Source organism: Klebsiella sp. CN_Kp066, from assembly GCF_040065135.1.
GTDB classification, from domain to species: domain Bacteria; phylum Pseudomonadota; class Gammaproteobacteria; order Enterobacterales; family Enterobacteriaceae; genus Klebsiella; species Klebsiella oxytoca.
The window spans coordinates 167,806-278,839 of record NZ_JBEAIU010000023.1; the positions used below are offsets into that span (position 1 = coordinate 167,806).

Sequence of the window (111,034 nt, forward strand, 5' to 3'; positions counted from 1 at the left end):
CTGCTGGGACGTCCGGTAAAAATGATGCTCGGCGGCCTGACAGGCTGGGAAGATGAAGGGCTACCTTTCGCAAAATGAATTTATTTCATGTGCCATGAATTATTCTCGTTTGCCGATGAATCGTCTGCATGACAGTATCTGGACATATAGACATCCAGAAGTCTAAATATTCAAATAATGAACTATCACGGCGGGCAATTAACCTTGCCCGCCGCTAAGGAGACACCATGCAACGTCATCAGGCCCCGTTCCGCGCAGATATCGTCGGCAGTTTTTTACGTCCGGACGCCATCAAACAGGCTCGCCAACAGCTGGCTGCAGGCGCTATTGACGCGCAGCAGCTACGGCAGATAGAAAATGAAGCTATTCGTCATCTGGTGCAGCAGCAGTGCGAGTGTGGGCTGCACGTGGTGACCGACGGTGAGTTCCGCCGCGCGTGGTGGCACTTTGATTTCTTTGACGGTTTGCAGGGCGTCGAACGCTACGATTCCGAAAAGGGTATCCAGTTCAACGGGGTACAAACCAAAGCGCACGGGGTACGCGTCACCGGTAAACTGGCCTTTGGCGATCACCCGATGCTGGAGGATTTTCGCTATCTGAAGAGCATCAGCGGCAGCGCGCAGCCGAAAATGACCATCCCCAGCCCAAGCGTTTTGCACTTCCGCGGCGGGCGCAAAGATATTGACGCGACGGTTTATCCGGACCTCGCTGACTATTTCGACGATCTGGCGACCACCTGGCGCGATGCCATCCGCGCCTTCTACGATGCGGGCTGCCGCTATTTACAGCTTGATGACACCGTCTGGGCCTATCTGTGCTCCGATGAACAGCGCCAGCAGGTACGCGATCGCGGCGAAGATCCCGATGAGCTGGCGCGCATCTATGCCCGCGTGCTGAATCAGGCCCTCGAGGGAAAACCGCAGGATCTGATCGTTGGTCTGCACGTATGCCGCGGTAACTTCCGTTCAACCTGGATATCCGAGGGCGGGTACGAGCCGGTTGCCGAAGTGCTGTTCGGTGGAGTGAACATCGATGCCTTCTTCCTGGAGTACGATAACGACCGTTCCGGCGACTTCGCGCCGCTGCGCTTTATCCGCCCTGGCCATCAGCAGGTGGTGCTGGGCCTGATCACCACTAAAAATGGCGAGCTGGAAAACCCGGAAGGCGTGAAGGCGCGTTTGCGGGAGGCGGCGCAGTACGTCCCGCTGGAGCAAATTTGCCTTAGCCCGCAGTGCGGTTTTGCCTCAACCGAAGAGGGGAACTCGCTGACGGAAGCCCAGCAGTGGGACAAGGTCCGTCTGGTCACCGGTATCGCCGCTCAGGTCTGGTAACGCTTTTATAGCGCAGCGTTGCACTATTTTAAGGCAACGCTGCCCGTCGCTTCGCTTTTCCCGTCTGGTCCATCACGCTTTCACGCCCCTGCAAAAGCTGGCATTGTTTTTGCCTTATCACTTCCGGTTAGTCGTTAATTCATTTTTGTCTTTGCGCTATTCAGGAGTGACACACATGCAGCGTCGAACACTATTAAAAGCTTTTGCTCTCTCCGCCTCTGTTATCAGCATGGGCTTCTCCTTGCAGGTATACGCCGCCGACACCATCAAAGTCGGGATTATGCATTCGCTCTCCGGGACGATGGCGATTTCCGAAACCCCGCTTAAAGAGGTCGCCCTGATGGCGATCGACGACATTAACGCCAAAGGGGGCGTGCTGGGTAAAAAGCTTGAGCCGGTGGTCGTTGACCCGGCCTCAAACTGGCCGCTGTTTGCGGAAAAGGCGCGTCAACTGCTTACGCAGGATAAGGTCGCGGCGGTGTTCGGCTGCTGGACCTCGGTGTCGCGCAAATCGGTTCTGCCGGTATTTGAAGAGCTGAACGGCCTGCTTTTCTACCCGGTACAGTATGAAGGCGAGGAGATGTCGCCGAACGTCTTCTACACCGGCGCAGCGCCGAATCAACAGGCTATCCCGGCGGTGGAATATCTGCTGAGCGAAGACGGCGGCGGGGCGAAGCGCTTCTTCCTGCTGGGTACCGACTACGTTTATCCGCGCACCACCAACAAAATTCTCCGCGCGTTCCTGCACGCCAAAGGCATTCAGGATAAAGACATCGAAGAGGTCTATACCCCGTTCGGCTATAGCGATTACCAGACCATCGTCGCCAACATTAAGAAGTTTTCCGCCGGCGGTAAAACGGCGGTGGTTTCCACGATCAACGGTGATTCCAACGTTCCGTTCTATAAAGAGCTGGCTAACCAGGGGCTAAAAGCGACCGATGTTCCGGTGGTGGCCTTCTCGGTGGGTGAAGAGGAGCTGCGCGGGATTGATACCAAACCGCTGGTGGGCAATCTCGCAGCGTGGAACTACTTCGAATCCGTGGATAACCCTACCAACAAACAGTTTGTCGCCGATTATCGCGCCTGGGCCAAAGCGCATAAGCTGCCGAACGCGGATAGTGTGGTCACCAACGATCCGATGGAAGCAACCTGGGTCGGTCTGCATATGTGGGCCCAGGCGGTAACCAAAGCGGGGACCACCGATGTCGATAAAGTTCGGGAAGCCATGGCCGGTCAGACCTTTAAAGCGCCGTCGGGCTTCACCCTGACGATGGATGCGACCAACCATCACCTGCATAAACCGGTCATGATCGGCGAAATCGAAAGCAACGGCCAGTTTAACGTGGTCTGGCAGACTGAAGCGCCCGTTCGCGCCCAGCCGTGGAGCCCGTGGATTGCCGGGAACGACAAAAAACCGGATCACCCGGTAAAAAGCGCCAGTAACTAAACGTTGAACCCCGGCGCTAAGCCGGGGTGACGGATTCTGTCGTTCGGGCACGGCCCGATTTCCCGGGTAAGGAGGACCACCATGAACCCATTGCGCCTTATGAGTTATTTTGCGCTGCTGCTGGTATTGATGCCGTGGCGGGCGCAGGCAGCCGACGCCGACGATTTCGTGGCAGCCACCCGCAGCCAACAGGCGCTGCTGCTTGAGCAGTGGGCCGTCGCGCCTGCAGCGCCGCGTTTACCGCTGCTAAGGGCGCTGAAAAGCGAGACATTACAATCGGATAGTCGCGGTCATGCGTTCAGCAAGCAGGGTGATAAGCTACTGGCGCTGGGCGCGGTTGCGGCTCCCGAAGGAACAATAAAACCGGTACGCCTGACCAATCGTCTGCGTAACCTCGCGGCAGGGGCGCTGGCCACGCATCAACTGGTCAGTGACAACGTCACGGAAAGGGCCTCTGCGGCAAAAATCCTCCAGCGCGAAGCGACGCCAGAAATGGCGGTCCTGTTACAGCAGCGCCTGACGGCGGAAACCGACGGCGCGGTCAAATCGCTGCTGGAAATTGCGCTTGCTCGTCTGCAGCTAACCAGTCCGCAGCCTGCGCAAAGGCTGGCGGCCATTGAACGGCTCGGTCACTCAGGCGACCCGGAAACCCAGGCGCTGCTGACGCCTTATACCGACGCCCGGCATGAGCCAGACCCGGCGATCCGCGCGGCGGCGCAGGAGAGCCTGAGCAAAATCCAGCACCGCCTGCTGCTGGGCGATCTGCTCGGACAGGCGTTTATGGGCCTCTCCCTCGGCTCTGTCCTGCTGCTCGCCGCGCTCGGCCTGGCGATCACCTACGGACTGCTGGGGGTCATCAACATGGCCCACGGCGAAATGCTGATGATTGGCGCCTACAGCTGCTGGCTGGTTCAGCAGGCGCTGGCGCAACTGGCCCCGCAGTGGCTGGCCTTCTATCCGCTGATTGCGCTGCCGGTGGCGTTCCTGATTGCCGGCGGGATCGGCATGGCGCTGGAGCGCACCGTGATCCGTCATCTCTACGGTCGCCCGCTGGAGACGCTGCTGGCCACCTGGGGGATCAGCCTGATGCTGATCCAACTGGTGCGGATGCTGTTTGGCGCGCAGAACGTCGAGGTCGCCAATCCGGCGTGGCTTTCCGGCGGCGTGCAGGTTCTGCCGAATCTTATCCTGCCGTGGAACCGTCTGGCGGTACTGGCCTTTGTGCTGCTGGTGCTGCTCTTCACCTGGTTGACGCTGAACAAAACCCGCCTGGGGATGAACGTGCGGGCGGTGACGCAGAACCGCGCGATGGCGGCCTGCTGCGGCGTCCCTACCGGCCGGGTCGATATGCTGGCGTTTGGTCTCGGCTCCGGTATTGCCGGACTGGGCGGCGTTGCGCTATCGCAGCTCGGCAACGTCGGGCCAGAGCTGGGCCAGGGCTACATTATCGACTCCTTCCTCGTGGTGGTGCTCGGCGGCGTCGGTCAACTGGCCGGCAGCGTGGCGGCGGCGTTTGGTCTTGGCATCTTTAACAAAATCCTTGAGCCGCAAATGGGGGCCGTGCTGGGCAAAATCCTGATACTGGTACTGATTATCCTGTTTATCCAGAAACGTCCTCAGGGACTGTTCGCCCTCAAAGGGAGGGTTATTGACTGATGAGCCAACCTGTTACCTTAACGCTGGCGCGCAAAGCGCCGCGCCCGCTGCGGTGGATCGGCATTCTGCTGCTGTTGGGCCTGCTGAGTATGCCGTTTCTGGCGCTGCTGCCTGCTACGCATCCGCTGGCGGTTTCCGCCTGGCTGCTGACGCTAACCGGTAAGATCCTCTGCTACGCTATTGTCGCCGTCGCGCTGGATTTAGTCTGGGGCTATGCCGGGATGCTCTCGCTTGGCCATGGGATCTTTTTTGCCCTCGGCGGCTACGCCATGGGCATGTATCTGATGCGCCAGGCGGCGGGCGACGGACTACCGGCCTTTATGTCGTTTTTATCGTGGAGCGAGCTGCCGTGGTTCTGGTGGGGCACCCAGCATTTTGCCTGGGCGATGCTGCTGGTGGTGCTGGTGCCCGGTCTGCTGGCGCTGGTGTTTGGCTGGTTTGCCTTTCGCTCGAAAATCAAAGGCGTCTATTTTTCGATCATGACCCAGGCGCTGACCTACGCCGGAATGCTGCTTTTTTTCCGCAACGAAACCGGCTTTGGCGGTAATAACGGCTTTACCGGCTTTACCACGCTGCTCGGTTTCCCCGTCACCGCCATTGGTACCCGGGCGGCGCTGTTTATGGCGACGGTGCTGCTGCTGTTGCTCACTCTGTGGATTGGCTATTTGCTGGCGCAAAGCAAATTTGGCCGCGTGCTGACGGCGGTGCGCGATGCTGAAAACCGCCTGATGTTCTGCGGCTACGACCCGCGCGGATTTAAGCTGCTGGTCTGGACGCTTTCTGCCGTGCTGTGCGGCCTGGCAGGGGCGCTGTACGTGCCGCAGGTCGGGATCATCAACCCCAGCGAAATGTCGCCAACCAACTCTATCGAAGCGGCCATCTGGGTGGCGCTGGGCGGTCGTGGAACCCTAATCGGCCCGGTTCTTGGCGCAGGGCTGGTCAACGGCGCGAAGAGCTACTTTACCATGGCGATGCCGGAGTACTGGCAGCTGTTTCTGGGGCTGATTTTTATTATCGTGACGTTGTTTTTACCGCGTGGCGTTATCGGCCTGCTGCGTAAAGGAGATCGCTGATGCAACCGGATGAAGAGCTCTTTACCCGCCAGCTGCCGACGGACCGTTTTCGTGAGCAGACCGATCCGGTGCTGCAGCTGGAAAAGATTAACGTCAGCTTTGACGGTTTTCAGGCGCTGACCGACCTGTCGCTGCAGATTGGCGTCGGCGAACTGCGCTGCGTGATTGGGCCGAACGGCGCCGGTAAAACCACCCTGATGGACGTCATCACCGGCAAAACCCGGCCGCAGAGCGGCAGGGCGCTTTACGATCAGTCGGTGGACTTAACGACCCTCGATCCTATCGCCATCGCCCGGCAGGGGATCGGACGCAAGTTCCAGAAACCGACGGTCTTTGAGGCGCTGACGGTGGCAGAAAATCTCGAACTGGCAATGAAAGGTGATAAATCGGTGTGGGCCAGCCTGCGGGCGCGCCTGACCAGCGAGCAGGCCGACCGAATCAGCGAAACCCTGCGCCTGCTGCGGCTGGAGGGCGAACGCTATCGGCCGGCGGGGCTGCTGTCGCACGGGCAAAAGCAGTTTCTTGAGATCGGCATGCTGCTGGTGCAGGAGCCGCATCTGCTGCTGCTGGACGAGCCCGCAGCCGGGATGACCGATGCAGAAACGGAGTATACGGCCGAGCTGTTCCGCACCCTTGCCGGTCAGCATTCGCTGATGGTGGTTGAGCATGATATGGGCTTTGTCGAGACCATCGCCGACCGGGTGACGGTGCTGCATCAGGGACAGGTGCTGGCGGAAGGATCGCTGCGCGAGGTGCAGGCTAACGAACAGGTGATTGAAGTTTATCTCGGACGCTAAGGAGCGCGGATGCTACAGGTTAATCAACTACATCAATATTATGGCGGCAGCCATATTCTGCGCGGCGTCGATTTTGCCGCGCGTCAGGGGGAGGTCACCTGCCTGCTCGGACGCAACGGGGTGGGGAAAACCACTTTGCTGAAGTGCTTGATGGGGCTGATCCCGGCGCGCAGCGGCGAAGTGCTGTGGCAGGAGAAGAATATCACCCACCGTAAACCGCACCAGCGGGTGCAGTCGGGGATCGCCTACGTGCCGCAGGGGCGGGAGATTTTTCCGCGCCTGACGGTCGAGGAGAATCTGCTGATGGGGCTGTCCCGCTTTCCCGCCCGCGACGCGCGCGCGGTGCCGGAAGAGATTTATCAGCTGTTTCCGGTGCTGAAAAGCATGAAGCAGCGGCGCGGAGGCGATCTTTCCGGCGGGCAACAGCAGCAGCTGGCCATTGGCCGCGCGCTGGCCAGCCGCCCGCAGCTGCTGATTCTTGACGAACCGACGGAAGGTATTCAGCCGTCAGTCATCAAGGAGATTGGCGAAGTTATCCGCCAGCTGGCGAATCGCGGTGATATGGCGATCCTGCTGGTCGAGCAGTTCTACGATTTCGCCGCCGGGCTGGCGGACCGCTACCTGGTGATGTCGCGCGGGGCGATTATCCAACAGGGCAGCGGCAGCGATATGGAAGCCGAAGGCGTCCGCGGGATGGTTACCATATAGGCCTTTCCCGGATGGCGGTCTCTCCCCGGCTCGCGCTGCGCTTAGCCGGGCTACAGGTATACAGCCGTCTGCTGGCCCGTAGTCGGGCAAGGCGCTTTGCGCCGCCCCCGGGGCTCATCAGAGGCCGACTTGGATAAAGTTTCGTGGAGGCGCACCATCGCTCAGTAGGTTACTTTCGCAGCAGCCGCTGCAGCCGCGCCTGACGCCAGTTTTTGATCCATTCGCCAAACACAAACAGGCGTAATCCTTTTACCGCCAGCAACGCCCCCCAGATGATCGCCACCCATGCGGACCAGTAGCTGTCCGCGCCGGTCAGCCAGTTCAGCGCCGCCAGCAGGACGCAAACCACGACCGCCACGGTCAGTGAACGGTAAAAACGGCTTTCGCGTTCGACACGCGCTTTGGCTTCCTCAATGCGTAAATCCAGCGATTCGTCATGGCCTTCCAGCGAATCGCCGCTAATCTCGGCGACGTTAACTTCAAAGACTGCCGCAAGCGCGCTAAGGGTCTCCAGACCGGGGCGGTCACCGTTCTCAATGCGCTGAATGGTCCGCACGCTCACGCCCGCCAGCTCGGCGAGCTGCTCCTGGGACCAGGCGCGCTGTAAACGTAATTGTTTAACCTGATTGCTACTGTTCATCGTGACTCTCTCCGGGTGAAAAACCTGAGATGGAGTATTGTTGAGCGGGCTGTCGGCAACCACGATCGAAACCCGACAGGGGGGTGACAGCAACCTGACAGCCGCACGGCGCCTGGGCTCAGGCGCGGGCGACCGCACTACCGTTCCACGGGCGTACGTTCATCCCACGGAAAATCATCAGCCAGGCGGCAATAATAGCGAGCATCAATATTGCAAACAGCGACCAGTGCGGCAGATGGGTCAGAATCGTCCCGGTCAGCATCGGGTTAAAAGCCGCTCCCAGCCAGCCCAGCGACTGGGCGGAAAAGTAGCTGGCCTTCATGCCCGGCGGAGCAATGTTATCGATCAGCATATATTCACCCGGCGCGTAGATCACTTCACCAAGCGTAAAGACGGCGGCAGAGAGGCCCCACAGCAGCAGGCTATTATCGGAAATAACAAAACCGCCCAGTCCGAGTACAAAACAGACCGTACCAAAGGTCATCAGCGGGCGAATATTACGCGCGGTGAGGCGACGGCCGACCGCGTACTGCAGCGCCACCACGACGGCGGCGTTGACCGGCAGTACCACGGCAACCACTTTTTCAGCAAAATCGCTGTCCGCTACCACCAGCACATACTGGGAAATACAGGAAGCGAAAGAGCCGCCGACAAATGACGCCAGCAGGCCGGAGAGCGTAAACCACAGTAGCGCACGATCGCGCAGCAGCACCGAAGGCGACCACTGGACCGCATTATCCTCAGCAATCGCGGCGCTGGTGCGCTGGACAAACAGCTGAATAAACACCAGCGGCAGCGCGGCGCAGCCCGCTGCCAGCCAGAACGGCAGGTTAATGCTGTACATCACCAGCAGAGTGCCGATCGGCGGTCCAACGGTCCAGCCAATATTAAGAAAGGTGTAGTTAAGAGAAAAAATCTGCGCCTTCTTTTCCGGCGACAGCACGTCGGCGAACCACGCTTTCAGGACGGTGGAGAATACCGAGTAGGCGCAGTTAATCAGCGCGAAGAAAAACACTACCAGCGCGACGCTATTGACCAGCGGAATAGCGATGAAACCGCCAATAAACGCCAGCACGGCGAGAGTCATATAGCGCTTTTTATCGAACTTATCGGCGAGAATGCCAAACCCCATGCTGAACAGTACCCCGACGATCAGCGCGCTCGACAGCGCATAGCCGATTTTATCCACCTCCAGCTGGTACTGCCGGGTGAGGTAGATCGTCATAAAAGGTAACGTTGCGCCGCGGCCAATCGTTAACAGCAACGACGAAGCCAGCAGCGCCGCCGTTGAGCGCCTGAGTGTCGGTATCATTTTTTCCTTGCCTGAAGTGATGTTATTTTTGTTGTCCCGATCACAAATAGCATGCTAACCGACGCTTGTATAGTTCCCATCGGTGATGAAAAGCACGCCAGCGACCTACCGAAAATAATGATCTAGGCGGCGGACGAATTATTCTGTAGTTTGATTTTGTTCACAAAAAATCCAATAACAACCGAGGCAGGGTATGACGCGAAAAGACGGGCTGCTGGCATTACTGGTGGTGGTGGTATGGGGGCTGAATTTCGTGGTGATTAAGCTGGGGCTGCATAATATGCCGCCGCTGATGCTTGCCGGGCTGCGTTTTTTGCTGGTGGCTTTCCCGGCGCTGCTCTTCGTCGCGCGGCCAAAAATTCCGCTCACTCTGCTGCTGGGCTACGGTCTGACTATTAGCTTTGGCCAGTTTGCGTTTCTGTTCTGCGCGATTAGCCTCGGTATGCCTGCCGGGCTGGCCTCGCTGGTGCTGCAGGCGCAGGCCTTTTTTACCATTATTCTTGGCGCGTTTATCTTCGGCGAGCGTTTGCAGGCGAAACAGCTGGCAGGTATCGCACTGGCGATTTTCGGCGTCCTGGTGCTGGTCGAGGCCAGCCTCGGCGGACAGCATGTTCCGCTGGTGGGCTTTATGCTGACCCTGGCGGCGGCGCTGAGCTGGGCCTGCGGCAACATCTTCAATAAAAAAATCATGTCCCATGCGAGCCGGCCCCCGATTATGTCTTTAGTCGTGTGGAGCGCGCTGATCCCGGTGCTGCCTTTTATGCTGGCCTCCTGGCTTCTCGATGGTCCGCAGATCATGGCGGCAAGCCTGCTGCATATCGATGGGGTAACGATTCTGTCGCTACTGTATCTGGCGTTTGTTGCGACGATTGTCGGCTATGGGATCTGGGGTTCGCTGCTCGGCCGCTATGAGACCTGGCGCGTAGCGCCGCTGTCGCTGCTGGTGCCGGTGGTGGGAATGGCAAGCGCCGCCTTGCTGCTCGGCGAAACGCTGAATAGCCTGCAACTGCTGGGGGCCGTGCTCATTATGGCCGGGCTGTATATCAACGTTTTCGGCCTGCGGATCGTGCGTCCTGGAATGGCGAGAGGATAAAAAAAAGCCCCGGTGACGGGGCTAAAGGGATTTTACAGGCCTTGCTGGTTGTAATAGGGTACGCCCAGTTCATCTGATTTATCACTGCCCGAAGCCATGTGATTGAAATCAAAAGGCGAATCATTATGCTCGGAAGGAATAATCATCGCATCCCGGTTGTTGTGGCGAACCGGAGTGGTGGTCTGCTCCGCATAACTCTGGCTGGAGACCAGCGCCAATAGCACGATGGCGGCGGAAGCGAATAGTTTCATGATTTCCTCAATACGTCTTTTTTGCAGGCGGTTAACAACAGTTGTTCAACGGGAGCAGGTAGCGCGACTCGCCCGGCACGTTAGTAATACGATACTGGTGCGGCGGAACATCGAAATAGTTTTTGAAAGTCCGCGTCAGCGTTTGCTGCGACTCAAAGCCATAGCGCTCGGCCAGGTATAAGATAGGCTCGTTGCTCTGCTTCAGCTTCTGTGCAATCTCGGTCAGTTTACGGCTGCGGATATATTGTCCCAGCGAGTGACCGGTCTCTTTCTTGAACATTCTTTGCAGGTGCCACTTGGAGTAACCTGAGCGCTCTGAAACCTTCTCCAGCGACAGGGGCGATTCCAGGTTATCCTCGATCCACGACAAAATACTATGGATAGTGATGGCGTCGTTATTGCGTCTGGACATCATCTTACCTCTTCTTATTACGACAGAACTTTTTTGAGCAGACACTCAAGAGTGGCCACTTCATCCGTCGACAGATTTTTTGTTAGTTCCTGGTGCAATTTCTGACCCACAACCTGATGACACTGCTCACAAAGGGCTGCGCCGTCTGGCGTTAGCTGCACCAGTACGCCACGCTTGTCAGTCGGGTTGGGTAACCGTTCAATCCAGCCTTTACAGACCAGGCGGTCAAGCATGCGCGTCATGGCGCCCGGATCGACGGAAAGGACGGTTTTCAGCTCAACGGGGGTAATACACACTTCGCAACGAATGGAACAGAGCACCCGAAACTGGGTGGACGTAATATCCATCGGTGAGAGGTAGTCATTGAGCAGGCGATCTTTTTTCTGGTTAACCATCTGGATCAAGCGTCCGAGGGGGATCATTTCGTTAAACAGGTCGCTTGTACTTTTCACGATGGTTGCCCAGGCAATGACTTAGTTGCGGGAGATATTATTGCCTAGGCAAATATAAGTCAACCTGATGAATAAGCCGATGCCACGATTTGCTAAAACGGATAGTTGTGATGCAGGTCACTCTATTTGGCGCGGTTGTCTTATGATTTATTGCATGATGGATACATTCTGCCGGGAACTCGCGCTACTCTGACAACCGACGCTATACTCGGCGCGCGTCATTTTTTGATAATCCAATATTTACAGGACTTTAACTCACTATGATGGATCTTTTTAAAGCGATAGGCCTGGGACTGGTTGTGATCCTACCGCTGGCAAACCCGCTGACTACCGTGGCGCTGTTCCTTGGCCTGGCCGGAAACATGAATAACGCCGAGCGTAACCGGCAGTCGCTGATGGCCTCGGTCTACGTGTTCGCTATCCTGATGGTCGCGTGGTACGCCGGGCAGGTGGTGATGAACACCTTTGGCATATCGATTCCCGGACTGCGTATCGCCGGGGGGCTGATTGTCGCCTTTATCGGCTTCCGGATGCTGTTTCCGCAGCAAAAGGCCCATGATTCGATGGAAGCTAAGCTCAAATCGGAAGAGCTCGAAGATGAACCGACGGCCAATATTGCCTTCGTTCCCCTGGCGATGCCGAGCACCGCAGGGCCGGGGACGATCGCGATGATTATCAGCTCGGCGTCGACGGTGAAGCACGGCGCAAACTTCCCGGAGTGGGTTGTGCTGGCGGCGCCGCCGATTACTTTTGCGCTGGTCGGCATTATTCTGTGGGGTTGCCTGCGCAGCTCCGGAGCGATTATGCGTCTGGTCGGGAAGGGCGGTATCGAGGCGATTTCCCGCCTGATGGGCTTCCTGCTGGTCTGTATGGGCGTGCAATTCATCATCAACGGCGTGCTGGAGATTATTTCGACCTATCACGCCTGACGACTTTGCGTCGACAGGAAAAATAAAAAAGCCTGCCGTTTTGCAACCGGCAGGCTTTTTTTAGTCGAACGATCAGGAGTGATGCGGCTGATGGTCGTCCAGCGAGATCGGCCAGCGGCGGAAAATCATCACCGCCCACATTAACGCGACGACGGCCGGGATCGCGCCGACATAGCCAATCGATGCCATCGACAGATGGGTGCTGACCTGACTGCCCACCAGCGCGCCAGCGCCGATGCCGATATTAAAGATCCCCGAAAACAGCGACATCGCCACGTCGGTTGCATCCGGCGCCAGCGCCAGCACTTTAACCTGCATACCAAGCCCGATAATCATGATCGCCACGCCCCAGAAGACGCTCAGCAGCATCAGGTGGTTAGCGTTGTGCGAGGCGGGCAGCAGCAGTAGCAGACACGCCAGCAGCAGGCCAATCGCCGCATTGATTAATCCGGAAGCATGCAGGTTGCCGAGCTTACCAAACAGAATGCTGCCGACGATACCCGCGCCGCCCAGCGTCAGCAGCAGCACGGTCGCGAAGTTGCCGCTCAGGCCGGCGACCGTCTGAACGAACGGTTCAATATAGCTATAGGCGGTATAGTGCGCGGTCACCACAATCACCGTCAGTAAATAAATACTCAGCAGCGCAGGGCGGCGGAACAGCACCGGTAGGCTTTTCAGCGAACCTGAATGCTCGCTCGGCAGCCTGGGCAGCAGCTTGATCAGGCATACCATGGTGATCAGCGCTCCCAGGCCAATAACCAGGAAGGTGGTGCGCCAGCCAAAGTACTGCCCGACGATACGGCCGATCGGGATACCGAAAACCATCGCCAACGCGGTACCGGTAGCAATCAGGCTCAGCGCCTGCGCCCGTTTACCGGCTGGCGCCATACGAATCGCCAGCGCTGAAGTAATCGACCAGAATACCGCGTGGGCAAAAGCGATACCGATACGGCTGATCACCAGCACGTTAAAGTTCCATGCCAGGAACGACAGCACGTGGCTGGCGATAAACAGAATAAACAGGCCAACCAGCAGACGACGGCGCTCCATCTTGCTGGTCAACAGCATAAAGGGCAGCGACATCAGCGCGACGACCCAGGCGTAGATCGTCAGCATAATCCCCACCTGCGCCGTTTCCATGCCGAAGCTGTCAGCAATGTCCGACAGCAGGCCAACGGGCGCAAATTCGGTGGTATTAAAAATAAATGCCGCAATCGCAAGCGTGACTACGCGCAGCCACGCGACCTTGCGTGAAACCGTATTTGTCATCATAAGTTCAGGGCTGGTTACAAAGAGGAAAGAAGTGGCACGATCTTAAAACGATCGCTGCCTAAAACACAACCATTTTGTGATCTGAGTCTCATTTTTGTTTGAAGGAAATACCTGAACCTAACGGATTAATTTTCTTATAAAAGGTGTGCAATTATCCCGTTTATGTCATGTTATCGATAAGTAAAGAAGATGAAGGGACCGAACGATGCAGGAAATTAATTTTTATCTGGTCGATGCGTTCAGCGACCATAGCTTTGGCGGCAACGCAGCGGCGGTTTGCCCGCTCACCGAATGGCTGCCGGACGAAACGTTGCTGAAAATGGCGCAACAGCATAATCAGTCGGAGACGGCGTTTTTCGTCCGCACCGATGAAGGATACGAGCTGCGCTGGTTTACCACGCTGGATGAGATCAACCTTTGCGGCCATGCGACGCTGGCGGCATCGCACGTGATTTTTGAATATTTCGATCACCCGTCATCAACGATTGTCTTTAGCACCCGTTTTGTTGGCGAGCTTCGCGTCACGCGCAGCGGCGACTGGCTGACCCTGGATTTCCCGGCCTGGGCGACGACCGCCGTTGAGCAGCCGCCTGCGGAACTGCTGGCCGGGCTCGGACTGCGCGAAGCGCAGGAGATACGCGTGGCGCGCGATTATCTGGTGATTCTGGCCAACCGCCAGCAGGTGGAAGCCGTGCGCCCGGATATGCAGAGACTCCAGCGCCTCGGTAAAATGATCTGTATCAGCGCGGCGGATGAAGAGTATGACTTTGTCAGTCGTTTCTTCTGCCCGGGCGAGGCGGTGGCGGAAGATCCGGTGACCGGTTCGACCCACAGCATGCTGATTCCCTACTGGGGCGAAAAGCTCGGCAAAACGGAGATGCAGGCGCGGCAGGTTTCGGCCCGCGGCGGCGATCTGCGCTGCCAGTGGCGGGGCGAGCGGGTTCTGATCGGCGGTCAGGCGACGACCTATTTAATCGGCACGATTACGCTGCGTTAAGGAGGCCGGGTGACGGAAATCCCTTTTTATCTGGTGGCGGCTTTCAGCGACCAGCCTTTTGCCGGCAATCCGGCGGCGGTATGCCTGCTTAAAGAATGGCTGCCGGATGCGCTGCTGCTCAACATGGCGCAGCAGCACAACCAGTCGGAAACCGCGTTCGTGGTGCCAGAAAGCGATGGTTTTGCGCTTCGCTGGTTTACCACCCGCAACGAGGTCAATCTCTGCGGCCACGCTACGCTTGCCAGCGCGCATGTGATATTTCATCACCTGGATTATCCTGACGCGGTCATTCACTTCGCGACCGCTTCCGGTCGCCTGACCGTGAGCCGTGAAGGCGAGTGGCTGACGCTGGATTTCCCGGCGGGAGAAACGCAGGAGGGTGAGCCGCCCGCCGCGATGCTCTCCGCGCTGGGTATTGATAGCTATCTGCACGCGCGTAAGGGACGCGCATGGCTTATCGAGCTGGCCTCTCGCGACCTGCTAGAAGCCCTGCGGCCGAATATTACCGCGATGATCCCGGGTGAGCATAAAGTTACCGTTACCGCCGCAGGCAGCGGCGAATATGACTTCGTCAGCCGCTTTTTCTCCCCGGGAGAAGCGGTGTGGGAAGATCCGGTAACCGGTTCTGCGCATACCATGTTGATCCCCTACTGGCGTGCGAAGCTGGGCAAAACCCGGATGCTGGCGCGGCAGGTTTCCGCGCGCGGCGGTGATATTCGCTGCGAGCTAAAGGGCGAGCGGGTATTAATGAGCGGCCAGGCGGTAACCTATTTAAATGGCGTAATCACGCTACGTGAAATAACGTCAGGCGAGTACGAAAAATAAAAAGGGATCGGCAATAAACCTGCCGATCCCTTATCCATCCCCGCGTGTTGGGCAAACGTCTCCTGCGTACTCCACGAAAAACCAGAGCCACTATCGGGTCAGACCAGAACAGATTGAAGAGAAAACTACATCGGGAATATCACAATCGCGCCGACGCACAGTGCCAGAATCCGTATTAAGTACATCGGCACCGAGAATATCCAGAATTCCGGTAATTTATATTTCCCCATTCCCAGAATCATTGCCGGCATACCGTCAATCGGCATATAGCCACCGTTCCAGCCAGAAATGACCACCGCAATCGCGGCTGCGGTAGGGTTGAGGCCGAGGCTGGTACAGGCGGCGATCGCGATCGGCGCGAAGATATACACCGAGCCCATGTTCGACCCGGTAAAGGTTGAGCAGGTGCTGGTCAGTAGCGCAAAGATAAAAATAAACACGAAGGGCGATACGTTTGCGCCGAGCACGCCCGCCACCGCATCGCCGACCATTGCCGTGAAGCCCGTGCCTGCCAGCGCATCGGCAACGCCGATCACCCCAGCCATCATCAGGATAACCGGCGCGCCCATATGATCGCGAACCTCTTTGAAGTCGACAACGTTAATCATCATCACGAAGGCGGCGGCGAGACCCGGTACGACATAGGCGATATTGCCTAACTGATTCATCAGCATCATACCCACGACGCTGAACGCAAAGGCGCCAACGGTGCAATACTCTTTCCACGCGGGCAGCACCACGGCTTCCTCTTCGCGTACCGCCATCGCTTCCTCGGAGGCATCGGCGATCGGGTGATCGGGTAAAAAGCGATACGCAACCAGGCACCAGGCCAAAAAGGCCAGCGACATCACCAGATTGACCAGAGCAAATTTCACCATTGAAATCTCCTCGTTGAAACCGGCGGTTTGCAGTACCGTGGCGGTGACGCCAAACAGCAGCGCGACGTTAACCGGGAACAGAGGATGATTGGTGGCGAATCCCAGCGGCATCATCAGCTTTGAGGTCGGCAGCTTCTTGCTGTAGGGGATGGTCGAAACCAGTGACAGAATCAGCACGTAGTAGCCGGTTGAACCGGTACCCGCCAGGCTGGCGCCAATCATGACAATCACCAGTAGCAGCGCGTAGCTTTTATAGCTGCCTTTATTTACCAGATTAACCATCGCCGATTTTACGTTACCGATCAGCCGCGTTTTCTGCAGCGCCGCCATCACCACCATAAAGCCGGCGATCATAATGACGCTTGAGTTAACAAACCCGGCAAAGGCCTGCTGAACGTTGGAGAGCCCTGTCACAACCAATAGCAGACAGGCGAGCAGCGGCGGTGCGCCAAACGCCATTTTGTCTGACATAATAAGAACTATCATTAGCACCAGAATGCCCAGCGCCAGAATCATTTCCATTGTCATTGTTATTTCTCCTTCTTATTTACCCTTCCAGCATGTCGCTCGGCACTTTAAATACGGCTTTGCGTACCGTTGACGGCACGTCTACCGCGCACAGCGCCTGATGGGGTTCGCCGGGCAGAAATATCGCAAAATCACCGGGATACAGGGTGATGGATACCGGCAACGGGCTATCGCGGGCGATAAACAGATCCGGTTTGCGCTCTTCATCGCTATCCTGCGCGACGCAGAGCATTCCGGCGTTAATCACCTCGCAGCCCGCCAGCATCACCTGAATATCGGCCCACTGATGGTGATATTCGGTGTGCCGCTGGGCGGTCGGCTGGGTATGCGCTTCGCCGATATTGCAATACCAGCGACAGTTTTCCGGCTGCCAGCGGCCGTCCGGCCTGCCGCTCAGCGCCGCTAGCGTGGCTTGCGGAAGGGAGAGGATCTGCCGCAGCGCCGGGGGAAGCCCTGCCAGCGGCAGGGCGTTAAGGTTGCCGACGATCATCGTGCGGACTCCTTCACCCACTCGGGCGAAACGTGCACGTATTTAATCGCCTGGCGGAACCAGGTGTAGGCAATGTGCAGCGTGCCGTCCGCCCCTTGTTTGATACTCGGGTAGGAGAACTCGCGATTGCGCTTATCCAGCGAGTTATTGGTCATGCAGTAGCCGTCGCCTTCATCGAGGTTGCGCTGCCATGGCCAGGTTTTACCGCCGTCGGCGGAGATGGCTACGGTCATCGGCGCGCGCGGCGCTCCCCAGAAGGCCGAACGCCCGCTGGTCACTTCCGGCTCTTTACGGCTGTTATCGCCATCGTCGATTTCGTCGTAAAGCGATGCCCGGCGTTCCCGCGCGCCGGCGGCGCTCATGTGGTTAAAGACCAGCGCCAGTTCGCCGCTGGCGAGGGTAGTCACCTGAATAGATGAGTTGTTATTGGGCAGTTCAGTCGGTTCCGGCACTGACCAGCTTTCGCCGTTATCGACGGACTGACTGTAGTAGATATTGTCGGCCCAACGGCTGCGGAACAGCGCAACCAGCGTGCCGCCCGGCAGCGCGGTGATGTTCATATGTACGCAGCCCAGGCTTTGCGGGACTTCGACGTCGCGCCAGGTTTTGCCGCAATCGGAGGAGATTTTGACGGCGCTGATATCGTCGTTGCCAACCCATTTTTCACCCGGTTGAGTGCGGCAGTAGAAGACCGGCAGCAGCCAGTTGCCGTTGTCGAGGACGGTGATCGGCTGGCGAATAAAGGTGCCGGGCTTATCGAGCAGGGTGGCAATCTCGCCCCAGGTTTGACCCAGATCCGTTGACTGGCGATAGCGCACGATGGCGGTATCCTGGTTGCCGGAGATCTGCGCGGTCCACAGCAGCCATAGCACGTTATCCGGCGCCAGAAACAGCACCGGGTTTTGCTCGGAACGGCTGGCGTCATCAGACAATTTGACCGCATCGCTCCACTGGCGGCTCCCGGGCAGCAGACGCGATCCCCAAACGGAGATGTCGGCAACGCCTTCCTGGGTACCGCCGAACCAGACGCACATCAGGGAGCCGTCCGGCAGCGGCAGCAGGTTTGCCGCATGGTTTTGCGGGCAGGATGACGGTAACATCGCGGTTTCGAGCCGCGCGTCCTGTTCATGCTGATTAATGATTCCGTCACGAATTGCGGTTACAGACATATTCATACTCCGTTATTTTCAGTAGGGTTTTATTTGTTTAGCTGTAATGAGTCGTAAGCTTCTGCGGGCTGCGAAGCCTTAATGATTTTTTTATTACGAATAATATTGAGCGTTTCCACCGCCAGCGAAAAGAAAATGGCAAAATAGAGATAACCTTTTGCAATGTGTATCTCCAGACTATCCGCGACCAATAATATCCCCACCAGCAACAAAAAGGTTAAAGCGAGCATTTTCATCGTTGGCGTGTTATTGACAAAATCGCCAATGGTCTTTGCCGCGAACATCATAATGCCAACAGCAATAATGACTGCCGTAATCATAATGAAAATATGTTGCGACAAACCGACTGCGGTAATAACTGAATCCAGGCTAAAGACAATATCCAGCAGCATAATTTGGACAACCGCGCCCGCCAGCGAAAGCTGACGCTGGCCGCCGCCGTGCGACTCTTCTTCCAGCTGCAGTTCACCGCGTATCTCCTGCAGTGACTTGTAAATAAGGAAACAACCACCGACAAATAAAATGATGGTGCGCACCGATACGACAAAATGCGCAATAGTAAACAGCGGCACCGTTATATGCGCCAGCCAGGCAATAGATACCAGCAATAGCACGCGCATAACCATTGCGCCGCTTAATCCCAACTTACGCGCAACATTTTGTTGATGCGGTGGCAGTTTGGCTACTACCAGCGAGAGAAAGATAATATTATCGACCCCGAGAATAATCTCCAGAAAGGTGAGCGTTACCAGCGTCAACCATATTTCAGGGTCAAGCATCCATATAAACATTGAAACATCCCTTACGTTACGTAAGACGTTATATACAAAATATTAAATATTCCCGGCACTGATTTTTTGTTTACACCAGTGCCGGAAATTTAATTAACTATTTCCGCTATCGTCAGGAAATATATTTGGCAATAATTTGATTAATTTCCGCGCACTGCGCCGAGGTGAAGCTCACCGCGTAGCGACTGTCGCCAACATCGTGGCCCATCAGCTGCAGCGCTTTTTTTACCGCCGCCGGCGAGAACGCCACTTTATAAAGATCGGTGCGCAGACCGGTGACGCTCTCCTGAGCCTGGCGGGAGCCCTCAACATTGCCCGCTTTAAAATTTGCCCAGATGGCGTTGATCTCTTTTGGCGCGACGTTTGCCAGCCCGGAAATACAGGCGGAGCAGCCATCAACAAAACCCTGGTGTATCAGCGAATCAGGGCCGTTCAGCACGTCAAAATCGGCGATATCCCGGACCGCATCGAGGAAACCCTTCAGGCTTTCGTAGCTGCCGGCGCTGTCTTTGACGCCGATAATGTTCGGATGCTGCGCCAGCGCGCGCGCGGTTTGCGGTTCAATGGTGTTGCCGGTGCGCGCCGGGATGTTGTAGAGAAATACCGGTACACTCAGGGCGTCAGCAATGGCGGTATAGTGGGCGATCAGCTCATCCTGTTTTAGCGGCACAAACCAGGGGGTAATCACGGAGACCGCGTCAACGCCCAGTTGTTCGATCTGTTGACCCAGGCGGATCGTTTCGCGAGTCGACACTTCGCCAATATGCGCCACCACCGGCGCCCGACCGGCAACTTCATCCACGCAGGCTTTAGCGACGGCGATTTTTTCCGCTTCATTCAGCACAAAGAATTCGCCGTTGGTACCGCCGCAAAAAATACCGTTGCCCGCGGCGAGCTGGCGCTGTACCTGCTGCCTTAGCGCCGGGATATTCACGGCTCCCTCTGCGGTAAAAGGCGTGACGATGGCGGTCAGAACGCCGGTAATTGAATTGCTCATTTCATCTCTTCCCTGGTGTTATTGTGCGGGGAACAGGGTGCGGTAAACCGCTTCAACCTGATCCTGGTTAACGCTGCATGGCGCATTATTCAGTAAACGCTTGACGTTCAGCGCCGCTTCGCTCAGTTCGCTGATGCTCTCTGGCGGTACGCCCAGCGCGGCAAGGTTATCGGGCAGCTGCAGGCGTTTCACCAGCGCGGCGAGCCAGGCGACCAGCGCATGGGATTTCTCTTCTTCGCTAAGCGTCAGGTCGGCTTCAGGGAGCAGATCCCAGACCTGGGCAAATTTCGCCACCGCGTGTGGGCGCACCACCTTCATACAAGGCGCCAGCAAAATGGCGTTAGCCACGCCGTGCGGCAGGTGATATTTGCCGCCTAACGGATAGGAAAGGGCATGAACCAGATGAGTGCCCGCATGGTTAATAGCCACACCGCCATAATAAGAGGCCCACAGCATCTCCAGCTTCGCCGCCAGATTGTGCGGCTCGCTCACCGATAGCTCGATGTTGCGCACCAGCTTGCGCAGGCCAATCAGCGCCGCGTTATCGCTAACCGGATTGGCAACGGTCGAAGTAAAGCACTCAATAAGATGACACAGCGCGTCAATGCCGGTAGAGGAGGCGATATGCGCGGGCATGCTGGTGGTTAATTCCGGCAGCAGGGCAACATAATCCGGCAGCAGAACCGGGGAGATAATCCCCACCTTCGTATTCTGTTCCGGGATTGCCAGGATCGCGTTCGGCGTGGCTTCGGAACCGGTGCCGGCAGTGGCGGGAATTAATAACGAGGTCACCTTTTGCTGCGGCTTTTCGCCGGCCAGCAGCGCCTCAAGCCCCGGCGAGTCGGGATGCAGCAGAACCGAGAGCAGCTTGGCCACATCCAGAACGCTACCGCCGCCAATCCCGACTATTAGCTCCGGCTGGTTAGCGCTGACGAGGCGCAGAATTTGCGTCATATCATGTTGGCTTGGCTCTGCGGGTACGGAATCAACGATCTGAACCTGACGCCCTTCGTCTTCCAGAAGCGTACGGATCTGCCGTGCGGCATCGAGTTTGCCAACGTTGCCATCGGTGACCAGCAAAATGCGCTGTTTGCCGGTCAGCAGCGGTAGCAGGGCGGTAAACGCGCCCGCGCCGCTAATCAGGGTGCTGTTAATGGTTGCCACTTCTTTCTCCTGTCTTATGGATGATTAAACTTAATCATCTATTGTTCGGGTCACTCACATTGTGGGATGAAGTTATAATTTATAGCGAGATTTAATAACTTGAGCTTGCTCACATTTAATCAATTGTGATTGAATATAATCATTATCAATTTCGAACAGCTTGAAAAGGGAACATGATGGGCAGCGGCGATAACAAGGTGCTGGTTCTGGCGGATGACTTTACCGGCGCAAATGACGCGGGAGTCAGCCTGGCGGAGACGGGGATGCGGGCGGAAGTGGCGTTTAGCGCCAGCTACCAGGGAGAGGCGCAGGCGCTGATCCTCAATAGCGACAGCCGCGCGCAGCCCGCCGCAGAGGCGGCACGGCGCATCACGCATCTTTTACAGGCGGTGTTGCCGCGTTTTCAGCCGCGCTGGACGGTGAAAAAAATCGACTCCACGCTGCGCGGCAATCTCGGCGCCGAGCTGGAAGCAACGATGCGCGCGCTAAACTGCGCCGTAGCAGTTCTGGCGCCGGCTTTTCCGGCGGCTGGCCGGGTGACGCGCCGGGGGGTGTGCTATGTGCACGGCTCGCCGGTGAATGAAACCGAGTTCGCGACCGATCCGAAAACGCCGGTCAGCAGCGCGGATATCGCCGCCGTGGTCGCTCAACAAAGCGATTTGCTGTGCCGCGGGACAACGGTCCCCGGGCTGGCGGCAGAGCTGGAACAAACGGTTGAGACGCCGCGGGTGCTGATCGTCGATGCCGAAGAAAACCAGCAGCTGGACGCCATTATCGCCACGGTCGCTCTGTGCGAGCAGCGGGTGCTGCTGGTGGGGTCTGCGGGGCTATGCGACGCCCTGGCGCGTCGGCTGGCGACTATGCCGCACGGCCCGCTGCTGGCGGTGGTCGGTTCAATGAGCGAAATCGCGCAACAGCAGGTTGCCCGTCTTAATGAGCATCCGCGCGTCCGGCGGGTCGACATTGATGTGGCTATGGCCTTTGACGGCGATGCCGCCCTTGATGCCCGGCGTATCGTGGCGGTATTGAGCGAAAATAATCATTGCGTTATCACCACCCGACCCGATAGCGAGGCGCGAAAGGCGGTTGAAGCCTTGTGTCGTCGGCATGGGGTCGATCGCACCGCCCTTGGCGAGCGCATCTGCGCATACCTGGCGCGGGTCAGCGCGCTGGCCATCGCGCAGAGCCAGCCGGGAGCGCTCTATTTATCCGGCGGCGACGTGGCGATCGCCGTGGCGCAGGCGCTGGGCGCCAGCGGATTTCATATTACAGGCCGGGTGGCGCAATGCGTGCCGTTCGGCAATTTTCTGGGTAGTAGCTGGCAGCGGCCGGTAATGACCAAGGCAGGCGGATTCGGAACGGAAACCACCCTGCTGGAGGTTGTGAATTTTATTGAGGAGAAAATGAGTGACTAACATCATTGCGGTAACGATGGGAGACCCGGCAGGCATTGGCCCGGAAATTATTATCAAATCGCTGGTTGAGGGGAAACTCAACGGCGCGCCGGTCGTGGTGGTGGGCTGCGCGCAGACGCTGCGGCGGATCCTGGCGATGGGGATAACCCCGCCCGCCGAGCTGCGTATCATTGATCGTCCGGAACAGGCGCAGTTCAGCGCGGGCACGATTAACGTTATCGACGAACCGCTAGCCGATCCGCAAGGACTACGCGCGGGGGAAGTGCAGGCGCAGGCGGGGGATTTAGCTTACCGCTGCATCAAGCGAGCGACCGAGCTGGCGATGGCGGGTGAGGTGTTTGCGATCGCTACCGCGCCGCTCAATAAAGAAGCGCTGCATCTGGCCGGGCACAACTTCCCGGGACATACCGAAATGCTCGCCCATCTGACGCAAACCAAAGATTTTGCGATGGTGTTATATACCGATAAGCTCAAAGTGATCCATATCTCTACCCACGTGGCGCTGCGAAAATTCCTTGATAATCTGAACCAGCCGCGAGTTGAAACGGTGATCGGCATCGCCGATAGCTTCCTGCGCCGGGTGGGTTTCACTAATCCGCGCATTGCCGTTGCCGGAGTGAACCCTCACGCCGGGGAAAACGGTCTGTTTGGCGATGAAGAGATTCGTATCGTGGGTCCGGCCGTTGAAGCGATGAAGGCCAGAGGGCTCAACGTGACCGGGCCATGCCCGCCGGACACGGTATTTATGCAGTGTCACGAAGGTCTGTTTGATATGGTGGTCGCGATGTATCACGATCAGGGGCATATTCCGCTAAAATTACTTGGATTTTATGATGGGGTAAATATTACCGCCGGACTGCCGTTTATCCGCACTTCCGCAGACCACGGCACGGCGTTTGATATTGCCTGGACAGGTAAAGCTAAGTCTGACAGCATGGCAACCTCTATTGAGCTCGCCATGCAAATCGCACAGGAATAACATGAAGGGATATAACCGGTTAGAGCAGATTATGGATTTTCTGAAGAGCCATAATCTGGTGACAGTGGACCAGCTGGTGGCGGCGACTCACGCCTCGCCGGCGACGATTCGCCGCGACCTGATTAAGCTCGATCAGGAAGGGGTCATCAGCCGTACCCACGGCGGCGTCACGCTCAACCGGTTTATTCCTTCACAGCCCACCACCCAGGAGAAGTCCCAGCGCAGTCTGCAGGAAAAATACGCCATCGCCAGCGCGGCGGCGGCGTTAGTCAAGGCCGGGGACGCCATCGTCCTCGATGCCGGAACCACTATGATCGAACTTGCCCGGCAGATAACCCACTTGCCGCTGCGGGTGATCACCAGCGATCTGCATATCGCCCTGTTTCTCTCGGAATTTAAGCAAATTGAAGTTACCATCATCGGCGGACGCATCGACGACAGCAGCCAGTCCTGCATCGGCGATCACGGACGCCGTCTGCTGCAAAATATCTGGCCCGATCTGGCGTTCGTCAGCTGCAACGGCTGGGATCTGGAGAAGGGCGTAACCTCGCCAACGGAAGAGAAAGCGGCGCTGAAGCGGGATTTAATCGCGAACGCCCGGCGGCGCATTCTGCTGGCGGACAGCTCAAAATACGGCGCCTGGTCGCTGTTTAACATCACCCATCTTGACTCGCTCACCGACATCATCACCGATAATCATCTGCCGGAAGAGACGCGTGAACTGCTGGGGCATATCCATCCCCGGCTGATCATTGCCGACTAGCCGGGAAAGCGGGTTACGGTAGGCGGGCGATATTGGCTTTAATCACTTCCACAGAGCGGCGGAACTTCTCTGCTTCATCATCGGCCAGCTGCAGCTCAATGATCTGCTGTACGCCGCTTTGGGTAAGCACCGCGGGTACGCCTGCCGCCGCGCCGGTGATGCCGTATTCGCCATCCAGAATACACGATACCGCCAGCGCACGATGGCTGCCGGTGAAAATATGGCGGCAGATTTCGGCGATAGTCCCGGCGACGCCGTATTCGGTGCAGCCTTTACCGGCGTAAATTTCAAATCCCAGCTTGCGCACCTTTTCCGCAATCCGCTCCCGGTCGAGAATTTGACCAGTATGCTTTTGGTACACATCGCCGATGGCGGCGCCGTAAACCGCTGAGTGCGACCAGACCGGAAACTGGGTGTCGCCATGCTCGCCGAGAATAAAGGCGTCGATGCTCTGCGCGCCGATATCCAGCTCCTGAGCCAGCACTCTGCGCAGGCGCGTGGTATCCAGCCAGACGCCGGTACCCAGCACCTGGCTGCGCGGCAGACCTGAAAGCCGCCATACCTGCCAGGTGATGATGTCGCAGGGGTTGGTGGCAATCAAAAAAATACCGTTGAAACCGCCGCTCATCATTTGCGGAATGAGGCTTTTTACAATTGTCGCCGTGTTGGTCAGTTCGTCCAGTCGAGTCTGGCCCGGTTTGAGCGCACCGCCGGAAACGGTGAGCACCGCAATATCAACATCGGCGCAGTCGCTGGCTTCCCGCGAGGAAATCGTCATCATCCCCGGCATGTAGGCCGCCGCATCGCTCAGGTCCTGGGCGTGCGCTTCGGCGCGGGCTTTATTCAGGTCCACGAGGATTAACTCCTCGCAAATATTCTGATTCAACAGGGCATAGGCCGCAGAGGCGCCGACGTTGCCTGCCCCGATAATCATGACCTTGCGCGCTTTGGTATTCATGGTTTGTTCCTGATAAATGTCGTCATGACGCAAAATTACTGCCACTTTAGGGGGAAGCGCAAGCGAGGTGTGAAGCGATAAGTTAATGCTATGGCCGCCTGCGAGACGCTCCGCGCTACAGTATGGTCAAAAAGGAGCTTCTCTATGTACACAATCACCCCAACCCCGCAAAACCACCCGGATCTGATGGCCTTAATTGCCGAACTGGACGCGTATCAGCAGACGCTCTACCCGGCTGAGAGCAACCATTTGATCGACCTGAGCGCGTTACCGGCGGAGTCGGTTATTGCGCTTCTTATTCGCGATACGCAGCGCCACGCCGTCGGCTGCGGGGCGATCGTGCTCGGCGAAGAGGGGGTTGGCGAGATGAAAAGGGTGTTTATTCACCCGGCCCATCGCGGGCAGCAGCTGGGAGAACGACTGCTGGCCGCGCTGGAGGAAGAGGCGATAAATCGCGAATGCCATACCGTGCGCCTGGAAACGGGCATCCATCAGCACGCCGCCGTTGCGTTATATACGCGCAATGGCTACCAGACCCGTAGCGCCTTTGCGCCGTATCAGCCGGATCCGTTAAGCATCTTTATGGAGAAGATGCTGCTTGCCGATCTTCGTTCAGCAGCGCTATAAACGCGTCGAGCTGACGGGTTTTCGCCCCCCGCCGCCAGACCAGCCAGGTGGTCAGCCAGCGCCACTCTTCCGCCAGCGGCCAGGCGGAAACCTGCTGATGGCCCGGCATGCTCTCCAGCATACTGCGTGGGATCAGCGCCAGACCGGCGCCGGCAATGACGCAGGCCAGCATCCCGTGGTAGGACTCCATTTCATGGATGCGTCCCGGCGTGGCGCGATCGGCATGAAACCAGCTTTCAAAATGGCGGCGGTAGGAGCAGTTGGCGCGAAACGCATAGACGCTGGCGCCATTCACTTCACTGGCGCGCGCAATGGGCGGGTGGCCAAAGGGCGCGACGATCATCATCTCTTCGGGAAATACCGGTAACCCCTCAAGCCCTGGATGCACCAGCGGGCCGTCAACAAACGCCGCGCTCAGGTTTCCCTCCAGGACGCCGTCGATCATGGTGCCGGAAGGGCCGGTGGAGAGGGCCAGATGAATTTTGGGGTAACGTTGATTAAAGTGCGCCAGGGTTGGTGAAATGCGCACGGCGGCGGTACTTTCCAGCGAGCCGAGGGAAAACAGCCCCTGAGGTTCATCTCCGGCGACCACCATTCTCGCCTCATCTACCAGGGCGAGGATCTGCTGGCTATAGCGTAAAAAGCTATGCCCGGCAGGCGACAGGCGCAGACGCTGGTTTTCGCGAATAAACAGCTCTACGCCGAGATCCGCCTCCAGCTGGCGAATGCGCGTGGTCAGGTTCGACGGCACGCGATGCACCTTCTGCGCGGCCTGGGTAATACTGCCGGTGCTGGCGACGGCGTTAAACATTTCAAGCTGGGTCAGGTCCATGGCATTCTTCTTTTGTGAACAGGTTGCTTAATATTATTCATTTTTAATGAAGGGTAGGGTAAGCCAGAATAAGGTCACTTCGCAATCAACACAGAGAGATTAACGATGAATGTATCTGCCACTCATGCGGTTTCCGTGAACCCGACCACAGGTGAAACCATATCGTCTCTGCCCTGGGCGAGCGAACAAGAAGTTGATTCGGCCGTTGCCCTTGCGGAACAAGCTTATCGTCAGTGGCGCAACGTTAGCGTTGCGGAACGCGCGGCAGCGCTGCGTCATGTCGGTAACGCGATGCGCGCGCGCGGCGAAGCGCTGGCGCAAATGATTAGCCTGGAGATGGGAAAACCGATCGCTCAGGCGCGCGGGGAAGTCGCGAAATCGGCAAATCTCTGCGACTGGTATGCCGAGCACGGACCGGCGATGCTCAAAACCGAAGCGACGCTGGTTGAAGATAATAAAGCGGTCATTGAGTACCGGCCGATGGGCGCTATCCTCGCCATCATGCCGTGGAATTTCCCGGTGTGGCAGGTGCTTCGCGGCGCGGTACCGATTCTGCTGGCGGGCAACAGCTATCTGCTTAAGCATGCGCCAAACGTACTGGGAAGCGCGGCGATGATCGGTGAAATCTTTGCCGCAGCCGGCGTTCCGGCCGGGGTGTTTGGCTGGGTGAATGCCACCAACGATAGCGTTTCGCAGATGATCAACGATTCGCGTATCGCCGCCGTGACCGTTACCGGCAGCGTGCGGGCCGGGAAGGCGATTGGCGCGCAGGCCGGCGCGGCGTTGAAAAAATGCGTCCTGGAGCTGGGCGGTTCGGATCCGTTTATCGTGCTCAACGATGCCGACCTCGACGAGGCGGTGAAAGCGGCGGTGATCGGCCGCTACCAGAACACCGGGCAGGTCTGCGCCGCGGCGAAGCGTTTTATCGTCGAGGCGGGCATTGCCGAGGCCTTTACGCAGAAATTTGTCGCCGCCGTCGCCGCGCTCAAAATGGGCGATCCGCGCGATGAACAGAACTACATCGGGCCGATGGCGCGTTTCGATCTGCGCGATGAGCTGCATGAGCAGGTGCGCGCGACCTTAAAAGAAGGAGCGACCCTGCTGCTGGGCGCGGAAAAAATCGCCGGCGCGGGCAACTACTATGCGCCGACGGTGCTGGGCAACGTCACCGCTGAGATGACCGGCTTCCGCCAGGAGCTGTTTGGCCCGGTGGCGACAATTACCGAAGCTCGCGATGCCGACCACGCGCTGGCGCTGGCGAACGATAGCGAGTTTGGCCTTTCTGCAACGGTATATACCACCAGCGAAGCACAGGCCCAACGCTTTGCCGATGAGCTGGAGTGCGGCGGCGTGTTTATTAACGGCTACTGCGCCAGCGATGCCCGCGTGGCGTTCGGCGGCGTGAAGAAAAGCGGATTTGGCCGCGAGCTCTCCCATTTTGGTCTGCATGAATTCTGCAACGTGCAGACCGTCTGGAGAGATCGCCGCTAGACTGCGGAAAAATCCCCGGGTTGCGGCTAACGCCTGACCCGGGCTACCGATTCGTGCGATTTGCCGGTTTGGTCGCCCTGACAGGCCCCGCTGACGAGCGACCCTTCACCCTGGCGATGCAGGAGTAACAAAGAGGCTGTTTCTTCGCGACAGGTGCGCCTATAATTACCGCCCGAATTTTGATGTTGGCAAGGAGCCGCGCGTGGCGACGGTAATTAATAACGCAATGCTCGATGCCATTCTGGCTGAAGTCAGGCCGCTGATTGGCCGCGGTAAAGTGGCGGACTATATTCCTGCCCTGGCCAGGGTCAGCGGCGATAAGCTCGGCGTGGCAATCTGTACGGTGGACGGTCAGCACTACAGCGCCGGTGACGCCCACGAGCGTTTCTCGATTCAATCTATCTCCAAAGTCCTCAGTCTGGTGGTGGCGATGAACCACTATCAGGAAGAGGAGATCTGGCAGCGGGTGGGTAAAGATCCCTCCGGCCAGCCTTTTAATTCGCTGTTGCAGCTGGAAATTGAGCAAGGCAAACCGCGTAACCCGTTTATTAACGCCGGGGCGCTGGTGGTCTGCGATATGCTGCAAAGCCGTCTTAGCGCGCCCCGTCAGCGGATGCTGGAAATCGTGCGGCGCCTGAGCGGGGTGAGCGATATTGCCTACGATCCGGTGGTCGCCCGCTCGGAGTTCGATCATTCGGCGCGTAATGCCGCCATTGCCTGGCTAATGAAATCCTTCGGCAACTTTCACAACGATGTTGCCACGGTACTGCAAAACTATTTTCACTACTGTTCGCTGGAGATGAGCTGCGTAGAGCTGGCGCGTACCTTTCTGTTCCTTGCCGACCGGGGTATCGCCCCGCATCTTGCGACGCCGGTTATCGCGCCGATTCAGTCGCGGCAGGTCAACGCTTTGATGATGACCAGCGGCATGTACCAGAACGCCGGTGAGTTTGCCTGGCGCGTCGGTTTACCGGCGAAATCCGGCGTCGGCGGCGGGATTGTGGCCATCGTTCCGCAGGAGATGGCGATTGCGGTCTGGAGCCCCGAGCTCGATGACGCCGGGAACTCGCTGGCCGGGATCGCTTTACTGGAAAAACTGACGCAAAAACTGGGGAGGTCGGTATTCTGATGGTGCCCATAGAAAATCTGTTCGCCCGCCTGCAGCGCTCCACTTTTCGCTCCCGCTTTCGCCTCGGCGTAAAGGAACGGCAGTATTGCTATGATAAGGGGGCGGAAGTTATCGACCAGCACGCGGCGGATTTTATCGCCAGGCGCCTGGCTCCGGCGCAAATTCCTAACGATGGCAAACAGACTCCGATGCGCGGACACCCGGTATTCATCGCCCAGCACGCCACCGCGACCTGCTGTCGCGGCTGCCTGGAAAAGTGGCACGCTATCCCTCGGGGGCGGGGCCTCAGCGAGGCAGAACAGCGCTACGTGGTGCAGGTGATTCACCACTGGCTGGTGATCCAGATGAACTCGCCGGACCGCGGCAGAGCATAATTCATCGGGCGTCGGTATATGCCTGATAATTATTCTCATGATATGATGAACCGCTAACTAATTATTAACATAATAATTGCCTGAAACAATTAGACGGATAATCATGAATGTCTCCACTGTCGATTCGGTCATTCACGCTGTTTCGTGAGGAACAACCCGTGCGTGATGCGCTGGTGTTGTTCACTTTAACGCTACTCCTGCATTTCTTTGGCGCGATGCTGCGTCTGGTACAAGAACTGTCGTTTTTCTGGCCGCTGAATGCGGTAATGGCGGGGATTTTTGCGCGTTATATCTGGCTAAATCGCAGTTATTTTTACGCCATCTGTTTTGCCGCCATGCTGGTATATGACGGTTTAACCTCGCGCTGGGGGATGGGCTTCGCCTCCTTCCTGATCAACTTCTCCAATCTCGTTTTTATTGTCACTCTGGCGCAGCTCATTTTATGGGACAAGCGCCGGACGGACTCGATGCCGGGACCGATTAACGCGCTTAGCCTGTTTTGCTACTGCCTGCTGGCGGCGCTGCTCTGCGCCGCCGTGGGCGCGCTGGGGTCGGTAGATGTCGAGCGCGCAACGTTTATCCCGCAGCTGGCGGACTGGTTTAGCGAACAGTTCTCAACCGCCGTGCTGATCCTGCCGTTTATCTTGACCCTCACGCTCCCTTCGGCGTTCGGGCGTTTTCGCCTGCGCCAGCTGCTGCCGGCGATTGCGCTGGTGCTGTCGATTGTGCTCGGCGTAGCGGTTGGCGGCGCCGGGAGCATCACCTTCCCGTTACCGGCGCTGATCTGGTGCGCTATTCGCTACCCGCTGCCGCTGACCTGTCTGCTGACCTTTATTACCGGCATTAGCGAAATTCTGCTGGTGGCGAACTCGCTTATCCACCTTTCGCCCGATAGCCGGATGCAGCCGTGGCAGCTGTTTTCGACGCGTCTGGGGATCGCTGCGATGCTGATAAGCCCCGTTATCGTCGCTTCCAGCGTTGAGGCGATTAACAATCTGGTCAAACAGCTGGCCCTGCGTGCCGACTTTGACTTCCAGACTCGGGTCTATTCCCGCTCTGGGTTAAGCGAAGCGCTGAAGCGCCAGCCGATCGCGGAAAATACGCTGCTAACGGTGATGGTGCTGGATATCGACGGCTTCAAGCAGGTCAACGATCGCTGGGGACATGAATGCGGCGACTGTATGCTGGCCCAGTTTGCGCAGCAGGTGCGGCAGCTGGTGGGAGAAGAGGGCATGGTCGCGCGTATCGGCGGGGAAGAGTTTGCCGTCGCAGCGCTGACCTCATCCGGTCAGGAAGCGCAGCTGCTGGCAGAAAAAATTCGCCAGGGTATTGAAACGCAAACCTTCACCTGGGGTCAGAGCAAAATCCAGCTGACCATCAGCATGGGGCTCGAGAGCCAGCCGCTTGGCGCCGCCAGAATTACGGATCTGTTCAACCAGCTGCTGATGGCTGCCGACGATTATATGATTCAGGCGAAAAATGCCGGGCGCAATCGTATTTTCACGCAAAAGATGGCCTGAATCCTACGATAAGAAAATACGATGATTGATTCACTTGTGTTAAATATAAGTTAAAAAATATAGTGATGTGGTCAATTTCAAGGAGTTACCGATGACCACATCCTTTTCTCTGCGCACGCTGTCGCGTGACGATATTCTCGAACATCTTCCTGAATTAACCGATATCCTCGTCAGCTGCGTCAACGGCGGGGCCTCGGTGAGCTTTATGCTGCCTTTCGCCCCTGAAACCGCGACGGCGTTCTGGCTGCGAATGGCGCAGAGCGTGGCAGCCGGGGAGCGGGTCGTCATCGCCGCGGCGGATGAGCAGCAGCGGCTCGTTGGTACGGTGCAGCTCATTATCGACCAGCCGGAAAACCAACCGCACCGCGCCGACGTCGCTAAACTTCTGGTTCACCAAAATGCGCGTCGCCTGGGTCTGGCGAATGCGCTGATGGCCAGGCTGGAAGCGATCGCGCGCGAGCAGGGCAAGAGCGTTCTGGTGCTGGATACGGCGACCGGCAGCGGAGCCGAGAATTTTTACGTGCAATGCGGTTGGGAAAAGGCCGGGGAAATTCCTCGCTATGCGCTGATGCCGGACGGCGAACTGACGGCGACATCGCTGTTCTATAAACTTTTGTAATCTCATCATATACTGCAACCTGCCTCATTCACACGCCCCGGCAGCTGAGTTGATAAGCCGCCGGGGCTTGTCTCCCTCGCCGCGTTACCCGGCCACGTCCTCGCTCCGACTATTGCCCGACTAAGCGCTGTACAAACGGTTCACCGTTTTGTCGTGCAGAGAGAAATATTTCGGCGACAAATTTGATATTGCATACAGCTTTGATCAAAACGGGGTTTCACCTGGCTAAAAACCTGATAACTTATTGGACCAATTACTCAGGTTGTATGACTACTCTATGAGGGAACCCATTGTGAAAACACTAAACCGTCGCGATTTCCCGGGCGCGCAGTACCCTGAACGTATCATTCAGTTTGGCGAAGGCAACTTCCTGCGCGCGTTTATCGACTGGCAGATCGATCTGCTGAACGAGCATACCGACCTGAATTCCGGCGTGGTGATCGTGCGTCCGATTGAGAGCGCATTCCCGCCGTCTCTCAGCATCCAGGACGGCCTCTATACCACGATTGTTCGCGGCCTGAATGAGAAGGGCGAAGCGGTGAGCGATGCGCGTCTGATTCGATCGGTAAATCGTGAAATCAGCGCCTATGCCGATTATGAGGAGCTGCTGCGTCTGGCGCATAATCCGGATATGCGCTTTGTGTTTTCCAATACCACTGAGGCCGGGATCAGCTACCACGCCGGCGACCGCTTTGACGATGCGCCAGCGGTAAGCTATCCGGCAAAATTGACTCGCCTGCTGTTTGAACGCTACAGCCACTTCTCCGGCGCGGCGGATAAAGGTTGGGTGATCATTCCCTGCGAGCTGATTGATTACAACGGCGAGGCGCTGCGTGAACTGGTGCTGCGCTATGCCCAGGAGTGGGCGCTGCCGGAAGCGTTTATCACCTGGCTGGATGAGGCGAACGCCTTCTGTTCTACGCTCGTAGACCGTATCGTGACCGGCTATCCGCGTGATGAAGCCGCGCAGATTGAAGAACAGCTGGGGTATAAAGACGGTTTCCTCGATACCGCTGAACATTTCTACCTGTTTGTTATTCAGGGGCCGAAGTCCCTGGCCGCAGAGCTGCGTCTGGATAAGCTGCCGCTTAACGTCCTGATCGTGGACGATATTAAGCCGTATAAAGAGCGTAAAGTGGCGATTCTTAACGGCGCGCACACCGCGCTGGTGCCGGTCGCCTTCCAGGCGGGTCTCGATACCGTGGGCGAGGCGATGAACGATAAGGAAATCTGCGCTTTCGTTGAGAAAGCGATTTACCAGGAGATCATTCCTGTTCTCGACCTGCCGCGCGATGAGCTGGAGTCTTTCGCCAGTGCGGTCACTGGCCGTTTCCGCAACCCGTATATTAAGCATCAGCTGTTGTCTATCGCGCTTAATGGCATGACCAAATACCGCACCCGCATTCTGCCGCAGCTGTTGGCGGCGCAGAAGAAAGAGGGCAAGCTCCCGTCGCGCCTGACCTTCGCACTGGCAGCGCTGATCGCGTTTTATCGCGGCGAACGTAACGGTGAGAGCTATCCGGTTCAGGATGATGCTGAATGGATGGAGCGCTACAAGGCGCTATGGGCCCAGCATCGGGATGCGCAAATCACCACCGGCGAGCTGGTAAAAGCCGTACTGTCCGTTGAATCCCACTGGGAGCAGGACCTGAGCAAAGTTTCAGGCCTGGTCGAGCAGGTGACGCAGGATCTGGATGCGATTCTGCGCGACGGCATGCGCGCCGCCGTTCAGCCGCTGTGCTGATATAGCGCAGGGCGCCGCCCGACGAGCAGATAAGGACGGATTATCGGCCAGATAAGCTGCCAGCCGCCGTCCGCTCGTCATCCGGGCGCAACGCCTGAGCAGAATTAGCATTAATTTCAACCCGGCCACCGCCGGGTTATTTTTGAATCTTAATTAGTTACAACATACTTTTAGTTTTTTCTTTCACGCAGGTCTGGCAGATCGTGCAAAATGGGTCCGGCAACAAAGGTGGGGCAATTAAGAGAAAAAGATGAATTGTGTGCCGGGCGCTTGAACTAATTATTGCACCGGAAAATAATGCCTTATCAAAACGAGGAGTCGGCCCATGGTCATTGAGATTCGCGAACCCGATCGGCAGGATAAAGCACAGTGGTTATCGCTTTGGCAGGGTTATACCCGTTTCTACGGTAGCCCGCAGCCAACGGAGGTCACAGAATACACCTGGCAGCGGATGCTCGATGCCGCTTCGCCGATGCTGGGTCGTTTCGCGGTGGTGGATGGCAATGTGGTGGGCTTTGCGATTTGTATCCTCCACGAAGGAACATGGGTTAAGACGCCCATTTGCTATCTGGAAGATCTGTTTGTCGCCCCGCAGATGCGCGGGCAAGGCATCGCCAGAACCTTAATACAGGCGCTGCAAACGGAAGGAAAAGAGAAAGGGTGGTCGCGCCTGTACTGGCACACTCGCACCGACAATCCGGCACGGCGTCTGTATGATGAATTCACGCCAGCCGATGACTATGTTCGTTACCGCGTGACGCTCTGACAATCTGAGATTAAGAAGTTGTTAAGCTTTTCCCTGTAAAACAGGGGAAACGGCTCAGGAGAAACAAATATGGAAAAACGCATAGAAACGGTGGTGAATTTAATCATGTTTCTTTCGCTGTTGGCCACCGCGTGGGATCTCTCCCTGGTTCATCACCTTGCCTGGTAAATCAGACCCTACGGCGCCTGCTCCTGACGCCGTAGTATTCTCGTTCTGACTCCCTTTATTCCTTTACTTTCAGCCGCCGGGCTAACGGCGCGCGACGATAAACAGGCGCGGAAATAATAACAATACCTTTCCGTTACACTGTAACGGATAGTGCCGCTTCAACTCTTCCAGATAGCGCTTGAGAAACGCTTCGCGCTGTGGCTCATCAAGTGGCTGTAAAAATGGTCTCAGGCCCGTTGACTGCAGCCATTCGATAATGGCCTGATGCGATGCCAGCGGGTGATAGTAGGTGGTGCGCCAGATATCCACCTCGCAGCCGCAGGCAGTGAGCATATCATAATACTCCTGTACCTCTGGCAGCGGATGCCGTCCGCTGGCCGGGTGCCCAAGCTCTTCTGCAACCTGACGCATCAGGGTATGGGACGGCTCCTGCCAGTTAACGGGCATCTGCACCGCCAGTACGCCGTTTTCTGCAAGATTGCTCACCAGAAAAGGGAACAGCCGCTGATGATCCGGGAGCCATTGCAGCGAAGCATTGGCGTATATCAGATCCGCCGGACGCTCCGGGCGATAAGCGGCAATATCCGCATCAACGAACCCACAGTTCGGCAACCTTTGTGAGGCCTCTTCCAGCATTGCCGGGGAATTATCAATGCCGATAATCGTCGCGTCCGGCCAGGCATCTTGCAGCAGAGCGGTGCTGTTGCCTGGCCCGCAGCCTAAATCAACGGCCAGCGTCACGGGATGATGGGCAATGCGCGCAAGAAGCTCGGCGGCAGGCCGCGTTCGCTCAGCGCCAAATTGCAAATAGAGTGAGGGATTCCAGTCTGCCATAGTACGCTCCGGTTGCGAGAAACTCGTCCAACAGCATAGACGGCAATGTGCATCTGGCAAAGCAGCAAGTTCGGCTGAGTCATATTGTGACGTTGTCACTTCTACATGTGCCGGGCGGGTCACGGTACTCCTGTAGACAACAGGCTAGAGTATGCGCGCAATTCTCTGGTCAATGGGTATGAAATGGCTTTAATCATTAAGATGTTACTTGAGAACCGGCTTGGTAAGGACAAGGATAAACTGTTGCAGGTGAAACCTGGGCTAAGCCTTGTTGTTGAGGATGAAACCTGCCGGGTTCTGTTTGATACCGGCCCTGACGGCAGCTTTTTGCATAATGCGCAGCGCATGGGGGTTTCTTTATCTAACCTGACCGCCACGGTACTTTCTCACGGTCATTATGACCACTGCGGCGGCGTGCCGTGGCTGCCGGACAATAGCCGTATTATTTGCCATCCGCAGGTCGGGCAAACGCGCTATTCGGCGTTATCGATCGGCGGGCATCGCGTAAAGGTCAAAAAGCTGTCGCGAGAGATCGACTATTCCCGCCACCGCATGGAATACAGTCGCCAGCCGTTGGCTATCAGCGAGCGGCTGATGTGGTCAGGTGAGATCGCGGTTGCCAGGCCGCGAGCTTATGGCGTGCTGGCGGGGCTATCCCCAGCGGAGGATTATATTGCCGATGAGGGCGTACTGATTTACCGCTCGACGCGAGGCTTAATCATTATTTGCGGCTGCGGACATCGCGGCTTGATCAATACCCTTCGCCACTGTCAGAAGGTTACCGGCGTCCAGCAGATATACGCCATCATCGGCGGACTTCATCTGCGCCGCGCGCCGCCGTGGAGAATACGCCAGATAAAGCAATTTTTGCACCAGCAGAAGGTGGAGAAAGTGATGGCCTGCCATTGTACCGGTTCGTGGGGACGCTGGTGGTTATCGGCGGATAGTGCCCCGGCGACCGGCGATACGTTAGTACTGGATCAGGGATGACGTGTACGGCTGCTGATTACATATAAATAACACTTTGGCTATTTATTAAATACATCGACGCCGCGCTATACACCTTCCCCCTGGGGGAAGGTCAAACGTTAATTTTGCGATGACGTGTAAATATTTATCGAGAAACTTCATTCTATTTAACTCGCGGTTTTAATTATGTAATAGCGTTTAATTCTTTGGGCGGGTGTGCTTTAATTCAGCGGTCGTCCTATTGCGAATATTACTATGATTCAGTCACTACAGGCATTATTCAAACAAGCCACCCGACGCCGGCTTCGCATCCGCGCCGGGCTTGTTATTGCCTGTTGGTTGCTACTCAATCTACAGCTTGCCGTCGCGGCGCACCACGGCGGCCAGCAGCAGCCGGTCACGCCGCAGGTGCAAATTCATCACATCGTTGATGGCATGATGACCATGTCCGGCATGGATAACGTCGGGCAGAAAGTCATCTGTGAGAAACACTGCGACCCCGACACTGCGCAACCTAATACCTCCACCTCTCTACAGCTGAATGCATTGCCCGCCGAAACCACCCTGCTGGTGGTTTCGCCGCAGCAGGAGATTTGCGCTGAACGTATGGACTGGCACACGCCGCCCGTCACCGGTCCGCCGGCTGAAATACGTTTCTGCCGTTTCAGAGAATAAAGCTCCGTTAAAAAACATCCATCAGAACTGCCCGTTCTGCGGGCGACTTTATGCTTTTTTCGGAGTATTAATTATGCGTTCGACCTCTATTTTTCTGCTTTTTACCAGCGTTCTGACCTTTTCTTTCACCGCATTTTCCGCCAGCGCGGAAGATGGCGCGATGCATCAGCATAATATGTCCGCGATGGCGGAAATGCCGGGGATGAATAAGCCCGAGAATACCGCCGCGCTTTATTCGGCAAGCGGGGTGATTAAAGCCTGGCGCGAAGATGCAGTGGTGATTGCCCATTCTCCGGTTCCCGGGCTGAACTGGCCGGCGATGACGATGAGCTTTGCGCTCGATGGACATCAAGATAAAAAGCTGCCGGTGGGACAGCAGGTCGATTTCACCTTCCGCCAGACCGACTCCGGCTACGCGCTCGTTTCGATTATCGCGCAATAATTCCGGAGTCATTATGCACATCTTAACTAAGGCGGCCTGCGGGCTGCCGCTCTTGCTGTCGCTGACGTCCACCAGCGGCTGGGCGACGACGCTCTCTGAGGCCCTGTCGGCGGCGGAAAGCTACTCTGCCGAGCTCTCCGCCAACGATCATCAGGTTAACGCTTTGAAGAATATGGCGGATTCCGCCATGGAGCTTCCCGATCCGAAGCTTAAGTTTGGTCTTGAAAACGTCCCGTTGGGGGGAAGTAACGCCAGCCGCCTGACCCGCGAGGGCATGACCATGCAGCGGATTGGCGTAATGCAGGACTACGTCAGCAGCACCAAGCGCGAGCGCAAAGCCGACTCGATAACCGCCGACGCGCGACGAACCGCCGCCAACGCCGATGTTATCCGCGCCAGGCTACAGCGGGAAACCGCTCAGGCGTGGCTGGCGTTGGCGGTAGCGCAGAAGTCGCTGCGCTCGGTACAGGCGCTGATTAGCGAAACCTCCCGGCAAATTGGCGTGCATAAGGCGGCCGTCAGCAGCGCCAGCGCTACCCCCGGCAGCGTGCTCGACGTCGAACTGGCGCTCAATGCTATGAAAAATGAGCAAGATAACGCCCGGCGCGATGTGCAGATCGCTCAGGCGCGTCTGATGCAGCTAACCGGTAAGGATATCCGCGTTATTTCCGGCCCGCTGCCGCGCATTGAGCGCCTGCCTGCCGATGAAGCGACCTTAATTGAGGGGATAAAACTTCATCCAGAAGTGATTCAGGCCGCGCGTGAGGCTGATCTGGCTAAAGCAAAATCCGGGCAGTCGGAAGTGGCGGCGATCCCCGACGTAGGCGTTGAGGTGTATTACGCCAGACGCGGAGATGACTATGACGACATGGTCGGCGTTATGTTTACCGTCGATTTGCCGGTTTTTCAGGGTAAACGTCAGGATAAAGACCACGCTGCGGATGTCTCCCGAACCTATGAAGCCAACGATCGGTTGACCTTATTGATGCGCGAGCATCAGGCGCAGCAGTATCAGCTGATCGCGCAGTATAACGCCGCGAAAGCCATTTACGATCGCCAGCAAAGCGAGGTCCTGCCGCTGCTGCGCAAGAAGGTGAGTCTCGTCAATGCCCAGTATCGGGGCGGCAGCTCCGCGCTGCCTGAACTGCTCGCCGCCCGTCGCGACCTGCTGAACGGGGAAATCGCCAGCAACAACGCCGAGAAAGCGCTCGCTGACGCGTGGGCCGCCGTTCGCTACCTTATTCCACAGGATGTTAAATAATGAAGCTGAAAACTGCTTTTACCCTTGTGGCGCTGGCCGTCGCTCTTGCCGCCGCGGGCGGATACTGGCTGGGATCGCGGAACGCCTCGACTGTCACTCCGGGCGGAACCGAAACGGCTGCGGGACGCAAAGTGCTCTACTGGTACGACCCGATGACCCCCGGTACCCGTTTTGATAAACCGGGCAAATCGCCGTTTATGGATATGGACCTGGTTCCGCGTTATGCCGATGAAGAGGCTGACGATGATGCGGGAGGGGTGAAGATTAGCACCCGCCAGCAGCAAAATCTTGGCGTACGCACGGCGAGCGTTTCCCGTCAGCCACTGGCGCCGGAGCTTAACGCTTTTGCTACCGTCGCCGTGGACGAACGCGGCGTCGAGACGGTGCCGGCGCTGGCCAACGGCTTGATTGAGAAACTCTACGTTAACGCCTCTCAGCAGTTTGTGAAAAAGAACGAGGCGCTGGCCGAACTGTGGATCCCGCAGTGGGCGGCGGCGCAGCAGGAGTATCTGGCGGTGAGGCGGCTGGGCGACAGCGGGCTGACCGCCGCCGCTCGCGATCGTCTGCAGCTGCAGTTTATGCCGGAAGCGATTATCCACAGCGTTGAGCGCAGCGGGAAACCGCAAACCCGGATGACGGTACGCGCGCCGCACGATGGTTATGTCAGCAAGCTGGATGTGCGCACCGGCGCGCAGGTCACCCCAGCCCAGCCGCTGTTCGAGCTGGCCCGCCTCGACCCGGTATGGGTCGTGATTGATTATCCGCAAAGCCAGGCCAGCCTGCTGCGCGTGGGTAGCCGGGTGACGGCGACCACCGGCAGTTGGCCCGGGAGCGTTTTTCAGGGCTCCGTGCGCGAGCTACTTCCCGATCTGGAAGCGACCACCCGCACCTTAAAGGCCCGGGTAGTTTTGAACAATCCGCAGCATCAGCTCAAACCCGGTATGTACCTGAACGTTCAGCTGGCCGAGGCGCATCAGGCGCGCGCCGTTCTGACCATCCCTGAAGAGGCATTGATTGCCACGGGTAGCAGCAATCGGGTGTTAATTGCCGATGGCGAGGGGCATTTTCGTCCGGTCGAAGCGATCGTCGGGCGCACGCAAAATGGTCTGGTCGAGATAAAATCCGGCCTCAAAGAGGGCCAGAAGGTGGTCACCTCCGGACAGTTCCTGATTGACTCCGAAGCGAGCCTGCGCAGCGCGCTGCCGCAAATGGCCGGGGAGGATCCGCAGGAAAAAAGCTATACCACGCAAGGGGTCATCAAAGCTGTAACCGATGGGGCGGTGACCATCGCCCACCAGCCGGTGCCGGCGCTGAAGTGGCCGGCGATGATCATGGATTTTGCCATTACGCCGCAGCAGCAGGGACAGATGCGCCCCGGCGAGTCGGTTATGTTTAGCTTCGTCCTGACCGACGATGGAGCGCGAGTCACCTCGATGATGCCGATGAACGGCGCTAAGGAGCAGCCATGATTGCCGCCGTTATCCGCTGGTCGTTACGCAACCGTCTGCTGGTACTGCTGGCGTCGCTGATTATGGCCGCCTGGGGCGTCTGGTCGATACAGCAGGCGCCGCTGGATGCGCTACCGGATCTCTCCGATACCCAGGTGATTATTCGCGTAAGCTATCCGGGAAAAGCGCCGCAAATTGTCGAAGATCAGGTGACCTATCCGCTGACCACCACCATGCTGTCGGTGCCGGGGGCGAAAACCGTGCGCGGTTTTTCCATGTTCGGCGATGCTTACGTTTACGTACTGTTTGATGATGGCACCGATCCGTACTGGGCGCGCTCCCGCGTGCTGGAGTACCTGAGCCAGATCCAGAGCAGCCTGCCGCCGGAAGCGAAAGCTTCGCTGGGGCCGGATGCTACCGGCGTTGGCTGGGTGTTTGAATATGTGCTTACCGATAAAAGCGGTCAGCATAGCCTCGGGGATTTGCGAGCGATTCAGGACTGGATCCTGAAATATGAACTGAAAACCGTGCCGGACGTATCGGAGGTCGCCAGCGTCGGCGGAATGGTCAAAGAGTATCAGGTGATCCTTAATCCTGACCGCCTGCGGGCCCTGAACGTTACCCACGAACAGGTTATCAGCGCGATTCAGAGCGCCAACCAGGAGGGCGGCGGCTCGGTACTGGAACTGGGTGAAGCTGAATATATGGTGCGCACCACCGGCTATCTGAAGTCCATCGACGACTTTAAGCAGGTCGTTATCGCTGCGCGTGACGGTGTGCCGGTGCTGCTGTCCGACGTTGCCAGCGTGCGCCGGGGGCCGGCGATCCGGCGCGGCGTCGCCGAGCTCAACGGTGAAGGCGAAGTGGCCGGGGGAATCATCATTATGCGTTCGGGCAAAAATGCCCTGACCACCATTAATGCGGTGAAGGCGAAACTGGCTGAGGTGCAAAAAAGCCTGCCCGCAGGGGTAGAAATAGTGCCGGTTTATGACCGTTCGCAGCTGATTAAAAATTCAGTCGAAACCCTGACCCACAAGCTTATCGAAGAGTTTATCGTTGTGGCGGTGGTCTGCTCGCTGTTTCTGTTCCATTTCCGCAGCGCGCTGGTGGCGATGATCACGCTGCCGCTGGGGATCCTCGGCGCATTTATCGTGATGCACTATCAGGGCGTCAGCGCCAATATGATGTCGCTTGGCGGAATTGCGATCGCCATCGGAGCCATGGTCGATGCGGCAATCGTAATGATTGAAAATATGCATAAGGTGCTGGAGCAGTGGCGGTATGAGCATCCTGAGCGCCAGCCGTCTTCCGCCGACTACTGGCAAATTGCCCTACATGCGGCATCGGAGGTGGGGCCCGCGCTGTTTTGCAGCCTGCTGATCATTACCCTGTCGTTTATTCCGGTATTCACCCTCGAGGCGCAGGAGGGCAAGATGTTCTCGCCGTTGGCTTTCACCAAAACCTGGTCGATGGCGGTGGCCGCCGGGCTTGGGATCACCCTGGTTCCGGTGCTGATGGGCTACTTTATTCGCGGCAAAATCCCTGATGAGGCCGCTAATCCGCTCAACCGCTGGCTGATACGCGCCTATGAGCCGCTGCTGGATAAGGTCTTGCAGTGGCCGAAGGCAACGCTGGCGGCGGCGGGCCTGCTGCTGGTCGCCACGCTATGGCCGCTGGCGCAGCTCGGCAGCGAATTCCTGCCGCAAATCGACGAGGGCGACCTGCTGTATATGCCATCCACGCTGCCGGGGATCTCCAGCCGCGAAGCCGCCCGCCTGCTGCAGCAGACCGACCGTCTGATCAAGACGATTCCTGAAGTACAAAGCGTGTTCGGCAAGGCCGGTCGGGCGGAGAGCGCCACCGATCCGGCGCCGCTGACCATGCTGGAAACCACCATTCAGTTCAAGCCGAAAAGCGAATGGCGGCCCGGTATGACCATGGATAAGCTGATCGGCGAACTGGACAGTGCGGTAAAAGTGCCGGGCATCGCCAACGTCTGGGTACCGCCGATTCGCAATCGCCTGGATATGCTGGCGACCGGCATTAAAAGCCCGGTCGGCATCAAAGTGAACGGCAACAATCTGGCGGAGATCGAAAAAACCGCTGAGGAGATTGAGCGCATCGTGCGTCATGTCCCGGGGGTGACCTCGGCGCTGGCGGAGCGCCTTGACGGCGGTCGCTATATCGATATCGCTATCGATCGGCTGAAAGCCGCCCGCTACGGCGTGTCGGTGAAGGAGCTGCAATCGGTCGTCGCCAGCGTGGTGGGCGGCGATAACATTGGCGAGACTATCGAGGGGCGTGAACGCTATCCGATAAACGTGCGCTATCCGCGCGAAATGCGCGACTCGCTGCAGAAGCTGCGCGATCTGCCGGTGGTAACCAGCAGCGGGGCGCAGGTGACGCTCGCCGAGCTGGCGGATATTGCTATCACCGATGGCCCGCCGATGCTAAAAAGCGAAAACGCCCGTCTGTCGGACTGGATCTACGTCGACATTCGCGGGCGCGATCTGAAATCCGCGGTTGATGAAATGCAGCGCGAGGTCAGCAAACAGGTCAGGCTGCCGGATGGCATCTCGCTGACGTGGTCCGGGCAGTACGAGTATCTGGAACGCGCTACCGCGAAGCTCAAAATCGTGCTGCCGTTTACTCTGATGATTATCTTTATCCTGCTTTACGTCACCTTCGGTCGCGTTAAAGATGCGCTGTTGATTATGGGCACGTTGCCGTTTTCGCTGATCGGCGGCGTCTGGTTGCTCTGGCTGCTGGGCTATAACCTGTCGGTGGCCGCCGCCGTTGGCTTTATTGCGCTTGCCGGCGTGGCCGCGGAGTTCGGGGTAATTATGGTGCTCTATTTAAACCAGGCGCTCGCGAAGCGGCGCGGTGAGCTTAATGACCGGACGCTCAACGAAGCGATACACGAAGGAGCCGTGCTGCGCGTGCGCCCGAAAGTAATGACCGTCGCGACGATTATGGCCGGGCTGCTGCCGATTATGTGGGGTGGCGGTACAGGTTCAGAAGTGATGCAGCGTATTGCCGCGCCGATGATCGGCGGGATGATCACCGCGCCGCTGCTGTCGATGCTGGTGATCCCGGCGGTCTATCTTCTGACGCACCGCAACAAACCCTAAAGTGCAACGCCCGGGCCAGGCGGCTCGGGCGTGAATCAGTCGGCGTTTTTGAGATCGGACGCGCGTTTGGCGGTGGCGTAGACAAAGTCCAGCATCGGCTCGAGGTCGGTATCGTAGCCGGCCTGAATGATTTTGCCCCGCAGCCATTCGATCTCACTGGTAATATCCGGGTGGAAGATATTGTTGTCCTGCGCTTTGCGTAGCCACTTGAGCAGGAAATTATTTTTCCCGCGGATACCGCCCGATTTCTTCGATTTTGCGTGTATTTTCAGCGCCACCAGAATGCAGTAATAGAAATGAACGCGCTGATTAAAACTTTGGTGCATGTCTTTTATTCCCGCCAGAATCAGGTTGCGGCCGGGCATGGACCTTAAACATGCGGTCTCTGATATTCACCCGTGCCACCATCGCGCCGCTTGCCGGGCGCCGGGGCGATGGTGGCACGGAAGCCGAATTGCAGTCAAATATTGATTATTTTTTTACCCATATTTGCGTCAGGGGTCGCGCGAAGAGTATTCCTCAGGTTCGCGGCAGAGCAGCGCGTTGTTGCAGGTAAATGCGCAAAACCAGGATAAATGCCAGCGCGACCACCGCTGCGGCCAACAAATAAATAGTCTCCAGCTCGTAGTAGCCTGCCACCCAGCCGGCTAGCGGTCCGGTTAATCCCAGCGCCAGATCGAGAAAAGCCGAATAGGTGCCCAGCGCGGTGCCCTGATTCTGCTCTTCAACCTGTTTTACCGCTTCCACGCCAAGCGCCGGGAAGATCAGCGAAAAGCCCGAGCCGGTGAGAAAGGCGCCAATACCCGCTATCCATGCCGAGGAGGCATACCAGATGATCAGCAGGCCGAGACATTCGATCGCAAAACAGATTAACGATACCGGCACGCCGCCGTAGCGGGTAATGGTGTTACCTAAAATCAGGCGAATGCAGATAAAACCGATGCTGAATAGCGACAGGGTAAACGCCGCGCCTTGCCAGCCATGAGCCGAAAAGTAGAGGGTAATAAAGGTCGCGATAACCCCAAAACCGACGGTACCCAGCGCCAGCCCCATCCCATAGGGCCAGATTTTGCGTACCACCACGTGAAACGGCGCCCGGATTCCCGCCGACACGCTGACGTCCTGGCGCGTACGGGCATAGAGCAGGCCAACCGCCGCAGCCAGCACCACAACGGCGGCAAATCCGCTGATGCCAAAATAGCCGTTGAGCATGACGCCCAGCGGGGCGCCAACCGCCATCGCCACGTAGGTTGCCACGCCGTTCCAGGAGATCACGCGCGACGTGTGGATCGCGCCCACGGTTTTGATCCCCCACAGGGTCGCGCCGGTGGCAGTGAAGCTTTCCCCGACGCCGAGGAAAATTCGCCCCACCAACAGCGCGGCAACCGCCAGCGGCGGCGCAGATTGCAGCAAGACCGCGAGCAGGGTGAAGAGCCCGCTGAGCAGACAGCAAATAATCCCCAGGCTGACGACTTTTTTCGGCCCCCAGATATCGGTATAGCGGCCCGCATGCGGGCGGCTGAGCAAGGTTGAAATGTACTGGAGGCTGATAACCACGCCGGCGATAAAGGTGCTATAGCCAAGCTGATAATGGATATAGCCGGGCAGCACGGCGAGCGGCAAACCGATGGAGAGATAGCAGATACAGGTAAAGACAACGATAGAAATAATACGCAGATTAAGCTGGGTGGTGCTGACGGATGTGGCCATAACGCTAAGTACTGGAAACCAAAGGGAGACTAAGCATAGCGCAGCGTCGTCGGGCGCGACGAGCAGACCATGCGCTTTTTCAATGATTCAGGCAAACTCACTAAAAATAGTAATGAGAGAAGAGCAATCTGGGCAAGTCGTGCGCAGCAGAGTATAAAATTTGTTAACGCATCATGGATATTGACAGGAGAGGGTATGGAATACGATTTAGACGGTATGGATGTTCTTTTTGTCGCGGGCTTTGGACCGATCACCCAATCAACGCCAGCCAGCAGGGAATTTTATGTGGCGGCGCTGGGCCTGCCGCTCAAACCGATGCCCGGCAATGAAGAGTATTTGCTGACCGAACAGCATGCCCTCGATGGGGTAAAACATTTTGCGCTGTGGCCGCTGGCTCAGGCGGCGCGCTCCTGTTTTGACTCGGATCTCTGGCCGGACTATCTGCCGGTGCCGCAGGCGTGGGTGGAGTTTGAAGTGCGCGATATCGATACCGCCACCGACGCGCTGAAGGCCAGAGGCTATCGTCTGCTGGTGGATAATCGCGTGGAGCCCTGGGGACAGACCGTCACGCGGTTGCTGAGCCCGGAAGGGCTGCTGGCAGGGATTACCGTAACCCCGTGGCTGCGCGAGGGCAAAGCATGAAAGCCAAATGGAATGTATTAGCCGCCCATCAACTTCGGCGACCAGCAGGGTGATGGAATGTTGATTTATGACGTATTCGGACGCCACATTGGCGTCCAGCGTCGGGACGGGCGATGGTTGCTCTTCCGCGTCGATCTCAACGAACGGAAATATTCGCCGCTGCATGGGGTCATCATCCCTGATAACCTCACGGAAGCGGAAATTCCCGGCTGGCTGGGCGATATTTTTCATGAAGCCGCAAGCCCGCGCCATCCTGACGTCCGGCTGATGGAGTAGCGGCTACCGCCAGCTTCTGTTTTGCAGCACCACCCGGTAACCGTCGCGGTCGACAAAGGTTTTGCCGTGCACATTCCAGTACGGATTAAACGCGCTGACCGGTGTAAAGCCGGCGGTCAGCATTCTCTCGCACCGTTCCTGCCATTCGGCGGTGTGTGGATAATAGAGCACCAGCAAATCTTCCTCGCTCGGGGAGGGCTTCACCGGGTGATGGTGGCAGAGGGTGAACTCAAGATGCCAGCCGAGATCGCCGCGTCCGATCATGACACCGCTGAAGCCAGCGTGATCGGCAAACTGCGCGATCTGCTCCAGCCCAAGGCCCGTGCAGTACATGCTGCTGCTCAAAGAAAGGTCGGTGACCGGCCGGGCGATGCGCATAGCGTTAAAAGTCATAAGAACCTGTATTAATAAAAGGTGGTCGGGTGACTGTATCCGTTTTTACGCCGATCGTTTGTCGTGGAGAGCTTTCTTTTGCATAAACGTCATCCCTCAGACGGCCAGCCATTTGATGGCTCTTATGGTGCCAATTAGGATAGCCAATATAAAAAGTGTGCTAATTATTATTGTGGCTAATTAAATAATTGCGGCATTTTTTGTCCTTAACTTAAACACATCTTAAACGAGGGTCTGGCGTTTTCTAGGATTTTTCTCATGCGACGCGATATTTCGAAAGATAAGCAAGGGCGCTTTTGAAAAAAATAAAAAAAGCATATCCATGTAAATCATATGGATATATCGCTGCTGTTGCTGAATGGATCGGTTTCAGCGATCGATTTAATATTTATTGATAAGCGATAGCAATTAAATATTTTGTATTGATCGTTGGTTTCGATGTAGGTATCGTTTTGCACGTATTTCACCGGCAGTACAAATAATTAGTTAATCTCATTTGCGCTAAAAAAATTATTTACCGCGATATTTCATTAGAAGATGAAATTAAACTTTTTTTTGAAATTTGTATGGTGTGTAAGTTAACACCGTACATTTACCCCGTCGGTCATGGTGAGATATATAAATATTTTATATTTCCTCGGGAGATGTCCTGAAAGTGTTGTGTGGGCTTGCTGCCCTATTAATACCCCACATTATTAATAAATGGAGTTTATTTATGAACATTAAACGCGTAATTCTTTCCGCTGCAATTTCTTCTGCATTAATGTCTGGCAGTGTTATGGCGGCTGAGACCGGTACCGTGAGTTTCAGCGGCCTGATTACCGGTGCCACCTGTGATGTCAACATCGGTGGTGCAGGCGCAAACGCGGCCGTAGTGCTGCCAACCGTCAGCGCGAATACACTTGATGGCGCGACTAAAACAAATGGTAAAACTCGTTTCAGTCTTGAATTGAGCGGTTGTACCGGTGCATTAACTCAGGCGAAAGCCTTCTTTGAAGGTGGTAATACAGTAAATAACGCGACCGGACGTCTGATAAATACAGAGACGTCCGGTGCAGAGAATGTTTCTCTACAATTACGCGATGGTCAGAACAATAGCGTTATTAATGTTGGCGATGCTGCACAATTTGATTCCGCAGCTATTGGTTATGTTGATATATCTTCCGGTACAGCTTCACTTCCGTACTATGTTGAGTATTACGCTGAAGGCGCCGTCGTAGCCGGTACTGTCGCTTCCCAGGTGACCTATAGCCTCATCTATAAGTAATGCTTCTGCGGGGAGAGAACACTTTCTCTTCCCAATTAATTTCTGGAGACATCACATGGATGTAAGGAAAACTATTTTCTTGCCTGCTGCGCTGAGTTGTCTGATGAGTGCGCTGTGTACTTTTCCGGTTCAGGCTGGCGTGGTAATTAATGGTACACGGGTTATCTATCCCGGCGATGAAAAAGAAATTACCGTTCAGGTTAGTAATAATGGGCAGCGTCCGGTATTGGTGCAAAGCTGGCTGGATACCGGCGATAGTGAGGCTACACCTGATACTATCACCACCCCCTTTATTCTGACGCCGCCGATCAATCGTCTTGACTCTGGCAAGGCCCAGGCCTTGCGCATTAGCAGCCTGACAACCTCAGCGCTGCCGCAGGATCGTGAATCCCTGTACTGGCTCAACGTGCTGGAAATCCCCGGGCGCCCCGGTAGCGAGATCAAAAATGAAAACTATCTGCAGCTGGCGGTGCGTTCACGAATTAAATTCTTCTGGCGTCCCGCTTCGCTGAAAGAGGGCGCAGCGAGAGCGCCGCAGGCGCTGAGCTGGGCCGCCACGGAACAGGGGCTGAAAGCCATCAATCCAACGCCCTATTTTATTTCCCTCGCCACCCTCACCGTGGCAGGAAAAACTGCGGATGTGGATATGGTGGACCCGTTCAGCGATCGTATTTTTCCCCACGTGAAGGCCTCACGAGGAAGCCAGGTACAGGCTGAATGGATTGATGATTACGGCGCCATTCGTTCGCAGAATTTTACCGTTAAGTAGTCCACTCGCTATCTGTCTGTCCTGGAGAAGTCATCATGCAGGGAATCGCACTCCCCGGTAAAGCGGCGCTGCTGTCCGTTTCCGTATTATCTGCCCTTGCGCTAAACGTCAGGGCTAAAGAAAACGCTGAGATTCATTTTGATCCTTCATTCCTGAGACTGGGCACCGGTCCAGCGCCGGATTTATCGCGTTTTAGCCATGGCGCGAGCCTGTCTGAGGGAACGCATCGGCTGCGGATATGGTTTAACGAAAAGCCGGTAGTGAATCAGGATGTCCGTTACGTCGCAGAAGGACATGGTACCACGCCCTGCCTGACGCCTGAGCTGATTACGCAGCTTCCGCTTCGCCACGAGATGCTGCCCGATAGCGCCTGGGACAGCGGTGCTGATGTCTGTACAGACCTGACGGCGCTGATTCCTGGGGCGACGGTGATGAGTGACAGTAATGCGCAAACGCTCAATATTCAGGTGCCGCAGGTCTGGGAACAGCGCAGCGCGCGCGACGCGGTACCGCCCGCATTGTGGGATAGCGGTATTCCCGCCGCGCTATTGGGCTACAACCTTAGCGCATATAGCAGTGAGAACAACGGCTATAACCATGACAGCCTTTATGCCAGTCTCAACGGCGGCATCAATATTGGTAGCTGGTACCTGCGCCATAACGGCAACTGGAGCCGGGATAATCACGCTGGCGGCCATTATCAAACACAGAATACCTATATTCAGCGGGATCTCCCTGCTTTAAAGGGCCGGATTTCTGTCGGCCAGATCAACACCTCGGGGCAGCTTTTTGACACGCTGCCTCTAAGCGGACTAAAGCTGGAGAGCGATGAGCGCATGGAGCCGCTCTCCCGTCGCGGCTACGCGCCGGAAATTCGCGGCATTGCCCGTACGAGCGCTCGGATTGCTGTCCGCCAAAGCGGTAACCTGATTTATGAAACAACCGTCAGTCCGGGGGCGTTTGTCATTGATGATCTTTATCCTACCGGCTATGGCGGGGATCTTGACGTCACCGTTTACGAAGCTGACGGCAGCAAACAGCATTTTCAGGTGCCATTCGCTTCCGTTACGCAGCTATTACGTCCGGGCCAGTCCCGTTATGAACTCTCAATAGGTGAACTGAACTATCGTTCGTTGCCCGCCGACCCTTCACTCTGGCAGATGACCTGGCAGCAGGGCGTGACCAACTGGCTAACGGTTTACGGCGGAATGCAGGCCAGCGAGCGTTACCGGGCGGGTCAGGGCGGTATCGGCATTGCGACCCCCATAGGTGCAGTGAGCGCAGATGCCACCCTCGCTCGTACGGAATTGGGTAAGCGGGGCCAGGATGACGAAATACGCAGTGGCGAGAGCTACCGGCTCAGCTATAGCAAAAATATCACCGAAACGGCCAGTCATTTTTCCCTGGCCGCCTACCGGTTTTCGACCAGCGGATATATGGACTATTTGACCGCCATGCAGACGCGTGAAGCGATTTTCCAGGGGAATCATGCCGATAGTATACGGCGTAATAAAAGCCGCTATACGCTTACGGCAAGCCAGGGATTGCCGGGTGGGTGGGGGCAGTTTTACCTGAGTTCATCGGTGCAGAACTACTGGAACGCCAAAGGTGTAGACAAGCAGTATCAGTTTGGCTACAGCAACAATTATGGCCGATTCAGCTACGGGGTTAACGCCGGACGCAGCTGGAGCGCCTACGGACGTTCCCAGGACACGCTTTCCGTGAATCTCAGTTTCACGCCAGGCAGTAGCCGACAGGCCGTAACGGGGCGCCTTAGCTATGACCATACTCGTCACGGTGAGCAGAGTCTGCGAACCGGTATAAATGGCTCTTTTGGCGAAGATAGCCGCTTCAGCTACGGCCTGTCTGGCACGACGAGCAGTCAGGGTAACGGCAGCAGCGCGGCGGCGAGCGCGCAGTACCTGGCGAATTTCGCTTCGCTGAATGCGGCGTTCGGCAGCGGTCGACATTACCGCAGCGTTTCGGGCGGCGTAAGCGGGACCGTGATAGGCCACAGCGGCGGTCTGACGCTGAGCCCCTTTCAGGGAGACACCTTCGCACTGGTAGAGGCTAAAGGCGCTGAGGGCGCTGGCGTCAATGGCTATAGCGGTATCCAGGTTGACAAATGGGGCTATGCAGCGGTGCCGTATCTCAGTCCGTATCAGCTGAACGATATCCATCTTGACCCGAAAGGAACAACTCGGGGCGTAGAGCTGGATAACACATCGCAAAGAGTTGCCCCGCGTGATGGCGCGGTAGTGAAGATCAGCTATCAGGCCCGTCAGGGATATCCGCTATTAATTACCGTGACAGGTGCCGCCCATCCACTGCCTTTCGGAACGGAAGTTCATGACGCTTCGGGACGTACGGTGGGTTATGTAGGTCAGGGCGGGCAAATCTACGCGCGGGTCGAGCAAGTCCGCGGGGTGTTAACGGTTCGTGCTGGCGAACAATCTTGCCGCCTGGCTTATGTTCTGAGCAACGGACAAGCGGCGACACTGGAACAGCTCTCTCTACGTTGTGAATAGCCTAAAGGGAATAAGTGATTATGTGCAAAATTATCAAAAAAAATAGCCTCCCGGCTGGGGTGTTCTCGGGGCTGGTCGTCTTATTTTTTGTCACCCCCAATGCTCAAGCGGCCTGCACTATAACCAGTACGCCAGCACCTGCTGCGCTGCAAACGTATTCGTTGCCAATTAATCGGATCTCTCCTAATGTCCATAACAATAATGTTTTATTGAGTGTGCGGAAATATTTTGATGCCGCAGCGGTACGTTGCGCTACGGGCACGATTTACTGGGTCCATAAAATAGAAAATACCTCCGGTACTACCGGCGTATTTGTTAATGGTTCGCCGGTGTATAAAACTAATATTAACGGCCTGGGGGTATATTATACTCGTAGTAATTCAAGCGGCATGGAGGTAGGCTCAACGGGCCCAGGTATTGTCCTGGTGCCTGAAGTGAACATGAACCTAATTAAGTTAAATAACTCTACGATTAGCGGCGTCTTAGATGCCTCGACGCTCCCGGTGGTGAGTTTCTACGCAACTGAATCCAGCAGCGGTGCATTCAACAGCGGCGCGGTGCAAATTACTAAAATGGCTTTCAGAGGCACCGTAAGTTATGTTGTCCCCAGCTGTAGTGCTCAGGATAAAGATATTTGGTTGGGAGAATATACCACCGGCGATTTCACTGGTAACTCAACGACGCCGTGGGTGGATGCCAGTATTGTACTGACCTGTGATGCGACTTTTCGCAATGCTTACAACAATGTTGCGGATTCTTATATAACGGGCAATATCACTACGACCACCAGACCTGATAATTATTATTCCGTATCTCTGGAGTCCGTTAATGGTTTTGTTGACAGCTCGCGAGGCATCATGGCGCTGGACAGCGGTGGCGCCACCGGTCTTGGCGTACAGATATCCCGTACCCGGTCGGAACAGGCATGGTCCTCTCTGGCATGGACTGGGGAAAATAAAGCCGGAGCCAATACGATTAACATTCCGCTCTATGCTCGTTATATCCAGACTGATAGCAATGTTAGTGCCGGGCAGGCGAACAGTAAACTTCTGTATACCGTTCAGTATAAATAAAAGCATTTTTCAGGAAAGTATTATGCAGCAAGAAAGGGAAGTGAGTCCGCTGGTGCTGAACGGCCTTAAAGCTTTGGAGCGAGAACTTGATAAATATTATCGCGGTAGATCTTTTATCTATCTGCCAGCAATGCATTTGCAGTCAGAATGCTATTGCCATTTAACCCGCAAATATATCGTTGTAGGCGTCTCGCCTCCGGCGGAAAATATGTTTCTCAAACGCCATATTAGCCTTAAGGATTCTCTGGCAACTATCATTAAGAAACTTAATTTATATCGAGAGTATCGCTCTCAAGACAGGTGTGAATTTTGCTACTTTCTTAATAATTTAAAAGAAGATGAGCGAAGAATTTTCAGTATGTTATGTAAAACAAGCAATTATCGAATGGCTGCAAATGAACTTAACATTAATGAAAAGAATCTGCGGCGAAAAGTTTATACTTTTACGCAAAAGATGAGTATTCCAAATCGGCGTTGGTTTCTCTGGTGGATTACCTATATGAGCAGGCGCCGACCCCATTTTTTTAACGTAAGCGCGGATTAGCAAAAATTAATCTATGACTACCGTCATGGTTGAAAAACAGCACGTCAGGATTGGGGATTCTTCGCTTGCCACTGGAATATGTTTTATCTAGAATCTTCGCTTTCGGAGAGAGAAAATGTCCGTTGCAGATTCCCTGTTTGCTTACTCTTTTGCTGCCCTGCTGCTCACCCTTACCCCAGGCCTGGATACCGCGCTAATTTTACGAACCGCGACCGTTGAAGGCGGAAAAAAAGCCTTTCAGGCGGCGTTGGGTATTGATACGGGATGTTTTATCTGGGGAGCTGCGGTCGCCTTCGGTCTTGGGGCGCTGCTGGCGGCATCGGAACTGGCGTATGACCTGCTCAAATGGTGCGGGGCCGTCTATTTATGCTGGCTGGGCATTCAGTTAATTCTCAAGCCGCGTCGTCATTTGGTTCATCAGGACAGGGCGGCGGCCCCGGCAAGTAACTGGTTTGTAAAAGGGATGATGGGGAATGTGCTCAATCCGAAAATGGGGATCTTTTACGTCTCTTTCCTGCCGCAGTTTATTCCGGCAGGGCACTCGCCCATCGCCTGGACGTTCCTGCTGGTCGCCATTCATGTGGCGATCGGCACAATCTGGTCATTAACGCTGATTGTGACCAGCCGCTCTGCCGCTCGGCTATCAAAAACGCCGCTGTTCATTCGGTGGATGGATCGCGCGACCGGCGGCCTCTTTGTGCTGTTTGCTGCCAGGCTGGCTTTTAGCCACCGCTAAATCCTGCCGGGCAGGGATGCCCAGCTTCTCGCTCCCACATTTCGTTGCTCACCGAAGCATCCACCGACCTTTGCCGTAAATTTCTTCTCCTGGAGGCCGCGCGCTTTCGCGTGGCGTTGCTTGCGCGTCGGGTTAATCGCAATCATAATGAAAAGAGAATAATATTAAAAATTATTCTCTTTTTGAGAATAATAATGGAGGGGAGTGGGTGAACGTTTTTCAACTCAGGCCGGAGTGGAAGGCCTTTCTGCTGGCGCTGGCCGGATCGGTGGTACTGATCGTCGGTATGGGCTATGGCCGGTTTGCCTATACCGGGATCCTGCCGCTGATGCTTAATGAACAGGTACTGACGCTACGCGAAGGTAATCTCGCCGCTTCGGCAAACTATGCCGGTTATCTGGCGGGGGCGCTGCTGCTGGCGAAAGCCAGACCCACGGACGCCAGATGGCTGAGCCTGCTTTCCGCGCTATTGACGCTACTGTGCCTGGCTTTACTGGCGGTTTTAGTTTCTCCGCTGGCGATTATCGCGGTTCGCGGTATTGCCGGATTATTAAGCGCGGTGACGCTGATTGCCGCCTCACTCTGGCTGCTCCAGCATATGAAGCACCCAAACGGTGCGCCGGTGCTTTTTTCGGGCGTCGGAATGGGCATATTTTTGTCGGCGGAATTTATCTCCCTGGGGAAGGCGCTGGCGCTCTCCAGCCAGCAGATCTGGCTGATGTGCGCGCTAAGCGCCGGCGTGCTTTTTATCCTCGCGCTGCGTCTATTGCTGAGCCCCGCAGACTACCTTATCGCTTATCAACCCGCAGCAACCGCACAGCATGAGCAGGCCGAGCGGCCGGTGCGCGAGGCATGGAAACTGCTGCTGATTTATGGCCTGGCCGGCTTCGGCTACATTATTACCGCCACCTATCTCCCGCTGTTTCTCAGCGGTTCGCTGAACGCTATCGATCCGGTGCAGATCTGGGCCATCTTCGGTCTTGCCGCCGTCCCCTCCTGTTTTCTCTGGCATCGGCTGGTCATCAGGCTTGGCTACCGCCGCGCGTTTACCCTTAATTTGCTGATCCAGGCCGTTGGCGTGATCCTTCCGGCGTGGAGCCATACGTTGCCGTTTTGCATATTGAGCGCGCTGCTGGTGGGGTGCACCTTTTTGGGCACCGTGACCATCGCGCTGTCCCAGGGGCGGCGGCTGAATCATCTGGTTTCGTTCAATATGATTGCCGCAATGACCGCAACCTACGGCATCGGGCAAATTGTCGGCCCGCTGGTTGCCGGGGCGCTGTATGACCGCAGCGGGTCGTTTAATCCTTCGCTCAGCGCGGCGGCTATAGCGCTGCTGGCTGCCGCTGCTCTGGTGGCAGCGGGGGCGCGGCGAGCCTCAAAGGTCGGAGGCTGATTCAAGGAGCTGGCGCATCTTCTCAAGGGCCGGGGAGGCGTAGCCTTTGCGCCAGATAAGCTGGGTGATCGCCTGGCCAACCGGTTGCAGCTGGCTGGCTTCGGGCAGCGTCAGAGTCTCAAGCACGCTCTGCGGCACGATGCCGGCATAGCCGCCGGAGGCAACGCAGGCGAGCATCGCGTGGTAGGAGCCGACATCCTGGATCTCGATCTCCGCCTCCTCTGATTGCGCCAGAAACGCTTCCCCCATCGCCCGGTAGGTACAACCCTCCGCAAAGGCGGCAAAACGAAAAGGTTGCGGGTGAGCCTGAAGCACCAGCATCAACTGTTCTTGAAAGATCGGGACAAATTCCAGGTCGTCAGGCGGAGGCGCTCCCTGCGGCAGACTCACCAGCGCGCAATCGAGCTCGGCGTCCAGGACTTGTTGAGCAAGTTGCCGGGTTGGCTGGGTCTTAAGGGTCAGTTTGACCTCCGGGCACTGAGCATGAAAGCGGGGAAGCAGCTGCGGCAGGCGGCTTGCGGCGGTGGCGTCCATCGCCCCCATGCGCAGATTACCGCCCGGCGTCGCCGGGTGCAGCGCCTGTCTGGCCTCCTCGGCCAGGCTGAGGATTCTCAGCGCGTAGCCCAAAAAATGCTCGCCGGCGGGGGACAGAAGCATCCTTTTATTGCCGCGAGCAAACAGCTCAACGCCCAGCTCCTCTTCCAACTGGTGAATGCGGGTGGTGATATTGGACTGCGCTCGTCCCAACAGTTTTGCCGCGCGAGTCACGCTGCGCTCTTCCGCCACCGTTTTAAAAATCTCTAATGTGGTGTGGTTCATATTTTTATTCTTAAATTGAAAATAATGTTGATCTTATCATCTCTAAAAGAGATTTTAATGGCCAGAATGCACAAATTTAACAGGGCAAACCATGAAAAACCGGCTGACGCAGCAGCTTGCTATTGATTATCCCATTATTCAGGCGCCGATGGCTGGCGTGTCGACGCCGGAACTGGCGGCAGCGGTCAGCGGCGCCGGCGCGCTCGGCTCGCTGGGGCTGGGGTCGTCAACCATAGAGCAGGCTGAGGCGCTGATTAACCAGACCCGTCGCTTAACCAGCCGTCCGTTTAACGTCAACCTGTTTTGCCACGCACCAGCGGTAAGGGATCGGCAGCGTGAAGCTGGGTGGCTGGCTCGGCTGCGCCCGGAATTTGCCCGCTTCGCCAGCCATCCGCCGGAGATGCTGGCGGAAATCTACCTCAGTTTTAATCAGCAGCCGCGAATGGCCGAGCTGCTGCTCGATCTTGCCCCGGCGGCGGTGAGCTTCCATTTTGGCGTGCCGGATCGTGAAACGCTTCGCCGACTGCGGGATAAGGGTATCGTTACCCTGGCGAGTGCGACCAGCGTGGCAGAGGCGCTGCTGGCCGAGGCGCAGGGAGTCGATATGGTGGTTGCCCAGGGCTACGAGGCTGGCGGCCATCGCGGCATCTTTGACCCCCTGGGGCCAGACGGACGGATGAGCACCTTTACCCTGATTCAGGCGATGAGACGGCATACTGATCTACCGATTATTGCGGCAGGCGGCATCATGGACGGCGCAGGAATCAACTGCGTAATGAACCTGGGCGCAGACGGCGCGCAGCTGGGAACGGCGTTTCTGCTCTGCCCGGAATCGTCCACGGATGCCGGCTATCGTGAAGCCATCACAGGCGCGCCTGACGGGCTGACGGTTTTAACCTCGGCGATCTCCGGACGTCCGGCAAGATGTCTGGTTAACGGCTGGCGTGAAATAAACGATCCGCATCTCGTTCCGGCTTATCCCGTAGCTTATGATGCCGGTAAAGCGCTGGCATCGGCGGCAAAAGCGCAGGGAAATCGTCAATTCGGCGCCCACTGGGCCGGACAGGGCGTTAGCCTGATTCGCGAGCTGCCGGCAGCGGAGCTGATACGAAAGCTGGTGAGCGAAAGCGGGTTTTAATCGCGGATGGCGCGCGGCCATCCGCTCATCGTTAACGGCGGTGGGCGAGGCCGCGAACCAGACGGTCGCCGGCCATCTGCACCCCCTGTACCAGCGCGACCAGAATGAGCACCGTGCCGACCATCACCTCGTTATTAAAGCGCTGATAGCCGTAACGGATAGCCAGATCGCCCAGTCCGCCGCCGCCAATCACGCCCGCCATCGAAGAGAAGCCGATCAGCATGACGATGGTCAGCGTGATGCCTGCCAGCAGGGTCGGCAGCGCTTCCGGCAGCAGCGATTTAAAGATGACGTGCCAGATATTGCCGCCCATCGATAAAATCGCCTCGATACGCCCGTAGTCCACTTCATCCAGCGCATTTTCAGTCAGCCGCGCAAAGAACGGAAAGGCGCCAATGGTGACCGGAACCACCGCGGCGGTACTGCCGAGGGTGGTGCCGATAATCAACCGGGTGAACGGAATCAGCGCGATCAGCAGCACGATAAACGGCAGCGAACGACCAAAGTTGATAATCGCGCCCAGGATGGCGTTGAGCTTCGGCATCGGCGCCAGCCCGTTGCGGCGTGAAATAAACAGCAGCACGCCGGTTGGCAGCCCGAGCAGCACGGTAAACAGCGCTGCCAGGCTAACCATATAAACGGTATCCAGCGTGCCCTGAAGCAACAGCGGCCAGAGATCTTCCCAACTCATGCTACTCCGCATAAGGGCCTCCCGTGTAAACCGTGGCGAGCGAGGAAGTCCCGCTCCGCCTGCGGGTCGTGCAGCAGCGACTGCCTTAGCCGCGACCATGGCGCCACCAGCAAATCGGCAATTCTGCCGCTTTCAATAATCTCACCGTGCTCCAGCAGCGCCGCGTGGTCGCAGAGGGTTTTCACCACTTCCAGCTCGTGGGTGATCAGCACGATGGTGAGGTTCAGCTTCTGATTGATGTCCGCCAGCAGGTTGAGCACTGAGGCCGTGGTCTCGGGGTCAAGGGCGCTGGTGGCCTCATCGCACAGCAGCACATCCGGCCGTGCGGCCAGCGCGCGGGCGATCCCCACGCGCTGCTTTTGCCCGCCGGAAAGCTGAGACGGGAAGGCGGCGGCTTTATCCGCCAGCCCGACCAGCTCCAGCAGTTCCGCCACGCGAGACTGGCGGGCCGCTTTCGGCACTTTGGCTATCTCCAGCGGCACCGCGACGTTGTCAGCGACGCTGCGGGCGTGAAGTAAATTAAAGTGCTGGAAGATCATGCCGGTGCGCAGCCGGTATTCGCGCAGCGCGCTTTTATCCATCCGGGTAATATCATTCCCGTTCACAATAATGCGGCCCGCCGTGGGCCGCTCCAGCAAATTCAGGCAGCGTATCAGCGTACTTTTGCCCGCACCGCTGCGGCCAAGGATGCCGTAAACGGCACCGCCCGGCACATGCAGAGAGACATCGTTTAGCGCCGGTCGGCCTGTTCCGGCATAGGTTTTACTCAGCCCGACAATCTCAATCATGACTGAGGGGCAACCGGGATCACCGAGCCGTTATACTGCTTACGAATAAATTCAGCGACCTGCGGCGAGGTGAGGTCTTTGGCCAGCGCCTTGATGCGCGGATCGTTCGCCAGCGCCGGCGTTGTCACCAGAATATTAGCGTACGGGTTGTTGGTGGCGCTCTCCAGGCCCAGCGCGTCTTTGGCCGGTACCAGCCCGGCTTCCAGCGCGTAGTTGCCGTTTATCACCGCCAGGTCAACGTCATCCAGCGACCGCGGGATCTGCGGTGATTCAATCTCAAGGATTTTCAGGTGCTTCGGGTTTTCCACGATATCTTTCGGCGTTGCCAGGGTGGTCGCCGGGTCGGTGAATTTTGCCGCCAGCTTAATCAAACCCTGATTTTGCAGCAGGAATAGCGCGCGGCTCAGGTTAGTGGTGTTATTCGGTACCGCCACGGTGGCGTTCTCGGGCAGCGATTTAAAATCTTTATGCTTGCGCGAATAGATCCCCAGCGGCTCAATATGGACGGTCGCCGCGACGGCGAAGGTTTTGCCCAGCGCTTTTTCCTGATCTTTCAGATAGGGGACGTGCTGGAAGTAGTTGGCGTCGACGTCGCCGTTAGCCAACAGCTCGTTGGCGTTTACGCCGCTGGTGAGTTCGACGATTTTCAGGTCGAGGCTGGGATCGATCTTTTTAATATAGTTAAGAATTTCGGAGTGCGGCACCGGGTCGGCGGCGACGCGCAGCGCGGCGGCCTGAGCGGAAGTCCAGGCCAGAGAGAGAGACAGTGCAACCCCTGCCAGTTTAAATGCGGCATATTTCATCATCTTATTCCTTGTGTTTGTTGTTATGTTTAAACGATCAATTGCTCGGCGCGTTCGCGAAAAACATCCTGGTAGTAGCGCTCGGCGACATCAGGATGCGAGCGCAGACGCCCTTTCAGGTAATTCCAGCCCACCTCGCGCAGCAGCGGGTTTTGCGGGTCGCTATCCGGTCCGAGGGCTTCGCGGGCCAGCTCATCGGGCAGGGTGTAGACGGGGACCACGGCATCCAGCTGGGCACCGAGGAAGAAAGCGATCGACAGCCGCTGCTGGTCGGCGGGCGGCGAAACGACCCGGTGCACCGTTGCCCGCAGATAGCCGTTGGTCGCCAGCTCCAGCAGCTCGCCGATATTCACCACAAAGCTGCCCGCCAGCGGGGTCGCGTCAATCCAGCGGTCAGGAGAGACTTCGACCTGCAATCCTTTCTGCTCATCCTGCAGCAGGAAGCTGAGAAAGCCGGAGTCCTTATGCGCGCCAACGCCCTGGGCGCTCTGGGTCTCCTGCTGGCCGGGATAGCGGATCAGTTTGATATGTTCATTGGGCTTATCACCATACAGGCCATCGAAGGCATCCTGCGGCAGGCGCAGCGCTTCGGCGAAGGCGCGCAGCAGGGCGATCCCAACCTGGGTCATTTCCCGTTGCCAGGTCAGTAATGTGGGTTTGAGCGAGGGCAACGCCTCTGGCCAGAGATTCGGCCCCTGCAGTCGCTGCCAGCGCGGAGCGCGTTCGCTAAGCTGCAGGGCCGGGCGCTCGGCGCCGATATCGAACTGCTCGCGCCAGTCGGGTTGACCGCGGGTTAATTCAGAAGCGGCGCGGTTGTAGCCGCGAAAATGCGGAGAGTGAATCATTGCCACCCTCTGCTTTTGAGCGTCGGGCAGGGCAAAAAAGGCGCGGGATTGCTGCTGCACGGCCTGCTGCAGCGACTCATCAACGCCGTGGTTGATCAGATAAAAGAAGCCGATATCGCGGGCGGCGTGGCGCAGGTCGGCGAGAAACGCCGCTTTTTCAGCGGGGTCCGCGTAGCGGGCAAGATCCAGTATCGGTAAGGTTGTCGCGTTCATTGTCTTCTCCGAAGGCGGTATTCAGGTGTTTTCGGCGATTCAGGTTCAGGGTTCGGGGACAACAACAGCGCATGATCGATTCCTCAGTCGGGTGGTTGAGGCCAGCTTGCCTTAAGCGAAAATATTCAACCAATAACGTTCTTTTCTAATTTATGACCGCGGAGGGTTCTGTGCTTTTGCGAATTCTGGATAAGGGGCGATAAGGCAGGTTGCGTATAGCGTCGGGAGACAGTATGGTGAGCAAAATTTTTAAATCAGGTAACAAGACGCAATGCAGCATCCAAACGATCCTCTGCACGGCATCACGCTGGAGGCGCTGTTAAACGCGCTGGTCGCGCAATATGGCTGGGCCGAACTGGCGAAACGCATCAACATTAACTGCTTTAAAAGCGATCCGAGCATTAAATCGAGTCTGAAGTTTTTACGCCGTACGCCGTGGGCGCGCAAAGAAGTGGAAGCGCTGTATATCGATTCGCTGTCCGATACCGATACGGCAAAAGCGGAAGCGCCGGCGGATAATCCGTGGGCACACTGGCAGAAAAAGTAAGGCGCGCAGCGGATAATTCCGCGCGCGCCCTGTGCAGTGTTTTACTGAAGATTGCCTGCGGTCAGGCTCTCTTTATCAAAGGCATGGCTGACATCAATATGATTCTGCTGCACAGACGTATCGATATTTGAACCTGCCTCCGGGCGCGCAAAGCTATTCTTTGCGGCCATCGCGCCGGACGAAAGGGTAGCGGCTAACAGCAGTGCGGTGACTACGCCGATATTTTTCATATTTTGTTCCTCATTTCATCGTGTTGTCGCTGTCGCCTGTGTTTTCCGGCGGCCCGGCAATGTTTCAAATTTTATTTCGTCAGCTCAGCGGTCATATGCACGCGGTTATTGAATTGAGCGCTGGTGATTTTGTAAGACGCGCCTTGCTCTGCGGCCTGAGCGGCAATTTTGGCTTCTGCGCGGTCCAGTGTGGAAGCGCTGGCGCTAATGCTCTGCGCAAAAGTACCGAAAGAGATCATAGAGAGTGCGGCAACTGCAACGAAAGTTTTGATGGATTTCATGGTCGTATTCCTTAAGCGTTTTGTCAGTGTTGGAGCGTTGTTGCCCCGATGTGATAAATGATAGGACGGCGACGAGATGATTAAAATCGAAACAATTTGTTCTCATTGTTCAATAAATCTGAATAAAAATTATCGGTTAACGCTATCCTGTTTTGCTAATAAAGTTTGATTACAATCCAGCCTCATTGTCATAACAAATATATAAAAAGTTATTTTTTGACTTTCGATAGATGATTTTCTTGTTTGCTATCATCTGAACGGCGGCAATATAGTTTTTGTACAGCAATAATTGCCGGTGTGCGGCAAATAATCATTATTCACGAATATCTCATTATGATAACGCTCAATAAGATCAGTAAAAGCTTCTCCGGTGAAAGAGTGCTAAAAGAGGTATCCCTCAGCATTCATTCCGGCGAGATTATTTGCATTATTGGCCCCAGCGGCTCAGGGAAAACCACACTATTACGTACACTTAATTTCTTAGAGCCTGCCGATAGCGGGCAAATAAGAATAGATGACGTGGCGCTGGATTGCGCAAAAGCGGGAAAAAAGGAGATTGAAAAACTACGCTCAAAAACCGCTATGGTTTTTCAATCGTGGAATCTTTTTCATAATCTCACCGCACTGCAAAATATTACCGAAGGCCTGATATACGCTAAAAAGCGCCCGCGGCAGGAGGCGCTGGCTATTGCTGAACGACTCTTAAAGCAGGTGGGGTTACTGCATAAAAAAGACCACTATCCGCACAGTCTCTCCGGCGGCCAAAAGCAGCGTATCGGTATTGCGCGGGCGCTGGCGATTAACCCCGCCGTTCTGCTGCTGGATGAGCCGACCTCCGCGCTGGATCCGGAAAAAGTCGGTGAAGTGCTGGAGCTTATTCAGACCATTGCCGCCGCGGGCCAGACGATGATCATCGTGACCCACGAAATGGCGTTCGCCCGTCAGGTCGCTTCCCGGGTGGTATTTATGGAAAACGGTGAAATCGTTGAACAGGGCCCGGCGGAACAGATATTTGGCGCAGCTCAGCAGGGCCGAACCCGGGCGTTTCTTGCGCAACTGCACTATCATGCCTGAGGCTGATGATGAACAATAACCCGCTGTTTAGCTGGCAGGATATCGCCGGAATAGTGCCGAAACTGCTGGAAAATTTACCCGTGACTCTCGGCATAACGCTGGCGTCGCTGCTGCTTGGTTTGACGATCGCGCTGCTGATTGTGCTGCTGCAGTTTAGCCGCTTTAAGCCGCTCAGCGCGGCGGCAAAGGGGTATACCGACATTCTGCGCGGCGCGCCTCTGGCGCTGCTGATCCTGCTGTTTTTCTTCGGCGGCAAATTAATTTTGACCGCGCTGGCGCTGCCGCCGCTGTGGATTAGCGATACCACCTTTGCGGTGCTGTCTATCTCGGTCAGCATCAGTCCCTACTTTGCAGAAATGATGCGTTCAGCGTGGCGCGCGGTGGATAGCGGCCAGAAAGAGGCCATTATCAGCCTGAATATTCCCTGGCATCAGGGAATACGACGGATTATTTTCCCGCAGGGGCTTATTATTGCTATTCCCGTCTTTGGCAATCTTTTAATTAATCTTGTGAAAATGACCTCGCTGGTCAATATTATTGGTATTGTGGATGTTTTTGGCCGTGCACAAAAGATTTCGCAAAATAGCTACGGGGCTAAACAAGTCGCGGCATTTATTAGCGTTATTATCGTCTACTGGGTGCTAAATAGTATTATTCTCTATTTTACCACTCGTATTGAAAAGAAATATCAGTTCCTGCTGGAGTGATAAATTAACATGTTTAGCCTGGCGTTCATTCGGGACAATTTTACGTTTATTTTAAGCGCGCTGCCGGTCACCCTGACGATAACGTTATTATCCTTACTGTTTTCCACTTTGCTGGGCGCAGCGCTGGCGTGGACGATTATTCGTCAGGTACCCGGCGTTCAATGGCTGGCGAAGGTTTTCCTCTCCTTTGGCCGTTCGGTCCCGGTCCTGGTGATGCTGTATTTCTTTTTTTACGTCTGGCCGTGGATTGCCGCCGGGCTGTTCGGCGGCCCGCAGGACACGATGTACCGCTATAAACTTTCGCCGCTGGCGGCGGCGGTCACCGCGTTATCGCTGATCTTCAGCGCGTATTTCGCCGAAACCTTTCGCGCGGGATGGAACGCGGTCGATAAGGGGCAGCGCGAGGCTGCATGGTCAATCGGGCTGAGCGGGTTCACGCAGTTCCGACGCATTATTTTTCCACAGGCGGCGGTATCCGCGCTGCCGAACTTTACCAGCGTGCTGATCGATCTGATTAAAGACACTTCGCTGGTTTACACCATCACCGTTGTTGATCTGATGGCGAAAGCCAATATCGCCGCCGCGCGCGGGTTTCATTTTGTCGAAGCCTACTGCGTCGTGCTGGTGATTTATATCGTGCTGTGCCTGGCGATTGCCAGAGCATTGCGCAGGGCAGAAAGATTTCTGAGCGTCCGCTGGCAAGGCAACGCAGAAAAGAGTGTTCCACGGTTATCATTTTGGGGAAGGTATTTTGAAAAATAAAATTTTACTGGTGAGTGCGCTGGTGTTGGCAATGGGAATGGACGCCGCGCAGGCGGTTGAAAAAAGCCCAAACGCGAAAACGGTTGAGGTTGTCGTCAATGCTAACGGTTTTCCCTTTAGCTTTGTTGACGATAACAACAATATTACAGGCTACGATGGCGACCTGTTAAAGGTGCTGGACCAGCGGTTAACGGACTATACGTTTCATTTTAATGCGGTCTCTCGCGATGCGATGATCGTCGGCCTATCGACCGGCGCCTATACCCTCGCGGCGGATCACTTTTATCTCACCAAAGAGCGGGCGGAAAAATACGACCACTCCGGCGAGCCGACCGGGATCAGCGATTTACGCCTGATTGTACGTAACGATGAGAACGATATTCATAACCTTGGCGATCTCGCCAGCGGTAAGAAAAAACTGGTGCCGATTCATACCTCCGACGCCCGTTATACGGTGATTGAAAACTACAATAAAAAACATCCAGGCCAACAAATTAACCTGCAGCCCAACGGCGAGCAGTCTGCCGCCGATATCTTTAAAGCGGTAGCTTCCGGGGAATACGATGCGGCGATTTATCCTATTGGCGCGCTGCTGGCGTTAAATAAGGCGCTAAATCTTAATCTGAAAGCTTCGGATTCCGTCGGCCTGTTTCCTAACGTCTATTTGTATAAAAAAAATACCGATCCGCAGCTAATCAAAGCGATTGACGCGCAGCTGGTTGCCCTGAAAAAGGACGGCACGCTCGCTGACCTCTCGCGGAAATGGTACGCCGAAGATGTATATGCCCTGCCGGGCGCCAGCGACGTGAAAGTGAATACCGACTGGGAATAAGCGCATGACGCAAATAAGCTCGGAACCGGCGCATAACGCCGCCACCTTAAACGATGAGGTGACCCTGGCGCTGCGCGCCATTACTGAAAAACGCGCGGCAACGATCGGTTACCTGTTGGACGAAAGCCGACAGCGCGATATCGCGGATGATTCTGTCCGTGAAGCAATACGCCACTATGGCCGCGATATCGGGCATAAGCTGCGCGCGCAAATGCGCGATCGAAAAGATTTGCAGGAGTTTGCCGGGCTGTTTACCCGCGGTCTGGAATCTCAGGTTTATGAGATGGAGCCCGTTAGCGCCAGCCGGGCCGAATTTATCGTCCTGTTTCACTACTGTCCCTATGTCAACTGCTGGCGGCAGCAGGGGCGAGGCGCCAGCGAAATTGAGACGCTGTGCGATATCTGCATGGAAGGCGATCGTGCGCTAACCGACGCGTTTCCGGGGCTGCATTTAGAGGTGCAGACCGCGCTGGCTCGCGGCGATGCCGCCTGTCGGCTGCGTTTTTATCAGGCAGAGGAGCGGGAGGGCGAATGGCAACCTTAACGTGGGACCACGCGGTCCAGTTTGTTAATCAGCCGGAAGCGGCGGTTCAGGTGTTATGCGGGCAAAAGCTCAACGCGCTGGCCGGTGGGCGCCACCCGGGCTGGGGGACCTGAAATGTGCTGAACTATTTCGGTCTGACCTGGATCGAATTTCTGGCGATTGCCGATGATACAGAGCTGCTTTCCGCCGCGGAGACGTTTTTACTCTCCCGGGATGCGTCACGATTGCTGCCGGATAATGAAACGCTGTATCGGGTGGCGCTGCGCTGCATCCGCTGGGGGAGATTGAACTGCAGCGCGCGGTTTTCACCATACAGCATCCTCAGGCGGTGCGCGACCGCTGGCAGCAGCTGTTTGGTATTACCCCGCAAGGCGGCAGGGGCTGGCGGTGGGCGGTCGAGAGTTTCTTTTCCGCCAGGGCGCGGCGAATCAACTGACTGAACTGGGGTTTCGCGTTGCCGACCCGGCGCTCAAAGGCCGACGCTTTCGCGTTGGCAACGGCGAATATCTTTTTGAATAAGGAGTAATACTCATGGCCAGGATCCATTTTATTGGCGCCGGACAGATGGCGGAGGCGATTATTCGCGCGTCATTAAGCCACGGTGCGCTGCGGGCGGACGCGATCTCGCTCGAGGATATCGACAGCACGCGAGTCGAGGCTCTGCGCGCCCGTTATCGGCTGTCGCGCGACGGTGGTGTAAACGAGGCCTCTTTGCTGGTGCTGGGGATCCGTCCGCAGGACGATCTGGCGGGGGTGGCGAACCGCGTGCGCGCGCAGCTAAACGGCTCGACAACGGTGGTATCTCTGATCGCGGGGGTGACCCTGGAAAAGCTGGCCTCCCTGTTTGGTGCGGCAACGCCGATTGCCAGGGCGATCCCCAATACCCTGACCGATACCGGATTTGGCTATAGCGGCGTGACCTTAAACGCCTACGCCAGCGCGGCTGAGATCGAGCCGTTTCTGCGCGGCTTTGGCAAAGTGCTGTATCTGCCTGAGCGGTTGATCGATATCTTTACCGGCTTTGGCGTCGCGGGACCTAACTATATTTACTACTTTATTGAGTCCCTTACCGATGCCGGCGTACTGGCGGGACTGCCTCGACCCCAGGCAACGGAGGTGGTGCTGGAAAACCTGCTCGGCGCGGTCGAGATGCTGCGCCAAAGCCAGAAGCATCCGCGCCAGCTTCTGGATATCAACAATTCCCCTGCAGGAGTCGGGATCCATGGTCTGTATGAGTTGAACAACAGCGATTTTGCCGCGGGGCTTCAGCGCAGCGTACAGGCGGCGGTCAGGCGCACCCGTGAACTGGGACAGTGCTAAAATCCTTCTTCCCGCGACAGATCGCGCAGCGCGCCCGGCGCCTTTCCGATAATGCGTTTAAAGGCGCGGCTGAAGGCGGCATGAGAACTGTACCCCAGCCTGAAGGCCACTTTTTCCAGCGCCTGACCCTCATGAGAAATGTACTGCACCGCGAGGCGCATACGCAGCTCGGTAAGATAGCGGGCGGGCGTGGTGCCGGTGGCGGAGAGGAAGCGTTCAGCAAATACCGAACGCGAAATTCCCGCTTCGCGGGCCAGATCCTCGACTTTCCAGTTAATGCCCGGCTGCTGATGCATAACGTAAATGGCTTTAGCCAGTTTAGGATCGCGCAGCACCTGTACCCAACCGGTGGCGTTGCCGCAGCCGCACTCCACCCAGCCGCGGACAATCAGCGCGGCGACCACATCGGCCAGCCGCGCCAAAATACCGGCGTAGCCCGCCTGTCGAGTGAGGCTTTCGCGTTCCATGGCTGCCAGCATCGGCGGGATCTCCGGACGGCTGGTCAGCAGGCTGCTGACCAGCATCACTTCGGGCATCGCTTTGACTAACGGCTGCATGCCGCCCAGCTCAAAGTCCATACAGGCGCTGAAGATAATGGCGCTGTCGCTTTTCGCGTCGTTGCAGGCGTTTTTGACGCAGCTTACCGAGTCGCAAACCGGTTCGCTGGGCAGTCTGGACACGTTAACCACCGTTGCCTGGTCATCGGAGAGCAGCACGTGACCATCGCCGTTAGGAATAAACAGCGCATCGCCGCTCTGCAGCATCAGGCGCTGGCCGCTGACCATGCGCAGCAGTACCGGTCCCCGGCTGATAAAGTGGAACTGCGCTTTACCAGGTACGAAGCCGAATTCGACGCCAAAAGGGCGCGAGGTTTCGATGCGGCGGTAGTTGACGCCGGAAAGGCGCATGCCGCGCAGAAGTTCGCTGGTGAGATCGAGGGCGTGCTGAGTCATAACATCATTCCCGGACGAATTATCAATAATCACAGAGTATGTATCATAGATCGTCCGAACAGAACCGCCTAACCTTAACGAAATGTTAATTGTTCTGGAGAGATGTTTATGAGTTCCTGCATTGCAGCTGAAGAGAGCCTGGCCAACGCCAGGCCCGCGTGGCGCGCCGTCTATGCGCTGGCGCTGGGAGTATTTGGCCTGATTGTCGCCGAGTTTCTTCCTGCCAGTTTGTTGACGCCGATGGCGGCAAGCCTGGGCGTTAGCGAAGGCATGGCGGGGCAGGCGGTGACCGCGACGGCGCTGGTGGCGTTAGTTACCGGGCTGCTGATCACCACCGCGACGCGAAATATTGACCGTCGCTGGGTGCTGATGTTCTTCTCCGTTTTGCAAATTATCTCCAGCATGATGGTGGCCTTCGCCGGTTCGCTGGAGTTTTTGCTGCTGGGACGCTTGCTGCTGGGGATCGCCATCGGCGGCTTCTGGTCGATGTCGACTGCGACCACCATGCGTCTGGTTCCGGCGGCGATGGTGCCGAAAGCGCTGGCGATTATCTTTTCCGCCGTTTCCATCGCGACGGTGGTTGCCGCGCCGCTGGGCAGCTATTTCGGCGCGCTGATCGGCTGGCGCAACGTATTTCTTATCTGTGCGCTGCCGAGCGTGGTTGCGCTGCTCTGGCAACTGTGGGTTCTGCCTTCCATGCGGCCGGAGAGCGCGGGCAGCTTTGCCACCCTGGTTAAAGTGCTGCGCCGTCCGGGCATGGTTGGCGGAATGCTGGCGACAATCCTGATTTTTAGCGGCCACTTCGCCTTCTTTACCTATCTGCGTCCGTTCCTCGAAACCGTGGCGCAGGCCAGCGTCGAAGGAGTTTCCCTGATCCTGCTCGGTTTTGGTGTGGCGAACTTTATCGGCACGTCGATTGCCGGACATCTGTTGGCCAGAAGCCTGCGCATGACGCTGGCGCTGGTACCGCTGGCGATGAGCGTGCTGGCGCTGATGATGGTGACGTTCGGCCACTTCGCGCTGCTGGACGGTCTGCTGGTGGCAATGTGGGGCTTCGCCTTTGGCCTGGTGCCGGTGGGCTGGTCTACCTGGCTTGCCACCACGGTGCCGGATGAGGCGGAAAGCGCGGGGGGTCTGCTGGTGGCTTCTATCCAGCTGGCGATTAGCGCCGGTGCCGCCGGCGGCGGGGCGGTGTTCGATCTTAACGGCGCCAGCGGGGTTTTTGTTGGCAGCGGTTTGTTGTTGGTCAGCGCGATGGTGATTGTGCTGTTTGCGGTGAGAGTAAAACCGGTGGCGAGCGAGGAGTAGGGCCTTTCCCGGGCCAGGAAGCCTGCGGATTTTGCAGCCCGGACAGATGTGCAGCATCGCCTCCGGGAAATTCTGCCACTCTGCGCTCTTTTCCCGGGGGCGGCGCAAAGCGCCTGCCCGGGCTACCGGCCCGCAGGCTGCTGGTAACCCGCAACCGGGGGAATGTGCGGAGACGTGGTATTGCTGCGGCTTCTTCCCGGCTCGCGCTGCGCTTAGCCGGGCTACAGGATCGCTGACTGCTGAGAACACGTAGCCCGGACAGATGCGCAGCATCGCCTCCGGGGAGGGGTTAACTCTCTCCGATATCGTCGAGCAGATGCTGCACCAGCAGCGGAACAGGCCGACCGGAAGCGACGCTTTTACCACCTTCTCGCCACAGCGCTGTACCGCTGACGTCCAGATGGGCCCACGGGATCTCCGGCGGACAGAAATGCTGCAAAAGCCAGGCAGCCGAAGCGCTGATCGCTGCGTTATTGCCCGGCGTGTTGCACAGGTCGGCGATTGCGCTTGCGGTCTGTTTCTTCAGCCTGCTATCCAGCGGCAGTGACCAGACCTCATCTCCGCTCTTTAACCCCGCCTCGGTCAACGCCGCTCGTAGCGTGTCGCTTTGGGTCATCAAACCGCTCAAATCATAGCCCAGCGCCTTAACCACCGCGCCGGTGAGGGTCGCAATATCAATAATATAGCGCGCCTGCGGATACCGCTGGCTGGCCCAGGCAATGGCGTCGGAAAGCACCAGACGGCCCTCGGCATCGGTATTATTGATCTCTACCGTCAGGCCATTGCAGGCCCGGGCGACGCTGCCCGGCTGCATGGCGCCGGGACCAATCGCGTTTTCCGCCAGCGCCAGTACCCCCATTACCCGCACCGGTAGCGCCAGCTCGGCGATGCTCAGCATCAGGCCAAGAACGTTGGCTGCACCGCACATATCGTACTTCATGGTGTACATTCCGGCGCCTTCCTTGAGCCACAGCCCGCCGGTATCAAAGGTGATGCCTTTACCGACGTAGCAGCGAACCGGGCCCTCGCTGACGCCCTCATAATGAATCGCCAGCAGGCGCGGCGGGCGTTCGGAACCTTTACCCACCGCATGCAGCAGGCCGAGCCCCTGATCGACAATCGCTTTTTCATCGAGAACTTCGCAGCGCAGAGCAGGAATATCGGCGCACAGACGACGGGCTTCTTCCACCACGTACTGCGGCGTACACTGCTCCGAAGGCAGATCCGCCAGCCGCCGCGCGGCGAGCATACCGTGCGCCGTGGCCCGTTGACGATGGGCGAGGGCATCCAGCGTCGACCGCTGTTCAGGTAAGGCGTAGAGGACCAGCTGACGCAGGCGTGGCCTGACGGCTGTATTCTGATGCAGACCTAAATCAGCAAGCTGCCAGTCGAGATTAAACAGTTCGCGCAGCGCTTTGGTTAACGCGCCGGCGGTCTCTCCCAGCGAACAATCAAGGATAAGCGATTCGCTCACCGGCTGTTTACATAGCGGCCGCAGCGCCTCGCTCAGCCCATCGTTAAGCGCATCCTGCCAGTGCGCCTGCGGGATAAGAGTGATGCGCGCGAAGGGCGAACAGCCGAAGCGGGTGTCAGCCACCTCGCCGCGGGCGGCCTGCGCCGCCATTTCTGTGAGCAGAGTGCTGTCGTTGAGCGGGGCCTGTTTTAATAGCGTGCTGCCCGGCCAGGTCACCAGGTGCGCGCCGTTACAGTCGCTATCCAGTTGATTGATTAAGCGATAATCCAGCATGGTTACTCCTCGATGGGGGCGCGAATGCGTGCGGCATAGGCCTGCATCCATTCGTCGTCCACCGGACGGTAATGGGTTTTCTCCTGCACGCGTTCGGCGCAGAATACGGTGAGCGGCTGCGTCGCGGTGGCGACGACAAAGGAGAAGGTTTTTATATTGGTGGCCGCGCCGAATTCGCCGCGGCGGTTCATGCACACCACCGAGAGATCGCCCGCACGGCCAAAGCGCGACATCAGTTTGTCTTCCAGCTCGCAGACTACCGAGTCCGCCGCCTCCTGCGGCGTCATGCCCTGAGCCATTCGCCGGACAATCTCGTAGCTGGTACAGCCTTTCATCAGATCTTCACCGACGCCGGTCGCCGTAGCGGCGCCGATTTCGCTGTCGCAGTAGAAACCGGAGCCGATAATCGGAGAATCACCGAGCCGCCCGCGCTTTTTCATAAACAGGCCGCTGGTCGAGGTGGCGACGCTCATGGAGCCCTGTTTGTCGAGGCCGATAATGCCTACGGTATCGTGGCCGTCGTAAGGGCTGAGGCCTTTATCCAGCGTTTCGCGACAGCGTTTCCGGTAGTGCTGCATGGCCCGATCGGTCAGCATGGGTTTGGCGGCGAATCCCTGACTGATGGCCCACTCTCTGGCGCCCTGGCCAACCAGCAGACTGTTATAGCGCTGGCGGCTGAGAGCGTGGGCCACTTTGACCGGGTTGGCAATATCCACCAGGTTGCCGACCGCACCGAAGGCGAGGGTATCGCCATGCATAAAGGCGGCATCCAGCTCAACCTCGCCGTTTTCCGTCGGCAGCCCGCCGTAGCCTACCGATTTGTAGAGCGGAAAATCTTCTACCGCCGCCACCGCATCGACCACGGCGCTGGCGGTATCAGCGCCGGCTGCCAGCGCCGTCGCGGCTTCCGTTACCCCTTCCAGCGCCATTCGCCAGGTGGCAATCATTCCCCACATTGGTTTACTCCTGTTTAGCAAGCGTGTTGTCCGTTTCGGTACGGGAGGTTGTCTCCGCCGCGCGATACTGCTTATCGACGATACGCATGAAAGGCAGGTATAGCATGGCGCCAATCAGCAAATTGAGGATCTGCATTACGCTGCCGCTAAGATGTCCGGTCACGATAAACCCGCTGATCACCGGCGGCAGCGTCCAGGGAATAAACACCCCGGTGGTGACGGCCACCGCGCCGATTTTCATCGCCGCGTACTGCACCGTGACCAGCACCAGCGGCACGAGGTTAAAGGGGATCAGCATGATCGGGTTCATGATCACCGGCAGGCCGAAGAGGATGGGTTCGTTGATATTAAAGATGGAAGCGCCGGCCCCGAGGCGGGCGACCTCGCGCATATTTTTACTGCGGGCGAAAATCAGCATGGCGATCACCAGCGACAGCGTTGCGCCCGCGCCGCCCATCCAGATCATATCGAAGAACTGCTCGGTGATAATGTGCGGCGGGGTCACGCCGGCCTGAATCGCGGCGATGTTATCGGTCTGATTTTCCATCCACAAAGGACGAATAATGCCGTTGATCATTGAACCGGAGTTGATGCCGACGGACCACAGAATAGTGATGCTGAATACGGTCATCAGCGCGCCGAAATAGGAGGTACCGTAATGGCGAACCGGCGAGGCGACGACCTCATAAATGAACTGGTGAATAGTGGCGTAGTGCGTGTGTTCAAACCCGATGCGAATCGCCAGGATCAGAATCATCACCAGCAGGGCCGGGATCAGTGCGGCGAAAGACTCCTGCACGGCGGGTGGAACCCCGTCAGGCATCTTAATCACCAGCTTCTTGCGCTTTAACCAGCAGAAGAGTTCGGTCCACAGCAGCGAACCGATCATGGCGACGAACAAACCTTTGGTACCGATCCATTCAACGGGGATCACCGTGATACCGCCGTTTTCAGCGACTTTAATAAAGGGGGTGAGGATCAAAAATCCCACCAGCGAGAGGATGCCGCAGGAGATACGGTCATCCCCGTAGTGCTCCGCCAGGCGGTAGGCCACCAGGAAGCTGATAAACAGCGACATCGTGGAAAATACCGCATTGAACGGGATTTCAATTATCGCACTCCAGCTGGCGCCGAAGGTGCTGGCCATAAACTGCTGATAGCTCTGATTAGGAAACGACGAGATCACCAGCAGAATTGAACCGACAATAATAAAAGGCATGAATGAAACATAGGCGCCACGAATAGCGCCGAGATGACGCTGCTGGGCAGTTTTCGCCGCCAGAGGCATCAGTTTTGCTTCAAGAAATCCCAGAACATTGTTCATTGTGAACTCCGTACAAGATCGACAGGGGCTGTGTGTGTTATCTATGGCGGATTATGCGAGAAAGCGGTGGGCTGAAAGGTGAAGCGGTTCACAATGTCTTCTCTGTAACTATATATCTCATATGATTAGTTATATTTTCCGTCGAGGATTGTATGGAAATAAAGCTGCATGCCAACGCCACCACCACCCCAAGAACGCGAAAATATCTCCAGGAGTCGACGAAAAGCGACCGCGAACTGGCGCAGGAACTGGGTATATCAATCACTACGGTTCGTCGCTGGCGCAACCGCAGCCAGATTTCAGATAATCACACCACGCCACATCTGATACACAAAGTGTTGATACAAGAGCAGGAGGCGCTGATTAACGCTCTGCGCGATATACTGCGTGCGCCGCTGGACGAGCTGCTGTTTATGGTGAATGAAGGGCTGGGTATCACCCTTTCACGGGCCACGCTAAACCGCTATCTTCGCCCGGCCCATGAAGGGCGAAAAAACGCCGCGCCGCAGGGAAAGAAAGCGTTAAAAGCGGGAATGAGGCCGGATACTCTGATGCTGCATTACCGGCAGCTCGCGCTGTCGATGGACGATGGCGGCGAGCATCATCTGCTGTGGGCGCAGGAGCCGATCAGCGGCTGGTGCTTTGGTCGTATCTATTCCGGCATTTCGCCCGCGCTGGTGGATAGCTGGCTGAACCAGGCGCTGGAAGCCTGTCCGGCGCAGATACAATGTCTTGAGACTTATGCTCATAAGGGCTTCGAACCGATACGCGCGGATTTGTCATGCACAACGGTGATCGCGGAGGAGTGCGGGGCGGTACAGCTTAGCGAACGATTGGCCAATATTATCCCGGCGCTGGATGAGCCTGACGCAACGCTGCAGCGACTGTGCACGCTGTGGAACCAGGGACGGGCGCAAAAGAAACTGGGTGACAATACGCCGCAGGGCTTTCTTGCCTCGCTCAATCAGATCTAAATTCAGCGACAGGATCAGGGGCGGTCTCCGCATTGACTAAGAACCGTCACCTTCTCCGACGGCAACAAAGCCCTTTGCTTGTCGGCCCGCGTCAGCCGCTGTGCCGGTCAGCCGTTTCGCAGGCCATCAACCGCGCTGGCGCTTAGAACCATAACCGATTTTACGCTTACGGCAATCATGTCGATGATGGCCTGACGTGGGCCTTCGCGCCACGCGGGGCTACTGTAAAAGCGCTCCTGGGAAGCGTTTAAATGCGCCAGGTCGTCATAAGCCCGAATCAGGTAATAAGCGTCGTTGTCTTCCACCGAATTGCCAAAGGAGACGATATCCATCCCGGCGGCGCGATGGCGGGGGGCGCTTTGCTCCTGCATTATGCGGTGAAAATCATTCCCGGTACCGGGTTTAAGGGTATAAAGCAAAAACTCTACCGTTTTCATCCTGAACTTTCCTTTCAAAACCGCCGAGTGGGCTGGCAATAGAACACAGCGTCGGCCTGAATACAACTCCGCCAGAACCTAACGCCTCTCCCGGGCAGTATTATCGATCGCGGGTTGCCAACGCCCGGCAATAATTGATATGTTATATTATAACAAATAAAGCATTATAAAATATGTGACTATTAACCTTTCTTTTTAAATGATAATGATTATCATCTATGCGGGTGAGAATAATTGATTGCGAGCGCATTTTGCCAGGCCGCTCGGCAGAGAGCAGGAGAAGAGGCTAATGGAGAGGCGTTTGACAAATGGGAGTAGGGCCAGCGAAGCGGTGCTTAGCGTCAATATCGCATCGCTACCGCGTCCTGGCGGCGGCGCGCTTCTTACGGATATTCATTTCCACGCCAGAAAAGGAGAGTGCCTGGCGGTGATTGGGCCTAACGGCAGCGGCAAAACCTCCTTATTACGGGCGATAGATCAGCAGCTGACGACGCGGGAGGGCGAGATTCGCTTGAATGGCCGCTCGGTTTCAGCGTTAACCCGCCAGCAGCGTGCCCGGCAGATCGCGGTCCTGGCGCAGAATGATGCCCCGGATATGCGGCTGGCGCTTGAGGATTATGTCGCCCTCGGGCGGATCCCCCACGCCAGGGAGATGTCGCGTCGTGACCATGACATCATCGTGACCCGGGCGATTAATGATACGGGACTACAGAGGCTGCGAACGCGCTCGCTATCGGCATTATCCGGCGGTGAGAGGCAGCGCGCCGCGCTGGCGCGGGTACTGGCCCAGTCGCCAGAACTGGTGTTGCTCGACGAGCCTACCAACCATCTCGATCCCCCGGGTCGGGTTGAGCTTCTTTCTTTAGTTAAAAACCAGGGGATCACGGTCGTCGCGGTATTGCACGACCTTTCGCTGGTGGAGTCCTTTGCCGACCGGGTTTTGCTTTTATCGCAGGGGCGCGCCGCAGCCTGGGATGTGCCCGAGCGCGTCCTTATTTCGGAACAGCTCTATCCCGTCTTCGGCTTAACCAGCTTTACCGTGCCGCATCCCGAGACCGGGAAGGCGCTGCGGATTTTTGAAGTTCCAGGCTATGCGTAATCAATTTTGAGGATGACGAAGAATGAATAAATGGCTTGCCGGCATGATGGCGATTTTTTCTATTACAGCGGCGAACGCAGGAGATTTTCCTGTCACCATTGAGAGTTGCGGAACGCCCGTAACCTTTACCCAGGCGCCGAAAAGGGCGGTCATACACGATCTAAATATGTCTGAAATGGCTTTTGCTCTCGGTTTACAGGACCGTATCGTGGGTTTAACCGGGATTAGCGGATGGTACAAAATGACGCCGCAATTTAAACAGCAGATGGGGGCGATTCCTGAGCTGGCGCCGAAGTATCCCTCGCTGGAAACGCTGCTGGCGGCTAATCCGGACTTCTTTTTCGCGGGCTGGAATTACGGCATGAAAGTGGGCGGAGAAGTCACCCCTTCCGTGCTGGCTAAATACGGTATCAAGACCTTTGTTCTGAGTGAGAGCTGCGTGTTTACCGCTAAGGACAAACGAAAAGCCAGCATGGACCTGCTGTATAACGATGAGCTGACGCTGGGCAAAATTTTCGGCAAACAGCGGGAAGCGCAGGCGCTGGTCGACGGCTGGAAAAAAACGCTCAATGCGCTGCCCAGGCCGCCGCAGGGCGTGCAGCCGTTGAAGGTGTTTGTTTATGATTCCGGCGAAGACAAGCCCTTTACCAGCGGGCGCTATGCTATGCCGACCGCGATTATCGAAGCGGCCGGAGGTCAAAACGTCATGGATGGCCTCGAAATAAGCTGGGGCACCACCTCATGGGAAAGCGTCGCGACGGCGGAACCCGACTTTATTATTCTTCTCGACTATCAGACCGGAAGCGGCGCCGACGCGCTGCGCCGCTTCCTCGAAAATCATCCGTTAATGAAGCAGACCCCGGCGGTGAAACACCAGCGTTATCTGAAGCTGCAGTATGCTGAATTGACGCCCGGTCCGGCAAATATTAAAGCGGCCGAAAAGCTGGCCCATGCGATGTATCCAGCGGCTAACCAATGAGTTCAACGCCATATCGTTACTACTGGGCCGCGTGGGGCGCGCTACCGGTGTTAGCCGGGTTGATGCTGCTAAGCGTGGCGAAAGGCAGCGTACCGCTATCGCTGACGCAGGTTCTGGGGGCTTTACGGCTGCTTGATGTGCCAGTTTCGGACATGATGGCCCGTATCGTCATTGATTTGCGCGTGCCGCGAACGCTGCTGTCGGTGCTGACCGGGGCGGTGCTGGCAATGGTAGGCGGCCTTTTACAGACCACCACGCGCAACGATCTGGCCGATCCTTTTCTGTTCGGGCTCTCCTCCGGGGCATCGGCGGGGGCGGTGCTGGTGATTACCCGGTTCGGCGAGCGGCTAGGGGGGCTGACGCTGCCGGTGTCAGCATTTGTCGGCGGGATCTGCTCTGCGGTGGCGGTGATGCTGCTGTTTCATTTTAAAAAGCAGCGCGGCGCCGAGCATTTAGTCATTTGCGGGCTGGCTATCTCCTTTTTATTCGGCGCGCTGACCAGCTATTTGATTTTCTCCGGCGACCAGCGGGCCGCCAGTTCAGTGCTGTTCTGGTCGCTGGGCGGCCTAGGCCTGGCGCGGTGGGATAATTTACCTTATGCCGTATTCAGTCTGCTATTTCTCTGCGCTTTTATCCTGTTACGCTGGCGATCGCTGGATGGCCTGTTGGCCGGAGAACAGACCGCGCAGTCGCTGGGCATCAACGTCAGCCGCCTGCGAATGGAGGTGTTTTTCTGCTGCGCGCTGGCGACATCGCTGCTGGTGGCCTTAACCGGAGTGATCGGCTTTATCGGGCTGATGGTGCCGCATATGTGCCGCTACTTTTCCGGGGTTAAGCATCTGCGGTTGCTGCCTTTATGTGGTCTGTGGGGAGCTGTACTGCTGTGCGGCGGCGACATTGTCAGCAGGACGCTGCTGGCCCCGCAGGAGCTGCCTATCGGGATCATTACGGCCGGCATCGGCGGACTGTTTATTATTATTCTGCTGGCCCGGAGCCGGGCATAATCTTTATCAGCGCCGGGCCGCAAGCCCGGCATTTTCATCTGCTGCCCCACCTAAACGAATGGCAAACAAACCCTCAGAAATTCGATCTCGCCGTCACGTCGCGGTACGTGCAACACCTTGATAACCGAATTTATCTGTTTATAAAGCGTTTTCTCCAATGTAATTGGTTGAATATATTCTGCATGACAGAATGTTCTCCTGTTCATTTCTTTGCAACTGACGTTTAATGAGAAAAATCCTAAAGAAAAGGGAGGTATGGTTGCCGTCGTTGGGGGCGCGAAATGTCGACAGGGTAAATTTTACGGGGATTTATCTGAAATTTGCTCGTCTGGACAATAAATATTAATCAAACCTATAATTCACCCGCTTCACTCATGGGTATATTCCCATGGCGCGTATTATACGCATTTCTATAAAGGATGATTGCACTTTCGTGAGGGAACGGAATGTTAACTATTTTCAGCCATAATCATTTTTTTAAAAAAGCCATGCGTCTGAAAATAAATGATATAAAAGCGGTCAGAAAGGCGAATCTCGTCGATCTGTGCTTAACCAGATACTCATCCAGCAGCCATGCGCAGTTTCATTTTTTGATAAACAGCTTTGAAATGAAAAAGAATTTTGTGTGTTTCAAGGTGGAAGGCAATATCATTTGCTTGATCAACAAGAGGCGCACCGCGCACATCGCCAGTATTATCGCCAGAGTCACTGACGGTATCCCTGTCGGTGAGGACATCACCCTAACGGAAAGAGAATTCCAGTATATTTTTATTATGAAATTTAACGTGCTGGCAAAAGACTATCCGGAACTGCTCGGCATCTCACCTAAAGCCTACAGCAACTATAAAAGAAGATTAATTGATAAATTCGGTTTTAACTCATTTCATGCGCTGTTGGCGCTGTCTAATTATTTACACGCTTTTTCGCTGATTGATAAATTCACCCCAGACTAATTGCCCGCGATGATACTGCGCGCAGGCTAATCCTGTTAATTACCGTCAACCTCCTGGTTTCAGTGCGCCGTTCTATCACCGTGCCATCGCTTCCGGCGCCCACTTTCCGGCTGGGCGAGCGTCGATGCCAGGCTACAGGTTTATTTGTTTACCCGGCCAATGATTTGCATAAAGCGCAGCTGCTGACCCAGCTCATCACTTCTCATGGCGGCATCGGTAGCGGCAAAATCATTATCGCACTTTTGCCACTCTAGCCACGCCTGACGGCCGGATGCCATATGACGGCACTGATTGACCGCAAGATGCTGGCTCCCGGACCAGATTGCGCGCCAGCGGTCGGTGGTAAAAAGGGCGATGCCGCTAGCAATGAGCGCATGGATTTCAGGTCGCGTTTCAGCATCGCTGCTGCGCAGACCCGGGATGACAATAGCCACCGTTCCGCCGCCTTTGACATAAGGCGCAATGCGCTGGTCAAAGAACAGGGCATCGCGGGCAAAATAGTGCCAGGCATTGATACTGACCACGGCATCAAAGGCGTCGCGGGCAAAAATACCCAGTCCCGGCAGGGTGCTGATATCAAGATTGATCGGGGTGATTTTATTGTCCATGCCCGCTGCCGCAAAACGCCGGGCGTTATCGTCGGCGCGAACCCACAGATCCGCCGCGACCACCTCCACGCCGAATTCCGTCGCCAGATACATCGAAGATAACCCTGTCCCACAGCCCAGATCGAGAATACGCATTCCAGGCCACAGTTCCAGGGAGCGGCTAAGCTCTTCAACCAGCCTTAATACATTTGGCCCCATCATATTTTGTTTGACATACGTCTGCGGGCAATTCGCCGGACTAAATTTATTCATCATCACCTTCATCCCTTGAAAATAGAGTCGTTGCTATCCGTTTCACACAATTTCTAAACAAATCTTAAACCGCCGGGCTATAATGAATGTGGATTTTGTAAAGAACTTTCAATAACGCCAGGGCTTATCTTGATACTGAAATTAATTCTGAATGCGAAAATCAGAATATACCTTTGAAAACACGAACTGGCGAATCAGGATGTTTATGATTAAGGATTTTCTGAAGAAATAATTATTCATAACATTATGATTTATATGTATTTTAACAAATTGAAATCTTTAATTATTCTTATCATTAGAATTTCCCTATGAGAAATTATTTATTTTGGTTAAATCTGCTGATTCCAGGGGTTGTACAAGGTGTGATTTAGAATGATTGCGGGATCAGAACGGGGTTAATTGATGTGTGTCAATTAACAACCACCGTTTTCGTCACAGTTATTGTATTTGGTATAAAAATTCGGAACTTTTAATTTCAAGTATCTTTGCGAATTATCGCATAATGGTCTCGCTCAGAAGGTATCTGAGATTTGATATTCTATTAATAGTTAGGGACGAAATAATATGAAATTAAAATTACTAACAGTGGCCGTCTCTACACTTCTTGCTGCAGGAACCGTGCAGGCAGCTGAGGTGTATAACAAGGACGGAAACAAACTCGACCTCTATGGGAAAGTGACCGGCCTGCATTATTTCTCCAGCGATAAGTCAGAAGATGGCGATCAGACCTATGCCCGTCTGGGCTTCAAAGGTGAAACGCAGATCAACGACCAGCTGATCGGCTACGGCCAGTGGGAATATAACTTCAGCGCCAATAACGTTGAAGGCGACAACTCCGGCGACAAAACGCGCCTTGCGTTTGCTGGCCTGAAGTTTGGCGAATTTGGTTCTCTGGACTACGGTCGTAACTACGGCGTTGCCTATGATATCGGCGCCTGGACCGATATGCTGCCGGAGTTCGGCGGTGATACCTGGACCCAGACCGACGTCTTTGCCACCGCGCGTACCACCGGCGTTGCCACTTACCGTAACAACGGTTTCTTCGGTCTGGTTGACGGTCTGAATATCGCCGTACAGTACCAGGGTAAAGAAGAGGGCAACGACCGCGATCTGGCGAAACAGCATGGCGACGGCTGGGGTATGGCCTCGACCTATGAGTACGAAGGATTTAGCGCAGGTGCGGCCTACGCGGCATCCGATCGTACCGATGCGCAGGTCAGGGAAGGTCGCGTCAATCCAGACTTCTACGCCCGTGGCGAAAAAGCGGAAGTGTGGGCGGCCGGTCTGAAGTACGATGCCAATAACATCTACCTGGCGACTACCTATGCGGAAACCCGCAACATGACTAAGTTCGGTAAAGGCTATATTGCCAACACCGCGCAGAACTTTGAAGTGGTTGCTCAGTATCAGTTTGATTTCGGCCTGCGTCCGTCCATCGCCTACCTGAAATCAAAAGGCAAAGATCTGGGCCGCTATGGCGACCAGGATCTGGTTGAATACGTTGATGTAGGCGCGACTTACTACTTCAACAAGAACATGTCTACCTACGTGGACTATAAAATCAACCTGCTGGATGACAGCAGGTTCACCAAAGATGCCAGCATCAGCACCGATAACATCGTTGCCGTGGGCATAACTTACCAGTTCTAAAATTCAGCCTTTTATCAGCCATGCCTGCCAGCTTACCCTCCTGGCAGGCATTTTTTATGGTGGCGAGCGGGCGATAATAAAAAGCCCGGCGCCGTTTCCCGCGCCGGGCAGAGTGAGAAGAGAGGGAATTTACGGCGCGGTAGTGAAAAACTCGCCGAATTTCACCGCCAGCCAGCCCACCGGCGTGGTGGCTCCGCCAACGATATTGGTAATTTCCGCCATCCCCTCCGGCACAGGAATATTAGAGTTGACCGCCGCCTGGGTGTATTCCCGCGAAATATCCGTTCCGACGTACAAAATGCAGGTGACCACCAGCGTGCCGGTGATAAACATGCGGAACATATTACGTTTGCAAAACGGCGTTACCATCGCCAGCAGGAACATCAGGGAGGCCAGATCGACAAACGGCAGCACGCGGTTGCCTGGCAGAATAATCGCCAGCACCACCGCCATAGGGATCAGCAGCAGGCCGGTTGCCAGCACCGAAGGTTCGCCAATAAGCAGTGCGGTATCCATGCCGATATAGAAGTCGCGGTTGGGGAATTTCGCCTTCAGCTTCGCTTCCGCGGCATCGCGCACGATCAGCAGGCCCTGCACTAAAATTTCGATCATTTTCGGTAGCAACAGCATGGCGGCGGAAACTTTAATCGCCAGCGATACCGCCGCCGAGACATCGTACCCGGCCAGGAAGGCCAGCAGCAGCCCCAGCACGAAGCCCAGAGTGAGTGGCTCCCCGAAGACGCCGAATTTTTTATTAATGCTTTCCGGGTCGAAATTAATTTTATTGATCAGCGGGATCTTATCAATAATATAGTTACAGGCAATACCAAACGGCACGTAGGTTATACAGGTAAGATGGGGAAATGATATCCCTTGCAGATTATAGTTTTTTTGCAGATAGGGTGCGGTTAAATCCGCCGCCAGTAGCGTTAAGATAAATATGCCGAAAGTAATGCCGACGGAGAGCCAGTAGTTACCGGTACCGGCATAGACGACTGAACCCATAATCAGGAAAATCCAGTAGTTGAATATATCGATATTTACCGTTTTGGTTAATTTCAGCAGCAGCATGGCAATATTGATAACGATAAATCCCACCACTACCGGCAGCATCAGCGGCGAGCCCCAGCCGATAGTCGAGGCGGTCGGCCAGCCGGTATCGACCACCGTCAGGTGCAGGCCGATACGCTCTACCATGGCCTGCGATGCCGGCCCGAGGTTGGTTAATAGCAGGCCGATCACCAGTCCCACCCCTTCAAAGCCGATACCTACCAGCATCCCGGCTTTAAATGCGGTGCCGATTTTAACCCCAAAGCACAGTGCGATAATAAAGAATATTACTGGCATCATCACTGATGCCCCCAGGCTAATAATGCTGTTGATAATATCCATAATATTTCCTTAAAAGGCGGCCGAATTGGGCGCGAGCGAACCCGTGCCCAATGGGCCGTTGCAAAAACCTTAAGCGGCTCTTTTAATATTTAACCGAGTTGCTTCAGCAATATCTCTGAAAAAATCTTCGGCGAATTGCTGAAGGCATCAATGGTACTGCCGGCAATATGCGGCGTTATCGTGACGTTATTCAGCGAATAAAACGCGCTATCGTCCGGCAGCGGCTCGTCATCAAAAGTGTCGAGGGCAGCGCCCATGATTTTACCCGCCCGAAGCGCGGCGATCAGATCGCCTTCATTAATTAACCCGGAGCGCGCCGTGTTGACGATGATGGCGCTCTCCTTCATTAATTCAAAATGATGGGCGTTGATCAGGTTTTCCGTTTCCGGGGTCATACGGGCATGCAGCGAAATCACATCCGCACGGCGCACCAGTTCGTCGAGAGTATCCACCTTTTCATAACTTTCATGGCCGGGGACGTACTTATCGTAAAAGATAATCTCGCTGCCGAAACCGCGCAGGAAGCCAGCCACCAGCTGCGCGATATGCCCCAGCCCGACCAGACCTACCACTTTGCCGCCCAGTTCAGGAATGGCCCGGTGGTTAGGACTCTCTTTGCGCCAGAACTTATCGCGCAGCGCATCGTGTGAGCGGGCGATATTGCGCATTTCCGCCAGAATCATCCCGACGGTAAATTCCGCCACGCTGCGGGCGTTACGCCCCGGCGTGTTCATCACCTCAATTCCGCGCGCTTTTGCCTCCTCCTGATTAACGTTTTCAATCCCGCCGCGCAGCACCCCGACGTATTTAAGCTTTGGCAGCTTGTCGAATACCGCCGCGTTAACCGGGGCGAACTGGACTATCAGGATCTCCGTCTCCTCAGCACCCTGAAGCAGAGCGGCAGGCAGCGCCAGCGCCTCAGAACCTTGCTGTTCAACCAGTAAATTATCCTCCTGCAGTTTTTCAATTGACTCGTGCGACCATTCGCGTACTTCCACTGCAATACCTTTATCTTTGAGCGCTTTCAGACCCGCGTCCATCATCGCTGCATTGATAAACAGATCGGCAATTGCCAGACATTTCATAATCATTCTCCATAAATTAACGCATCAACATACCGCCGGTGACATCCAGAGTCGCTCCCGTCATATAGCGGGTTTTCGGTGAGACCATGAAGACGCCGATGTCGGCAATTTCGTGCGGTTGGGCCACCCGGCCTACCGGTATACGGCTGACGTAATAGTCAGGATTCTGTTCAATGTTTTTACGGATCATCGCGGTATCCATGATGCCGACGGCGATGTTGTTGACATTGATTTTCTGCTTCGCCACCTCGCGCGCCAGCGAGATTGAGAAGGCCACCAGACCCGCCTTACTGGCCGCGTAATGAGCATGACCGGTGGTTGAACCGTGGAAGGCCGCCTGAGACGTGATATTCAGAATACTGCCGGCCTGATCTTTCGCCAGGCAGTGGTTGACAAACAGCTGGCTCAGGTGGAACACCGCCTTCAGGTTGACGTTCATCACGCTATCCCACTCCTGCTGGGTGATTTCAGTGACGTAACCGCTCAGCCAGATCCCGGCGTTATTGACCAGAATATCGGCGTTCCCCAGGCGTTCGAGGCAGGTCGCGAACAGATTCTCCCGGCTATGCTCGTCGGAAAGATCGGTTTTCACCGCAATAATTTCGACGCTGGCGCTACTTTTTACCGTAGCGATCAGCTGTTCCGGGCGCTCCTCATCACGCATATAGGTGAAACAGATGTTGACCCCTTCTCGGGCGAGTGAAAGGACAAACTCTTTGCCGAGGCCCGTAGCGCCTCCGGTAACGATAGCCGTGCGGTGGTGTAAATTCAGATCCATACTTTCCTCACTTAATGCGTGATGTAGTTACTGCAGCTTTTCCACGGAGACTGCATTTCCGATAGCAGGTTTTTGTAAAGCTGATACTTATCCTGATAGACCTTGTTGCTGTCCGGGTCCGGTGTAACCGTTCGCGAAACGTGAACCATCTCATTTGAGGCGGCAAAGACGTCATCAAACCAGCCAACCATTACTGCGGCGGTCATCGCGGTGCCCAGCGTGCCGTGCTCTTTCACGTCGACAATCTCCAGGGTGGACTGGAAAATGTCGGCGAATATCTGCAGCCAGACCGCTGAGTTAGTCACGCCGCCCGCAATCCGGATGGTGCGGCTGAGCTGCGGGTTAATATTGCGTAACCGTTCGGTGTGATACAGGTGGCTGAAAGCAACCCCTTCATATATCGCGCGTAAAAAATGCGCTTTTTTGTGGAAACTATTCAGGCCGATAAACCCCGCAGAGGCGTCCGGGATGGTGTTGGAACCGAAGACAAACGGGAAGAACAGCAGGTGGCTCTCCGCGGGCGTGGTTGTGGAGACCAGCTCATTGCACAGATCGTAGACTGACGATCCCTGCGCAGCGGCGGCGGTGCGATCGCTCTCCATAAAGTTATTGATAAACCACTCCAGATTACTGGCGGAGGTGGGGCTTGCCTCGGTAATTAACCATTTGCCCTCAATCGGATAAATCGAGGTCATAAAGAGATCCTGGTCAATAACCGGATGGTCGGTCACGTATTCGTTAATGCTCCATGTTCCGGTAATAATTGCCAGCTTATCCAGGGTATTGATACCGGATGCGACAGATGACGCCGAGATATCAAACACCCCGCCCGAGACCGGCGTTCCGGCACGCAATCCGGTGAGCTGCGCGACGTCTTCGGTAATGTAACCGCAGCAATCGGTGGAGAGCTTGATGGGCGGAAGCTTATCGCGCAGATCGCCGAGTCCCCACCAGGCCAGCAGCGAGGCGTCATAGTCGCGGTCGCGAACGTTGATCAGGTTGGTTCCTGAGATATCGGTAAGTTCGAGAAAAGCTTCGCCGGTCAGATAAAAACGAATCAGATCTTTGACCATGAAAATGTAGCGCGCTTTACACAGTGTTTCAGGCTCGTTCTCTTTCAGCCAGGCGAGGAGGGCGACGGGCTGCCCGGCCCAGATAGACTGCATAGTTTTGGGCAAAATATCGCTAACAAACGTCGGGTCGCGGTACCACTTTTCTACCCAGGCCTTAGCCCGGCTATCGGTGGAGATAATTCCGTTGCGCACCGGGTCACCGGTTTCGTCCACCATATAAAGCCCGTTGCCGTGACCGGTTACCGCCACGCCTTTGATTTGGCTGGCGTCGATACCCGACTGCGCGATGGCTTTTTTAATGACTTCGACGTTAGCCGCCCAGAGTTCGTTGATATCCCGCTCGGTATGAAATTCCTTCGGGGTCAGCATTTGCGTTGATTTCGACGCGCTGGCCACCACGTTGCCGGCGCGATCGTAAATCGCCGCTTTTGTAACGGTGCCGCCGTTATCAATGCCCATGACATAGTGTTGTTTCATTCGCGTGGACTCCTTATGAGTTACCATAAACCGGGTTCGCTGGTGGTAATGCCTTTAAATCCGGCATGGAAAATTTTATCTACAAGGTATTTCCGCTTAACAAAGCCTCCGGCGATGAATATCACATCAAAGCCTTTTAAATTCCGGCTAATCAATTCCAGACACTGGCAGGCATATTCAGCAGGTAAGATTTCAATAGCATCTGGCGGGTTATGCTTAACAATATCGATGGAGTGATCCAGCGAGCGCGAGTCGATGAGCAGTACCCGAAAGATAGTTAACAATCCCTCTTTTTTGGCATAGCGTAGGGCCGAGAGATTGGACGAAATAACACCATCAACCTTGTAGTAATTTTTGAGCAAACTAATACCCGCCTGGTCAGGTTTAAAACCACCCAGTAGCTCGAGGTGAATAAGCACTTTCTTGCCACTCTGATGACATTTACCGATCAACGATTGCAGATTGCCAATATTCGCCTCGGATAACAGTACGTATTCTGATGCGCAGGCCAGCGCCTGTTCAAAATGTTTATATTTTCTGATTGAAGGAATGATGGTGTTATTTAAGAGCATATTAATATCCGATGTTATTTAGCCATATAGAGGCTGTAGGCATCTTCCGCTGTCGCATTTTCATGGATGATGGCATTCAGACCTGCTACTACTTTTGCCGGCTGTGGGTCCTGAGTGATATTGCGACCCACCGCCACGCCTTTTGCACCAACCTGCATGCAGTGATGAACAAATTTAAAATAACCGTCAATCCCGGTTTTCGGCCCGCCCAGCGCCAGCACCGGCACGCCGGCCGCTTCGACGATAAGCCGGTCGTCCTCGGTGCCGGTGAAGCGGGTTTTGATCACGTCAGCCCCCAGTTCAACGGCAATGCGGGCAGAGGCGGCGATAACGGCCGGATTGTTGGAGTCGTCGCTAGTGACGGGATAGCCGTACGGCAGGGATTCCACGATCAGCGGTACGTTCCAGCGGTCGGCGGCCTGCGCCAGCTGCATCGCCATGATATGCGTTTTCTCCTCATTGAACGCGCCGGGAAAAGTCATGCACACCACGCCTTCCGCCGCCACTTTCAGCGCGTCCTCAATGGAAAATACGGGGGTGGTGTCGGGAACGGTATTGTCAAAAATACTCACTGTGCTATCGACGCGTAATACAACGGGGACGCAATTGAAAACTTCACGGAAATTTTTCAACATGCCCCAGGTCACCAGCGCGCAGTCCAGACCGCTGTCGACGAGGGCCGGGAGCTGGTTTATCGTATTATCAATACCATTAGTTTTGGTCGAAAAATAGTAGCCATCCAGCGCCAGAGTGACTGATTTACCATCTTTTGCGAAAATGCGAGAGAGACGACGTTCTTTAGACATTTTTGACTCCTGAGATAGAAAAAAAACAAAAAGGCCCTCAGAGACTTTCGTCTCTGAGGGCCTTCGATTCACTTACCCTTTTGATAATCGTTCAGCTACCCAAACCATTATCAATTAATTTTTTCAGCCTTACGGGTGGGGTTTAAATGGTGTTTAATTTAAATCCGTTCCCTTGCTTGAATTAATTACTAGCATGTCTGAGTTCTTTCTGTCTAGCCATTGTTGATAAACTGAGATGCCTGTCACAAATCCGGGTTGAGTTTAAACTTATCGGTACTGGTGAATGGGTTGTTGTACTGTTCTTCGCCAGCGATATTTATGATGAGAGCCTGCTGGAGGAAACTTTCAGGGGATATATTTACACCGGGAAATGTTTACCTGATTCATCATTCGGCTATTCCTTCATTTTTTTCTACTGAACTCAGATTGAAAACGATCCCTGTGCGCTGTTTCTGTTGGTCGACGCCGTGTTTTATCCTGGGGTCTGCGATGATTCGTCAATGGTCAGGAGAAAAGTCTTAAACAGATTATTTTAAAACCACGACAGATCATCCTCTCAGTTGCCTTTTACTGAATGTGATGACGATTATTCTTATTTTTGACAGCAATAGACAGCTGCCTGTCGGGAATTTATACTTCGCCGCATTGAAATTTCAATATACATTTAGCTCGGCGTTTGTCGAATGTCTTCAGCGCTGCAGCGTCGTTTTAATAGCCCGTAATGAATCTTATTTTGCTCTCGGGGCAAAATATCTCTGTGGCGGCAACGCCAAAGCACTACATCTGGAAATGTTTATTAAGGATATATAATGAAAAAGTCTCTTCTGGCAGCATGCGCGACGTCCATTCTTTTTTGCTCCGGCGCCATGGCTGCGGACGTAACGGCTTCCGCAACGGCAAGCTGGGATGCTTCTGCAACAAAAGATACCACCAGCCTGTTGGTCGTTACGCCGCTGCGTTCCGTCTCTTTTGAATATGCCGAAGGTCTGAAAGCGTTTAATTCACAGGATGGGGCGTTTGATATTACCATTCAGGGGCAGGAGAACGCGTCCGATTTCGTTTTAACCTCTCAACTGGTGACCAACACGCTGACCCGCGCTACGGATAACTCAACGCTGGAAATTGGCGTGGCATGGAACGGTGAGAAGCTGTCCAAATCCACGCCGGTGAAAATGATGGATATTAGCAATAATATTACCGCAGGCCTGGAAGCGCTGATCGCGGGATATGCTGATAAAGATAACCGCACCAGCACGCAGAGCGCCTTCCTGTTTACCGTCGATTCCGCTACCTCAAATGGTACCACCGCGACGCCTTTCGCTTCCCTTGCCGACGGCTACTGGAGCGGCGATGTGAAGGTGCAGTTTACCGCCGAGTGGACGCTGTCTCAGAGCTAATATCGCCTTTAAATATGCCAATAAGGAGGGGTAGCCCTCCTTTATTTTAATGATGAAAAAATTATACCCATTTTTATTTCTGCCGCTGTTAATCAGCGCTAGCGCGGCGGCGATTGGCGTTGGGGAAGTGACCTCCATTATGTTCGCCAATGACCAGATGCTGGCGAAAGAGATCGATAACGCCAGCGACTCGGCGCGATTTGTTAGCGTCAGCGCCCACCGCCTCTCTACGCCGATGGCAGGGGGCAAAATTATTCCGATGGAACAGCCCGGCGAGTTGCTTTCTACCCCGGCAAACGTGATTCTTCCCGCCGGCGCCAGAGAACATTTCCGCTTTATTTATCATGGTCCTGAAGATGATAAAGAGCGCTATTACCGGCTGTCGTGGCTGGATGAACCGGTGAGCGATCATCAGGCCAGCAGTAATTCACGTCACGGTATGGCGACAACCTCAGCGCAAATTAACACCATTCTGGTGGTGGCGCCGCGCAAGGCGAAATTTAACTATCAGCATCGCGGCGATACGGTGACGAATACCGGCAATGTGACCTTCCGGGTTATTTCCTATGGGCCCTGTAAAGATCCTGAAAAAAACAAAGGCGAGGGCTGCCGTGAACGTTATTACGTGATGCCCGGACTTAGCGCAAAAATAACGCATACGCAGGTCGCGAATAAACAGACGCGAATCGGTATCTGGCACGAAGGTAAATATATTCACGTCAAATAGAGAATTACAGATGTCAGGATGGTTATTCAGAAAAGGAATGCTGCTGCCGGGAATATGTCTCGTCTGTACCGTCGATGCTTCAGCCAACGAAAGCGCGGGCAGAGCGACGCTGCTGCGGGTGGGGGATTATGTTATTCCGCCCGTTTTTGCTGATGCGCTTAAGCAGGGGATGCGGGTACCGGTTTTTATCCGCTACAAAGAGGCGGAGCTGCCGTCGCGCAGTCGGCAAAAAATCGCCGATGCGCTGATTGCGACCAAGGACGGGGCGCTGACGATCCGCGAACTGACGCTGCTCTCCACGCCGGATAACCTGTCGCTATCTGCGCCAGTAGAGGAGATTGTCAATGGTCTGCAGGACCAACAATTTTCTGCGGATATGACGCTGCGTCTCTCCGGCGCGGCGCAGATCACTTTCGACGTCCGGGCATTTTACCTTGAAATGATCGTCGATCGCAGCGCGCTGGCGGCGACGACGCTTGCCAGGCACAGCGTTTTGGGCGACTCAACCGCCGGTGCGCCGTCGAACGTGCTCAATTATACCTTTGGTACTTATCATCACGACGGCACCAGCAGCTACCTGACGCTGGATAACACCGCGGCATTTCGCGAGCACCACGTGAATATCAACGGCTCTTTCTACGGTATCGGCTCTGGCGACAGCAGCGGTAACCTCTACCGGGCGATGTATGAGCGCGATATGGCAGGCCAACGCCTGGCGTTGGGAATGGTCGATACCTGGAATCTACAATCCATCGCCAGCATGAGCGCGCTGAATTCCAGCCGCATCTACGGCGTGAGCTATGGCAATAAAAGCAACTCGCGCCTTGAAGATACCGCCCTGTCCCTGACGCCGATTACCGTCTTTTTACCGGCGGCGGGCGAAGTGCATATTCTGCGCGATGGCAAATTACTGAGCATTCAGAACTTTGCGATGGGCAGCTACGAAGTCAATACCGCAACGCTGCCGTTCGGCATATATCAGGTTGAGGTGCAGGTTGTGATCAACGGCAAAGTGGCCAGCAGCCGCACGGAACAGATTAACAAAACCTACGCCCGTCGCTCGAGCGTCACCGAGCGCTGGTCGTGGCAAGTATTCGGCGGAATGCTCGAATACCATAAAACCGACTATCGACCACAACATGCCCGGCGCGAGGGGAAGCAGGAAACCTGGCTTAGCGGCGGCGCGGCGGCGGTCACGCTGCCCTGGCTCGCCGGGACTGGGTTTAAAACCACGCTATACGGTTTCGACAGCAACGCCGTAAACGAAAGCGAAGTGGATGTGATGTTCAACGAACGTCTGCGGGTTAATCAACAGGTTTTGCTGGCCAACGACGGCAGCAGGAAAAGCATCACCACCCTCAATCTGAGTCTGCCTGCGGGCTATGGTTCACTTTGGGGTTCGCGAGAATTTACGCATATTGGCAATCACTTACCGCTGCGCAAAGGGGATTACTTTACCTGGGGGACAACGCTGCCGCTGCAATCGCTGACGCCCTACCTCGGCACATTGACCTTCAGCCGTACGGAAAACTACAGTAATAAAACGCGTTATAACAACCTTGATTACTCGCAGACGCTGGCGTCGGGGCGCTACGGTACCGTTACCCTGAGAACCGGGGTGCAGAATTACCACTATCAGCGCAACCAGGACACCACGCGGGATAAATACATTAACCTCGATTTTTCGTTGCCGCTGGCGGCGTGGTTCAGCGCCGGGGTTTCCAGCGAAAACGGCAATATGCTGGCGAATATGGCGCTCAGAAAACGCTTCGCCGATAGCGCCATCACTCAGGCGGGCATCTCAGCTTCCCGGCGGTTAAAAAGCAAAGAGAGCGAGAGCTACCGCAGCGATAAACGGGCGATCAATGGTTTTGCCAGCTACGACACTAAATACAGCAGCGGCACGCTATCCGCCACCCATGCTTCGGATAACAGTACCAACCTCAATTTCAGTACCCTGGGCAGCGTCGCCTGGGCCGGAAAAGATGTTGTTCCGGCCAAAGGAAGCCATACATCGGGGGTGCTGATCCATACCGATTTCCGCGACAACGCCACTATGACTGCCAAAATTAACGGCCAGCATTACCCGCTCAGCGGCCAGAAAAACTTTATTCCGCTGCCCGCCTATGGGCGCTACAGCGTGGAGCTGATGAATGACAAACGCAGCGCCGATAGCGTGGATATCGTCAGCGGCAGAAGCCATCAGGCGGTGCTGTATCCCGGTAATGTGGACGTTATTCGTCCAGAGATAAAACAGCTGGTTACGGTGTTTGGCCGCATTCGGCGCGATAACGGCACCGTCGCCGCCCACCTCGATATTCATAATCACATCGGCAAAGGGCGCACCGATGGACAGGGAGAATTCGCCATGGATGTTGATAAACGCTATCCGACCATCACTCTGGTCGAAAAAAACGGACAGCGCTGCGAGCTGGAGCTGAATCTGCAGGAAGCGCGCGGCGCGGTGTGGATGGGGGACCTGCAGTGCGAGGCGCAGATGCGTATGGCGGTACAGGGGGAGGGGCAGCGTGACACCTGGTAAACTGATTTGCGGCCTGGCGCTGGGCGCTTGCCTGGCGACCACGTCATTCCAGAGCCTGGCGGTGAAAGCCAGCAGCAGCGGCTCGGGGAAAAATGACTATATGTTTATTGAAAACCATGTCGATAACGAATATTTCGTTACCCCCGGCAGCCTGGACCCGCGCTTTTCCGGCGCAAACGTCTGGACCCGCTACTCGACGAAGCAGCGCAGTCTGGGCTATATGGGCTACGTCAGCTGGAGCTATCGATCCTACTACTACGATATGTGGTTGTCGGACTCGCCGGTGAATTCACCGTTTATCGGCATTCGCTGTATGACCACCGGCGCCGACTGCCCGTCGCAGGGCTATATTTCCGGCGAGGTCATTGATAGTGAAGGTTTTTATCATACGATGTCCGGAAGCTCTTTGAACAATGGCGGCACCGGCTACGCCACGTTCTCCCCGGCAATGTATGAATATCTGCGCAACCGTCAGCCTGGCGAGAGCGATGCCTTTGTGCTCAATCTTTGTTACACCAAAACTAATTACGATGCGGCATCCGGCCAGCGCTGTCGGGATCTCGCCTCGGGCGCGACGTGGCGTTATTACACCATCAATGCCACTAAAGTCGGGCATTTAACGCTGAACAGCACCGGCGCGCTGGCGGAAATCTGGATTGCCAGCGACGGCACGCCCAGCGTCAATATCGGTAGCGAGCACTGCGAGGTCAGTATCGTCGGCGGCGAAAGTGGGATGACCTGTAAAATGGTGTCGTATCGCTATCGTCAAACCAAGCGGGTGACCTCTTCTCTGTCATTTGAAATGGTGGTCGATACCGCCAGGCTGGGCTTTAGTCCGGCGTCTAAAACCATCAAATATAGCGGCAATGGATCCACCTGGTATAACTGGAGCGCTTCAACTACCTATAGCAACGTCTTTACCCCCGAAGGCCAGTACGTTTATGTGTTCCTCTCGAAAACCTTTTTCCAGAACCTGATCCAGCGCGGAATTAGCATTACCAATAACGACGATTTGTTTACCTTCTTCTTTGATAACAGTAACACCGCGCAGTCCGGGTTTTATCAGTTTACGGCGTCGAGTATGATCAATATTCTGCCGAAAGAGTATGGGATCAGTATTGTGTCCACGGACGGCAATGCTGCGCCGAAAGAGTCGGGCAATATCGGCGACCCGACGCCGATCGGCTTTGAATATCAGGTAACCGTCTCCTCCGAGCGTATGGCGGACGCGGTGACGGCTCAGGTGATCGGCGAAGGTACCTCTATTGATGGTGTCTCATACTGCCTGTTTACGTCGCAAGAGGGCGGCTGGCAGGTGCCGATCCCGGCCTTTCTCTCCTGGACGGCATCCACCGGAGAAACCCGCACCAGCCGCAATAGCTGCATCGATGCGGAGATCGATATGACCGCTGCGCGCTGGACGCAAACGCCGTGGAATGCGGCAATTGATGACGGCTACTATTTCACCACCCGCCTGCAGCTGCTGTTTCCGATGGACGATCCGCGCTCCAGACGCACTCTCGACGGCAGCGACTGGATGGGAACGGTCAACGCGAGCGGCGAGGTCAGAGTGACTGCCAAATGGCTGGGCGTCGAGTGAGAGGCAGATTAATGAAAGCCGCTGCTATGCTGTTGGCCGCGTCGCCGCTGGCGGCGGCAGGGGCGTTTTTTAATGCCGTCGTGTATGAGATGCCCTCCGACCGGGCCTTTATCTCGCAGCCGCTGTATAACGACACGCCGCGCAATAATATGTACTCGATTGCGGCGTGGAAAATTGCCAAACCCGGCGCGGGGAATGAACCGGTTCTGCCTAATCAGGGCGAACTGCTCTACGCCCCGCTGCGCTTCAATTTACCGCCGGGAAGCAGTGAATATTTCCGTCTCTATTACAAAGGCCCTGAAGATAATCAGGAGCGCTATTATCGCGTGGTATTCAAAGAGACGCCGGTGACGCTGATACCTTTCAGGACGACGCCGCAAAAGATGGATGTGCTGCCGGTGGTGGCGATGAGCACTATTCTGGTCGTCAGGCCGCGTCAGCAGCGCCTGGAGTGGCAGATAGATGAACGCCAGGGGGAGATTTACAATAGCGGAAATACGTTTTTTCGGGTGATTGTTCACCAGGGATGCGCGGGGAGTGATGAACGCGCCACGCAGCTGTATCTGCTGCCGGGCGAACGCTATCGCGACGCGGCTCTGGCAGGGAAAAACAGAAAATTCGTGGTGGCCAATCAGCGCTACTTTCCGTTGGGGAAGGCGTGCCCTGATGCTATTCAGTGAGCAACAGGGATTCGACCATCAGCTGCGCCAGCAGCAGCAGCAGGGCAATCAGCGCCAGCCATTTCGCGGGACGAAGCTTATGCTCCGGAATAGAGGTATTACGTAAGCGCACGAGCCATGGAGTATTTTTCATTATTGACGTCCTGTCCCTGATGTCTGTCAGCGAGATCGGCAGAAAATAGATCACGATCTAATTGTCTGATATTAATGGATTAGTAGGTAATAACCCATGATTAAATGAAGCTGGTTTAGCTTTCATTCAATAATTGGGACATAAATCATATCCACAATAAATAAAGATGATGGTCCATCCATAAACGCTATTTTCAGACCATCATCCGGTCGCCTGCGGTTTACAAGGGTTGGCGTCCTCCGTCTTCAGAGCTCATGGTCCCACGGCGGGTTAGCTCCCGGCCTGGAGACCGTCACCGCGGCGGCGCGCATACCGAGATCGACCGCGCGGCGCACCTGTTCTCGTGACAGTGTCACTAATTTAGGCTTCTCAAGGAGTCCGGCCTGCGAAAGGCTGGCGAGAATACCGGCATTGACCGTATCCCCGGCGCCGACGGTATCGGCAACCGTTACGCGAATCCCTGGAACATGAAGATGGAAATTAGCGGTCCAGGCATCGGCGCCGTCAGCCCCGCGGGTGACCACGATAAGCTTTGGTCCCAGAGCAAGCCAACGGCGTATGACCGCGTGTTCTTCGCCGGGTTCGGCAAACCACGCGAGGTCCTCATCGGAAAGCTTGACGATATCCGCCAGAGCAATCATCCGCATCATGCGCGCCAGGTGTTTCTGCCGGTCCTGGATGAAGATTTCACGAATATTGGGGTCGAGGAACATCACCCGGCGCGGCGCCTCTCTTACCATCAGCGCTTCATAAACGCTGCCGCACGGTTCGGCTATCAGGCTGATGCAGCCGAACAGGACGGCAGATACGTCATCACCGAGCGTCGGCAGGTCGCTTTCAGTCAGCATTCTGCCGGCGCTATTCTCATCGTAAAAGGTATAGCGCGCCTGTCCGCCTTCCAGCCTGACAAAGGCCAGCGTGGTCGGTAGCGGCGCGCGGGTTGAGGGCGAATAATCCACGCCGGAAGCGTCAAGCGTGTGGCGCAGCTTGTCACCCATAAAATCGTCCGATAAACCGGAAAACAGCGCGACCGCCATCCCCTGGCGCCCCAGGGCAATGGCGGTATTGAACGCCGCGCCGCCGACGCAGGGCGTAAAGGCGGGAGCATTTTCACGGCTCCGGCAGGGCAGCATATCGATCAGGGCTTCTCCGCAGCAAAGGATCATGGCTTTTCCTCCCGGCTCACCGCGACCTGCGGCGGCGTTTCCAGGTTGTCGGCTACCTGCATCCAGTTGTCAGCGAATATCCCGCAGGCGGTCTTGATATCGACCCCGACCGGGAGCTCCGGACACTCGTTTTCCCCGTTGCTGCCCCAGTTCACCCAACCGGACTGACGGCGCTGGACTATCTGAAACGCGCCGGAGGGGCGGGAGGTCCACCAGATCATCGCCCGGCCGCTCGCTGAATCGTACTCGACGGTTTTACTGGCTGGTCCCGGGAACACGGTTTCATCCGGCACGGCGGAAACGTTGACGGGAGAATCAGTCAGGCGCCATTCCCGTTCATTCAGGTCGGCGCGAACGTGCGCCCGGGCGCGCACAACGCCAAGCCTTTCGCGGATTTCAGCTTCATCCAGCACGTTTTCCCAGCGGCAGAACATTCGCCAGTAAAGATCCCAGTGAGCGGAGGCCATATCGGCGAGCTGTTCGCGGAATTCGGCAAATTTCGGGCTCTGGTTTTCAGAGGTGGTAACGGTATGAGCCACCATGGCGACCAGCTCTTCGGCGTAGGGGTCGCCTGCGCGATAGCGGGTACCGCCGTAGGCCGCGAAGCGGTCAAACAGCAGTTTTCCCGGACCGCTTTCAAACTCGTCGCCGACGGTGATCTTGTTGGTCACCGAACGCCCGTTGATGACCGTCGAAAAGTCATCCACCCCGTAGCGCCGCTGAAACCACGGGGTATTCCAGCTGAACTTCCAGTCGATGGTGAAGTGCTTACCGCGTAGCTCCGCTAATAACCCATCGGGGATCGTGCCGTGCATGCGATAGTGATGATAGACCGGGCCTTCCTCAACAATTTCAATATCAACGAGGGTATGTTCCGGCGGGTTAATCAGCCCATTTTCCGGGGTAAAGAACGGACCGTAAAAACCGCCGATGGCGTTATTCCCGGAAGGAAGCAGCTCGACATTGTCCTGCAGACAGCGAAAATGGCGCAGCCCCCACTTGGATGAACCCACGCCCTGGGCGGTTCCCCGACACATTTCCAGATCGAAGCAGCCGGTATTGAGGCGGACAAAACAGTCTTTCTCCCGGCCAGGCAGGCGGTGGATACCAGCGACTTCACCGACTTCAGCCGCCGTTAGCGGCCGGTCAAGCCGCATCCGGAGCGTGCCGCTGAAGCTTACCGTAGCGATAAAGGCGGTACTGTTTTGCGTCGACTCATGAGTGAGGCGCTGGCAAAGGATCCGCTGGTCCTCGCTGGTGATTGCCCACCACAGGGGCTCCTGCAGTTTCTCCGGGAGAGTAAACGTAATCGGTTCGCGATCCCGGGTACCGTTCATCGGGTCCGTCAGCGTAATGTGATATGTCATGGGCGTAGACTCCATTAAAATTTAAGCATGCGAAGACCCGCCGCCAGCGCGGCGGATAAACAAAGCGTCAGGGAAAGCTAGCGGGTACGGGCGATCTCTTTTTTCCGCCAGAAGGTAAACAGTTCCGGATGCTGCTTCAGTCCGTCAATCGCCACGGCAAGAATGATGACGATGCCTTTAATCAATAGCTGGGTGAAAAAGGGGATGCTCAGCAGAATCAGGCCGGTGCTGAGCACGCCGAGAATTATCGATCCAATCAGGGTGCCGATAATTCGCCCGCGTCCTCCGGCGAGGCTGGTGCCGCCCAGCACTACCGCCGCAATGGCGTCCAGTTCATATCCCGTACCCGCCGTAGGCTGGGCGGAAATGACCCGGGCGGCGAAGATAATGCCCGCCAGACCCGCGCAGACGCCGGCAATCATATAAACCGCCGCCAGTACGCGTTTTACCCGGACGCCGGCCAGGCGCGCGGCCTGGGCGTTGCCGCCGACGGCATAGATATGACGACCGAACCGCGTGCGCTCAAGAATGAACCACGCCAGCAGATAAACCACCAGCATAATAATGACCGGAACAGGGATGCCGGCGAGATAGCCATTCCCCAGCTCGCGGAAGCTCAGGCTACTCGATACAATAGGTTGCCCTTCGGTAATGGTGTAGGCCATCCCGCGCAGGAAGGTCATTGTGCCGAGAGTGACGATAAAGGGCGCAAGAGCGAGATAGGCGGTGAGCACGCCGTTCAGCAGACCGCAGAGCGCGCCCACGCCCACGCCGGCCAGAATCGCCAGCGGCGCAGGGATCCCGGCCATCGCCGCAACCACCGAGATCACGCCGGAGACGGCGACGATAGACCCGACGGACAAATCAATTCCGCTGGTTAAAATGACGAAAGTCATGCCCGCCGCCAGAATAGCGTTGACGGAAATCGAGCGGGCGATATTCAGCAGATTATCGACGCGGTTAAAGTTTGGCGCAAAGGTCGACATCAGGATCAGCAGCACCAGCAGAACGATTAAGATCCCCACCCGATCCCACCATTTCGCAAAATCAAACGGCGCTTTGACCGGCAGTTCCGTCACAGGTTTATTGTTGTCCATGGCATTCTCCGGATTGACTGGTAAAGGTTCCTGTTGCGTGCAGCATCACTTCTTCTTCCGTTGCTGAATATGAGGGTAACTGGTGAACGATTCGGCCGCCGCGCATAACCAGCACGCGGTCGCTGATGCCGATGGCCTCCGGTAAATCGGAGGAGATCACCAGAATGGCTTTCCCGGCGCGGGCGAGTTTGTCGATCAGTTCGTAAATTTCCCTTTTGGCGCCGATATCCACGCCGCGGGTCGGTTCATCGAGGATAAGCAGCCTCGAATCGCGCAGCAGCCAGCGCGCCAGCGCCGCTTTCTGCTGGTTTCCGCCGGACAGGGCGCTGACGGGCAGTTCGACCGCATTTTCCCGCAGCCGTAACCGGCGCATCTGCTCAAGGACGGCGGCGCGGATGGTTTTGCGTTTAACCACGCCGCTGGCGACAAAGTTCTCCAGCGAGCTGATATCAATGTTGTGCTCAACCGAATGACCCAGAAACAGGCCCTGGGTTTTGCGGTCCTCGGTCACCATCCCGATTCCGTCGGCGATGGCGGCGGTGGGATCTGACGGATGGCTTACCTTGCCGTTAATACGTACGCTTCCCTGGGTGCGGGGGTCGGCGCCGAATAACAGGCGGGCCACTTCGGTTCGGCCAGAGCCAACCAGCCCGGACATGCTGACGACTTCGCCCGCTTTGACCTCAAAGGAGACCGGGCCGGTTGCGCTACCCGCCAGGTCCGCGACCTCCAGCAGTACTTTGCCGGGCGTACGCGGTTCGTGCTGATAGAGATCGACGATTTGCCGGCCGACCATCATGCGTACGATATCGGTGGTCGAGACGCTGCTCAGGGTTTCCGTGCCGATCCACGTACCGTCCCTGAACACCGTGACCCGGTTTGCCAGCTGCCATACCTCTTCCATGCGGTGCGAGATGTAGACCATCCCGACCCCATCCTGACGCATCTGCTCGATCAGCCGGTAAAGCTGGAGGGTCTCCGCCCGCGACAGGGCGGCGGTCGGCTCATCAAGCACCAGTACTTTTGCGTTTTCACTGACGGCGCGGGCGATCTCGACCATTTGCTGACGTCCGATGCTCAACGAGCCGAGCGGCGCCTGCGGGTCGATGTCCGCGTTAATCCGGTCCAGCTTCTCCCGTGCCTCCCGGAGCATCCGTTTGCGATCGAGAATACCGGCGAAAGAGGTCGGTTCCTGGCCGAGAAACAGATTTTCCGCCACCGTCATATCGGGAACCGTATTCAGCTCCTGATGGATGATGGCGATGCCATATTTGCGCGCATCTCTTGGCGTGCGAATATCAATCTCCTGCCCGTTGATATAGATCGCGCCGCTATCGCGCTGCTCGTTTCCGGAGAGGATCTTCATCAGCGTGGATTTACCCGCGCCGTTTTCCCCCATCAGGGCATGGACCTCTCCGGCGAATAAATCAAAGCGTACGTTGTTCAGCGCGAGGGTCGCGCCGTAGCGTTTTGAAATCCCTTCCAGCCTGAGCAAGGGGGGTGAAGTGATGTCGGCCATTGTCTTTGCCCTCCGGGATGAACCCAATCGTCATCCCGTTTTTGCCTCTTGAGTGATGATGTGATTACCAGCCCGGATAGCTATCTACGTTGTCGCGCGTGACCAGCACGCTGGGGATCAATACGGTCGGGGACGCAATAGGCTTGCCGTCAACCATATCCTGAGCAAGCGAGATGGCCTGGCGCACCATTTCGCCCGGGTTTTGCGTGGCGGTGCCGATAAACGGTGAGCCGCTGCGCTTGAGTTCTTCAACCGCTTCCGGGCTGCCGTCTACGCCGGTGACTTTAATCGCACCGGCTTTGCCGGCCTGCTCAACGGCCAGCACCGCGCCGAGCGCCGAAGGATCGTTCATACCGAAAATACCGGAGACATCCGGATTGGCGGTGAGCATATCGGTGGTGACCATCAGTCCTGAAGCGCGGTCGTTGCGCGACGCCTGCTGCCCGACGATTTTGATATCCGGATATTTTTGCGCGACGTTTTTACAGCCTTTGATGCGGTCAATAATGGTTTGAATCGGCGTGCCGTCCACCAGCAGCACTTTGCCTTTGCCGCCCATCTGGCTGAACAGATATTCGCAGGAGGTTTCGCCGGCCTGGATGGCATTGGTCATGATCGCCGCGTCAGCGCCCCTGGCGGGCGTATCGACCGCGATAACGATAATTCCGGCGGCTTTTGCCCGCTGAATGGCCGGCTCGATGCCGGACTCATCGACGGCGGAAATAATGATCAGATCCACTTTCTGCTGAATAAAGGCGTCAATCTGCGTGTTCTGGTTTGCCAGATCGACCTGCGCATCTTGTACGTTAAGGGTTGCGCCGATTTTTGCCGCGGCCTGCTTTGCGTTCCTTTCCATTGCCGAGAAGAAGGGGTTGGACATGTCCTGCACCATTAAGCCGATGTGGGATATTTTTTTGCCCTCCTGCGGCGCGGCGCTGGCGGCGGGGATAAATCCTGTCATGGTGGTGATTACCGCAGTAACCGCGACAGCCAGAAATGCTTTACGAAGTTTGGTCATATTCTGTTCCTTTCATTATCGTGTGGTATGACGTACGGCCAGGTGTGGGGAAGCCTCAGAAATAATCCCCTGATGTTGTTTTTTTACTGGCGGCCGATTATTCAGCCGTTATTTAAATCATCAAAATGATTAGAGAGGGCTGGCAAACGCGTTGCGAACGCTTTGCCGCTGTTATCCTGCGGCGCCTTAGCGGGCCTGGAAAACCGCGACAGCCGTTTTTCAGGCCCGCGCGCGAAGCGGCGTCGGGCAAGTCCGTTCGGGCGAAACGTTGTCAGCAATCTCTATAATGTCTTTTAATTGTTATGCGTTTTTTTACAGCCGCAGGACTGGCGAATAACCAGCTCGGCGGGAACTTTACGTTGAGTGTTGATTTCTCCTTTCCCTTCCGGGTTAATTAACTGGATAAGCATTTCAGCCGACTGTCTGCCAATCTCTTCGCTATTTTCATTGAGCACCGTCAGCGGCGGATTTAATAGCGGCGCCCAGTCGAATTCGTCGTAGGCAATCAGGGCCATATCCTCTGGAATGGCTATCTGGCGCTGCTGGAGCTGTTTGAGCGAACCCAGCAGAATAGGGTTGTTACCGGCAATAAGGGCATCCGGCAGCGCTTTCTGGTGGTCGAGGTACTGGCTCAGTTTGTCAGCAGCCGACTGCGCGTCGTTTTCCGTTTCGACAACTTCAAGCGTAGCGCCGGACCGCTCGGCGGCCTCGCGTATCCCGCGCTCGCGTTCAAAACGCGTGGTCCAGCGGTCCGGGTAGATAAGGAGCAGCCAGTTTTTATAGCCGTGCTGCGCCAGATGGTTTCCCACCAGCAGGCTGGCATGGTAATTGTCGGTTGTGACGCTGGGAAAGTTGTGCTCGCCGCGGGGCGGAGAATCAACGAAGACGACCGGGATATCCCATTTCGCCAGCAGAGTCAGGCTTTCCGGCTGCAGCGTCACGGTCGAAATGATCCCGGCCATCCGTGACTCGATCAGGCGGTTAATCATCCGATCTTCCTGCGCGCGGTCGTAGATGCCGTTGACCGCAATATCGCCAAGCACCACGGTCCACTGCGAAGGCTGCAGCATCTGCTGAATGCCGGACATCAGGTTGAGATAGTAAGAGTTCGACGCATGGGCGGTGATCACCGCCACCGAGTCTCTGCTCGAACGGCGTAGCGCCTGGGCCGCGCGGTTGGGTACGTAGCCGAGCTCTCGCGCCACTTTTAAAATCAGCTCCCGGCTGTCGTCAGCGACGCCATCGCCACCGTTTAGCGCGCGCGAAACGGTAAACATGGAAAATCCCGTCGCTTCGCTCACATCCCGCATCGTTGCTTTACGCATTTTTTGCTCTCTGCTTTTAAGAAATTACCTGCGATATAAACGGTTATTGTCTGTACCTAAACGTTTATGTGAGTAAACATAAACGTTTAGGTTTGTTTGATCAGTGAGCCGCTTCTCGTTTTGTGAACAGAAGGTAAATAACGTTGTTTGTGAATGATTTCTATGAATTTATTGATTTAATGCATATTTGACCCGCCAGCCGCTTTGGTATTCTTGGCCTCTTCATTAGCGGTCAGACAGGGTAGTCGCGTTGGAAATCTTTTTTTAACCCACTGAAAAGTATTCTCTAAATATTTTTCACATTGCAAATATCACGGTCCGTTATCGACGGATCCGCTTTTGTATGGGTTAAAAAAAAGGTTCACCATGAAAGTCACATGGAACGTCAGCCCTGCGGGCTACCAGCTGCTAAGCAAACGCTGTCCCGCCTGCCATGGGCAGCAGAAATTCACGCCATCCGGAGCCTTCCGGATCAATTCGCAAAAAAAACAGCTCGATGTCTGGAGTATCTATAAGTGCGTCCGCTGCGCATACACCTGGAACATCAGCCTGTTCTCTCGTTTACCCGTCAGTAAAATAGATCCACACCTCTATGAGCGACTCATGGCAAACGATAAATCTGCTGCAGAGGACTACTCTCACGATTTGCAGGTTCTGCGGCGCAATAGCGCGTTGTTAGCGGGTTCGCCTGAATTCGTCGTACGGGAAGGCTGGCGAATCAGCCTTGTCCGTGCTGCTCAGGTCAGCGTCAACGTCTACGTCGAGCGCGCTTTTCAGGTCAGCTTACTGGCGGTGCTACGTAGACAGCTCGGCCTTAGCGGCAGCGCGATCCGCAAATGTCTGGCGGCGGGCGATATCGCCGGAATTACGCTGAAAGAGCTACGTTCGCCGAGGATACGGCCGGAAGGATACAGGCTTTATATCGTGAAGGAACTTCTTCTGGCGCGCAGGCGAATTTCATTAAATACCGGCTCAGATCTCAGGAGATGATAGCCCGTTTCCCCGGATAGATTGCTATCCGGGGAGCTGACTCGCAAAAATGGAGCACGGTTGTCCACGGTGGAAAAATAACCTTGCCTTTCTTACTGTGCATTTATACAGTTTCTGGCGACGGCGCGGCGACCAGTGTCGATCGACTCGCCGGATATTGCGACGGCAAATTCTGTTTAAAAAAGGAGAAATCCCTGTCTATGGATACGCGTAAAGAAGTGCTGTTTGTCCTCATCCAGGAGTATGCCGACTGGGAGTTTTCGCTGCTGGCGCCCGGCCTGCGCCGGGGGTTTGGCGTATGGGAGCCGCGCTACGAAGTCAGGACCGTGGCTGCGGATGAGGGGCCCGTGAGGTCAATTGGCGGGGTGCGCTGTCTGCCGGATTATACCTTCCAGACGATACCTGATGACTACGCTGCTCTGGTGCTGGTGGGAGGAATGAACTGGTGGGGAGAGGAGGCTCAGCGGGTTGTGCCTCTGGTTCAGCAAGCGCAGGCGCGGCAGATCGTCGTCGGCGCAATATGCGATGCTTCGGCATTCCTCGGCGCACACGGTTTTCTTAATGATGTTGACCATACCTCCAACGGCCTGGCATACCTGCAGAGCAGGGCGGGGTCAGCCTATCGCGGCGCCTCACGGTACAAAAACGTGCCATCGGTGCGCGACGGCAACCTGGTCACCGCCAACGGCGTTGGTTTTCTGGATTTTACCTGCAATATGCTGTCTGCCTTAAACGCGGCCCGCCAGGAAGAGATCGAAGCCATGAGGGCGACCTTTACGTCGGGAATGTTTACCGAGGGCTGATGCGGACAAAGCCGCATTCTGCATCGTAGTGGGCTGCGGTCGTCTCATCAGGCTAACCGCATCCGGCGCGCCGCTCAGAGACAGACAGGGTTTCGCAATGGACAACCCTGCCTGAATTTGCCGGCCAGCGGCCTCAGTCGGCGTTTGCGTAATAAACAAACGCCAGCTTATTGCCGTCCGGATCTCTGACGTAGGCGCTGTGGAAACCTTCACCGTACTGCGGGCGATGTCCCGGAGCGCCTTCATCGCTTCCTCCCAGACTGAGCGCCAGCTGATGCAGCTGCTGAATATGCTCAACCGAACGTGCGTTCAGAGCCACCATAACGCCGTTGCCGGTTGTTGCCTGCTGCTGATTAAACGGTTGGCCAACGCACAGCCCGATGGTGCTGTTTCCGCTGAATGTCCCCCACGATGCGCCTTGATCGCTTCGGCCGCTTTGCGGCTGCCCCAGCATCTCCATCAAAGGATCGTAAAAACGAATGGCGCGCGGCAGATCGTTAGTGCCGAGCATAATATAGGAAAACATGACGCCTCCTCCTTTTCGCCTGCAAGTTGTTGCCAATCTAGCAGCAAGGTGAGAAGTCATGCAGTCCCGGCAGCCAGAAATCATACCTTCGTCGCGATTATTCAGCGAAAGCGTCCGCCCTGGGGGCTCCCCTCAGCTTAAATCGTGCAAATCTTTATCGTTGGCCGGCAGCAGCGATATTTCGTCGAAATTAACCCGCAGGCCGCTGCGCTGCGGCGTACAGCACATGATGCCCACTTTCGCGGCGCCGGTCGGAAAAGGGCACAGCCGCAGTAGCGGCCACTGGTGGCCATCCGTTGAGTACTGCAGGCGCAGCGCTTCGCCCCGACGGGTCAGGCGCAGCCAGAACACCGCGGGGTTGCCTGGAAAAATGCCGGTGGCCCAGTCTGAAGTTCCCAGCGTCAATACGCTACCGATGGCGGGCGCGCCGTCGTTGTACTCGATACCGGCCTTAAGCCAGTGCCGGGCGTCCTGCATTAACATAATCCCCGCCTGGTCATACAGGGTGCTGAAATCTGCGCGCACCCGCACCTGAAAGGTGAAATCCCCCGCGGCTTCCGTGGCATAGATATGCCCGGAGAAGCGCTCAAACCCGTACCAGGTTTCGCGCCAGAAGTCGGTTTCCTCATCGGTTACGACGCTAAGTGAGCCGTCCTCTTCCGACCATGTTGCGGGTTCGTTAATCCATTGAAATACCTGTTGCATCAGGCCTCCTGTCTTTGCTGAATAAGCGTTAAAAACTGCAGCGTATCTTCGTCTGCCTGCTGCGTAAGGCGCGGATCCCACGCCGGACTGTCAGCGTCGCAAAAGCCGTGCTGCGCATTGAACATCCGGCAGGTCACGGAGGGGACGTTCTCCAGCTGATCTTGCATTACCCGGGGATCGAACGCCGGTTCCTCGCTGGCGAGAATCACCAGCGTCGGGCAGGGCGGCGCAACGTCGCTGTAGTGGCGGATCCGCGAGCCGTAGTGGCAAATCGCGGCGTTGCAGAAACCGCTTCTGGCGGCCAGCCAGGCCAAGGTGGCGCCCACGCTATAGCCGATGAGGATTAGCATGCCATATTTTGTTTTCAGCTCGGCCAGCAGCGACTCAATGGCGGTGGTGTCGAATCCGACGTTATCGTTAAAGTGACGCCAGGCTTGCTCCTGCTGCTCATAGGCGAACGGCGCAGAGTGGGGAAAAAGCGCTGGCGTGTAGACATCGAAGCCGCGGCTGCGCCAGGTCGCGGCGGTTCGCTGAATATGCGCATTAATGCCGTAGATTTCATGCAGCAGGATGATGGCTTTATCACACTCAGGTAACATAAATGCGCCTCGGTCGGATAAAAACAGGATTGTCAGGTGGCCGAATGATGGTGTCTGGGGAAACGGGCTAAATTTTGCAGCACTCAGGCCAGAGCAGCAAGCTCCCTTTTTACGTTACCCTGCATATCCCTTAGCGGCCAGACGATATTGCCGGTGATGGATATTCATCACCACCGGCATTTTGCCGCATTAACCCCACGCTATGTTGGCCTGACGGTGGCTGTTTTCAGGTTGCGGGCGAAAGCCTTCAACTGACAGAGCATCGCCTCCCGATCGTCCTGGTGTTGTTCGATGATTTTCACTATTGCTGAGCCGGAAATAGCCCCGGCGGCTCCCGCTTTCATGGCATCCGCCACCTGTTCCGGGGTTGAAATACCAAACCCCTGAATCGGCGGTGGCGCCTGATAGTCACCAAGCTTAGAGACCAGATGTTCCAGCGGCAGCGCGGCGCGTTTTTCCGCGCCGGTTACGCCCGCGCGCGACAGCAGGTAGGTGTAACCGCGGCCGTGAGCGGCAATGTGTCGCAGCAGCTCATCGTCCGCATTGGGTGGGCAGATAAACACGGGCGCAATATCATGGCGCATCGCGGCCTCGCGGAACGGCGCCGACTCTTCGAACGGGACGTCTGCTACCAGCACAGAATCGACGCCCGCGCGGGCGCAGGTGGCATAAAACGTCTCGATTCCCCGGTTATACACCAGGTTTGCGTACATCAGCAGACCGATGGGCAGCGCCGGATACCTGGCGCGAATGGCGGCCAGCATGTCAAAGCAGCGCGCAGGGGTGACGTTGGCTGCAAACGCGCGCAGGGCGGCATTTTGTATTGTCGGGCCGTCGGCCAGCGGATCGGAGAAGGGAATCCCCAGTTCCAGCGCATCGGCTCCGCCCTCGATCAGCGCATCGATAATTTGCAGCGACAGATCCGGCTGCGGGTCGCCGAGCATCACGAAGGGAATGAACGCGCCTTCTCCCCGAGTTTGCAGTCGCGAAAACATATCGTTATAGCGTTTCATCACATTTCTCCTCGCGCTTGCAGAATGTCGTGCACGGTAAAGATGTCCTTATCGCCGCGGCCGGAAAGGTTCACCACCAGCAGCTGCTCTTGTTGCGGATTGTCGCGCATCATTCTTAAGGCATGCGCGAGGGCGTGGGATGACTCAAGTGCCGGAATAATGCCTTCAGAACGGCTCAGGGTTTTAAATGCCGCCAGCGCTTCATCGTCGGTGACCGAAACGTATTCCGCGCGGCCAATACTGTTCAGATAGGCATGCTGCGGCCCGACGGCCGGGAAATCGAGGCCGGCGGAAATAGAGCAGGACTCTTTGATCTGGCCGTCATCGGTTTGCATCAGCGGCGTTTTCATGCCGAAATAGATGCCGGTCCGCCCGTGTTTCAACGGCGCGCCGTGTTCCCCGGTCTCAATGCCCAGGCCAGCGGGCTCAACGCCAATCAGTCCGACCTGGGGCGTATCGATAAAGTCAGCGAACATGCCGATGGCGTTGGAACCTCCGCCAACGCAGGCGATAACCGCATCCGGCAGGCGCCCCTCTTTTTCGAGGAGCTGCGCTTTGGTCTCTTCGCCGATGATGCGCTGAAATTCGCGTACGATAGTCGGGAAAGGATGCGGGCCAGCGGCGGTGCCCAGCATAAAGTGGGCGGTCTCATAGCTCCCGGACCAGTCGCGCAGCGCTTCATTCGAAGCATCTTTCAGGGTGGCTGAGCCGCTGTGCACCGGGATCACTTCGGCCCCCATCAGGCGCATACGAAAGACGTTTGGCGACTGACGTTCAATATCTTTCGCCCCCATGTAGATACGGCACTTCAGGCCCAGCAGCGCGCTGGCCAGCGCCGAGGCCACGCCGTGCTGACCGGCGCCGGTTTCGGCAATAATTTCGGTTTTGCCCATCCGTTTTGCCAGCAGCGCCTGGCCGAGCACCTGATTAGTCTTATGCGCGCCGCCGTGCAACAGATCTTCACGTTTGAGATACAGGGTAGTGCGCGTACCCTGCGTCAGGTTACGGCAGCGCGTTAGCGCCGTCGGGCGACCGGCGTAGTTTTTCAATAGATGGGTTAATTCCGCCTGAAAGCGCGGATCTTCACGTGCGCTAACAAACGCCTCCTCCAGCTGGCGTAGCGCGGGGATGAGGATCTGCGGAACGTACGTACCGCCGAATTCGCCAAAGTAGGGGTTAAGTAAGGGACTCATTATTGCTCCTTGTTGTATGTGCAGTGTCTGATGATTCGGGGTCTGCCCCCGGAAAGGACGCTGCACATGAAGTGAAATCGGGTACTGCGCAGTGGCTCCCGGCTGCTTGCACTCCGGCAGATGCGTCCCATGCGTAAAATCCGGGCGAAAAAAAGCCCGCGTTTTGGCGGGCCGGGTATCGGTGTGCGAACTGCAGACGTGACGATACTGCCCGTTATCGGGAAGTACGCCACCAGCCGTGCAGATTCATGATGATTACGCGTTGCATTATTCGCTATCCTAAAATTTATCTTGTACTAGTAAACTAGTTTGATGGGTCAATGTCAATGGCATAATGATTGACGCCCAGAATCAATGGAGGCCGCTTTTCCGGCCAGGGCTGGCGTTACGCCAGATTGCTTTACGCCATCAAACCAAGGTAACGTTGTTTTTTCAGCTTATTTTCTATCTGGTTAGCGAGAACGTATGAATGTAAACCGTTCCGATATGGCCGACCTGGTCTATTTTTGCGCCATCGCTCGTCATCGCAGTTTTAGTAAGGCCGCCATCGAGCTCGGCGTAAGCGCCTCGACGCTGAGCCATGCCCTGAAGGGGTTTGAGGCGCGGCTGGGCGTGCGTCTGCTGAACCGTACGACCAAAAGCGTAACCCTGACGGCGGCAGGCGAGAGTCTGGCCAGCGCGGTGAGCGAGCCGGTGGCCGCCATCGATGGCGCGATTGAACAGCTCAACCAGTTTCGCGACTCGCCTGCGGGACATATTCGGCTCAACGTCGCCGTCGAGGCAGCCACGCTGCTGCTGGCGCCGATCCTGCCCGTTTTTGCCGAACGCTATCCCGATATTGAGCTGGATATCGTGGCCAGTAACCGCATTGTTGATGTCACCGAAGCGCGTTTTGACGCCGGTATCCGCTATGGCGGAACCGTACCGGAAGATATGGTGGCGCAGCGTCTCTCCGCCGATGTGCGCTGGGTCGTCGCCGCGTCGCCCGATTATCTTGCCCGCTTCGGCGAGCCCCTGCACCCCAACGATCTTCAGCACCACCGCTGCGTCAGCAACCGTCTGGGAAACAATCGGATTTATAAATGGGAGTTTGAGCGAGGTGAAGAGCAGCTGACGATCAAAGTGCCGCCGCAGTTAACCGTCGATCTGGCGGAGACGGGCGTGGTGGCCATCCTTCAAGGATTCGGCCTGATGTACCTGCCGGAGCCGCTGATTAGGCAGCACGTCAGCGAGGGGCGCCTGCGTCTGGTGCTCACCGACTGGGCCTCTTACGGGCCGGGATTCTATATCTATTACTCCAGCCGACACCAGATCCCTACCGGATTGCGCCTGCTGATCGCGCTGGTCCGTGAACTGCAGCCGCTCGGTTTGTAGCCTGATTGATGAAAATGGCTCACAGCCCCATTCGATAGCGAGGGCTGGCTCCTTCTTTTTGCGCGGCTTAACCTGTGGCAAAAGAGAAGGAGAGCTCAATGACATATTCGCCCCGCAATTTCGCCGGTCTGCTGTGGTTTGTGGCCATCGCCATCGTTCTGTTTAGTCATAACCGCGTCAGCCATGCCGCCGAGGTTAAAACGCTGGTTATTGTCTCTCATCCTTACCCTGAGCAATCGGTGTTGACGAAAGGTCTTGAAACCGCAGCGCAAAGCGTGCCCGGCGTGACCGTACGCAATCTTGAGACGCTTTACGGCTATGACAGCCGCAATATCAATGCCGATGCCGAGCGTCGATTGATGCGGGAACACTCGCGCGTCGTGTTTATCTTCCCGACCCACTGGTTCAACATCACGCCAATGATGAAGGCCTGGCTGAACGATACCTGGGGCAGCGTGGGGCCGGGCGTATGGCAGGGTAAAGAGATGCTGATTGTTACGACCGCCGCGGGAGGAGAATCGACATACGGCGAATCCGGGCGAACTGGCGTCAGCCTCGCCGACGTCTTCACGCCGATGAAGGCCAGCGCTCTGCATGCGGGAATGACCTGGCTTCCTCCGCTGGTTTTTCAGAGCGCCAGCCGCAGTCAACTGCCTGAGTACCAGCGTCAACTGGTGGAAAGGCTGAAGAATTAACGTGCCGGGAAGGAGTACAGGATGAAAGCTTTTATTGCCGCTGCGGCAATGTCGTTGATGCTGGGCGCGCCTGTCCAGGCAGAAGAAAAGAGAGGTGAAAAAATGGTTCCACTTAGCCCAACCGTACTGTCCGCTGAGGATGTCCAGTCCGTCGCGCCCGCGCTTGTCCGCTTCGGCAGCGAGGTGCTGATAGACGATCTCTGGCAGCGAAGTGAACTCTCGCGTCGCGATCGCAGCATCGTGACGGTGGCGATTCTGATCGCGCGTAACCAGCCCGCCGAGCTAAAACAGTATGTTGATGTTGCCCTGGATAACGCCGTCACGCCGGTCGAAATTTCCGAGATCATCACGCATCTGGCTTTTTATTCCGGCTGGCCTAACGCGATGGCCGCCGTTGCGGTCACGAAAGATATCTTTGCCGCCCGCGGTATCCGCCGCGAGCAGCTGGCTTCGGCATCCCCCGAGCTGCTGGCGCTTAATCAGGCAGCGGAAAATCAGCGCTCGTCAACGGTGGAGCACAACTTCGGCGCAATTTCGCCCGGGCTGGTGAAGTTTACCGCTCAACCGCTGTTTCTCGACCTGTGGCAGCGGCCGGGGCTGAAACCGCGCGATCGTAGTCTGGTGACGGTCAGCGCGCTGATCGCCGCCGGGCAAAGCGCGCAAATTGGCTACCACCTTAACCGGGCGATGGATAACGGCCTTACCGCGCAAGAGGCGGGGGAGATTGTTGCTCATGCCGCGTTCTATGCCGGCTGGCCAAACGCCTTTTCGGCAGTAGCGGTGGTGGGGGAAGTCCTGCACGCTCGCGGTCTGGCAGGGTGAGCGGATGCTGAAAACGCTCGGTGCGGTGCTATCCATTTTGATCATGATGACGGGCGCGGCATCCGCCGCCGGCAGGGAGAACGCGGTGAAGATTGAGTTTGTATTTAAGGGCGTCACGGTCGTCGGCTTGCTGGACGAGAGCGCTGCGGCTAGTGCGTTTGTGGCGCAGCTGCCAATGACGGTGAAGCTTGAGGATTATGGTTCTACGGAAAAGATCGCCTGGCTGCCGGAGAAGCTGCGCGAAGTGGATGCTGGCGAATCAATGACTCCGCGACGCGGCGATATGGCCTATTACGCGCCGTGGGGCAACCTGGCTATTTTTCGCGAAGACTTTCGCCACTCGCCCGGTCTGATAAAGCTCGGGCGGGTGGAAGAGGGACTGGCCTCGCTCGACCAGCCCGGCGCGGCAACGGTGACCATCAGGCGTTACTAAGTTTATCCAGCATTAAATGACCCTGACGACTTTATTCAATGGGCTTTCTACAGCCCATTTGTTGAATTCTTTTCGCATCTCCGGCATCGCAAAAATCATCTACACTTTTTCTGCGCATCACTTTCAAACCTGACGAGACACGCTCGTTAAGGCTGAGCATCCGACCTTTACACCCGACCAACTGCAGGCGTCAGGCCCGCAGCCTTGTTTTCTCTTCAGAGGAGTTTGTAACATGGCATTTGTGACCACCAAAGACGGCGTCAACATTTACTTTAAGGACTGGGGCCCGAAAGAGGCGCAGCCCATCGTATTTCATCACGGCTGGCCATTAAGCGCCGATGATTGGGATAACCAGATGCTTTTCTTCCTGGCAGAAGGCTTCCGGGTGATTGCGATTGACCGACGCGGTCACGGTCGTTCAGATCAGGTGAGTGACGGTCACGATATGGATCATTATGCCGCCGATGCCTCCGCGGTGGCGGAGCATCTGGATCTGCATAACGCCGTTCATGTCGGGCACTCTACCGGCGGCGGGCAGGTCGCGCGCTACGTGGCGAAGTATGGACAACCGCAGGGGCGCGTTGCCAAAGCGGTGCTG

At 56.2% G+C, this 111,034-nt stretch carries 114 protein-coding genes, 1 pseudogene and 1 other annotated feature (2 of these 116 running past the window's edge); of the genes and pseudogenes, 66 read left to right on the forward strand and 49 right to left on the reverse strand.

The features are described 5' to 3' along the window. The 7 genes from ABLV75_RS03735 to urtE form a co-directional block, all read left to right on the forward strand. Positions 1-78 carry the 3' portion of a rhodanese-like domain-containing protein gene (locus ABLV75_RS03735; RefSeq protein WP_004102369.1) on the forward strand. 315 nt of this gene lie to the left of the window's left edge, so 78 of the gene's 393 nt are visible here — the last part of the coding sequence; its start codon lies beyond the left edge, outside the window; its stop codon occupies positions 76-78. Positions 79-227: 149 nt separating this feature from the next. Then, positions 228-1,331 carry a cobalamin-independent methionine synthase II family protein gene (locus tag ABLV75_RS03740; RefSeq protein WP_004102367.1) on the forward strand — a complete coding sequence of 368 codons (1,104 nt, stop codon included), beginning with the start codon at positions 228-230 and terminating at the stop codon, positions 1,329-1,331. Positions 1,332-1,506: 175 nt separating this feature from the next. Continuing rightward, entirely contained in the window at positions 1,507-2,778 is a 1,272-nt protein-coding gene (urtA, locus tag ABLV75_RS03745) for an urea ABC transporter substrate-binding protein (RefSeq protein WP_004102365.1), read from the forward strand. Between the two features lie 81 nt (positions 2,779-2,859). Continuing rightward, positions 2,860-4,434, forward strand: a complete 1,575-nt coding sequence (urtB, locus tag ABLV75_RS03750; RefSeq protein ID WP_004102364.1) for an urea ABC transporter permease subunit UrtB — start codon at positions 2,860-2,862, stop codon at positions 4,432-4,434. Continuing rightward, positions 4,434-5,507, forward strand: coding sequence for an urea ABC transporter permease subunit UrtC (gene urtC / locus ABLV75_RS03755; protein WP_004102363.1), 1,074 nt, complete (start codon positions 4,434-4,436; stop codon positions 5,505-5,507). Before urtB ends, urtC begins: the two co-directional genes overlap by 1 nt. Next, positions 5,507-6,304, forward strand: a complete 798-nt coding sequence (gene urtD, locus ABLV75_RS03760; RefSeq protein ID WP_004102362.1) for an urea ABC transporter ATP-binding protein UrtD — start codon at positions 5,507-5,509, stop codon at positions 6,302-6,304. Before urtC ends, urtD begins: the two co-directional genes overlap by 1 nt. 9 nt (positions 6,305-6,313) lie before the next feature. Further along, a complete protein-coding gene (gene urtE / locus ABLV75_RS03765) occupies positions 6,314-7,012 on the forward strand; it encodes an urea ABC transporter ATP-binding subunit UrtE (protein ID WP_004102361.1) in 699 nt (232 codons plus the stop codon). Between the two features lie 169 nt (positions 7,013-7,181). Here urtE and ABLV75_RS03770 read toward each other — a convergent pair whose 3' ends face one another. Further along, positions 7,182-7,652 carry a helix-turn-helix domain-containing protein gene (locus ABLV75_RS03770; RefSeq protein ID WP_004102359.1) on the reverse strand — a complete coding sequence of 157 codons (471 nt, stop codon included), beginning with the start codon at positions 7,650-7,652 and terminating at the stop codon, positions 7,182-7,184. A gap of 118 nt (positions 7,653-7,770) precedes the next feature. After that, positions 7,771-8,964 (reverse strand): efflux MFS transporter YdeE, encoded by a 1,194-nt coding sequence (gene ydeE / locus ABLV75_RS03775; protein WP_004102357.1) that lies wholly within the window; start codon positions 8,962-8,964, stop codon positions 7,771-7,773. A 193-nt stretch (positions 8,965-9,157) separates the two neighbouring features. Here ydeE and eamA point away from each other — a divergent pair, with 193 nt between their 5' ends. Then, the gene (gene eamA, locus ABLV75_RS03780; RefSeq protein WP_004102355.1) at positions 9,158-10,057 is read left to right on the forward strand and encodes an O-acetylserine/cysteine exporter; all 900 of its coding nucleotides are present in this window, start codon (positions 9,158-9,160) and stop codon (positions 10,055-10,057) included. Positions 10,058-10,089: 32 nt separating this feature from the next. Here the strand turns inward: eamA and marB are convergent, their stop codons facing one another. Genes marB through marR form a run of 3 tightly spaced genes read right to left on the reverse strand, consistent with a single transcriptional unit; the run spans position 10,090 to position 11,172 of the window. Further along, on the reverse strand, positions 10,090-10,308 hold the full coding sequence (gene marB, locus ABLV75_RS03785; protein ID WP_004102353.1) for a multiple antibiotic resistance protein MarB: 219 nt from the start codon (positions 10,306-10,308) through the stop codon (positions 10,090-10,092). Positions 10,309-10,339: 31 nt separating this feature from the next. Further along, positions 10,340-10,720: an MDR efflux pump AcrAB transcriptional activator MarA gene (gene marA / locus ABLV75_RS03790; protein ID WP_004102351.1), complete on the reverse strand. Its 381-nt coding sequence runs from the start codon at positions 10,718-10,720 to the stop codon at positions 10,340-10,342. A gap of 17 nt (positions 10,721-10,737) precedes the next feature. Then, the gene (gene marR, locus ABLV75_RS03795; protein ID WP_004102349.1) at positions 10,738-11,172 is read right to left on the reverse strand and encodes a multiple antibiotic resistance transcriptional regulator MarR; all 435 of its coding nucleotides are present in this window, start codon (positions 11,170-11,172) and stop codon (positions 10,738-10,740) included. Between the two features lie 260 nt (positions 11,173-11,432). Here marR and ABLV75_RS03800 point away from each other — a divergent pair, with 260 nt between their 5' ends. Continuing rightward, positions 11,433-12,101 carry a MarC family NAAT transporter gene (locus ABLV75_RS03800; RefSeq protein WP_004102348.1) on the forward strand — a complete coding sequence of 223 codons (669 nt, stop codon included), beginning with the start codon at positions 11,433-11,435 and terminating at the stop codon, positions 12,099-12,101. 72 nt (positions 12,102-12,173) lie between these two features. On the opposite strand, the gene ABLV75_RS03805 is transcribed toward ABLV75_RS03800, so the two are convergent. Continuing rightward, positions 12,174-13,373 carry a sugar transporter gene (locus ABLV75_RS03805; protein ID WP_023321061.1) on the reverse strand — a complete coding sequence of 400 codons (1,200 nt, stop codon included), beginning with the start codon at positions 13,371-13,373 and terminating at the stop codon, positions 12,174-12,176. A 205-nt stretch (positions 13,374-13,578) separates the two neighbouring features. On the opposite strand from ABLV75_RS03805, the gene ABLV75_RS03810 reads away from it, so the two are divergent. Next, complete coding sequence (locus ABLV75_RS03810) at positions 13,579-14,370, forward strand: PhzF family phenazine biosynthesis protein (protein ID WP_004102346.1); 792 nt, start codon at positions 13,579-13,581, stop codon at positions 14,368-14,370. Positions 14,371-14,379: 9 nt separating this feature from the next. Then, positions 14,380-15,195: a PhzF family phenazine biosynthesis protein gene (locus tag ABLV75_RS03815; protein WP_004102345.1), complete on the forward strand. Its 816-nt coding sequence runs from the start codon at positions 14,380-14,382 to the stop codon at positions 15,193-15,195. A gap of 125 nt (positions 15,196-15,320) precedes the next feature. Here ABLV75_RS03815 and ABLV75_RS03820 read toward each other — a convergent pair whose 3' ends face one another. From ABLV75_RS03820 to ABLV75_RS03845, 6 genes are all read right to left on the reverse strand, one after another. Beyond that, positions 15,321-16,601 (reverse strand): SLC13 family permease, encoded by a 1,281-nt coding sequence (locus ABLV75_RS03820; protein ID WP_004113290.1) that lies wholly within the window; start codon positions 16,599-16,601, stop codon positions 15,321-15,323. A gap of 19 nt (positions 16,602-16,620) precedes the next feature. Continuing rightward, positions 16,621-17,091: a YhcH/YjgK/YiaL family protein gene (locus ABLV75_RS03825; RefSeq protein WP_004102341.1), complete on the reverse strand. Its 471-nt coding sequence runs from the start codon at positions 17,089-17,091 to the stop codon at positions 16,621-16,623. Next, on the reverse strand, positions 17,088-18,260 hold the full coding sequence (locus ABLV75_RS03830) for an exo-alpha-sialidase (RefSeq protein WP_004102339.1): 1,173 nt from the start codon (positions 18,258-18,260) through the stop codon (positions 17,088-17,090). Before ABLV75_RS03830 ends, ABLV75_RS03825 begins: the two co-directional genes overlap by 4 nt. A 29-nt stretch (positions 18,261-18,289) precedes the next feature. Further along, positions 18,290-19,051, reverse strand: a complete 762-nt coding sequence (locus ABLV75_RS03835; RefSeq protein WP_004113287.1) for a TerC family protein — start codon at positions 19,049-19,051, stop codon at positions 18,290-18,292. A 112-nt stretch (positions 19,052-19,163) separates the two neighbouring features. Then, complete coding sequence (locus ABLV75_RS03840) at positions 19,164-20,048, reverse strand: dihydrodipicolinate synthase family protein (protein WP_024274229.1); 885 nt, start codon at positions 20,046-20,048, stop codon at positions 19,164-19,166. Positions 20,049-20,066: 18 nt separating this feature from the next. Continuing rightward, positions 20,067-21,212: an iron-containing alcohol dehydrogenase gene (locus ABLV75_RS03845; RefSeq protein ID WP_024274228.1), complete on the reverse strand. Its 1,146-nt coding sequence runs from the start codon at positions 21,210-21,212 to the stop codon at positions 20,067-20,069. 176 nt (positions 21,213-21,388) lie between these two features. Between ABLV75_RS03845 and ABLV75_RS03850 the strand changes: the two genes are divergently transcribed. From ABLV75_RS03850 to ABLV75_RS03860, 3 genes are read left to right on the forward strand one after another with little or no spacing between them, the layout of a single operon-like run. Next, a complete protein-coding gene (locus tag ABLV75_RS03850) occupies positions 21,389-22,627 on the forward strand; it encodes a four-carbon acid sugar kinase family protein (RefSeq protein ID WP_004113281.1) in 1,239 nt (412 codons plus the stop codon). After that, complete coding sequence (locus ABLV75_RS03855) at positions 22,620-23,606, forward strand: D-threonate 4-phosphate dehydrogenase (protein WP_004113279.1); 987 nt, start codon at positions 22,620-22,622, stop codon at positions 23,604-23,606. Before ABLV75_RS03850 ends, ABLV75_RS03855 begins: the two co-directional genes overlap by 8 nt. A gap of 1 nt (position 23,607) precedes the next feature. Beyond that, the gene (locus tag ABLV75_RS03860; RefSeq protein ID WP_004102327.1) at positions 23,608-24,369 is read left to right on the forward strand and encodes a DeoR/GlpR family DNA-binding transcription regulator; all 762 of its coding nucleotides are present in this window, start codon (positions 23,608-23,610) and stop codon (positions 24,367-24,369) included. A gap of 13 nt (positions 24,370-24,382) precedes the next feature. On the opposite strand, the gene ABLV75_RS03865 is transcribed toward ABLV75_RS03860, so the two are convergent. After that, positions 24,383-25,327: an L-lactate dehydrogenase gene (locus ABLV75_RS03865; protein WP_004113278.1), complete on the reverse strand. Its 945-nt coding sequence runs from the start codon at positions 25,325-25,327 to the stop codon at positions 24,383-24,385. A 144-nt stretch (positions 25,328-25,471) separates the two neighbouring features. Here ABLV75_RS03865 and ABLV75_RS03870 point away from each other — a divergent pair, with 144 nt between their 5' ends. Continuing rightward, on the forward strand, positions 25,472-25,954 hold the full coding sequence (locus ABLV75_RS03870; protein ID WP_004113275.1) for a GNAT family N-acetyltransferase: 483 nt from the start codon (positions 25,472-25,474) through the stop codon (positions 25,952-25,954). Here the strand turns inward: ABLV75_RS03870 and ABLV75_RS03875 are convergent. Further along, positions 25,908-26,786 (reverse strand): LysR family transcriptional regulator, encoded by an 879-nt coding sequence (locus ABLV75_RS03875; RefSeq protein WP_004102317.1) that lies wholly within the window; start codon positions 26,784-26,786, stop codon positions 25,908-25,910. The two genes, ABLV75_RS03870 and ABLV75_RS03875, sit on opposite strands and share 47 nt — an antisense overlap. A 105-nt stretch (positions 26,787-26,891) precedes the next feature. Between ABLV75_RS03875 and sad the strand changes: the two genes are divergently transcribed. From sad to ABLV75_RS03910, 7 genes are all read left to right on the forward strand, one after another. Further along, positions 26,892-28,277, forward strand: coding sequence for a succinate-semialdehyde dehydrogenase (gene sad, locus ABLV75_RS03880; RefSeq protein WP_016808767.1), 1,386 nt, complete (start codon positions 26,892-26,894; stop codon positions 28,275-28,277). 202 nt (positions 28,278-28,479) lie between these two features. Beyond that, positions 28,480-29,406, forward strand: coding sequence for a glutaminase B (gene glsB / locus ABLV75_RS03885; protein WP_023329760.1), 927 nt, complete (start codon positions 28,480-28,482; stop codon positions 29,404-29,406). Beyond that, on the forward strand, positions 29,406-29,780 hold the full coding sequence (locus ABLV75_RS03890) for a DUF4186 domain-containing protein (RefSeq protein ID WP_004102313.1): 375 nt from the start codon (positions 29,406-29,408) through the stop codon (positions 29,778-29,780). Before glsB ends, ABLV75_RS03890 begins: the two co-directional genes overlap by 1 nt. Before the next feature lie 107 nt (positions 29,781-29,887). Beyond that, positions 29,888-31,300 (forward strand): GGDEF domain-containing protein, encoded by a 1,413-nt coding sequence (locus tag ABLV75_RS03895; RefSeq protein ID WP_023321022.1) that lies wholly within the window; start codon positions 29,888-29,890, stop codon positions 31,298-31,300. Positions 31,301-31,391: 91 nt separating this feature from the next. Beyond that, positions 31,392-31,919 (forward strand): GNAT family N-acetyltransferase, encoded by a 528-nt coding sequence (locus ABLV75_RS03900; RefSeq protein WP_016808765.1) that lies wholly within the window; start codon positions 31,392-31,394, stop codon positions 31,917-31,919. Positions 31,920-32,211: 292 nt separating this feature from the next. Further along, entirely contained in the window at positions 32,212-33,663 is a 1,452-nt protein-coding gene (locus ABLV75_RS03905; protein ID WP_004102307.1) for a tagaturonate reductase, read from the forward strand. A 325-nt stretch (positions 33,664-33,988) separates the two neighbouring features. After that, the gene (locus ABLV75_RS03910) at positions 33,989-34,429 is read left to right on the forward strand and encodes a GNAT family N-acetyltransferase (protein WP_004102305.1); all 441 of its coding nucleotides are present in this window, start codon (positions 33,989-33,991) and stop codon (positions 34,427-34,429) included. Positions 34,430-34,678: 249 nt separating this feature from the next. On the opposite strand, the gene tam is transcribed toward ABLV75_RS03910, so the two are convergent. Continuing rightward, a complete protein-coding gene (gene tam / locus ABLV75_RS03915) occupies positions 34,679-35,431 on the reverse strand; it encodes a trans-aconitate 2-methyltransferase (protein ID WP_004102301.1) in 753 nt (250 codons plus the stop codon). A gap of 183 nt (positions 35,432-35,614) precedes the next feature. Between tam and ABLV75_RS03920 the strand changes: the two genes are divergently transcribed. The 6 genes from ABLV75_RS03920 to ABLV75_RS03945 all read left to right on the forward strand — a co-directional run bounded on the left by ABLV75_RS03920 (position 35,615) and on the right by ABLV75_RS03945 (position 43,357). Continuing rightward, positions 35,615-36,421, forward strand: coding sequence for an MBL fold metallo-hydrolase (locus ABLV75_RS03920; RefSeq protein ID WP_016808762.1), 807 nt, complete (start codon positions 35,615-35,617; stop codon positions 36,419-36,421). Positions 36,422-36,655: 234 nt separating this feature from the next. After that, a complete protein-coding gene (locus ABLV75_RS03925) occupies positions 36,656-37,075 on the forward strand; it encodes a hypothetical protein (RefSeq protein ID WP_004102297.1) in 420 nt (139 codons plus the stop codon). A gap of 73 nt (positions 37,076-37,148) precedes the next feature. Then, positions 37,149-37,517 (forward strand): copper-binding protein, encoded by a 369-nt coding sequence (locus ABLV75_RS03930; RefSeq protein ID WP_004102295.1) that lies wholly within the window; start codon positions 37,149-37,151, stop codon positions 37,515-37,517. 13 nt (positions 37,518-37,530) lie between these two features. Continuing rightward, positions 37,531-38,778, forward strand: a complete 1,248-nt coding sequence (locus ABLV75_RS03935) for a TolC family protein (RefSeq protein WP_004102293.1) — start codon at positions 37,531-37,533, stop codon at positions 38,776-38,778. Further along, on the forward strand, positions 38,778-40,247 hold the full coding sequence (locus tag ABLV75_RS03940; protein ID WP_004102291.1) for an efflux RND transporter periplasmic adaptor subunit: 1,470 nt from the start codon (positions 38,778-38,780) through the stop codon (positions 40,245-40,247). Before ABLV75_RS03935 ends, ABLV75_RS03940 begins: the two co-directional genes overlap by 1 nt. Further along, on the forward strand, positions 40,244-43,357 hold the full coding sequence (locus tag ABLV75_RS03945; protein ID WP_004102289.1) for an efflux RND transporter permease subunit: 3,114 nt from the start codon (positions 40,244-40,246) through the stop codon (positions 43,355-43,357). The genes ABLV75_RS03940 and ABLV75_RS03945 overlap by 4 nt, the downstream gene beginning before the upstream one ends. Before the next feature lie 35 nt (positions 43,358-43,392). Here ABLV75_RS03945 and ABLV75_RS03950 read toward each other — a convergent pair whose 3' ends face one another. Both ABLV75_RS03950 and ABLV75_RS03955 read right to left on the reverse strand, forming a co-directional pair. Continuing rightward, a complete protein-coding gene (locus ABLV75_RS03950; RefSeq protein WP_026055937.1) occupies positions 43,393-43,683 on the reverse strand; it encodes a hypothetical protein in 291 nt (96 codons plus the stop codon). A gap of 193 nt (positions 43,684-43,876) precedes the next feature. Beyond that, positions 43,877-45,067: an MFS transporter gene (locus ABLV75_RS03955; protein WP_004102286.1), complete on the reverse strand. Its 1,191-nt coding sequence runs from the start codon at positions 45,065-45,067 to the stop codon at positions 43,877-43,879. Between the two features lie 195 nt (positions 45,068-45,262). Between ABLV75_RS03955 and ABLV75_RS03960 the strand changes: the two genes are divergently transcribed. Together ABLV75_RS03960 and ABLV75_RS03965 are read left to right on the forward strand one after the other, a co-directional pair. Further along, positions 45,263-45,709: a glyoxalase/bleomycin resistance/dioxygenase family protein gene (locus ABLV75_RS03960; RefSeq protein WP_004102284.1), complete on the forward strand. Its 447-nt coding sequence runs from the start codon at positions 45,263-45,265 to the stop codon at positions 45,707-45,709. Between the two features lie 57 nt (positions 45,710-45,766). Next, a complete protein-coding gene (locus ABLV75_RS03965) occupies positions 45,767-45,985 on the forward strand; it encodes a hypothetical protein (RefSeq protein ID WP_004102282.1) in 219 nt (72 codons plus the stop codon). Positions 45,986-45,988: 3 nt separating this feature from the next. Here ABLV75_RS03965 and ABLV75_RS03970 read toward each other — a convergent pair whose 3' ends face one another. After that, positions 45,989-46,378 (reverse strand): VOC family protein, encoded by a 390-nt coding sequence (locus ABLV75_RS03970; RefSeq protein WP_004102281.1) that lies wholly within the window; start codon positions 46,376-46,378, stop codon positions 45,989-45,991. 715 nt (positions 46,379-47,093) lie between these two features. Between ABLV75_RS03970 and ABLV75_RS03975 the strand changes: the two genes are divergently transcribed. From ABLV75_RS03975 to ABLV75_RS04005, 7 genes are all read left to right on the forward strand, one after another. Beyond that, entirely contained in the window at positions 47,094-47,645 is a 552-nt protein-coding gene (locus tag ABLV75_RS03975) for a fimbrial protein (protein ID WP_004102280.1), read from the forward strand. A 55-nt stretch (positions 47,646-47,700) separates the two neighbouring features. Beyond that, positions 47,701-48,414, forward strand: coding sequence for a fimbria/pilus periplasmic chaperone (locus ABLV75_RS03980; RefSeq protein ID WP_004102279.1), 714 nt, complete (start codon positions 47,701-47,703; stop codon positions 48,412-48,414). Between the two features lie 35 nt (positions 48,415-48,449). Then, the gene (locus ABLV75_RS03985; protein WP_004102278.1) at positions 48,450-50,942 is read left to right on the forward strand and encodes a fimbria/pilus outer membrane usher protein; all 2,493 of its coding nucleotides are present in this window, start codon (positions 48,450-48,452) and stop codon (positions 50,940-50,942) included. 20 nt (positions 50,943-50,962) lie between these two features. Further along, a complete protein-coding gene (locus ABLV75_RS03990; RefSeq protein WP_004102277.1) occupies positions 50,963-52,015 on the forward strand; it encodes a fimbrial protein in 1,053 nt (350 codons plus the stop codon). Between the two features lie 22 nt (positions 52,016-52,037). Next, positions 52,038-52,559 (forward strand): hypothetical protein, encoded by a 522-nt coding sequence (locus tag ABLV75_RS03995; RefSeq protein WP_004102276.1) that lies wholly within the window; start codon positions 52,038-52,040, stop codon positions 52,557-52,559. Between the two features lie 115 nt (positions 52,560-52,674). Further along, positions 52,675-53,295: a LysE family translocator gene (locus tag ABLV75_RS04000; RefSeq protein WP_004102275.1), complete on the forward strand. Its 621-nt coding sequence runs from the start codon at positions 52,675-52,677 to the stop codon at positions 53,293-53,295. A 208-nt stretch (positions 53,296-53,503) separates the two neighbouring features. Further along, positions 53,504-54,691 carry a YbfB/YjiJ family MFS transporter gene (locus tag ABLV75_RS04005; RefSeq protein ID WP_004102274.1) on the forward strand — a complete coding sequence of 396 codons (1,188 nt, stop codon included), beginning with the start codon at positions 53,504-53,506 and terminating at the stop codon, positions 54,689-54,691. Here ABLV75_RS04005 and ABLV75_RS04010 read toward each other — a convergent pair. Then, positions 54,674-55,510, reverse strand: coding sequence for a LysR substrate-binding domain-containing protein (locus tag ABLV75_RS04010; RefSeq protein ID WP_004102273.1), 837 nt, complete (start codon positions 55,508-55,510; stop codon positions 54,674-54,676). The two genes, ABLV75_RS04005 and ABLV75_RS04010, sit on opposite strands and share 18 nt — an antisense overlap. Positions 55,511-55,601: 91 nt before the next feature. Here ABLV75_RS04010 and ABLV75_RS04015 point away from each other — a divergent pair, with 91 nt between their 5' ends. Beyond that, entirely contained in the window at positions 55,602-56,648 is a 1,047-nt protein-coding gene (locus ABLV75_RS04015; protein WP_004102272.1) for a nitronate monooxygenase, read from the forward strand. Between the two features lie 31 nt (positions 56,649-56,679). Here ABLV75_RS04015 and ABLV75_RS04020 read toward each other — a convergent pair whose 3' ends face one another. Genes ABLV75_RS04020 through ABLV75_RS04035 form a run of 4 tightly spaced genes read right to left on the reverse strand, consistent with a single transcriptional unit; the run spans position 56,680 to position 59,988 of the window. Further along, a complete protein-coding gene (locus ABLV75_RS04020; protein WP_181554191.1) occupies positions 56,680-57,339 on the reverse strand; it encodes a methionine ABC transporter permease in 660 nt (219 codons plus the stop codon). Continuing rightward, the gene (locus ABLV75_RS04025; protein ID WP_004102270.1) at positions 57,336-58,127 is read right to left on the reverse strand and encodes an ATP-binding cassette domain-containing protein; all 792 of its coding nucleotides are present in this window, start codon (positions 58,125-58,127) and stop codon (positions 57,336-57,338) included. Before ABLV75_RS04025 ends, ABLV75_RS04020 begins: the two co-directional genes overlap by 4 nt. Continuing rightward, positions 58,124-58,930 carry a MetQ/NlpA family ABC transporter substrate-binding protein gene (locus ABLV75_RS04030; protein ID WP_032704674.1) on the reverse strand — a complete coding sequence of 269 codons (807 nt, stop codon included), beginning with the start codon at positions 58,928-58,930 and terminating at the stop codon, positions 58,124-58,126. Before ABLV75_RS04030 ends, ABLV75_RS04025 begins: the two co-directional genes overlap by 4 nt. A gap of 29 nt (positions 58,931-58,959) precedes the next feature. Further along, positions 58,960-59,988 (reverse strand): isopenicillin N synthase family oxygenase, encoded by a 1,029-nt coding sequence (locus tag ABLV75_RS04035; RefSeq protein ID WP_004102268.1) that lies wholly within the window; start codon positions 59,986-59,988, stop codon positions 58,960-58,962. A 271-nt stretch (positions 59,989-60,259) separates the two neighbouring features. On the opposite strand from ABLV75_RS04035, the gene ABLV75_RS04040 reads away from it, so the two are divergent. Continuing rightward, on the forward strand, positions 60,260-60,535 hold the full coding sequence (locus ABLV75_RS04040) for a VF530 family protein (protein WP_004102267.1): 276 nt from the start codon (positions 60,260-60,262) through the stop codon (positions 60,533-60,535). 41 nt (positions 60,536-60,576) lie between these two features. Here the strand turns inward: ABLV75_RS04040 and ABLV75_RS04045 are convergent, their stop codons facing one another. Next, entirely contained in the window at positions 60,577-60,765 is a 189-nt protein-coding gene (locus tag ABLV75_RS04045) for a hypothetical protein (RefSeq protein WP_004102266.1), read from the reverse strand. A 71-nt stretch (positions 60,766-60,836) separates the two neighbouring features. Next, entirely contained in the window at positions 60,837-61,046 is a 210-nt protein-coding gene (locus ABLV75_RS04050) for a YdgH/BhsA/McbA-like domain containing protein (RefSeq protein ID WP_004102265.1), read from the reverse strand. A 333-nt stretch (positions 61,047-61,379) separates the two neighbouring features. On the opposite strand from ABLV75_RS04050, the gene ABLV75_RS04055 reads away from it, so the two are divergent. The 8 genes and pseudogenes from ABLV75_RS04055 (at position 61,380) to ABLV75_RS04090 (ending at position 66,285) form a co-directional block, all read left to right on the forward strand. Then, entirely contained in the window at positions 61,380-62,120 is a 741-nt protein-coding gene (locus ABLV75_RS04055) for an amino acid ABC transporter ATP-binding protein (protein WP_004102264.1), read from the forward strand. An 8-nt stretch (positions 62,121-62,128) separates the two neighbouring features. Beyond that, positions 62,129-62,827 (forward strand): ABC transporter permease subunit, encoded by a 699-nt coding sequence (locus tag ABLV75_RS04060; RefSeq protein ID WP_004102263.1) that lies wholly within the window; start codon positions 62,129-62,131, stop codon positions 62,825-62,827. Between the two features lie 9 nt (positions 62,828-62,836). Continuing rightward, positions 62,837-63,589, forward strand: a complete 753-nt coding sequence (locus ABLV75_RS04065; RefSeq protein WP_004102262.1) for an amino acid ABC transporter permease — start codon at positions 62,837-62,839, stop codon at positions 63,587-63,589. Continuing rightward, positions 63,579-64,421, forward strand: coding sequence for a transporter substrate-binding domain-containing protein (locus ABLV75_RS04070; protein ID WP_004102261.1), 843 nt, complete (start codon positions 63,579-63,581; stop codon positions 64,419-64,421). The genes ABLV75_RS04065 and ABLV75_RS04070 overlap by 11 nt, the downstream gene beginning before the upstream one ends. Before the next feature lie 4 nt (positions 64,422-64,425). Then, positions 64,426-64,965 carry an L-2-amino-thiazoline-4-carboxylic acid hydrolase gene (locus ABLV75_RS04075; protein ID WP_004102260.1) on the forward strand — a complete coding sequence of 180 codons (540 nt, stop codon included), beginning with the start codon at positions 64,426-64,428 and terminating at the stop codon, positions 64,963-64,965. Then, complete coding sequence (locus ABLV75_RS04080) at positions 64,953-65,078, forward strand: hypothetical protein (RefSeq protein WP_004102259.1); 126 nt, start codon at positions 64,953-64,955, stop codon at positions 65,076-65,078. The genes ABLV75_RS04075 and ABLV75_RS04080 overlap by 13 nt, the downstream gene beginning before the upstream one ends. Positions 65,079-65,081: 3 nt before the next feature. Beyond that, a pseudogene (locus tag ABLV75_RS04085) lies at positions 65,082-65,484 on the forward strand (hypothetical protein). Positions 65,485-65,496: 12 nt separating this feature from the next. Next, the gene (locus ABLV75_RS04090) at positions 65,497-66,285 is read left to right on the forward strand and encodes a pyrroline-5-carboxylate reductase (protein ID WP_004102258.1); all 789 of its coding nucleotides are present in this window, start codon (positions 65,497-65,499) and stop codon (positions 66,283-66,285) included. Here ABLV75_RS04090 and ABLV75_RS04095 read toward each other — a convergent pair. Then, positions 66,282-67,238, reverse strand: a complete 957-nt coding sequence (locus ABLV75_RS04095) for an AraC family transcriptional regulator (protein ID WP_004102257.1) — start codon at positions 67,236-67,238, stop codon at positions 66,282-66,284. The genes ABLV75_RS04090 and ABLV75_RS04095 overlap by 4 nt on opposite strands. Before the next feature lie 108 nt (positions 67,239-67,346). Between ABLV75_RS04095 and ABLV75_RS04100 the strand changes: the two genes are divergently transcribed. Next, on the forward strand, positions 67,347-68,546 hold the full coding sequence (locus ABLV75_RS04100; protein ID WP_004102256.1) for an MFS transporter: 1,200 nt from the start codon (positions 67,347-67,349) through the stop codon (positions 68,544-68,546). A 289-nt stretch (positions 68,547-68,835) separates the two neighbouring features. Here the strand turns inward: ABLV75_RS04100 and ABLV75_RS04105 are convergent, their stop codons facing one another. From ABLV75_RS04105 to celB, 3 genes are read right to left on the reverse strand one after another with little or no spacing between them, the layout of a single operon-like run. Continuing rightward, the gene (locus ABLV75_RS04105; protein WP_004102255.1) at positions 68,836-70,293 is read right to left on the reverse strand and encodes a leucyl aminopeptidase family protein; all 1,458 of its coding nucleotides are present in this window, start codon (positions 70,291-70,293) and stop codon (positions 68,836-68,838) included. A gap of 2 nt (positions 70,294-70,295) precedes the next feature. Then, positions 70,296-71,249, reverse strand: coding sequence for a N(4)-(beta-N-acetylglucosaminyl)-L-asparaginase (locus ABLV75_RS04110; protein WP_004102254.1), 954 nt, complete (start codon positions 71,247-71,249; stop codon positions 70,296-70,298). A gap of 4 nt (positions 71,250-71,253) precedes the next feature. After that, the gene (celB, locus tag ABLV75_RS04115; protein WP_004102253.1) at positions 71,254-72,573 is read right to left on the reverse strand and encodes a PTS cellobiose transporter subunit IIC; all 1,320 of its coding nucleotides are present in this window, start codon (positions 72,571-72,573) and stop codon (positions 71,254-71,256) included. 152 nt (positions 72,574-72,725) lie between these two features. Between celB and ABLV75_RS04120 the strand changes: the two genes are divergently transcribed. After that, positions 72,726-73,547 carry a hypothetical protein gene (locus tag ABLV75_RS04120; RefSeq protein ID WP_004102252.1) on the forward strand — a complete coding sequence of 274 codons (822 nt, stop codon included), beginning with the start codon at positions 72,726-72,728 and terminating at the stop codon, positions 73,545-73,547. Positions 73,548-73,654: 107 nt separating this feature from the next. On the opposite strand, the gene ABLV75_RS04125 is transcribed toward ABLV75_RS04120, so the two are convergent. After that, the gene (locus ABLV75_RS04125; RefSeq protein ID WP_004113205.1) at positions 73,655-73,984 is read right to left on the reverse strand and encodes an NIPSNAP family protein; all 330 of its coding nucleotides are present in this window, start codon (positions 73,982-73,984) and stop codon (positions 73,655-73,657) included. Between the two features lie 289 nt (positions 73,985-74,273). Between ABLV75_RS04125 and ABLV75_RS04130 the strand changes: the two genes are divergently transcribed. From ABLV75_RS04130 to ABLV75_RS04145, 4 genes are all read left to right on the forward strand, one after another. After that, entirely contained in the window at positions 74,274-75,083 is an 810-nt protein-coding gene (locus ABLV75_RS04130) for an ABC transporter ATP-binding protein (RefSeq protein WP_004102250.1), read from the forward strand. A 22-nt stretch (positions 75,084-75,105) separates the two neighbouring features. Next, positions 75,106-76,062, forward strand: a complete 957-nt coding sequence (locus tag ABLV75_RS04135) for an ABC transporter substrate-binding protein (RefSeq protein WP_004102249.1) — start codon at positions 75,106-75,108, stop codon at positions 76,060-76,062. Continuing rightward, positions 76,059-77,066, forward strand: a complete 1,008-nt coding sequence (locus tag ABLV75_RS04140; protein WP_004102247.1) for an iron ABC transporter permease — start codon at positions 76,059-76,061, stop codon at positions 77,064-77,066. Before ABLV75_RS04135 ends, ABLV75_RS04140 begins: the two co-directional genes overlap by 4 nt. 446 nt (positions 77,067-77,512) lie before the next feature. Beyond that, a complete protein-coding gene (locus ABLV75_RS04145) occupies positions 77,513-78,019 on the forward strand; it encodes a hypothetical protein (RefSeq protein WP_004102245.1) in 507 nt (168 codons plus the stop codon). Positions 78,020-78,159: 140 nt separating this feature from the next. On the opposite strand, the gene ABLV75_RS04150 is transcribed toward ABLV75_RS04145, so the two are convergent. Further along, positions 78,160-78,882: a methyltransferase domain-containing protein gene (locus ABLV75_RS04150; RefSeq protein ID WP_004102243.1), complete on the reverse strand. Its 723-nt coding sequence runs from the start codon at positions 78,880-78,882 to the stop codon at positions 78,160-78,162. A 561-nt stretch (positions 78,883-79,443) separates the two neighbouring features. Between ABLV75_RS04150 and ompC the strand changes: the two genes are divergently transcribed. Further along, positions 79,444-80,529, forward strand: a complete 1,086-nt coding sequence (ompC, locus tag ABLV75_RS04155; RefSeq protein ID WP_004102242.1) for a porin OmpC — start codon at positions 79,444-79,446, stop codon at positions 80,527-80,529. A 129-nt stretch (positions 80,530-80,658) separates the two neighbouring features. Here the strand turns inward: ompC and ABLV75_RS04160 are convergent, their stop codons facing one another. The 6 genes from ABLV75_RS04160 to ABLV75_RS04185 form a co-directional block, all read right to left on the reverse strand. Further along, positions 80,659-81,921, reverse strand: a complete 1,263-nt coding sequence (locus tag ABLV75_RS04160; protein WP_004113196.1) for a PTS transporter subunit IIC — start codon at positions 81,919-81,921, stop codon at positions 80,659-80,661. 89 nt (positions 81,922-82,010) lie between these two features. Next, positions 82,011-83,006 (reverse strand): 2-hydroxyacid dehydrogenase, encoded by a 996-nt coding sequence (locus ABLV75_RS04165; protein WP_004102238.1) that lies wholly within the window; start codon positions 83,004-83,006, stop codon positions 82,011-82,013. Between the two features lie 16 nt (positions 83,007-83,022). Then, on the reverse strand, positions 83,023-83,784 hold the full coding sequence (locus tag ABLV75_RS04170) for an SDR family oxidoreductase (RefSeq protein ID WP_004102236.1): 762 nt from the start codon (positions 83,782-83,784) through the stop codon (positions 83,023-83,025). Positions 83,785-83,795: 11 nt separating this feature from the next. Beyond that, positions 83,796-85,334, reverse strand: coding sequence for an FGGY-family carbohydrate kinase (locus ABLV75_RS04175; RefSeq protein WP_004102234.1), 1,539 nt, complete (start codon positions 85,332-85,334; stop codon positions 83,796-83,798). Between the two features lie 20 nt (positions 85,335-85,354). After that, on the reverse strand, positions 85,355-85,906 hold the full coding sequence (locus tag ABLV75_RS04180) for a glycerol-3-phosphate responsive antiterminator (RefSeq protein WP_004102232.1): 552 nt from the start codon (positions 85,904-85,906) through the stop codon (positions 85,355-85,357). 14 nt (positions 85,907-85,920) lie between these two features. Further along, positions 85,921-86,712, reverse strand: a complete 792-nt coding sequence (locus ABLV75_RS04185) for a phospho-2-dehydro-3-deoxyheptonate aldolase (protein WP_004102230.1) — start codon at positions 86,710-86,712, stop codon at positions 85,921-85,923. Between the two features lie 809 nt (positions 86,713-87,521). On the opposite strand from ABLV75_RS04185, the gene ABLV75_RS04190 reads away from it, so the two are divergent. Genes ABLV75_RS04190 through ABLV75_RS04210 form a run of 5 tightly spaced genes read left to right on the forward strand, consistent with a single transcriptional unit; the run spans position 87,522 to position 93,658 of the window. Continuing rightward, positions 87,522-88,109, forward strand: coding sequence for a common pilus major fimbrillin subunit EcpA (locus tag ABLV75_RS04190; protein WP_004102228.1), 588 nt, complete (start codon positions 87,522-87,524; stop codon positions 88,107-88,109). Between the two features lie 49 nt (positions 88,110-88,158). Then, positions 88,159-88,836 (forward strand): hypothetical protein, encoded by a 678-nt coding sequence (locus ABLV75_RS04195; protein WP_004102226.1) that lies wholly within the window; start codon positions 88,159-88,161, stop codon positions 88,834-88,836. A 10-nt stretch (positions 88,837-88,846) separates the two neighbouring features. Further along, positions 88,847-91,378, forward strand: coding sequence for a TcfC E-set like domain-containing protein (locus tag ABLV75_RS04200; RefSeq protein WP_348854891.1), 2,532 nt, complete (start codon positions 88,847-88,849; stop codon positions 91,376-91,378). Between the two features lies 1 nt (position 91,379). After that, positions 91,380-92,978 (forward strand): hypothetical protein, encoded by a 1,599-nt coding sequence (locus ABLV75_RS04205; RefSeq protein ID WP_047721058.1) that lies wholly within the window; start codon positions 91,380-91,382, stop codon positions 92,976-92,978. An 11-nt stretch (positions 92,979-92,989) separates the two neighbouring features. After that, a complete protein-coding gene (locus tag ABLV75_RS04210) occupies positions 92,990-93,658 on the forward strand; it encodes a hypothetical protein (RefSeq protein WP_004113186.1) in 669 nt (222 codons plus the stop codon). On the opposite strand, the gene ABLV75_RS04215 is transcribed toward ABLV75_RS04210, so the two are convergent. The 7 genes from ABLV75_RS04215 to ABLV75_RS04245 form a co-directional block, all read right to left on the reverse strand. Continuing rightward, complete coding sequence (locus ABLV75_RS04215) at positions 93,648-93,791, reverse strand: hypothetical protein (RefSeq protein ID WP_004102219.1); 144 nt, start codon at positions 93,789-93,791, stop codon at positions 93,648-93,650. The two genes, ABLV75_RS04210 and ABLV75_RS04215, sit on opposite strands and share 11 nt — an antisense overlap. 245 nt (positions 93,792-94,036) lie before the next feature. Continuing rightward, positions 94,037-94,957 (reverse strand): carbohydrate kinase, encoded by a 921-nt coding sequence (locus tag ABLV75_RS04220; protein WP_105890219.1) that lies wholly within the window; start codon positions 94,955-94,957, stop codon positions 94,037-94,039. After that, positions 94,954-96,324, reverse strand: a complete 1,371-nt coding sequence (locus ABLV75_RS04225; protein ID WP_348854892.1) for a hypothetical protein — start codon at positions 96,322-96,324, stop codon at positions 94,954-94,956. Before ABLV75_RS04225 ends, ABLV75_RS04220 begins: the two co-directional genes overlap by 4 nt. A gap of 77 nt (positions 96,325-96,401) precedes the next feature. Beyond that, complete coding sequence (locus ABLV75_RS04230; RefSeq protein WP_348854893.1) at positions 96,402-97,421, reverse strand: ribose ABC transporter permease; 1,020 nt, start codon at positions 97,419-97,421, stop codon at positions 96,402-96,404. Beyond that, entirely contained in the window at positions 97,408-98,940 is a 1,533-nt protein-coding gene (locus ABLV75_RS04235) for a sugar ABC transporter ATP-binding protein (protein ID WP_004102210.1), read from the reverse strand. Before ABLV75_RS04235 ends, ABLV75_RS04230 begins: the two co-directional genes overlap by 14 nt. Positions 98,941-99,004: 64 nt before the next feature. Further along, complete coding sequence (locus ABLV75_RS04240) at positions 99,005-99,958, reverse strand: ABC transporter substrate-binding protein (RefSeq protein ID WP_004102208.1); 954 nt, start codon at positions 99,956-99,958, stop codon at positions 99,005-99,007. A gap of 293 nt (positions 99,959-100,251) precedes the next feature. Beyond that, a complete protein-coding gene (locus ABLV75_RS04245) occupies positions 100,252-101,283 on the reverse strand; it encodes a LacI family DNA-binding transcriptional regulator (RefSeq protein WP_004113178.1) in 1,032 nt (343 codons plus the stop codon). 366 nt (positions 101,284-101,649) lie between these two features. Here ABLV75_RS04245 and ABLV75_RS04250 point away from each other — a divergent pair, with 366 nt between their 5' ends. Beyond that, positions 101,650-102,273, forward strand: coding sequence for a DUF1062 domain-containing protein (locus ABLV75_RS04250; RefSeq protein ID WP_047719817.1), 624 nt, complete (start codon positions 101,650-101,652; stop codon positions 102,271-102,273). Positions 102,274-102,473: 200 nt separating this feature from the next. Beyond that, positions 102,474-103,076 (forward strand): DJ-1/PfpI family protein, encoded by a 603-nt coding sequence (locus ABLV75_RS04255; RefSeq protein WP_004102204.1) that lies wholly within the window; start codon positions 102,474-102,476, stop codon positions 103,074-103,076. A gap of 133 nt (positions 103,077-103,209) precedes the next feature. On the opposite strand, the gene ABLV75_RS04260 is transcribed toward ABLV75_RS04255, so the two are convergent. The 5 genes from ABLV75_RS04260 to trpB all read right to left on the reverse strand — a co-directional run bounded on the left by ABLV75_RS04260 (position 103,210) and on the right by trpB (position 107,112). After that, on the reverse strand, positions 103,210-103,602 hold the full coding sequence (locus ABLV75_RS04260) for a VOC family protein (protein ID WP_004102202.1): 393 nt from the start codon (positions 103,600-103,602) through the stop codon (positions 103,210-103,212). 132 nt (positions 103,603-103,734) lie between these two features. Continuing rightward, complete coding sequence (locus ABLV75_RS04265) at positions 103,735-104,307, reverse strand: DUF1349 domain-containing protein (protein ID WP_023329735.1); 573 nt, start codon at positions 104,305-104,307, stop codon at positions 103,735-103,737. Continuing rightward, positions 104,307-104,906 carry a dienelactone hydrolase family protein gene (locus ABLV75_RS04270; RefSeq protein WP_017145840.1) on the reverse strand — a complete coding sequence of 200 codons (600 nt, stop codon included), beginning with the start codon at positions 104,904-104,906 and terminating at the stop codon, positions 104,307-104,309. The genes ABLV75_RS04265 and ABLV75_RS04270 overlap by 1 nt, the downstream gene beginning before the upstream one ends. 200 nt (positions 104,907-105,106) lie before the next feature. Continuing rightward, the gene (gene trpA / locus ABLV75_RS04275) at positions 105,107-105,919 is read right to left on the reverse strand and encodes a tryptophan synthase subunit alpha (protein WP_004102196.1); all 813 of its coding nucleotides are present in this window, start codon (positions 105,917-105,919) and stop codon (positions 105,107-105,109) included. After that, positions 105,919-107,112 carry a tryptophan synthase subunit beta gene (trpB, locus tag ABLV75_RS04280; protein WP_023329734.1) on the reverse strand — a complete coding sequence of 398 codons (1,194 nt, stop codon included), beginning with the start codon at positions 107,110-107,112 and terminating at the stop codon, positions 105,919-105,921. The genes trpA and trpB overlap by 1 nt, the downstream gene beginning before the upstream one ends. A gap of 146 nt (positions 107,113-107,258) precedes the next feature. After that, positions 107,259-107,353 (reverse strand) — a sequence feature (Trp leader region). Between the two features lie 224 nt (positions 107,354-107,577). Here trpB and ABLV75_RS04285 point away from each other — a divergent pair. From ABLV75_RS04285 to ABLV75_RS04305, 5 genes are all read left to right on the forward strand, one after another. Beyond that, positions 107,578-108,486 carry a LysR family transcriptional regulator gene (locus tag ABLV75_RS04285; protein WP_047719818.1) on the forward strand — a complete coding sequence of 303 codons (909 nt, stop codon included), beginning with the start codon at positions 107,578-107,580 and terminating at the stop codon, positions 108,484-108,486. Between the two features lie 98 nt (positions 108,487-108,584). Further along, positions 108,585-109,181 carry an NAD(P)H-dependent oxidoreductase gene (locus ABLV75_RS04290; protein ID WP_032746045.1) on the forward strand — a complete coding sequence of 199 codons (597 nt, stop codon included), beginning with the start codon at positions 108,585-108,587 and terminating at the stop codon, positions 109,179-109,181. Positions 109,182-109,202: 21 nt separating this feature from the next. Then, the gene (locus ABLV75_RS04295) at positions 109,203-110,003 is read left to right on the forward strand and encodes a carboxymuconolactone decarboxylase family protein (protein ID WP_004113163.1); all 801 of its coding nucleotides are present in this window, start codon (positions 109,203-109,205) and stop codon (positions 110,001-110,003) included. A 4-nt stretch (positions 110,004-110,007) separates the two neighbouring features. Then, on the forward strand, positions 110,008-110,436 hold the full coding sequence (locus ABLV75_RS04300; RefSeq protein ID WP_004102184.1) for a cyclophilin-like fold protein: 429 nt from the start codon (positions 110,008-110,010) through the stop codon (positions 110,434-110,436). Positions 110,437-110,668: 232 nt separating this feature from the next. Continuing rightward, positions 110,669-111,034 carry the 5' end (the start) of an alpha/beta hydrolase gene (locus tag ABLV75_RS04305; protein WP_004102181.1) on the forward strand. The gene runs 471 nt beyond the window's last position, so only the first 366 of its 837 coding nucleotides appear in the window; its start codon is at positions 110,669-110,671; its stop codon lies off the right edge, out of view.

What these genes read in the sequence shown, in the direction of transcription:
- ABLV75_RS03740 (WP_004102367.1), top strand. Translation starts at nt 228, where the DNA reads ATGCAACGTCATCAGGCCCCGTTCCGCGCAGATATCGTCGGCAGTTTT.
- urtA (WP_004102365.1), top strand. Translation starts at nt 1,507, where the DNA reads ATGCAGCGTCGAACACTATTAAAAGCTTTTGCTCTCTCCGCCTCTGTT.
- urtB (WP_004102364.1), top strand. Translation starts at nt 2,860, where the DNA reads ATGAACCCATTGCGCCTTATGAGTTATTTTGCGCTGCTGCTGGTATTG.
- urtC (WP_004102363.1), top strand. Translation starts at nt 4,434, where the DNA reads ATGAGCCAACCTGTTACCTTAACGCTGGCGCGCAAAGCGCCGCGCCCG.
- urtD (WP_004102362.1), top strand. Translation starts at nt 5,507, where the DNA reads ATGCAACCGGATGAAGAGCTCTTTACCCGCCAGCTGCCGACGGACCGT.
- urtE (WP_004102361.1), top strand. Translation starts at nt 6,314, where the DNA reads ATGCTACAGGTTAATCAACTACATCAATATTATGGCGGCAGCCATATT.
- ABLV75_RS03770 (WP_004102359.1), bottom strand. Translation starts at nt 7,652, where the DNA reads ATGAACAGTAGCAATCAGGTTAAACAATTACGTTTACAGCGCGCCTGG.
- ydeE (WP_004102357.1), bottom strand. Translation starts at nt 8,964, where the DNA reads ATGATACCGACACTCAGGCGCTCAACGGCGGCGCTGCTGGCTTCGTCG.
- eamA (WP_004102355.1), top strand. Translation starts at nt 9,158, where the DNA reads ATGACGCGAAAAGACGGGCTGCTGGCATTACTGGTGGTGGTGGTATGG.
- marB (WP_004102353.1), bottom strand. Translation starts at nt 10,308, where the DNA reads ATGAAACTATTCGCTTCCGCCGCCATCGTGCTATTGGCGCTGGTCTCC.
- marA (WP_004102351.1), bottom strand. Translation starts at nt 10,720, where the DNA reads ATGTCCAGACGCAATAACGACGCCATCACTATCCATAGTATTTTGTCG.
- ABLV75_RS03800 (WP_004102348.1), top strand. Translation starts at nt 11,433, where the DNA reads ATGATGGATCTTTTTAAAGCGATAGGCCTGGGACTGGTTGTGATCCTA.
- ABLV75_RS03805 (WP_023321061.1), bottom strand. Translation starts at nt 13,373, where the DNA reads ATGATGACAAATACGGTTTCACGCAAGGTCGCGTGGCTGCGCGTAGTC.
- ABLV75_RS03810 (WP_004102346.1), top strand. Translation starts at nt 13,579, where the DNA reads ATGCAGGAAATTAATTTTTATCTGGTCGATGCGTTCAGCGACCATAGC.
- ABLV75_RS03820 (WP_004113290.1), bottom strand. Translation starts at nt 16,601, where the DNA reads ATGACAATGGAAATGATTCTGGCGCTGGGCATTCTGGTGCTAATGATA.
- ABLV75_RS03825 (WP_004102341.1), bottom strand. Translation starts at nt 17,091, where the DNA reads ATGATCGTCGGCAACCTTAACGCCCTGCCGCTGGCAGGGCTTCCCCCG.
- ABLV75_RS03830 (WP_004102339.1), bottom strand. Translation starts at nt 18,260, where the DNA reads ATGTCTGTAACCGCAATTCGTGACGGAATCATTAATCAGCATGAACAG.
- ABLV75_RS03835 (WP_004113287.1), bottom strand. Translation starts at nt 19,051, where the DNA reads ATGTTTATATGGATGCTTGACCCTGAAATATGGTTGACGCTGGTAACG.
- ABLV75_RS03840 (WP_024274229.1), bottom strand. Translation starts at nt 20,048, where the DNA reads ATGAGCAATTCAATTACCGGCGTTCTGACCGCCATCGTCACGCCTTTT.
- ABLV75_RS03850 (WP_004113281.1), top strand. Translation starts at nt 21,389, where the DNA reads ATGGGCAGCGGCGATAACAAGGTGCTGGTTCTGGCGGATGACTTTACC.
- ABLV75_RS03860 (WP_004102327.1), top strand. Translation starts at nt 23,608, where the DNA reads ATGAAGGGATATAACCGGTTAGAGCAGATTATGGATTTTCTGAAGAGC.
- ABLV75_RS03865 (WP_004113278.1), bottom strand. Translation starts at nt 25,327, where the DNA reads ATGAATACCAAAGCGCGCAAGGTCATGATTATCGGGGCAGGCAACGTC.
- ABLV75_RS03870 (WP_004113275.1), top strand. Translation starts at nt 25,472, where the DNA reads ATGTACACAATCACCCCAACCCCGCAAAACCACCCGGATCTGATGGCC.
- ABLV75_RS03875 (WP_004102317.1), bottom strand. Translation starts at nt 26,786, where the DNA reads ATGGACCTGACCCAGCTTGAAATGTTTAACGCCGTCGCCAGCACCGGC.
- sad (WP_016808767.1), top strand. Translation starts at nt 26,892, where the DNA reads ATGAATGTATCTGCCACTCATGCGGTTTCCGTGAACCCGACCACAGGT.
- ABLV75_RS03890 (WP_004102313.1), top strand. Translation starts at nt 29,406, where the DNA reads ATGGTGCCCATAGAAAATCTGTTCGCCCGCCTGCAGCGCTCCACTTTT.
- ABLV75_RS03895 (WP_023321022.1), top strand. Translation starts at nt 29,888, where the DNA reads ATGTCTCCACTGTCGATTCGGTCATTCACGCTGTTTCGTGAGGAACAA.
- ABLV75_RS03900 (WP_016808765.1), top strand. Translation starts at nt 31,392, where the DNA reads ATGACCACATCCTTTTCTCTGCGCACGCTGTCGCGTGACGATATTCTC.
- ABLV75_RS03910 (WP_004102305.1), top strand. Translation starts at nt 33,989, where the DNA reads ATGGTCATTGAGATTCGCGAACCCGATCGGCAGGATAAAGCACAGTGG.
- tam (WP_004102301.1), bottom strand. Translation starts at nt 35,431, where the DNA reads ATGGCAGACTGGAATCCCTCACTCTATTTGCAATTTGGCGCTGAGCGA.
- ABLV75_RS03920 (WP_016808762.1), top strand. Translation starts at nt 35,615, where the DNA reads ATGGCTTTAATCATTAAGATGTTACTTGAGAACCGGCTTGGTAAGGAC.
- ABLV75_RS03925 (WP_004102297.1), top strand. Translation starts at nt 36,656, where the DNA reads ATGATTCAGTCACTACAGGCATTATTCAAACAAGCCACCCGACGCCGG.
- ABLV75_RS03930 (WP_004102295.1), top strand. Translation starts at nt 37,149, where the DNA reads ATGCGTTCGACCTCTATTTTTCTGCTTTTTACCAGCGTTCTGACCTTT.
- ABLV75_RS03935 (WP_004102293.1), top strand. Translation starts at nt 37,531, where the DNA reads ATGCACATCTTAACTAAGGCGGCCTGCGGGCTGCCGCTCTTGCTGTCG.
- ABLV75_RS03940 (WP_004102291.1), top strand. Translation starts at nt 38,778, where the DNA reads ATGAAGCTGAAAACTGCTTTTACCCTTGTGGCGCTGGCCGTCGCTCTT.
- ABLV75_RS03945 (WP_004102289.1), top strand. Translation starts at nt 40,244, where the DNA reads ATGATTGCCGCCGTTATCCGCTGGTCGTTACGCAACCGTCTGCTGGTA.
- ABLV75_RS03950 (WP_026055937.1), bottom strand. Translation starts at nt 43,683, where the DNA reads ATGCACCAAAGTTTTAATCAGCGCGTTCATTTCTATTACTGCATTCTG.
- ABLV75_RS03955 (WP_004102286.1), bottom strand. Translation starts at nt 45,067, where the DNA reads ATGGCCACATCCGTCAGCACCACCCAGCTTAATCTGCGTATTATTTCT.
- ABLV75_RS03960 (WP_004102284.1), top strand. Translation starts at nt 45,263, where the DNA reads ATGGAATACGATTTAGACGGTATGGATGTTCTTTTTGTCGCGGGCTTT.
- ABLV75_RS03965 (WP_004102282.1), top strand. Translation starts at nt 45,767, where the DNA reads ATGTTGATTTATGACGTATTCGGACGCCACATTGGCGTCCAGCGTCGG.
- ABLV75_RS03970 (WP_004102281.1), bottom strand. Translation starts at nt 46,378, where the DNA reads ATGACTTTTAACGCTATGCGCATCGCCCGGCCGGTCACCGACCTTTCT.
- ABLV75_RS03975 (WP_004102280.1), top strand. Translation starts at nt 47,094, where the DNA reads ATGAACATTAAACGCGTAATTCTTTCCGCTGCAATTTCTTCTGCATTA.
- ABLV75_RS03980 (WP_004102279.1), top strand. Translation starts at nt 47,701, where the DNA reads ATGGATGTAAGGAAAACTATTTTCTTGCCTGCTGCGCTGAGTTGTCTG.
- ABLV75_RS03985 (WP_004102278.1), top strand. Translation starts at nt 48,450, where the DNA reads ATGCAGGGAATCGCACTCCCCGGTAAAGCGGCGCTGCTGTCCGTTTCC.
- ABLV75_RS03990 (WP_004102277.1), top strand. Translation starts at nt 50,963, where the DNA reads ATGTGCAAAATTATCAAAAAAAATAGCCTCCCGGCTGGGGTGTTCTCG.
- ABLV75_RS03995 (WP_004102276.1), top strand. Translation starts at nt 52,038, where the DNA reads ATGCAGCAAGAAAGGGAAGTGAGTCCGCTGGTGCTGAACGGCCTTAAA.
- ABLV75_RS04000 (WP_004102275.1), top strand. Translation starts at nt 52,675, where the DNA reads ATGTCCGTTGCAGATTCCCTGTTTGCTTACTCTTTTGCTGCCCTGCTG.
- ABLV75_RS04010 (WP_004102273.1), bottom strand. Translation starts at nt 55,510, where the DNA reads ATGAACCACACCACATTAGAGATTTTTAAAACGGTGGCGGAAGAGCGC.
- ABLV75_RS04015 (WP_004102272.1), top strand. Translation starts at nt 55,602, where the DNA reads ATGAAAAACCGGCTGACGCAGCAGCTTGCTATTGATTATCCCATTATT.
- ABLV75_RS04020 (WP_181554191.1), bottom strand. Translation starts at nt 57,339, where the DNA reads ATGAGTTGGGAAGATCTCTGGCCGCTGTTGCTTCAGGGCACGCTGGAT.
- ABLV75_RS04025 (WP_004102270.1), bottom strand. Translation starts at nt 58,127, where the DNA reads ATGATTGAGATTGTCGGGCTGAGTAAAACCTATGCCGGAACAGGCCGA.
- ABLV75_RS04030 (WP_032704674.1), bottom strand. Translation starts at nt 58,930, where the DNA reads ATGAAATATGCCGCATTTAAACTGGCAGGGGTTGCACTGTCTCTCTCT.
- ABLV75_RS04035 (WP_004102268.1), bottom strand. Translation starts at nt 59,988, where the DNA reads ATGAACGCGACAACCTTACCGATACTGGATCTTGCCCGCTACGCGGAC.
- ABLV75_RS04040 (WP_004102267.1), top strand. Translation starts at nt 60,260, where the DNA reads ATGCAGCATCCAAACGATCCTCTGCACGGCATCACGCTGGAGGCGCTG.
- ABLV75_RS04045 (WP_004102266.1), bottom strand. Translation starts at nt 60,765, where the DNA reads ATGAAAAATATCGGCGTAGTCACCGCACTGCTGTTAGCCGCTACCCTT.
- ABLV75_RS04050 (WP_004102265.1), bottom strand. Translation starts at nt 61,046, where the DNA reads ATGAAATCCATCAAAACTTTCGTTGCAGTTGCCGCACTCTCTATGATC.
- ABLV75_RS04055 (WP_004102264.1), top strand. Translation starts at nt 61,380, where the DNA reads ATGATAACGCTCAATAAGATCAGTAAAAGCTTCTCCGGTGAAAGAGTG.
- ABLV75_RS04060 (WP_004102263.1), top strand. Translation starts at nt 62,129, where the DNA reads ATGAACAATAACCCGCTGTTTAGCTGGCAGGATATCGCCGGAATAGTG.
- ABLV75_RS04065 (WP_004102262.1), top strand. Translation starts at nt 62,837, where the DNA reads ATGTTTAGCCTGGCGTTCATTCGGGACAATTTTACGTTTATTTTAAGC.
- ABLV75_RS04075 (WP_004102260.1), top strand. Translation starts at nt 64,426, where the DNA reads ATGACGCAAATAAGCTCGGAACCGGCGCATAACGCCGCCACCTTAAAC.
- ABLV75_RS04080 (WP_004102259.1), top strand. Translation starts at nt 64,953, where the DNA reads ATGGCAACCTTAACGTGGGACCACGCGGTCCAGTTTGTTAATCAGCCG.
- ABLV75_RS04090 (WP_004102258.1), top strand. Translation starts at nt 65,497, where the DNA reads ATGGCCAGGATCCATTTTATTGGCGCCGGACAGATGGCGGAGGCGATT.
- ABLV75_RS04095 (WP_004102257.1), bottom strand. Translation starts at nt 67,238, where the DNA reads ATGACTCAGCACGCCCTCGATCTCACCAGCGAACTTCTGCGCGGCATG.
- ABLV75_RS04100 (WP_004102256.1), top strand. Translation starts at nt 67,347, where the DNA reads ATGAGTTCCTGCATTGCAGCTGAAGAGAGCCTGGCCAACGCCAGGCCC.
- ABLV75_RS04105 (WP_004102255.1), bottom strand. Translation starts at nt 70,293, where the DNA reads ATGCTGGATTATCGCTTAATCAATCAACTGGATAGCGACTGTAACGGC.
- ABLV75_RS04110 (WP_004102254.1), bottom strand. Translation starts at nt 71,249, where the DNA reads ATGTGGGGAATGATTGCCACCTGGCGAATGGCGCTGGAAGGGGTAACG.
- celB (WP_004102253.1), bottom strand. Translation starts at nt 72,573, where the DNA reads ATGAACAATGTTCTGGGATTTCTTGAAGCAAAACTGATGCCTCTGGCG.
- ABLV75_RS04120 (WP_004102252.1), top strand. Translation starts at nt 72,726, where the DNA reads ATGGAAATAAAGCTGCATGCCAACGCCACCACCACCCCAAGAACGCGA.
- ABLV75_RS04125 (WP_004113205.1), bottom strand. Translation starts at nt 73,984, where the DNA reads ATGAAAACGGTAGAGTTTTTGCTTTATACCCTTAAACCCGGTACCGGG.
- ABLV75_RS04130 (WP_004102250.1), top strand. Translation starts at nt 74,274, where the DNA reads ATGGAGAGGCGTTTGACAAATGGGAGTAGGGCCAGCGAAGCGGTGCTT.
- ABLV75_RS04135 (WP_004102249.1), top strand. Translation starts at nt 75,106, where the DNA reads ATGAATAAATGGCTTGCCGGCATGATGGCGATTTTTTCTATTACAGCG.
- ABLV75_RS04140 (WP_004102247.1), top strand. Translation starts at nt 76,059, where the DNA reads ATGAGTTCAACGCCATATCGTTACTACTGGGCCGCGTGGGGCGCGCTA.
- ABLV75_RS04145 (WP_004102245.1), top strand. Translation starts at nt 77,513, where the DNA reads ATGTTAACTATTTTCAGCCATAATCATTTTTTTAAAAAAGCCATGCGT.
- ABLV75_RS04150 (WP_004102243.1), bottom strand. Translation starts at nt 78,882, where the DNA reads ATGATGAATAAATTTAGTCCGGCGAATTGCCCGCAGACGTATGTCAAA.
- ompC (WP_004102242.1), top strand. Translation starts at nt 79,444, where the DNA reads ATGAAATTAAAATTACTAACAGTGGCCGTCTCTACACTTCTTGCTGCA.
- ABLV75_RS04160 (WP_004113196.1), bottom strand. Translation starts at nt 81,921, where the DNA reads ATGGATATTATCAACAGCATTATTAGCCTGGGGGCATCAGTGATGATG.
- ABLV75_RS04165 (WP_004102238.1), bottom strand. Translation starts at nt 83,006, where the DNA reads ATGAAATGTCTGGCAATTGCCGATCTGTTTATCAATGCAGCGATGATG.
- ABLV75_RS04170 (WP_004102236.1), bottom strand. Translation starts at nt 83,784, where the DNA reads ATGGATCTGAATTTACACCACCGCACGGCTATCGTTACCGGAGGCGCT.
- ABLV75_RS04175 (WP_004102234.1), bottom strand. Translation starts at nt 85,334, where the DNA reads ATGAAACAACACTATGTCATGGGCATTGATAACGGCGGCACCGTTACA.
- ABLV75_RS04180 (WP_004102232.1), bottom strand. Translation starts at nt 85,906, where the DNA reads ATGCTCTTAAATAACACCATCATTCCTTCAATCAGAAAATATAAACAT.
- ABLV75_RS04185 (WP_004102230.1), bottom strand. Translation starts at nt 86,712, where the DNA reads ATGTCTAAAGAACGTCGTCTCTCTCGCATTTTCGCAAAAGATGGTAAA.
- ABLV75_RS04190 (WP_004102228.1), top strand. Translation starts at nt 87,522, where the DNA reads ATGAAAAAGTCTCTTCTGGCAGCATGCGCGACGTCCATTCTTTTTTGC.
- ABLV75_RS04195 (WP_004102226.1), top strand. Translation starts at nt 88,159, where the DNA reads ATGATGAAAAAATTATACCCATTTTTATTTCTGCCGCTGTTAATCAGC.
- ABLV75_RS04200 (WP_348854891.1), top strand. Translation starts at nt 88,847, where the DNA reads ATGTCAGGATGGTTATTCAGAAAAGGAATGCTGCTGCCGGGAATATGT.
- ABLV75_RS04210 (WP_004113186.1), top strand. Translation starts at nt 92,990, where the DNA reads ATGAAAGCCGCTGCTATGCTGTTGGCCGCGTCGCCGCTGGCGGCGGCA.
- ABLV75_RS04215 (WP_004102219.1), bottom strand. Translation starts at nt 93,791, where the DNA reads ATGAAAAATACTCCATGGCTCGTGCGCTTACGTAATACCTCTATTCCG.
- ABLV75_RS04220 (WP_105890219.1), bottom strand. Translation starts at nt 94,957, where the DNA reads ATGATCCTTTGCTGCGGAGAAGCCCTGATCGATATGCTGCCCTGCCGG.
- ABLV75_RS04225 (WP_348854892.1), bottom strand. Translation starts at nt 96,324, where the DNA reads ATGACATATCACATTACGCTGACGGACCCGATGAACGGTACCCGGGAT.
- ABLV75_RS04230 (WP_348854893.1), bottom strand. Translation starts at nt 97,421, where the DNA reads ATGGACAACAATAAACCTGTGACGGAACTGCCGGTCAAAGCGCCGTTT.
- ABLV75_RS04235 (WP_004102210.1), bottom strand. Translation starts at nt 98,940, where the DNA reads ATGGCCGACATCACTTCACCCCCCTTGCTCAGGCTGGAAGGGATTTCA.
- ABLV75_RS04240 (WP_004102208.1), bottom strand. Translation starts at nt 99,958, where the DNA reads ATGACCAAACTTCGTAAAGCATTTCTGGCTGTCGCGGTTACTGCGGTA.
- ABLV75_RS04245 (WP_004113178.1), bottom strand. Translation starts at nt 101,283, where the DNA reads ATGCGTAAAGCAACGATGCGGGATGTGAGCGAAGCGACGGGATTTTCC.
- ABLV75_RS04250 (WP_047719817.1), top strand. Translation starts at nt 101,650, where the DNA reads ATGAAAGTCACATGGAACGTCAGCCCTGCGGGCTACCAGCTGCTAAGC.
- ABLV75_RS04255 (WP_004102204.1), top strand. Translation starts at nt 102,474, where the DNA reads ATGGATACGCGTAAAGAAGTGCTGTTTGTCCTCATCCAGGAGTATGCC.
- ABLV75_RS04260 (WP_004102202.1), bottom strand. Translation starts at nt 103,602, where the DNA reads ATGTTTTCCTATATTATGCTCGGCACTAACGATCTGCCGCGCGCCATT.
- ABLV75_RS04265 (WP_023329735.1), bottom strand. Translation starts at nt 104,307, where the DNA reads ATGCAACAGGTATTTCAATGGATTAACGAACCCGCAACATGGTCGGAA.
- ABLV75_RS04270 (WP_017145840.1), bottom strand. Translation starts at nt 104,906, where the DNA reads ATGTTACCTGAGTGTGATAAAGCCATCATCCTGCTGCATGAAATCTAC.
- trpA (WP_004102196.1), bottom strand. Translation starts at nt 105,919, where the DNA reads ATGAAACGCTATAACGATATGTTTTCGCGACTGCAAACTCGGGGAGAA.
- trpB (WP_023329734.1), bottom strand. Translation starts at nt 107,112, where the DNA reads ATGAGTCCCTTACTTAACCCCTACTTTGGCGAATTCGGCGGTACGTAC.
- ABLV75_RS04285 (WP_047719818.1), top strand. Translation starts at nt 107,578, where the DNA reads ATGAATGTAAACCGTTCCGATATGGCCGACCTGGTCTATTTTTGCGCC.
- ABLV75_RS04290 (WP_032746045.1), top strand. Translation starts at nt 108,585, where the DNA reads ATGACATATTCGCCCCGCAATTTCGCCGGTCTGCTGTGGTTTGTGGCC.
- ABLV75_RS04295 (WP_004113163.1), top strand. Translation starts at nt 109,203, where the DNA reads ATGAAAGCTTTTATTGCCGCTGCGGCAATGTCGTTGATGCTGGGCGCG.
- ABLV75_RS04300 (WP_004102184.1), top strand. Translation starts at nt 110,008, where the DNA reads ATGCTGAAAACGCTCGGTGCGGTGCTATCCATTTTGATCATGATGACG.